Source organism: Janibacter endophyticus (genome assembly GCF_016888335.1).
Classification (GTDB): Bacteria; Actinomycetota; Actinomycetes; order Actinomycetales; family Dermatophilaceae; genus Marihabitans; species Marihabitans endophyticum.
In genome coordinates this window covers 1742570-1857912 of the sequence record NZ_JAFEJG010000004.1, presented here as the reverse complement: position 1 = coordinate 1857912, position 115343 = coordinate 1742570, and the positions used below count along the sequence as shown (strand labels likewise).

At 72.2% G+C, this 115343-nt stretch carries 106 protein-coding genes (2 of these 106 running past the window's edge); 40 read left to right on the top strand and 66 right to left on the bottom strand.

Annotated elements, in window-relative coordinates; all coding sequences use genetic code 11:
- Positions 1-415, bottom strand: partial view of a protoporphyrinogen oxidase gene (hemG, locus tag JNO54_RS08910; protein ID WP_204143579.1) — the start only. 1031 nt of this gene lie to the left of the window's left edge; 415 of the gene's 1446 nt are visible here — the first part of the coding sequence; its start codon is at positions 413-415; the stop codon falls past the left edge of the window.
- Between the two features lie 125 nt (positions 416-540).
- Here hemG and JNO54_RS08905 point away from each other — a divergent pair, with 125 nt between their 5' ends.
- Positions 541-1461 carry a DUF4349 domain-containing protein gene (locus tag JNO54_RS08905; protein ID WP_204143578.1) on the top strand — a complete coding sequence of 307 codons (921 nt, stop codon included), beginning with the start codon at positions 541-543 and terminating at the stop codon, positions 1459-1461.
- Here JNO54_RS08905 and hemE read toward each other — a convergent pair.
- Entirely contained in the window at positions 1418-2491 is a 1074-nt protein-coding gene (gene hemE, locus JNO54_RS08900; RefSeq protein ID WP_204143577.1) for a uroporphyrinogen decarboxylase, read from the bottom strand. The genes JNO54_RS08905 and hemE overlap by 44 nt on opposite strands.
- A gap of 121 nt (positions 2492-2612) precedes the next feature.
- Here hemE and JNO54_RS08895 point away from each other — a divergent pair, with 121 nt between their 5' ends.
- The 5 genes from JNO54_RS08895 (at position 2613) to JNO54_RS08875 (ending at position 9639) form a co-directional block, all read left to right on the top strand.
- Entirely contained in the window at positions 2613-3194 is a 582-nt protein-coding gene (locus JNO54_RS08895; RefSeq protein WP_204143576.1) for a DUF3000 domain-containing protein, read from the top strand.
- Positions 3191-4408, top strand: coding sequence for a ribonuclease D (locus tag JNO54_RS08890; RefSeq protein ID WP_204143575.1), 1218 nt, complete (start codon positions 3191-3193; stop codon positions 4406-4408). The genes JNO54_RS08895 and JNO54_RS08890 overlap by 4 nt, the downstream gene beginning before the upstream one ends.
- A 258-nt stretch (positions 4409-4666) precedes the next feature.
- Positions 4667-5866 (top strand): thiolase family protein, encoded by a 1200-nt coding sequence (locus JNO54_RS08885; RefSeq protein WP_233703217.1) that lies wholly within the window; start codon positions 4667-4669, stop codon positions 5864-5866.
- Positions 5867-5868: 2 nt separating this feature from the next.
- Positions 5869-7980, top strand: a complete 2112-nt coding sequence (locus tag JNO54_RS08880) for a 3-hydroxyacyl-CoA dehydrogenase NAD-binding domain-containing protein (protein ID WP_204143573.1) — start codon at positions 5869-5871, stop codon at positions 7978-7980.
- A gap of 120 nt (positions 7981-8100) precedes the next feature.
- Positions 8101-9639 (top strand): helix-turn-helix domain-containing protein, encoded by a 1539-nt coding sequence (locus JNO54_RS08875; protein ID WP_204143572.1) that lies wholly within the window; start codon positions 8101-8103, stop codon positions 9637-9639.
- Positions 9640-9721: 82 nt separating this feature from the next.
- Here the strand turns inward: JNO54_RS08875 and dxs are convergent, their stop codons facing one another.
- The 7 genes from dxs to JNO54_RS08840 form a co-directional block, all read right to left on the bottom strand.
- Positions 9722-11584, bottom strand: coding sequence for a 1-deoxy-D-xylulose-5-phosphate synthase (gene dxs / locus JNO54_RS08870; RefSeq protein ID WP_204143571.1), 1863 nt, complete (start codon positions 11582-11584; stop codon positions 9722-9724).
- Between the two features lie 87 nt (positions 11585-11671).
- A complete protein-coding gene (locus tag JNO54_RS08865) occupies positions 11672-12103 on the bottom strand; it encodes a hypothetical protein (RefSeq protein WP_307818137.1) in 432 nt (143 codons plus the stop codon).
- 32 nt (positions 12104-12135) lie between these two features.
- Positions 12136-12897 (bottom strand): SDR family oxidoreductase, encoded by a 762-nt coding sequence (locus JNO54_RS08860; protein ID WP_204143570.1) that lies wholly within the window; start codon positions 12895-12897, stop codon positions 12136-12138.
- Positions 12898-12907: 10 nt separating this feature from the next.
- Positions 12908-13909, bottom strand: coding sequence for an NAD(P)H-dependent flavin oxidoreductase (locus tag JNO54_RS08855; protein WP_204143569.1), 1002 nt, complete (start codon positions 13907-13909; stop codon positions 12908-12910).
- A gap of 74 nt (positions 13910-13983) precedes the next feature.
- Positions 13984-16662, bottom strand: coding sequence for an aconitate hydratase AcnA (gene acnA, locus JNO54_RS08850; RefSeq protein WP_307818136.1), 2679 nt, complete (start codon positions 16660-16662; stop codon positions 13984-13986).
- 222 nt (positions 16663-16884) lie between these two features.
- The gene (locus tag JNO54_RS14975; protein WP_204143568.1) at positions 16885-18195 is read right to left on the bottom strand and encodes a class I SAM-dependent RNA methyltransferase; all 1311 of its coding nucleotides are present in this window, start codon (positions 18193-18195) and stop codon (positions 16885-16887) included.
- Positions 18192-20201: an APC family permease gene (locus tag JNO54_RS08840; protein ID WP_372430729.1), complete on the bottom strand. Its 2010-nt coding sequence runs from the start codon at positions 20199-20201 to the stop codon at positions 18192-18194. The genes JNO54_RS14975 and JNO54_RS08840 overlap by 4 nt, the downstream gene beginning before the upstream one ends.
- Positions 20202-20286: 85 nt before the next feature.
- Between JNO54_RS08840 and JNO54_RS08835 the strand changes: the two genes are divergently transcribed.
- On the top strand, positions 20287-20955 hold the full coding sequence (locus JNO54_RS08835) for a potassium channel family protein (protein ID WP_204143567.1): 669 nt from the start codon (positions 20287-20289) through the stop codon (positions 20953-20955).
- A gap of 8 nt (positions 20956-20963) precedes the next feature.
- Complete coding sequence (locus JNO54_RS08830) at positions 20964-21632, top strand: potassium channel family protein (RefSeq protein WP_204143566.1); 669 nt, start codon at positions 20964-20966, stop codon at positions 21630-21632.
- A gap of 25 nt (positions 21633-21657) precedes the next feature.
- On the opposite strand, the gene JNO54_RS08825 is transcribed toward JNO54_RS08830, so the two are convergent.
- From JNO54_RS08825 to JNO54_RS08795, 7 genes are all read right to left on the bottom strand, one after another.
- The gene (locus tag JNO54_RS08825) at positions 21658-22383 is read right to left on the bottom strand and encodes a DUF3159 domain-containing protein (RefSeq protein WP_204143565.1); all 726 of its coding nucleotides are present in this window, start codon (positions 22381-22383) and stop codon (positions 21658-21660) included.
- Entirely contained in the window at positions 22380-22742 is a 363-nt protein-coding gene (locus JNO54_RS08820) for an OB-fold nucleic acid binding domain-containing protein (RefSeq protein ID WP_307818135.1), read from the bottom strand. The genes JNO54_RS08825 and JNO54_RS08820 overlap by 4 nt, the downstream gene beginning before the upstream one ends.
- Positions 22739-23383 carry a DUF3710 domain-containing protein gene (locus JNO54_RS08815; RefSeq protein WP_204143564.1) on the bottom strand — a complete coding sequence of 215 codons (645 nt, stop codon included), beginning with the start codon at positions 23381-23383 and terminating at the stop codon, positions 22739-22741. Before JNO54_RS08815 ends, JNO54_RS08820 begins: the two co-directional genes overlap by 4 nt.
- Positions 23370-23861, bottom strand: a complete 492-nt coding sequence (dut, locus tag JNO54_RS08810; protein WP_204143563.1) for a dUTP diphosphatase — start codon at positions 23859-23861, stop codon at positions 23370-23372. Before dut ends, JNO54_RS08815 begins: the two co-directional genes overlap by 14 nt.
- A 2-nt stretch (positions 23862-23863) precedes the next feature.
- On the bottom strand, positions 23864-24163 hold the full coding sequence (locus JNO54_RS08805; protein WP_204143562.1) for a DUF4193 domain-containing protein: 300 nt from the start codon (positions 24161-24163) through the stop codon (positions 23864-23866).
- Between the two features lie 151 nt (positions 24164-24314).
- On the bottom strand, positions 24315-25178 hold the full coding sequence (locus JNO54_RS08800; protein WP_307818134.1) for an inositol monophosphatase family protein: 864 nt from the start codon (positions 25176-25178) through the stop codon (positions 24315-24317).
- Entirely contained in the window at positions 25175-26275 is a 1101-nt protein-coding gene (locus JNO54_RS08795; RefSeq protein ID WP_204143561.1) for a ferrochelatase, read from the bottom strand. The genes JNO54_RS08800 and JNO54_RS08795 overlap by 4 nt, the downstream gene beginning before the upstream one ends.
- A 93-nt stretch (positions 26276-26368) precedes the next feature.
- Between JNO54_RS08795 and sepH the strand changes: the two genes are divergently transcribed.
- Both sepH and JNO54_RS08785 read left to right on the top strand, forming a co-directional pair.
- Positions 26369-27634: a septation protein SepH gene (gene sepH / locus JNO54_RS08790; protein ID WP_204143560.1), complete on the top strand. Its 1266-nt coding sequence runs from the start codon at positions 26369-26371 to the stop codon at positions 27632-27634.
- Positions 27635-27757: 123 nt separating this feature from the next.
- On the top strand, positions 27758-29092 hold the full coding sequence (locus tag JNO54_RS08785; RefSeq protein WP_204143559.1) for an esterase/lipase family protein: 1335 nt from the start codon (positions 27758-27760) through the stop codon (positions 29090-29092).
- A 252-nt stretch (positions 29093-29344) separates the two neighbouring features.
- Here JNO54_RS08785 and JNO54_RS08780 read toward each other — a convergent pair whose 3' ends face one another.
- Genes JNO54_RS08780 through JNO54_RS08760 form a run of 5 tightly spaced genes read right to left on the bottom strand, consistent with a single transcriptional unit; the run spans position 29345 to position 35008 of the window.
- Complete coding sequence (locus JNO54_RS08780) at positions 29345-30031, bottom strand: thymidine kinase (RefSeq protein ID WP_204143558.1); 687 nt, start codon at positions 30029-30031, stop codon at positions 29345-29347.
- An 11-nt stretch (positions 30032-30042) separates the two neighbouring features.
- On the bottom strand, positions 30043-31197 hold the full coding sequence (locus tag JNO54_RS08775) for an alkaline phosphatase family protein (RefSeq protein WP_307818133.1): 1155 nt from the start codon (positions 31195-31197) through the stop codon (positions 30043-30045).
- Complete coding sequence (locus tag JNO54_RS08770; protein WP_204143557.1) at positions 31194-31787, bottom strand: DUF5998 family protein; 594 nt, start codon at positions 31785-31787, stop codon at positions 31194-31196. The genes JNO54_RS08775 and JNO54_RS08770 overlap by 4 nt, the downstream gene beginning before the upstream one ends.
- 20 nt (positions 31788-31807) lie before the next feature.
- Positions 31808-34483, bottom strand: coding sequence for a bifunctional acetate--CoA ligase family protein/GNAT family N-acetyltransferase (locus JNO54_RS08765; protein ID WP_204143556.1), 2676 nt, complete (start codon positions 34481-34483; stop codon positions 31808-31810).
- 42 nt (positions 34484-34525) lie between these two features.
- The gene (locus JNO54_RS08760; RefSeq protein WP_204143555.1) at positions 34526-35008 is read right to left on the bottom strand and encodes a beta propeller repeat protein; all 483 of its coding nucleotides are present in this window, start codon (positions 35006-35008) and stop codon (positions 34526-34528) included.
- Positions 35009-35403: 395 nt separating this feature from the next.
- Between JNO54_RS08760 and JNO54_RS08755 the strand changes: the two genes are divergently transcribed.
- A complete protein-coding gene (locus JNO54_RS08755) occupies positions 35404-37848 on the top strand; it encodes a DNA gyrase/topoisomerase IV subunit A (protein ID WP_204143554.1) in 2445 nt (814 codons plus the stop codon).
- Positions 37849-37958: 110 nt separating this feature from the next.
- On the opposite strand, the gene JNO54_RS08750 is transcribed toward JNO54_RS08755, so the two are convergent.
- Together JNO54_RS08750 and JNO54_RS08745 are read right to left on the bottom strand one after the other, a co-directional pair.
- Positions 37959-39419 carry an APC family permease gene (locus tag JNO54_RS08750; RefSeq protein ID WP_204143553.1) on the bottom strand — a complete coding sequence of 487 codons (1461 nt, stop codon included), beginning with the start codon at positions 39417-39419 and terminating at the stop codon, positions 37959-37961.
- A gap of 129 nt (positions 39420-39548) precedes the next feature.
- Positions 39549-41705 carry a DNA gyrase/topoisomerase IV subunit B gene (locus JNO54_RS08745; protein WP_204143552.1) on the bottom strand — a complete coding sequence of 719 codons (2157 nt, stop codon included), beginning with the start codon at positions 41703-41705 and terminating at the stop codon, positions 39549-39551.
- Positions 41706-41928: 223 nt separating this feature from the next.
- Here JNO54_RS08745 and JNO54_RS08740 point away from each other — a divergent pair, with 223 nt between their 5' ends.
- On the top strand, positions 41929-42150 hold the full coding sequence (locus tag JNO54_RS08740) for a DUF7455 domain-containing protein (protein WP_204143551.1): 222 nt from the start codon (positions 41929-41931) through the stop codon (positions 42148-42150).
- A 2-nt stretch (positions 42151-42152) separates the two neighbouring features.
- Complete coding sequence (locus JNO54_RS08735) at positions 42153-42692, top strand: DUF456 domain-containing protein (protein ID WP_204143550.1); 540 nt, start codon at positions 42153-42155, stop codon at positions 42690-42692.
- A gap of 181 nt (positions 42693-42873) precedes the next feature.
- Here the strand turns inward: JNO54_RS08735 and JNO54_RS08730 are convergent, their stop codons facing one another.
- The 7 genes from JNO54_RS08730 to metF all read right to left on the bottom strand — a co-directional run bounded on the left by JNO54_RS08730 (position 42874) and on the right by metF (position 51304).
- Positions 42874-43329, bottom strand: coding sequence for an SCO2097 family morphological protein (locus tag JNO54_RS08730; RefSeq protein ID WP_204143549.1), 456 nt, complete (start codon positions 43327-43329; stop codon positions 42874-42876).
- A gap of 51 nt (positions 43330-43380) precedes the next feature.
- On the bottom strand, positions 43381-44637 hold the full coding sequence (dinB, locus tag JNO54_RS08725; RefSeq protein WP_204143548.1) for a DNA polymerase IV: 1257 nt from the start codon (positions 44635-44637) through the stop codon (positions 43381-43383).
- Positions 44638-44661: 24 nt separating this feature from the next.
- The gene (locus tag JNO54_RS08720; protein ID WP_204143547.1) at positions 44662-45438 is read right to left on the bottom strand and encodes a methyltransferase domain-containing protein; all 777 of its coding nucleotides are present in this window, start codon (positions 45436-45438) and stop codon (positions 44662-44664) included.
- Between the two features lie 91 nt (positions 45439-45529).
- Positions 45530-49459 (bottom strand): DNA polymerase III subunit alpha, encoded by a 3930-nt coding sequence (locus JNO54_RS08715; protein WP_204143546.1) that lies wholly within the window; start codon positions 49457-49459, stop codon positions 45530-45532.
- Complete coding sequence (locus tag JNO54_RS08710; protein ID WP_233703216.1) at positions 49456-49887, bottom strand: SAV_6107 family HEPN domain-containing protein; 432 nt, start codon at positions 49885-49887, stop codon at positions 49456-49458. The genes JNO54_RS08715 and JNO54_RS08710 overlap by 4 nt, the downstream gene beginning before the upstream one ends.
- Before the next feature lie 11 nt (positions 49888-49898).
- Positions 49899-50252, bottom strand: a complete 354-nt coding sequence (locus JNO54_RS08705) for a DUF6504 family protein (RefSeq protein ID WP_204143545.1) — start codon at positions 50250-50252, stop codon at positions 49899-49901.
- Between the two features lie 134 nt (positions 50253-50386).
- Entirely contained in the window at positions 50387-51304 is a 918-nt protein-coding gene (metF, locus tag JNO54_RS08700) for a methylenetetrahydrofolate reductase [NAD(P)H] (RefSeq protein WP_204143544.1), read from the bottom strand.
- 50 nt (positions 51305-51354) lie between these two features.
- On the opposite strand from metF, the gene JNO54_RS08695 reads away from it, so the two are divergent.
- Positions 51355-52503: a polyprenyl synthetase family protein gene (locus JNO54_RS08695; RefSeq protein ID WP_307818132.1), complete on the top strand. Its 1149-nt coding sequence runs from the start codon at positions 51355-51357 to the stop codon at positions 52501-52503.
- 66 nt (positions 52504-52569) lie between these two features.
- Here the strand turns inward: JNO54_RS08695 and JNO54_RS08690 are convergent, their stop codons facing one another.
- The gene (locus tag JNO54_RS08690; protein ID WP_204143543.1) at positions 52570-52977 is read right to left on the bottom strand and encodes an Rv2175c family DNA-binding protein; all 408 of its coding nucleotides are present in this window, start codon (positions 52975-52977) and stop codon (positions 52570-52572) included.
- Positions 52978-53207: 230 nt separating this feature from the next.
- Between JNO54_RS08690 and JNO54_RS08685 the strand changes: the two genes are divergently transcribed.
- Together JNO54_RS08685 and pknB are read left to right on the top strand one after the other, a co-directional pair.
- The gene (locus JNO54_RS08685) at positions 53208-54353 is read left to right on the top strand and encodes a LysM peptidoglycan-binding domain-containing protein (RefSeq protein ID WP_204143542.1); all 1146 of its coding nucleotides are present in this window, start codon (positions 53208-53210) and stop codon (positions 54351-54353) included.
- 3 nt (positions 54354-54356) lie between these two features.
- A complete protein-coding gene (gene pknB, locus JNO54_RS08680) occupies positions 54357-56261 on the top strand; it encodes a Stk1 family PASTA domain-containing Ser/Thr kinase (RefSeq protein WP_307818131.1) in 1905 nt (634 codons plus the stop codon).
- A gap of 19 nt (positions 56262-56280) precedes the next feature.
- Here pknB and JNO54_RS08675 read toward each other — a convergent pair whose 3' ends face one another.
- The 4 genes from JNO54_RS08675 to JNO54_RS08660 are packed head-to-tail and all read right to left on the bottom strand — an operon-like array spanning position 56281 to position 60399.
- A complete protein-coding gene (locus tag JNO54_RS08675) occupies positions 56281-57633 on the bottom strand; it encodes a class II 3-deoxy-7-phosphoheptulonate synthase (protein WP_372430716.1) in 1353 nt (450 codons plus the stop codon).
- Between the two features lie 29 nt (positions 57634-57662).
- Positions 57663-58370: a response regulator gene (locus tag JNO54_RS08670; protein ID WP_204143540.1), complete on the bottom strand. Its 708-nt coding sequence runs from the start codon at positions 58368-58370 to the stop codon at positions 57663-57665.
- On the bottom strand, positions 58367-59587 hold the full coding sequence (macS, locus tag JNO54_RS08665) for a MacS family sensor histidine kinase (protein ID WP_204143539.1): 1221 nt from the start codon (positions 59585-59587) through the stop codon (positions 58367-58369). The genes JNO54_RS08670 and macS overlap by 4 nt, the downstream gene beginning before the upstream one ends.
- A gap of 8 nt (positions 59588-59595) precedes the next feature.
- On the bottom strand, positions 59596-60399 hold the full coding sequence (locus JNO54_RS08660; protein WP_204143538.1) for a lysophospholipid acyltransferase family protein: 804 nt from the start codon (positions 60397-60399) through the stop codon (positions 59596-59598).
- A gap of 90 nt (positions 60400-60489) precedes the next feature.
- On the opposite strand from JNO54_RS08660, the gene JNO54_RS08655 reads away from it, so the two are divergent.
- Positions 60490-60951: a hypothetical protein gene (locus tag JNO54_RS08655; RefSeq protein WP_204143537.1), complete on the top strand. Its 462-nt coding sequence runs from the start codon at positions 60490-60492 to the stop codon at positions 60949-60951.
- Positions 60952-60955: 4 nt separating this feature from the next.
- On the opposite strand, the gene JNO54_RS08650 is transcribed toward JNO54_RS08655, so the two are convergent.
- From JNO54_RS08650 to JNO54_RS08620, 7 genes are read right to left on the bottom strand one after another with little or no spacing between them, the layout of a single operon-like run.
- Positions 60956-61657 (bottom strand): endonuclease/exonuclease/phosphatase family protein, encoded by a 702-nt coding sequence (locus tag JNO54_RS08650; protein WP_204143536.1) that lies wholly within the window; start codon positions 61655-61657, stop codon positions 60956-60958.
- Positions 61654-62661, bottom strand: a complete 1008-nt coding sequence (locus JNO54_RS08645; protein WP_307818130.1) for an ROK family glucokinase — start codon at positions 62659-62661, stop codon at positions 61654-61656. Before JNO54_RS08645 ends, JNO54_RS08650 begins: the two co-directional genes overlap by 4 nt.
- Positions 62658-63656 (bottom strand): ROK family glucokinase, encoded by a 999-nt coding sequence (locus JNO54_RS08640; protein ID WP_204143535.1) that lies wholly within the window; start codon positions 63654-63656, stop codon positions 62658-62660. The genes JNO54_RS08645 and JNO54_RS08640 overlap by 4 nt, the downstream gene beginning before the upstream one ends.
- Before the next feature lie 4 nt (positions 63657-63660).
- A complete protein-coding gene (locus tag JNO54_RS08635) occupies positions 63661-63930 on the bottom strand; it encodes a hypothetical protein (protein ID WP_204143534.1) in 270 nt (89 codons plus the stop codon).
- Entirely contained in the window at positions 63927-64850 is a 924-nt protein-coding gene (locus JNO54_RS08630) for an ArsA family ATPase (protein WP_233703621.1), read from the bottom strand. Before JNO54_RS08630 ends, JNO54_RS08635 begins: the two co-directional genes overlap by 4 nt.
- 31 nt (positions 64851-64881) lie before the next feature.
- Positions 64882-65328, bottom strand: coding sequence for an SRPBCC family protein (locus JNO54_RS08625; RefSeq protein WP_204143532.1), 447 nt, complete (start codon positions 65326-65328; stop codon positions 64882-64884).
- A gap of 10 nt (positions 65329-65338) precedes the next feature.
- Positions 65339-65722: a hypothetical protein gene (locus JNO54_RS08620; RefSeq protein WP_204143531.1), complete on the bottom strand. Its 384-nt coding sequence runs from the start codon at positions 65720-65722 to the stop codon at positions 65339-65341.
- 118 nt (positions 65723-65840) lie between these two features.
- Between JNO54_RS08620 and JNO54_RS08615 the strand changes: the two genes are divergently transcribed.
- Positions 65841-67628 carry an AMP-dependent synthetase/ligase gene (locus JNO54_RS08615; protein ID WP_372430715.1) on the top strand — a complete coding sequence of 596 codons (1788 nt, stop codon included), beginning with the start codon at positions 65841-65843 and terminating at the stop codon, positions 67626-67628.
- A gap of 74 nt (positions 67629-67702) precedes the next feature.
- Here JNO54_RS08615 and JNO54_RS08610 read toward each other — a convergent pair whose 3' ends face one another.
- Positions 67703-67981 carry a hypothetical protein gene (locus tag JNO54_RS08610; protein WP_204143530.1) on the bottom strand — a complete coding sequence of 93 codons (279 nt, stop codon included), beginning with the start codon at positions 67979-67981 and terminating at the stop codon, positions 67703-67705.
- Between the two features lie 171 nt (positions 67982-68152).
- Between JNO54_RS08610 and JNO54_RS08605 the strand changes: the two genes are divergently transcribed.
- Both JNO54_RS08605 and JNO54_RS08600 read left to right on the top strand, forming a co-directional pair.
- The gene (locus tag JNO54_RS08605) at positions 68153-69853 is read left to right on the top strand and encodes a DEDD exonuclease domain-containing protein (RefSeq protein ID WP_204143529.1); all 1701 of its coding nucleotides are present in this window, start codon (positions 68153-68155) and stop codon (positions 69851-69853) included.
- Positions 69850-70128 (top strand): Lrp/AsnC family transcriptional regulator, encoded by a 279-nt coding sequence (locus JNO54_RS08600; protein ID WP_204143528.1) that lies wholly within the window; start codon positions 69850-69852, stop codon positions 70126-70128. Before JNO54_RS08605 ends, JNO54_RS08600 begins: the two co-directional genes overlap by 4 nt.
- A gap of 42 nt (positions 70129-70170) precedes the next feature.
- On the opposite strand, the gene trpD is transcribed toward JNO54_RS08600, so the two are convergent.
- Both trpD and JNO54_RS08590 read right to left on the bottom strand, forming a co-directional pair.
- The gene (trpD, locus tag JNO54_RS08595) at positions 70171-71253 is read right to left on the bottom strand and encodes an anthranilate phosphoribosyltransferase (protein WP_204143527.1); all 1083 of its coding nucleotides are present in this window, start codon (positions 71251-71253) and stop codon (positions 70171-70173) included.
- A gap of 4 nt (positions 71254-71257) precedes the next feature.
- Positions 71258-71758: a response regulator transcription factor gene (locus JNO54_RS08590; protein WP_204143526.1), complete on the bottom strand. Its 501-nt coding sequence runs from the start codon at positions 71756-71758 to the stop codon at positions 71258-71260.
- 147 nt (positions 71759-71905) lie between these two features.
- Here JNO54_RS08590 and ctaE point away from each other — a divergent pair, with 147 nt between their 5' ends.
- The 6 genes from ctaE (at position 71906) to JNO54_RS08560 (ending at position 77853) form a co-directional block, all read left to right on the top strand.
- The gene (gene ctaE / locus JNO54_RS08585; protein ID WP_443667582.1) at positions 71906-72508 is read left to right on the top strand and encodes an aa3-type cytochrome oxidase subunit III; all 603 of its coding nucleotides are present in this window, start codon (positions 71906-71908) and stop codon (positions 72506-72508) included.
- Between the two features lie 50 nt (positions 72509-72558).
- Positions 72559-73350, top strand: coding sequence for a cytochrome bc1 complex diheme cytochrome c subunit (qcrC, locus tag JNO54_RS08580; protein ID WP_204143525.1), 792 nt, complete (start codon positions 72559-72561; stop codon positions 73348-73350).
- Positions 73351-73389: 39 nt separating this feature from the next.
- Positions 73390-74511: a cytochrome bc1 complex Rieske iron-sulfur subunit gene (gene qcrA, locus JNO54_RS08575; RefSeq protein ID WP_204143524.1), complete on the top strand. Its 1122-nt coding sequence runs from the start codon at positions 73390-73392 to the stop codon at positions 74509-74511.
- A complete protein-coding gene (gene qcrB / locus JNO54_RS08570; protein WP_204143523.1) occupies positions 74511-76217 on the top strand; it encodes a cytochrome bc1 complex cytochrome b subunit in 1707 nt (568 codons plus the stop codon). Before qcrA ends, qcrB begins: the two co-directional genes overlap by 1 nt.
- Positions 76218-76288: 71 nt before the next feature.
- On the top strand, positions 76289-77470 hold the full coding sequence (locus JNO54_RS08565; RefSeq protein WP_307818129.1) for a multidrug effflux MFS transporter: 1182 nt from the start codon (positions 76289-76291) through the stop codon (positions 77468-77470).
- Positions 77470-77853: a metallopeptidase family protein gene (locus JNO54_RS08560; protein WP_204143522.1), complete on the top strand. Its 384-nt coding sequence runs from the start codon at positions 77470-77472 to the stop codon at positions 77851-77853. The genes JNO54_RS08565 and JNO54_RS08560 overlap by 1 nt, the downstream gene beginning before the upstream one ends.
- Positions 77854-77862: 9 nt before the next feature.
- Here JNO54_RS08560 and JNO54_RS08555 read toward each other — a convergent pair whose 3' ends face one another.
- The 6 genes from JNO54_RS08555 to JNO54_RS08530 all read right to left on the bottom strand — a co-directional run bounded on the left by JNO54_RS08555 (position 77863) and on the right by JNO54_RS08530 (position 84101).
- The gene (locus tag JNO54_RS08555; protein WP_204143521.1) at positions 77863-79065 is read right to left on the bottom strand and encodes a L,D-transpeptidase; all 1203 of its coding nucleotides are present in this window, start codon (positions 79063-79065) and stop codon (positions 77863-77865) included.
- 156 nt (positions 79066-79221) lie between these two features.
- Complete coding sequence (locus JNO54_RS08550) at positions 79222-79623, bottom strand: cytochrome c oxidase subunit 4 (RefSeq protein WP_204143520.1); 402 nt, start codon at positions 79621-79623, stop codon at positions 79222-79224.
- Entirely contained in the window at positions 79620-81350 is a 1731-nt protein-coding gene (gene ctaD / locus JNO54_RS08545) for an aa3-type cytochrome oxidase subunit I (RefSeq protein WP_204143519.1), read from the bottom strand. The genes JNO54_RS08550 and ctaD overlap by 4 nt, the downstream gene beginning before the upstream one ends.
- Positions 81350-82240: an aa3-type cytochrome oxidase subunit II gene (gene ctaC, locus JNO54_RS08540; protein ID WP_233703215.1), complete on the bottom strand. Its 891-nt coding sequence runs from the start codon at positions 82238-82240 to the stop codon at positions 81350-81352. Before ctaC ends, ctaD begins: the two co-directional genes overlap by 1 nt.
- Positions 82241-82365: 125 nt before the next feature.
- On the bottom strand, positions 82366-83094 hold the full coding sequence (gene aat, locus JNO54_RS08535; protein ID WP_372430714.1) for a leucyl/phenylalanyl-tRNA--protein transferase: 729 nt from the start codon (positions 83092-83094) through the stop codon (positions 82366-82368).
- Between the two features lie 20 nt (positions 83095-83114).
- Entirely contained in the window at positions 83115-84101 is a 987-nt protein-coding gene (locus JNO54_RS08530) for a carbohydrate kinase family protein (protein ID WP_204143518.1), read from the bottom strand.
- 90 nt (positions 84102-84191) lie between these two features.
- Between JNO54_RS08530 and JNO54_RS08525 the strand changes: the two genes are divergently transcribed.
- Positions 84192-84398 (top strand): hypothetical protein, encoded by a 207-nt coding sequence (locus JNO54_RS08525; protein ID WP_204143517.1) that lies wholly within the window; start codon positions 84192-84194, stop codon positions 84396-84398.
- 88 nt (positions 84399-84486) lie between these two features.
- Here the strand turns inward: JNO54_RS08525 and erpA are convergent, their stop codons facing one another.
- From erpA to JNO54_RS08495, 6 genes are all read right to left on the bottom strand, one after another.
- Positions 84487-84858: an iron-sulfur cluster insertion protein ErpA gene (erpA, locus tag JNO54_RS08520; protein WP_204143516.1), complete on the bottom strand. Its 372-nt coding sequence runs from the start codon at positions 84856-84858 to the stop codon at positions 84487-84489.
- Between the two features lie 141 nt (positions 84859-84999).
- A complete protein-coding gene (locus JNO54_RS08515; RefSeq protein ID WP_204143515.1) occupies positions 85000-86166 on the bottom strand; it encodes a glycerate kinase family protein in 1167 nt (388 codons plus the stop codon).
- A gap of 22 nt (positions 86167-86188) precedes the next feature.
- On the bottom strand, positions 86189-87781 hold the full coding sequence (locus JNO54_RS08510) for an aspartate:alanine exchanger family transporter (protein WP_204143514.1): 1593 nt from the start codon (positions 87779-87781) through the stop codon (positions 86189-86191).
- Positions 87782-87792: 11 nt separating this feature from the next.
- Positions 87793-88332 carry a hypothetical protein gene (locus tag JNO54_RS08505; RefSeq protein WP_204143513.1) on the bottom strand — a complete coding sequence of 180 codons (540 nt, stop codon included), beginning with the start codon at positions 88330-88332 and terminating at the stop codon, positions 87793-87795.
- Entirely contained in the window at positions 88329-88565 is a 237-nt protein-coding gene (locus JNO54_RS08500; RefSeq protein ID WP_204143512.1) for a hypothetical protein, read from the bottom strand. Before JNO54_RS08500 ends, JNO54_RS08505 begins: the two co-directional genes overlap by 4 nt.
- A 54-nt stretch (positions 88566-88619) precedes the next feature.
- Positions 88620-89699, bottom strand: coding sequence for a glutathione S-transferase family protein (locus JNO54_RS08495; protein ID WP_204143511.1), 1080 nt, complete (start codon positions 89697-89699; stop codon positions 88620-88622).
- A gap of 43 nt (positions 89700-89742) precedes the next feature.
- Between JNO54_RS08495 and JNO54_RS08490 the strand changes: the two genes are divergently transcribed.
- Complete coding sequence (locus JNO54_RS08490; RefSeq protein ID WP_204143510.1) at positions 89743-90798, top strand: tocopherol cyclase family protein; 1056 nt, start codon at positions 89743-89745, stop codon at positions 90796-90798.
- A gap of 68 nt (positions 90799-90866) precedes the next feature.
- Here JNO54_RS08490 and JNO54_RS08485 read toward each other — a convergent pair whose 3' ends face one another.
- On the bottom strand, positions 90867-92228 hold the full coding sequence (locus JNO54_RS08485; protein WP_204143509.1) for a dipeptidase: 1362 nt from the start codon (positions 92226-92228) through the stop codon (positions 90867-90869).
- Between the two features lie 55 nt (positions 92229-92283).
- On the opposite strand from JNO54_RS08485, the gene JNO54_RS08480 reads away from it, so the two are divergent.
- Both JNO54_RS08480 and JNO54_RS08475 read left to right on the top strand, forming a co-directional pair.
- A complete protein-coding gene (locus JNO54_RS08480) occupies positions 92284-92868 on the top strand; it encodes a DUF3043 domain-containing protein (RefSeq protein ID WP_204143508.1) in 585 nt (194 codons plus the stop codon).
- 4 nt (positions 92869-92872) lie between these two features.
- Positions 92873-94222, top strand: coding sequence for a CoA transferase (locus tag JNO54_RS08475; RefSeq protein WP_307818128.1), 1350 nt, complete (start codon positions 92873-92875; stop codon positions 94220-94222).
- A 1-nt stretch (position 94223) separates the two neighbouring features.
- Here JNO54_RS08475 and JNO54_RS08470 read toward each other — a convergent pair whose 3' ends face one another.
- A complete protein-coding gene (locus JNO54_RS08470) occupies positions 94224-94430 on the bottom strand; it encodes a hypothetical protein (protein WP_204143507.1) in 207 nt (68 codons plus the stop codon).
- On the bottom strand, positions 94427-95533 hold the full coding sequence (gcvT, locus tag JNO54_RS08465; protein ID WP_204143506.1) for a glycine cleavage system aminomethyltransferase GcvT: 1107 nt from the start codon (positions 95531-95533) through the stop codon (positions 94427-94429). The genes JNO54_RS08470 and gcvT overlap by 4 nt, the downstream gene beginning before the upstream one ends.
- Positions 95534-95603: 70 nt before the next feature.
- On the opposite strand from gcvT, the gene JNO54_RS08460 reads away from it, so the two are divergent.
- From JNO54_RS08460 to JNO54_RS08445, 4 genes are all read left to right on the top strand, one after another.
- Positions 95604-97133, top strand: coding sequence for a leucyl aminopeptidase (locus JNO54_RS08460; protein WP_307818127.1), 1530 nt, complete (start codon positions 95604-95606; stop codon positions 97131-97133).
- A 52-nt stretch (positions 97134-97185) separates the two neighbouring features.
- Positions 97186-98577, top strand: a complete 1392-nt coding sequence (lpdA, locus tag JNO54_RS08455) for a dihydrolipoyl dehydrogenase (RefSeq protein WP_204143504.1) — start codon at positions 97186-97188, stop codon at positions 98575-98577.
- Between the two features lie 119 nt (positions 98578-98696).
- On the top strand, positions 98697-100694 hold the full coding sequence (sucB, locus tag JNO54_RS08450; RefSeq protein ID WP_204143503.1) for a 2-oxoglutarate dehydrogenase, E2 component, dihydrolipoamide succinyltransferase: 1998 nt from the start codon (positions 98697-98699) through the stop codon (positions 100692-100694).
- Between the two features lie 5 nt (positions 100695-100699).
- On the top strand, positions 100700-101593 hold the full coding sequence (locus JNO54_RS08445) for a TIGR01777 family oxidoreductase (RefSeq protein WP_204143502.1): 894 nt from the start codon (positions 100700-100702) through the stop codon (positions 101591-101593).
- Positions 101594-101723: 130 nt separating this feature from the next.
- On the opposite strand, the gene JNO54_RS08440 is transcribed toward JNO54_RS08445, so the two are convergent.
- Positions 101724-103403 carry a serine/threonine protein kinase gene (locus JNO54_RS08440; protein ID WP_204143501.1) on the bottom strand — a complete coding sequence of 560 codons (1680 nt, stop codon included), beginning with the start codon at positions 103401-103403 and terminating at the stop codon, positions 101724-101726.
- An 82-nt stretch (positions 103404-103485) separates the two neighbouring features.
- Between JNO54_RS08440 and lipB the strand changes: the two genes are divergently transcribed.
- The 4 genes from lipB to treZ all read left to right on the top strand — a co-directional run bounded on the left by lipB (position 103486) and on the right by treZ (position 108856).
- On the top strand, positions 103486-104142 hold the full coding sequence (gene lipB / locus JNO54_RS08435) for a lipoyl(octanoyl) transferase LipB (RefSeq protein ID WP_204143500.1): 657 nt from the start codon (positions 103486-103488) through the stop codon (positions 104140-104142).
- 40 nt (positions 104143-104182) lie between these two features.
- Positions 104183-104596 carry a hypothetical protein gene (locus JNO54_RS08430; protein WP_204143499.1) on the top strand — a complete coding sequence of 138 codons (414 nt, stop codon included), beginning with the start codon at positions 104183-104185 and terminating at the stop codon, positions 104594-104596.
- 88 nt (positions 104597-104684) lie between these two features.
- Positions 104685-107117, top strand: a complete 2433-nt coding sequence (gene treY / locus JNO54_RS08425) for a malto-oligosyltrehalose synthase (RefSeq protein WP_204143498.1) — start codon at positions 104685-104687, stop codon at positions 107115-107117.
- Positions 107114-108856, top strand: coding sequence for a malto-oligosyltrehalose trehalohydrolase (treZ, locus tag JNO54_RS08420; RefSeq protein WP_204143497.1), 1743 nt, complete (start codon positions 107114-107116; stop codon positions 108854-108856). The genes treY and treZ overlap by 4 nt, the downstream gene beginning before the upstream one ends.
- A 234-nt stretch (positions 108857-109090) precedes the next feature.
- Here the strand turns inward: treZ and JNO54_RS08415 are convergent, their stop codons facing one another.
- Positions 109091-110368, bottom strand: coding sequence for a hypothetical protein (locus tag JNO54_RS08415; RefSeq protein ID WP_204143496.1), 1278 nt, complete (start codon positions 110366-110368; stop codon positions 109091-109093).
- Positions 110369-110710, bottom strand: a complete 342-nt coding sequence (locus JNO54_RS08410) for a hypothetical protein (protein WP_204143495.1) — start codon at positions 110708-110710, stop codon at positions 110369-110371.
- Positions 110711-111412: 702 nt separating this feature from the next.
- Here JNO54_RS08410 and JNO54_RS08405 point away from each other — a divergent pair.
- Together JNO54_RS08405 and JNO54_RS08400 are read left to right on the top strand one after the other, a co-directional pair.
- Positions 111413-112288: a hypothetical protein gene (locus JNO54_RS08405; protein WP_204143494.1), complete on the top strand. Its 876-nt coding sequence runs from the start codon at positions 111413-111415 to the stop codon at positions 112286-112288.
- Between the two features lie 95 nt (positions 112289-112383).
- Positions 112384-112734, top strand: a complete 351-nt coding sequence (locus JNO54_RS08400; RefSeq protein ID WP_204143493.1) for a hypothetical protein — start codon at positions 112384-112386, stop codon at positions 112732-112734.
- A gap of 279 nt (positions 112735-113013) precedes the next feature.
- Here the strand turns inward: JNO54_RS08400 and JNO54_RS08395 are convergent, their stop codons facing one another.
- From JNO54_RS08395 to JNO54_RS14495, 3 genes are all read right to left on the bottom strand, one after another.
- Positions 113014-114162, bottom strand: a complete 1149-nt coding sequence (locus tag JNO54_RS08395; RefSeq protein ID WP_204143492.1) for a YVTN family beta-propeller repeat protein — start codon at positions 114160-114162, stop codon at positions 113014-113016.
- Between the two features lie 107 nt (positions 114163-114269).
- Positions 114270-114905, bottom strand: coding sequence for a DUF305 domain-containing protein (locus JNO54_RS08390; protein ID WP_307818126.1), 636 nt, complete (start codon positions 114903-114905; stop codon positions 114270-114272).
- Between the two features lie 155 nt (positions 114906-115060).
- On the bottom strand, positions 115061-115343 hold the final stretch of the coding sequence (locus JNO54_RS14495) for a sensor histidine kinase (RefSeq protein ID WP_307818125.1). The gene runs 314 nt beyond the window's last position; 283 of the gene's 597 nt are visible here — the last part of the coding sequence; its start codon lies beyond the right edge, outside the window — the gene reads right to left on this strand; it ends in the stop codon at positions 115061-115063.

Genomic DNA, 115343 nt, shown 5'->3' with positions numbered 1-115343 from the left:
AGACGTCGGCGTCCTCCCCTTCGCCGAGGCTCGGCAGCCCACCGGCCCCGGCGCGCTCACGCTCGGGGGCGTCGAGGACCTCGCCGGTCGTCGACGGGTCGGACGGGACACCCATGAAGGTGCGGGCGGGCAGCGCGGCGAGGCGACCACGGCTCCACAGCTGGGCCGGGACGGGCTCCGGGGAGACCCGACGGGCGCTCAGCCCGGCGACCTCGAGGATCGTCTCGGCGGCCTCCGCGACGCGGATCGACTCGGCGCCGACGTCGAGCCGGATGCCGGCGACCTCGGCCGGGGCGACGACACCGCCGACGCGGTCACGGCCCTCGACGACGACCACGTCGTGCCCGTGCGCGGTGAGCTGCTCGGCAGCGGTCAGACCGGCGATCCCAGCACCGATGACGACGACACGAGCCATGCCCCAACTCTCTCACCCTGCGTGACCGCATCGTGACCGGCCTGGGTGGAACCGGCGGAGCGCCCGACCCGTCAGACCCTCGACGCCGCGGGGACGCGGCGCAGGGACCGACCAAGGAGTCACCGATGAGCACGCACACCCTCACCCACCGCCGGCGGCGAGCCACCCGGGTGGCCACCGCGCTCTGCCTCGGAGCGGCCCTGGTCACCGGCTGCTCGGCCGGCTCGGGCAACGACTCCTCGGCGCCCGCCGGTGCGGCAGCCCCGGACGCCGCGAAGGTCGCCGACGAGGAGTCCCGCGCGGTCGGCGAGGCGGGCACCGTCTCCGGCCGCCGCTCCCAGACCCTCACGGTCCGGGAGCAGCACCTCGCACGCAGCGCCACCCTCGACCTGCGCGTCGCCGACGTCACGAAGGCCGCCGCGGCCGTCCGGACGGCCGCCGTCAGGTCCCAGGGAGCGGTGACCTCCGAGGAGATCTCATCGCACAGCGAGCACGGCTGGGGGCAGCTGATCGTCACCGTCCCGAGCGCGAGGCTCGACGCCACCCTCGATCAGCTGGCGAAGGTCGGCACGGTCGAGAGCAGGACGACGAGCACCACCGACGAGACCATGGCCTACACCGACACCGAGTCCCGCATCGAGACGATGCGCGCGTCCATCACCCGGATCCGTCGGCTCATCGAGCGCACCGACGACATCGAGCAGCTCGTCACGCTCGAGGGTGAGCTCTCGACCCGGGTGGCCGACCTCGAGGCGCTCCTCGCCCAGCTCGATGCCATCAAGGCACGCACGACGATGTCGCCGATCACCGTGAGCCTCACCGAGGAGGGGGCGCCGGCGGACCCCGAGGACGGCTTCCTCGCGGGGCTGGCCGCCGGGTGGGACGCCTTCACCGGGTCGGCCCGGACGACCCTCACCGCGCTCGGCGCGCTGACCCCCTTCGCCCTGGCCGGTGGGCTGGTCCTCGGCCCGCCGGTGCTGTGGTGGCGGCGCCGCCGGCGGGTCAGCCCTGCGGCCCGGCCGACTGCTGGTGCACCCGCTCCGTGACGGCGGTGATGACGCCGGGGTCGGTCGTCGGCAGGACCCCGTGGCCGAGGTTGAAGATGTGGCCCGGGGCGGCATGGCCCTCCGCGACGATGCGGTCGACGGCGGCCGCGAGCGGCTCCCACGGGGCGAAGAGCAGCGCGGGGTCGAGGTTGCCCTGGACGGCGTACCGGCCGCCGAGCCGCTCGATGGCATCGGGCAGCGCGACCCGGTAGTCGACGCCGACGACGTCGGCCCCGGCCGCGCCCATGTCGACGAGCAGCTCACCGGTCCCGACACCGAAGTGGATCGTCGGGACACCGAGGTCGGCGACCATCGCCAGGGCTGCCGCCGAGTGCGGCTGGACGTGCGTCACGTAGTCGGCGCGGGAGAGGAAGCCGGCCCAGCTGTCGAAGAGCTGGACGATGCTCGCCCCGGCCTCGATCTGGACCCGCAGGAAGGCACCGGCGATCGTCGCGAGCCGCGCGCACAGGTCGTGCCACAGCTGCGGGTCGCCGTGCATGAGCGCCTTGGTGCGCTCGTGGTTCTTGCTCGGGCCGCCCTCGACGAGGTACGACGCGAGCGTGAAGGGTGCCCCGGCGAAGCCGATGAGCGGCGTCGGGCCGAGCTCGTCGACGAGGCGCCGCACCGACTCGGTGATGTCGGGGACGTGCTCGGGGGTCAGCTCGGGCAGCCGGTCGAGGTCGGCGCGGGTACGGAAGGGCTCGGCCATCACCGGCCCCCGGCCGGGCACGATGTCGAGGTCGACCCCGACGGCGTGGACCGGCACGACGATGTCGGAGAAGAAGATCGCTCCGTCGACACCGTGCCGGCGCACCGGCTGCATCGTGATCTCGGTGACGAGGTCAGGGGTGCGGCACGCGGCGAGCATCTCGTTGCCCTCACGGAGCGCCCGGTACTCCGGCAGTGACCGGCCGGCCTGGCGCATGAACCACACCGGGGTCCGTCGCACGGGCAGCCCTCGGGCTGCGCGCACGAGGTCGCTGTCGTCAGGGGTGGTCGCGGGCGGCAGGGTCGGGTCGTACGTCGTCACCCCTCGATCCTCCCCCACCCGGCCCACCTGGGCCTAAACCGGGGCGAAGGGGTGAGCCCACCCCTTCGTCCGTCGGCGTGGCAACCCCGGCTGGGCCGGGCGCCGACCTAACCTCGAGGATGTGGCCTCCCGACCGACCTCCGTCCACGGCGACGGCGAGTTCTCCTTCGCGCTCGCCGAGCTCCACGCCGCCCGGGTGCGCCCCGAGGTCCGGCTCACCGAGGTGCCCGCCCCGACCCGTATCGCGCCCGACGCCGTCGCGATGACCGGCGACGTCCTCGCCGACGACGGCGAGACCGAGCTCGCGACCGGTCGCTTCGTCCTCCTGCACGACATCGCGGCCCCCGAGCCCTGGGAGGGCCCCTGGCGGGTCGTCACCTACGCCCGGGCCGAGCTCGAGGCCGAGGTCGCGGGCGACCCGGTGCTCGGCGAGGTCGGTTGGTCCTGGCTGCTCGACGCCCTGCGGGACCGTGGCATCGACGTCATCGCCGAGGCGGGCACCGTGACCCGGGTGGTCTCGGAGTCCTTCGGCGACCTCGACGACCGCCCCGCGACCGTCGAGATGGAGATCCGCGCGTCGTGGAGCCCCGCCGACGCCTCGGTCGGTGCGCACCTCGAGGCGTGGATCGACCTGCTGTGCACGATCGGGGGGCTCCCCCCGCTGCCCGAGGGCGTCGTCGCGCTGCCCGGGCGCCGCCGGTGAGCGAGAACGCGTCGGCGGAGGAGCCGGCACCCCCGACCGTCCTCTCCGACCCCGAGCACGGGGTCCCCGACGTCATCACCTCCGAGCGCCAGCTCATCGAGTGCGCCACGGCGATCGCCTCCGGCAGCGGACCGGTCGCCCTCGACGCCGAGCGTGCCTCCGGCTACCGCTACGGTCAGCGCGCGTACCTCGTCCAGGTGCGCCGTGAGGACGCCGGCACCTGGCTCATCGACCCCATCGCCCTGCCCGACCTCAGCCCGCTCGACCGGGCGATCGGCAGCGCCGAGTGGCTGCTCCACGCCGCGACGCAGGACCTCGCGTGCCTCGCCGAGGTCGGGCTGCGGCCGCGCCAGCTCTTCGACACCGAGCTCGCCGCGCGGCTGCTCGGGCTGCCCCGCGTCGGGCTGGCCGCCGTCGTCGAGCACTACCTCGGGCTGAGCCTGGCCAAGGAGCACTCGGCGGTCGACTGGTCCACCCGTCCCCTGCCCGAGCCGTGGCTGCGCTACGCGGCACTCGACGTCGAGGTGCTCGCCGAGGTCCGCAACCTCATGGGAGTCGACCTCGCCGTCCAGGGCAAGAGCGACTGGGCGCGCGAGGAGTTCGACGCGCTGCTCACCTGGCAGCCCAACGTCAAGGAGGAGCCCTGGCGGCGCACCTCCGGGATGCACAAGATCCGCAAGCCGCGCGTGCTCGCGACGGTGCGTGAGCTCTGGTACGCCCGCGACCAGATCGCCCAGGAGCGCGACGTCTCCCCCGGCCGGGTGGCGCCCGACGCCGCGCTCGTCGCCATCGCGATGGAGCCGCCCAGGAGCATCGCCGACCTGCCCCGCTCGCCGCGCAGCATCCCGCGCTACGGTCGCCAGTGGCTCGCCGCCGTCGAGCGGGCCCGCGCCCTCGCCGACGAGGACCTCCCCGCCGCCTCGGTCAAGGGCGACGGCCCACCCCCGCAGCGCAGCTGGGCCGACCGCAACCCCCTGGCCGCGGCACGGCTCACCGCCACCCGCGAGCGGCTCACCGTCTTCGCCGAGGAGCGCTCGATCCCGGTCGAGAACGTCTGCGCGCCCGACCCCCTTCGCCGCGTCGTCTGGACGCCCCCGGCCGAGCACAGCGCCGCCGGCTTCGACGCCGCCCTGGCCGGGCACGGCGTCCGCGGGTGGCAGCGCGCGATCGTCGCCCCCATGCTCGAGGCGGCCTTCACCGAGCACCCGGGCTGACCCCCTTCGCCCTTGCGTCCGCCACCGTGGGGCACTGACACCCACCGTGGCGGACGTTGTGCCGCGGCAACCGCTTGTGTCCGCCGCCGTGGGGCGCTGACACCCACCGTGGCGGACGTTGCGGGTCGTGTGGGGGTGATCACCTCCCAACCACTGTCGAGGTGAGCGCTCGCTTAGTAGCCTGCAGAGCGGGAGCCCGTGTCGCGGGCCGCCCGTCCGTTCCCCCGACGAAAGTGAAGGCGAACCGTGCCCCGCACCATGCGAGAGGTCGTATTCGTCGATGGCGTCCGTACGCCGTTCGGCAAGGCCGGTGAGAAGGGCATGTACGCCCAGACCCGCGCCGACGACCTGGTCATCCGCTGCATCCGTGAGCTCCTCGAGCGCAACCCCGACCTGCCCCCGGAGAAGGTCGAGGAGGTCGCCATCGCCGCGACCACCCAGATCGGCGACCAGGGCCTGACCCTCGGCCGCATGGCCGCCCTCCTCTCCGGCCTGCCCAACACGACCCCCGGCTACTCCGTCGACCGCATGTGCGCCGGCGCGATGACCGCGGTGACCAACGTCGCCGGCGCAATCTCCTTCGGCGCGATCGACGTCGCCATCGCCGGCGGTGTCGAGCACATGGGCCGCCACCCCATGGGTGAGGGCGTCGACCCCAACCCGCGCATCGTCGCCGAGAAGCTCGTCGACCCCAGCGCGCTCGTCATGGGCAAGACGGCCGAGAACCTCCACGACCGCTACCCGAGCCTGACCAAGGAGCGCAGCGACCACTACGCCCTCGGCAGCCAGGCCAAGCTCGCGAAGGCCTACGAGGACGGCAAGATCCAGCCCGACCTCGCGCCGATGGCCACGCGCCACGCCGAGAAGGGCTGGGGCCTCGCGACGACCGACGAGCCGCCCCGCCCGCAGACGACGATGGAGGACCTCCAGGGCCTCAAGACCCCCTTCCGCCCCCACGGCGCGGTCACCGCGGGCAACGCCGCCGGCCTCAACGACGGCGCGACCGCGTGCATCCTCGCCTCCGAGGACGCGGCCCAGGAGCTCGGCCTCCCGGTGAAGATGCGGCTCGTCGAGTTCGCCTTCGTCGGCGTCGAGCCCGAGGTCATGGGCTACGGCCCGGTCCCGGCCGCCGAGAAGGCCCTCGCCAAGGCGGGCCTGACCATCGACGACATCGGTCTCTTCGAGCTCAACGAGGCCTTCGCCGTGCAGGTGCTCGCCTTCCTCGAGCACTTCGGCATCCCGGACGACAGCGAGAAGGTCAACCGCTACGGCGGCGCCATCGCGACCGGTCACCCCCTCGCCAGCTCCGCGGTGCGCCTCATGAACCAGCTCGCCCGCCAGTTCGAGGAGGACCCCAGCGTCCGCTACGGCATGACCGCCATGTGCATCGGCATCGGCATGGGCGGCGCCGTCATCTGGGAGAACCCCCACCACGCCGACTACGGCAAGGAGGCCTGAGCATGACCGAGCAGACCCAGACCGAGCGCGCCGAGGTCGTCACGCACACCCCGGTGCAGGACGTCGCCCTCCCGGGCGGTGCCGGCACGCTCGCCCTCATCACCCTCGACAACGGCTTCGACCACACCAAGCCGAACACCTTCGGCGAGGCGGGCATCGCCGAGCTCACCGAGACCGTCGCCGGCCTGCGCCAGCGGGCCGAGGCGGGCGAGATCCAGGCGGTCGCCATCACCGGCAAGCCGTTCATCTTCGCCGTCGGCGCTGACCTCTCGGGCGTGCCCACGGTGACGAAGCGCGAGCAGGCGACCCAGATCGCCCAGGCCGGCCACGCCGCCTTCGCCTCGATCTCCGACCTGCCCGTCCCGACCTTCGCCTTCGTCAACGGCGCGGCGATGGGCGGCGGCGTCGAGATCGCCCTCGCGTGCGACTACCGCACCATCTCCGCCGGGGTCCCGGCGCTGGCCCTGCCCGAGGTCTTCCTCGGCCTCGTCCCCGGCTGGGGCGGCTGCTACCTGCTGCCGCGCCTCATCGGCCCGGAGGCGGCGCTCAAGGTCATCGTCGAGAACCCGCTCAACATGAACCGGATGCTCAACGGGCCGTCGGCCTTCAAGCTCGGCATCGCCGACACGATGTTCGCCCCGGTCGACTTCCTCGAGAAGTCCATCGCCTGGGCCGCCTCCGTGGTCACCGGCGAGACGACGGTCGAGCGCACTCCGGTCACCGAGGACGAAGGGGTATGGAAGGCTGCGGCGGACGCCGCCCGCGCGCTCGCCGACGCCAAGACCTCGGGCAAGTCGCCCGCCCCGTACCGCGCGATCGACCTTGTCGAGGCGGCGCGCACCTCGGACCGCGACACCGCCTTCGCCGCCGAGGACGAGGCGCTCGGCGACCTCCTCATGGGTGACGAGCTCCGCGCCGGGCTGTACTCCTTCGACCTCGTCCAGAAGCGCGCCAAGCGTCCCGCCGGCGCTCCGGACAAGTCGCTGGCTCGCCCGGTCGGCAAGGTCGGCATCGTCGGCGCCGGTCTCATGGCCAGCCAGCTCGCGATGCTCTTCATCCGCTCGCTCAAGGTGCCGGTCGTCATGACCGACCTCGACGAAGAGAGAGTCGCGCGGGGAGTCGGTTATGTCCACAGCGAGATCGACAAGTCCCTCGAGAAGGGCAAGATCACCCAGGACAAGGCCAACCAGCTCAAGGGCCTCATCACCGGCTCCACGAGCAAGGAGGGCTTCGCCGACGCCGACTTCGTCATCGAGGCGGTCTTCGAGGAGATGTCGGTCAAGAAGACCGTCTGGGCCGAGGTCGAGGCGATCGTGGGGCCCGAGTGCGTCCTCGCGTCGAACACCTCGTCCCTCTCGATCACCGAGATGGCCGAGGACCTCCAGCACCCGGAGCGGGTCGTGGGTTTCCACTTCTTCAACCCGGTCGCGGTCATGCCGCTGCTCGAGATCATCCCCGGCGAGAAGACCGACGACGCCGCGCTGGCCACGGCGTTCGCCGTCGGCAAGGGCCTGAAGAAGACGTGCATCCTCGTCAAGGACAGCGCCTCCTTCATCACCAACCGCCTGCTCGGTCGCTTCATGGGCGAGTACAGCAAGATCGTCGACGAGGGCACCCCCGTCGAGGTCGCGGACCAGGGCATCGCCGGCCTCGCGCCGATGCCGCCCTTCGTCCTCCTGGGGCTCGTCGGCCCGGCCATCGCCCTGCACAACAGCGAGACCCTCCACCGCGCCTTCGGCGACCGCTTCTACGTCTCGCCGAACCTGCAGAAGATGGTCGAGATGAAGAAGCCCGGCTACTACCTCTGGGACAGCGGCAAGCCCGTCGCCGACCCCGAGCTGCTCGCCGCGCAGGTGCAGCCGGAGTCCCCGGTCGAGCTGACCGCCGAGCAGGTTCGTGAGCGGGTCCTCGGCGTCCTCGCCGAGGAGGTCCACCTCATGCTGGCCGACGGCGTCGCCCAGGCCCCGATGGACATCGACCTCGCGATGATCACCGGTGCCGGCTTCCAGTTCTGGAACGGCGGTCTCACCCCGCTCCTCGACCGTGAGGGCGTCTCGGAGAAGGTCAACGGCAAGCGCTTCCTGCCTGCCGGTGTCGCCTCCGTCCCCGCCTGACCCACCGCTGACCCGAAGGGGGATCCGCTCACCCGAGCGGATCCCCCTTCGTCTCCAGGGGCGACACGCCCACCCGGCGCCCGGGTTGCCATAACTCATATGTGAGTTACCGTTGAAGGTGTGAGTGACGACTACCTGAACCGCATCGGCTCCCTGATCCGCGACGCCCGCGTCAAGCGCGGCATGTCCCAGTCAGAGCTGGCCGCCGTGCTCGAGACCAGCCAGGGCGCCGTGACCCGGATCGAGTCGGGGAAGCAGAACCTCACCCTCGACTCGCTCGCGAAGATCAGCGAGGCGCTCGACACCGAGTTCGTCTCCTTCGCGAAGTCCGGCGTCGAGGGCGCCGTCCACCTCCGGATCGAGGGCGGCCGGCCGCTCTCCGGCGCCATCGACGTCAAGACGAGCAAGAACGCCGCTGTCGCCCTGCTGTGCGCCTCGCTGCTCAACAAGGGCACGACGACGCTGCGCAGCCTGGCCCGGATCGAGGAGGTCAACCGCATCCTCGAGGTGCTCGACTCGATCGGCGTCCAGACCGAGTGGCTCGAGGGCACGAACGACCTCCGGATCACGCCGCCGGCCCAGATCGACCTCAGCACGATGGACGAGGCCGCGGCGCGTCGCACCCGCACGGTCATCATGTTCCTCGGCCCGCTGCTCCACGACCTGCCGCAGTTCCGCCTCCCCTACGCGGGCGGCTGCGACCTCGGCACGCGCACGGTCGAGCCGCACCTCGCCTCGCTCAAGCACTTCGGGCTCGACGTCGAGGCCACCCACGGCTTCTACGAGGCCAAGGTCACCGACGCGACCGGCACGGACAAGAAGATCGTGCTCACCGAGCGCGGCGACACGGTGACCGAGAACGCGCTGATGGCCGCGGCTCGCGACACCGGGTGGACGACCATCCGCAACGCGAGCTCGAACTACATGGTCCAGGACCTGTGCTTCTTCCTCGAGCTGCTCGGCGTGACGATCGAGGGCATCGGGACGACGACCCTTCGGGTCAAGGGCGTCCAGGAGATCGACAAGGACGTCGAGTACTCCCCGAGCGAGGACCCGATCGAGGCGATGAGCCTCATCGCCGCCGCGGTCGTCACGGGCAGCGAGATCACCATCCGCCGCTCCCCCATCGAGTTCCTCGAGATCGAGCTCGCGACCCTCGAGCAGATGGGGATGCGCTACACGCTGTCCGAGGAGTACACGGCGGCCAACGGGCGCACCCGGCTCGTCGACATCACCACCCACCCCGGGCCGCTCAGGGCACCGATCGACAAGATCCACCCGTTGCCCTTCCCGGGACTGAACATCGACAACCTGCCCTTCTTCGCGCTCATCGCGGCGTGCGCCGAGGGCACGACGACGATCCACGACTGGGTGTACGAGAACCGCGCGATCTACCTCACCGAGCTGACGAAGATCGGCGGCAACGTCACCCTCCTCGACCCGCACCGCGTGCACATCACCGGCCCGACCCGCTGGCGCGCCAACGAGGTCACCTGCCCGCCGGCGCTGCGCCCGGGCGTCGTCATCCTGCTCGCGATGCTCGCGGCCCCGGGTGTCTCGTACCTGCGCAACGTCTACGTCATCAACCGCGGCTACGAGGACCTCGCCGAGCGCCTCAACGCCCTCGGCGCCGACGTCCAGCCCTTCCGCGACATCTAGAGATCCGAATTTCCCCAGGTCTCTGACATCCGCCTGCGAACCTTCGCGGGCGGATTGTCAGAAGCCTCGGGAGATGTGGATCTCACGGGGTCGTCGTGAGGCGCTCGACGACGCCGTCGGGGGTGAGGCGGGCGTCCTCGAGGACCTGGCCGCGGGAGGCGTGGTCGATGAACTCCTTGGGCAGGCCCATCCGCACCACCGGCACCGTGAGGCCGCGCTCGGCGGCCGCCCGGGCCACCTCGGAGCCGACGCCGCCGGCGACGTTGCCGTCCTCGACGACCGCGACCGTCCCGGCGCGGGCAGCCATGTCCAGCAGCGCATCCGGCACGGGGAGCACCCAGCGGGGGTCGACCGCGAGCACGGTGCGGCCGTCGGCGGCGAGCTTCTCCGCCGCGGAGATGACCGTGGGCGCCATCGCACCGACCGACACGAGCAGGACGTCCGGGTCGACGTCGGCGTCGCCGTGGAGCACGTCGACGCCGTCGACGGTCGTGAGCGCCGCGATCGGCTCGGCCACCGTCCCCTTCGGGAAGCGCACGATCGTCGGGGCGTCGTCCACCGCGACTGCCTCACGCAGGCAGGCCCGGATCTGCGCGCCGTCCCGCGGCGCGGCGAGCCGCAGCCCGGGCACGATCGAGGCGAGCGACATGTCCCACATGCCGTGGTGGCTCGCGCCGTCCGGCCCGGTGACACCGGAGCGGTCGAGGACGAAGGTGACCCCGGCCTTGTGCATCGCGCAGTCCATGAGCAGCTGGTCGAAGGCGCGGTTGAGGAAGGTCGCGTAGATCGCGACGACCGGGTGCATCCCGGCGAAGGCGAGCCCGGCCGCCATCGTCGTCGCGTGCTGCTCGGCGATGCCGACGTCGAAGATCCGGTCCGGGTAGGCGTCGGCGAAGGGCTGCAGCCCGACCGGCATCATCATCGCCGCGGTGATCGCGACGATGTCGTCGCGCTCGGCGCCGAGCGCGACCATCTCGTCGGAGAACTCGTCGGTCCAGCTGCGACCGGCGATCTCGAGCGGCAGGCCCGTCTCGGGGTTGATCTTGCCGATGCCGTGGAACTGGTCGGCGACGTCGTTGACGGCGTGCTCGTAGCCGCGACCCTTCTGGGTGATCACGTGGACGAGCACCGGACCACCGAAGGCCTTGGCCCGCCGCAGCGCCTGCTCGAGCGAGGCCATGTCGTGCCCGTCGACCGGGCCGAGGTACTTGATGCCGAGGTCCTCGAACATCCCCTGCGGCGCCCAGAAGTCCTTGGCGCCCTTCTTCATCGAGTGGAACGCCTGGTACGCGGTGCGCCCGACGACGGGGGTCTTCGACAGCTTCTCCTTGCCCCAGTCGAGGACCTGCTCGTACTGCCGGTTGGTCCGCAGCATCGCGAGGTGGTCGGCGAGGCCGCCGATCGTCGGGGCGTAGGAGCGCTCGTTGTCGTTGACGACGATGACGAGCGGGAGGTCCTTGTCGGAGGCGATGTTGTTCAGCGCCTCCCAGGCCATGCCGCCGGTGAGCGCACCGTCACCGATGACGGCGACGGCGTGCCGGTCCTCGCCCTTGAGGCGGTACCCCTTCGCGATCCCCTCGGCCCACGAGAGGGAGGTCGACGCGTGGCTGTTCTCGACGACGTCGTGCGCGGACTCGGCGCGGCTCGGGTAGCCGGAGAGCCCGCCACGGGTCCGCAGCCCGGAGAAGTCGGTGCGACCGGTGAGGATCTTGTGGACGTACGACTGGTGACCGGTATCGAAGACGAGCGTGTCGCGCGGGCTGTCGAAGACCCGGTGCAGCGCCATCGTCAGCTCGACGACGCCGAGGTTCGGGCCGAGGTGACCCCCGGTGCGCGAGACCTCACGGACGAGGAAGCCGCGGATGTCGTGCGCGAGGGTCGCGAGCTCCTCCGGCGTCATGCCGTCGAGGTCGCGGGGTCCGCGGATGCGCTCCAGGTCCGTCACGGGGGTCCTTCCAGGGGTCGTGGACACAAGGCGCTCCAGTCTAGGTCGTCCGGCCTGCAGATCTCCTGGGGACAACCGGCGAAGGGGTCACAGCCGGGGGACGAAGACCTGACCGTCGAGCGCCTCCCGGACCAGGCCGACGGATCGCTCCACCCCGCGCAGCCGCATCCCCTCACGCTCGAGGCAGACGAGCAGCGCGTCGAGCGAGCCGTCGGGCAGCACGTCGCTCATCTCGACCCGGGCGTGGCGGTAGGCCTGGCGCATCGCCGCGAGCTCGGCGCGCACGTGCATCTGCGTGATCCAGGCCAGCGCGACCGGGTGGCGCCGCAGCACCGGGTGGCCGCGGTACTCCGGCGGGCACTGGTCGAGCAACCACCCGGCGACGTCGCCCTGCCAGCCCGTGGCGCCCGGCGGCCGGACCCGCGGGGGCCAGCCCGGCGGACCGGTGCCCGCGGCGGCCGCCGCACCGGGCGAGCCGGGCAGGGCCGAGCGCACGGGAGGCGAGGACTGATCGAACACGTGTTCGATCATAAACCTTCACGGCGACACCCTCACCCCTTGGTCGTCGCCCGCTCGCCCGAGACCTCGGTGCGCACCGGCCGGATCGTGAGCTCCTCGACCATCGCCTCTGCCGGTGCGAGCACCGCGTAGCGGACCGCCTCGGCCACCGATGCCGCGGAGAGGTGGTCCTCGGCGACGTAGCCGCGACCGTGGGCGGACTGGAGCTCGACCTGCATGTCGGTGTCGACCCGACCGGGGTGGATCGAGACGACCCGTACCCGCCCGCGCTCCTCCTCGCGCAGCGCGTCGGTGAGGGCACGCAGGGCGAACTTCGAGGCGGAGTAGGACCCGCCGCCGGGGCCGGATCGGTGCCCCGATCCGGAGTTGATCGCGACGACGGTGCCGCCGGCGGCACGCAGCGCGGGCAGCAGCCGGCGGGTGAGGTCGGCGACCGCGACGACGTTGACGTCGTACTGGTGCGCCCAGTCCTCGCGGGTCAGCTCGGCGAGCGCCCCGGTCCGGGCGACCCCAGCGCTGTGGACGAGGACGTCGAGACCGTCCTCGAGAGAGGGTGCGAGGGCCTCCACCGCGGCGGCCGTCGAGTCGTCGTCGGTGAGCTCGACGACGAAGGGGTGAGCCTGGGCCCCCTTCGCCCGCAGCTCCTCGACGACCCGGTCCACGGCCGCCTCGTCACGCCCCCCGACGAGGAGCGCATGGGTCGGTGCGAGGGCGTCGCAGACGGCCCGGCCGATCCCCCGGCTGCCGCCGGTGACGAGGGCGACGGGACGTCCGGCAGAGGTGCGCTCGCTCATACCCGCCAGGCTAGGCCGTCCCAGCCCCCGGGAGGCGGGCCGCCGCCTCCCGGAGGAGCACCCGCCCTCGGCCGAGCTCGGCGACGACCTCGGCAGCCGTCCGGTGCCCGACGAGGAGGCCGACCGACTGGCCGGCATAGACCGGCGCGACCTGGGGGTCCGCGGCGGCTCGTGCGGCGCGCACGCCCTCCGTGACGCCGTCGGGGTCACCGGCCGCGATCGTCTCCACGAGCTCGCCGACGCGTCCGTCCCAGCGCTCGGTCGTGGCGTTGCGCAGCGCCCGCCCCCCGTAGACCTCGGGCCAGTCGAGCCGCTGGGCGACGTCGAAGACCCGTGTGTACGTCGTACCGTCCGAGCCCGCGGCGATCATCGCCGCTCGGTACGCCTCGGCGAAGGGGCTCTCGGCGCACGCGGCGAAGGGCGTGCCGACCCAGGCACCCAGCGCGCCCGCGGCGAGGACCGCCGCCATCCCGCGGGCCGTCGCGATCCCGCCGGCGGCGAGCACCGGGACCTTGCCCGCGAGGTCGAGGACCTCCTGGAGGAGGACGAGGGTCGAGACCCCGCCCCGGCCGTGGCCGCCCCCTTCGCTCCCCCGGGCCACAAGGAGGTCGACCCCCGCGTCGAGCGCCCGGAGCGCCTCGTCCCGCGTGCCGACCTGGCAGGTCAGCTGGATGTCAGGGTCGAGCGCACGGGCACGACCCACCCAGGGCGTCGGGTCGCCGAAGCTGATCGACAGCAGCGCCGGCCCCTGCGCGACCGCCGCGTCGAGGACCTCGGGACTCTCGCCGAGCTGCCAGGCCATGAGACCGATCCCGAAGGGGCCCCCCTCCCCGGCCGCACGGGAGAGCGTCGCGACGTCCTCTGGCGTCGCGCCGTACGCGAAGGCGACCGTGCCCAGCGCCCCCGCCGCCGAGACCGCGGCGGCCAGCCGGGCGTCGCTGGCTCCGGCCATCGGCGCCTGGACCACCGGCACCCGGTGGCCGCTGCGGACATCGTCGAGCCATGTCGTCATGGACTCAGCGTAGGGACGACGAAGGGGGCGGCTCACCGTGGTGAGCCACCCCCTTCGGAGCACGGACCTCGCGATCAGGCCTTGACGAGCGAGCGGAGGACGTACTGGAGGATGCCGCCGTTGCGGTAGTAGTCCGCCTCCCCGGGGGTGTCGATCCGCACGACCGCGTCGAAGGTGACGGTCTCGCCCGACTCCTTGGTCGCCGTGACCTTGACCGTCTTAGGCGTCCGGCCCTCGTTGAGCTCGGCGATGCCGGCGATGTCGAAGGTCTCGGTGCCGTCGAGGCCGAGGCTGTCCGCGGTGTCCCCGTTGGGGAACTGGAGCGGGACGACGCCCATGCCGATGAGGTTGGAGCGGTGGATCCGCTCGTAGGACTCGGCGATGACCGCCTTGACCCCGAGGAGGGTCGTGCCCTTGGCCGCCCAGTCACGGGAGGAGCCCGAGCCGTACTCCTTGCCGGCGAGGATGACGAGCGGGACGCCCGCCTCCTGGTAGGCCTGCGACGCCTCGAAGATCGTCGTCTGCTCACCGTCGGCGAGGAAGTTGCGCGTGAAGCCGCCCTCGACGCCGTCGAGGAGGAGGTTCTTCAGCCGGATGTTGGCGAAGGTGCCGCGGATCATCACCTCGTGGTTGCCACGGCGCGAGCCGTACGAGTTGAAGTCCTTCTTGTCGACGCCGTGCTCCGCGAGGTACTTGCCCGCCGGGCTGTCGGCCTTGATCGCACCAGCGGGGCTGATGTGGTCGGTGGTCACCGAGTCGCCGAGCAGCGCGAGGACGCGGGCGCCGGAGATGTCCTCGACCGGGGCCGGCTCCTGCTCCATGCCGTCGAAGTACGGCGCCTTGCGGACGTAGGTCGAGTCCTGCGCCCACTCGAAGGTGTCGCCCTCGGGGGTGTCGAGGCCCTTCCAGCGCTCGTCGCCGGCGAAGACGTCGGCGTAGCCCTTGGTGAACATCTCCTGGGTGATCGACTCCTGGATCGTCCGCTCGACGTCGACCGGGGCGGGCCAGATGTCCTTGAGGAAGACGTCGTTGCCCTCGCCGTCCTGGCCGAGCGGCTCGGTGTCGAAGTCGAAGTCCATCGTCCCGGCGAGCGCGTACGCGATCACGAGCGGCGGCGAGGCGAGGTAGTTCATCTTGACGTCGGGGTTGATCCGGCCCTCGAAGTTCCGGTTGCCGGAGAGGACCGAGGTGACCGCGAGGTCGTTGTCGTTGATCGTCTTGGAGATCTCCTCCGGCAGCGGGCCGGAGTTGCCGATGCACGTCGTGCAGCCGTAGCCGACGAGGTGGTAGCCGAGCTTCTCGAGGTAGGGCCACATGCCGGCCTTCTCGTAGTAGTCGGTGACGACCTGCGAGCCCGGGGCCATCGAGGTCTTGACCCAGGGCTTGACCTGCAGGCCCTTCTCGACGGCGTTCTTGGCGAGCATGGCGGCGGCCATCATCACCGAGGGGTTCGAGGTGTTGGTGCACGAGGTGATCGAGGAGATGACGACGGCGCCGTCCTTGAGCTCGAGCTGGCCGTGCTCGTGCTCCCCACCGCTGGCGGCGACGGGCGCGGAGCGCAGGTCACCCTCGACGCCGTAGTTCTTGACGTCGAGCGCGAACTGCTGCTTGGCGTCGGTGAGGACGATGCGGTCCTGCGGACGCTTCGGGCCGGCGATGGAGGGGACGACGGTGGAGAGGTCGAGCTCGAGCTTCTCGGAGAAGCGCGGCTCGGCGGAGCCGTCGAGCCACATGCCCTGCTCCTTGGCGTAGGCCTCGACGAGGGCGAGCTGCTCCTCGGAGCGGCCGGTGAGGCGCAGGTAGTCGATGGTGACGTCGTCGATCGGGAAGATCGCGCAGGTCGAGCCGAACTCGGGGCTCATGTTGCCGATCGTCGCGCGGTTGGCGAGCGGCACCGCGGAGACGCCCTCGCCGTAGAACTCGACGAACTTGCCGACGACACCGTGCTCGCGCAGCATCTGGGTGATCGTCAGGACGACGTCGGTCGCGGTGGCGGCCGGCGGGATCTCGCCAGTGAGCTTGAAGCCGACGACGCGCGGGATGAGCATCGAGATCGGCTGTCCGAGCATCGCGGCCTCGGCCTCGATGCCGCCGACGCCCCAACCGAGGACGCCGAGGCCGTTCTCCATCGTCGTGTGGCTGTCGGTGCCGACGCAGGTGTCGGGGTAGGCGACGCCGTCACGGTCGAAGACGACGCGCGCGAGGTGCTCGATGTTGACCTGGTGGACGATGCCGGTGCCCGGGGGGACGACCTTGAAGTCGTCGAAGGCGGTCTGGCCCCAGCGCAGGAACTGGTAGCGCTCCTCGTTACGGCCGTACTCGAAGTCGACGTTGCGCTCGAAGGCGTCGCGGCGACCGAAGATGTCGATCTGCACCGAGTGGTCGATGACGAGCTCGGCGGGGGCGAGCGGGTTGATCTTCGCCGGGTTGCCACCGAGGTCGGCGACGGCCTCACGCATGGTGGCGAGGTCGACGATGCACGGCACGCCGGTGAAGTCCTGCATGAGGACACGGGAGGGGGTGAACTGGATCTCGGTGTCCGGCTCGGCGGTCTCGTCCCACTGGCCGAGCGCGTTGATGTGGTCGGCGGTGACGTTGGCACCGTCCTCGGTCCGCAGCAGGTTCTCGAGGAGGACCTTGAGGCTGTACGGCAGCGACTCCGAGCCCTCCACCTCCGAGAGCCGGTAGATCTCGTAGGACCTGCCACCGACGTTGAGCTCGCCCTTCGCACCGAAGGTGTCTGCACTCGCCACGATCGACTCCTCTGTCGTTGTATTTATCTTGACGTCGAGATAAATCTAGCACAACGCCCCGAGGTGGGGCGTGCCTCTCCCCCACTCTCTCGCACCGAGGGCGGTCGGGACAGGTGAGACCCACCTTCGTTTCGGCGGGCAGAGGGACGAAGGGGGTCCTCCGGGGTACGAGCCTTGGCTCGTGCGAAGGGGTGGTGGGTGATGGGAAGCGGGGGTGGTTGGTCAGGGTCGGCCGGACGGCGGCTCGAAGGTTGCCACGCACTCCACGTGGTGCGTCATCGGGAAGGCGTCGAGGGCGCGCAGCCCCCTGAGCTCGTAGCCGAGCTCGCCGAGCGTGCCGGTGTCGCGGCCGAGCGCCGCCGGGTCGCACGCGACGTAGACGAGACATCGGGGTCGCATCGCGACGAGTGCCTCGACGACGCCACGGCCCGCTCCCGTCCGTGGGGGGTCGAGCACGATGACGTCGGCGGTCGGCGGCAGCAGGTGCGAGCGGGCCGGTGGCCGGGACCGCTTGTCGCGCCGACGGCTCTTTCTCGGCACCCCGAGGAGGTCGTCGACCCGCCCGGCGACGGCGAGCGCCTGCGGCTGCGCGGCGAGGTTGGCCTCGAGGTGCGCGAGGGCGAGGTCGTCGGACTCGACCGCGATGAGCTGGCCGTCGGGCCCGGTCGCCTCGGCGAGCGGCAGCGAGAGCAGCCCGACCCCGGCGTAGAGGTCGAGCACCCGGTCGCCGGGCTCGATCGCCGCCGCCTCGAGGACGGCCTCGACGAACGCCCGCGGGGCGTCGACGTGGACCTGCCAGAAGCCGCGGGCGTCGACGGTCAGCTCGCGCTCCCCCGCCCGGGTGGCGACCCGCTCTCGCACCGTGATCCGCTCGGTCCGCCCGTCGGCCGGGACCTCGACGAGGACGACGTCCTCCTCGGCGCTCGCCGCGACGACGTCCACGGCCGCGATCCCGGTCAGCTCACGCCCCCGGGCGTCCTCGGCGGCGGCGGCGATCCCCTCACCCACCCTCGGGTGGGCGATCGGGCAGTCCTCGATCGGGACGAGGTCGTGGCTGCGGTGCCGCCGCAGACCGACGAAGGGGGATCCTCCCCCTTCGCCCACAGCCACCTCGACCCGGGTCCGGTACCGCAGCCCGTCCTCGTCGGCCAGCGGCTCGACGACGACCTCACGATCGACCCGGCCGAGCCGGCTCAGCTGCTCCGCGACGACCTCGGCCTTGAGGACGCGTTGGTGGGCGGTGCTCACGTGCTGGAGGTCGCAGCCGCCGCAGAGGCCCGGGCCGGCCACGGGGCAGCGCACCGGGACGCGATGCTCGGAGGCGGTGAGGATCTCGACGGCGTCGGCCCGCAGGAATCGGTCACCCTCTCCCCCTTCGGTGATCCGGGCACGGACCCGCTCGCCGGGGATGGTGTGCCGCACGAAGATCACGCGGCCCTCGTGGCGGGCCACGCAGTGGCCGCCGTGCGCGACGGGACCAACGTCGACGACGACCTCGTCACCGACGGTGAGGTCCGCACCCGGGGGCGTCACAGCTCGCCCCGGCGGACGTCGCCCGCGGCCGGGCCGTCCATCCGCTCCTCGAGGCCCTCCGAGCTGGCGAGCTGCCACGGCACCGAGCTGATCATGACTCCTGGGGTGAGGATGAGCCGCGCCCGCAGCCGCAGGGCGCTCTGGTTGTGCAAGATCTGCTCCCACCAGTGTCCCAGGACGTACTGCGGGATGTAGACGACGACGAGGTCGCGAGGGTTGCCCGAGCGGATCGACTTCACGTAGTCGACGACCGGGCGGGTGATCTCGCGGTAGGGCGAGTCGAGCGCCTTGAGCGGCACCGGGATCCCGCGCCGGACCCACTCGGCCTGGAGGCGCGAGGTGTCCTCGGGCTCGACGTCGACCGTCACGGCCTCGAGCACCGAGGGGCGCGTCGCCTGCGCGTACGCGAGCGCCCGCAGGGTCGGCTTGTGGATGGTGCTGACGAGGACGATGGCGTGCACGCGTGAGGGCAGCAGCTGCTGCTTCGTGTCTCCCTCGCGCACGGAGAGCTCCTCACGCACGCGCTGGTAGTGCCGGTGGATGCCGACCATGAGCGCGAAGAGGACGACCATGGCCGCGACCGCGAAGCCGGCGCCGTGGAGGAACTTCGTCGCGAGGACGACCGCGAGGACGGTCCCCGACATCACCGCACCGACGACCGTGATGACGCGCTTGCGCTGCATCGAGCGACGGGCGGCCGGGTCCTCCTCGATCGCGAGGTGCCTGTTCCAGTGCCGGGTCATGCCGATCTGGCTGATCGTGAAGCTCACGAAGACACCGACGACGTAGAGCTGGATGAGCTTGGTGACCTCGGCGTCGTAGATGAGGATGAGCAGCGCCGCCGCACCGGCGAGGATGAGGATGCCGTTGGAGAAGGCCAGCCGGTCGCCCCGCGTGTGCAGCTGCCGCGGGAGGTAGCCGTCCTTGGCGAGGATCGACCCGAGGACGGGGAAGCCGTTGAAGGCCGTGTTCGCGGCGAGCACGAGGATGAGGCCGGTGACGACGGAGACGAGCACGACGCCGGGGTGGAAGCCGTCGAAGACGGACTTCGCGACCTGGCCCATGACGGTGTCCTGGACGTAGGACTCCCCGACCGGCTCGCCGTCCCGGTAGAGCTGGAGGTGCGGGTCGTCGGCGAACTTCACCTTCGTCCACGTCGCGAGGGTGACCATCGAGAGGAGCATCGTCACCGAGAGCAGACCCATCATGAGCAGGGTCGTCGCGGCGTTGCGGCTCTTGGGCTTCTGGAAGGCCGGGACGCCGTTGCTGATCGCCTCGACACCGGTGAGGGCGGAGGCACCCGAGGAGAAGGCCCGCAGCAGGAGGAAGACCATCGCGAGGGTCCCGAGCACCTCGTACCCCGGCTCCGGGCGCAGCTCGAGCGCGGCGCTCTCCGCGAGCGGCAGGTCGCCGGTGCTCTTGCGGACGAAGCCGATGAGCGCCATGCCGAGGACCGTGGCCATGAAGAGGTAGGTGGGCAGGGCGAAGGCCGTGCCCGACTCCCGCACCCCTCGCAGGTTCATGGTGGTCAGGAGCAGGACGAGGACGACGGCGACGACTGCCTCGTGCCCGCGGACGAAGGTGAAGGCGGCGCCCGCGTTCTGCACCGCCGAGGAGACCGAGACGGCGACCGTGAGGACGTAGTCGACGAGCAGCGCGCTCGCGACGGTCAGCCCCGCCCTCGGCCCGAGGTTGGTGTTGGCGACCTCGTAGTCACCTCCGCCGGAGGGGTAGGCGTGGACGTTCTGCCGGTAGCTGAGGACGATGACGAGCATCACCACGGCGACGGCGAGCGCGACCTTCCACGAGTGGGTCATCGCGAGGGCCGCGCCGGCCATGCCGAGCGTCAGCAGGATCTCGTCCGGTGCGTAGGCCACGGACGAGAGCGCGTCGCTCGCGAAGACCGGCAGCGCGATCTTCTTGGGGAGCAACGTCTCACCGAGCTTGTCGCTGCGCATCGCGCGCCCGACAAGGACCCGCTTGAGCAGTCGTCCAGATGACACGATCGGTGAGTCTATGCCTGCTCAGGGGGCTGCGGGTGCCTGCCGCGAGAGTGCCTGCGGCACCCCCGGCGCGGTGTACCGTCGAGCCGTGCATTTCGTCATCATGGGATGCGGTCGCGTGGGCGCCTCGCTGGCCCGCTCGCTCGAGCGCGGTGGGCACGACGTGGCCATCGTCGACCAGGACCCCACGGCCTTCCATCGGCTCGGTCCCGAGTTCGCCGGCCGGCAGGTCGCGGGCGTCGGCTTCGACCGCGACACCCTCGTCGCGGCGGGCATCGAGGACGCCTATGCCTTCGCCGCGGTCTCGAGCGGCGACAACTCCAACATCCTCGCCGCCCGGGTGGCTCGCGAGACCTTCGGCGTCGAGCACGTCGTCGCCCGGATCTACGACCCCGAGCGGGCCGAGATCTACCAGCGCCTCGGCATCCCGACCGTCGCCACCGTCCGGTGGACCGCCGACCAGGTCATCCGCCGCCTGCTCCCCCAGGGCCACGCCCCGGAGCTCACCGACGCGTCCGGGTCGATCGTCATCGCCGAGGTCCAGGCGGACCCGTCGTGGATCGGCCGTCGGCTCAGCGAGATCGAGTCGGTCACGAGCAGCCGTGTCGCCTACCTCACCCGGCTCGGCGAGGGCACCGTCCCCGGCGTCGACACCGTCTACCAGGACGGGGACCTCCTCCATCTGACGATCGCCCGGACCCGGGTCGGTGAGGTCGAGCGGCTGCTCGGCCGCGCGGCACCGCCCCACGACCGATAGGACTGACAATGCGCGTCGTCATCGCCGGAGCCGGGAGCGTCGGTCGCTCCATCGCCCGCGAGCTCCTCGGCAACGGCCATCACGTCCTGCTCATCGACAAGGACGCCGACGAGGCCCGCGTGGCCAAGCTGCCCGAGGCGAGCTGGCTGGCCGGGGACGCCTGCGAGATCTCCTCGCTGCAGGAGGCTGGCATGGCGGACTGCGACGTCGTCGTCGCCTCGACCGGTGACGACAAGGTCAACCTCGTCCTCTCGCTGCTCGCCAAGACCGAGTTCGGCGTCCCCCGGACCGTCGCCCGGGTCAACAACCCGAAGAACGAGTGGATGTTCGACGAGTCGTGGGGTGTCGACGTCGCCGTGTCGACGCCGCGGCTCATGACCGCGCTCGTCGAGGAGGCCGTGAGCGTCGGTGACCTCGTGCGGATCTTCGAGTTCCAGCAGGGCAGCGCGACGATGGTCGAGATCACTCTCCCGGCGGACAACCCCTATGTCGGGCGCCGGGTCGGCGACATCACCTTCCCGCAGGACACGGTGCTCACCGGCATCATCCGTGACGCGCGACCGCTCAGCCCCACGGCCGACGATGCGCTCGAGGCGCTCGACGAGCTGCTCTTCCTCACCATCGCGGAGCGGGAGCTCGAGCTCGCCGAGATGATGAGCCTGCGCCGGCGCGGCTGACCCGGCCGGAGGGCCGGTGACCCGGTCAGTCCTGGCGGGCCGGCTCGACGTGGTCGAGCAGCAGCTCGTCGTCCGGGTCGATCGGGGTGTGCCCACGGACGAGCATCGTGCCCATCACGGCGACGGCGGCCGCCCACAACGGCCACCCGAGGACGACCTTGCTCACCGTGAGGCCGGCGATGTTGTCGGTGAGGTAGAGCGGACCCATGATCCCGACGCGGATGACGTAGATCGCGACGAGCACGAGGGTGAGCCGGCTGCAGACCCGCACGGCGGCGGCGTTGCGACGCCAGCGGAAGGGGTCGCCCTCGCGCGCTGCCGGGTCGGCCGCGCCGATGAGGAAGCCGACGAGCGGCCAGCGCACGAGGATCGAGACGAGCGAGCCGATCCCGTAGGCCAGGCTCATGAGGATGCCGGGCAGGAAGGCGTCCTCGGCCCGGCCGGAGCGCAGCGCGAAGAACGCGGCGATCGCGGCCGCGAAGATGCCGGAGATGACGTACTGGAGGCTCTGCCCGGCGATCAGCCGGGCGACGAGGAGCACCGCGACGAGGGCGCATGCCGCGCCGAGGGCAAGGGTGCGGTCCTGCGTCAGGGTCCAGGTGATGACGAAGCCGAGCATGGGGATCGTCGTCTCCAGCGATCCCCGGACGCCACCGAGGGCGTCGGAGAGCCGGCGGCGGATCAGCGCCTCGACGGTCGGTGCCGCGGGACGGACGAGAGCGTCGTCCCCCTCGACGGGCGATGCGCTCATGCGGTGGGGACGATGTCGTAGGAGGGGTTGTAGATCGTCGCGGACCTGGTGCTGCGGCACAGCCGGCCCGAGGCACGCAGGTAGACCCCCGGTCGGATCCCGCGGATCTCGCGACGGCCGAGCCAGACGAGGTTGACCGGGGTCGTGCCGTCGTAGAGCTCCGCGACCAGGGCCGGGACGCTCTGCTCCGGGCGCAGGGTCACGCTGCGGATCGTGCCGGCGACGGTGACGACCTGGCGGTCCACCGCCTCCGCGACGGCCGTGCAGCCGCGCGCGGTGGCCTCGCTGCGCAGCTCGTCTGCGACGATGTCGTCCTCGGCGCGGAGCAGGTCACGCAGCCGGTCGAGGACCTTGCTCACGACGCGGCCTCGGGCATCCGCAGCGGCAGCATCTCGCGAGGCGCCATCGGGTCCGCGCCCCGGACGACGACGGAGTCGGCCACCGCCGCGTCCAGGGCCCGGCGGGCGCCCTCGTCGACCGCCGCGCGGCCGCTGTAGACGGCACGGAGGAACCAGCGGGGGCCGTCGACACCGACGAAGATCGCCGGCGCGAAGACCGTCCGGCCGTCGGCGCCGGGCTGGGGCAGACGGGTCCGCAGCTCGGTCCCGAAGGGGCCGGTGGCCTCCTCGACCGTGCCGCGGTTGGTCTCGATCATCTCGGCGATCTCACCGCGGATCTCGTCCCAGATCCCGCTCGTGCGAGGGGCGGCGAAGGCCTGGAGCTGGGCGGTCGCGTCGTCGATGCTCACCTGGACGGCCGAGACCTTCTCCGTGGCCTGCTCGACCTCGAGCCGGACCTCCATGCCCTGGACGGGGCGCAGCCAGATGCCACCGAGGTCGATCCGTCCGCCGAGGCCGTCGACCTGGGACTCGTCGAAGGGGCCGGTGGCCGGCTCGGCGGCCGCACCGTCGGGCGCGGGGTCGTCCGCGGCGACCGGGGTGGTCTCGTCCGGCGCCGGCGACTCGGCCTGAGATGCGTCCTTCTTCTTACGACCGAACATCCGTGGTCCGACCTTCCTCGCTGGTGAATCCTCCGCTGGAACCATGACCAGTCTCACCCCGCTGCGAGGTCGGAAGCGAATCGGCCTCGACGAACTGCCCGAGGCCGACCTCCTGGAGGACGAGCTGGGCGATCCGGTCGCCGGGCGCGACCGTGAAGCTCGCCGCCGGGTCGAGGTTGACGAGGTTGACGAGGATCTCGCCGCGATAGCCGGAGTCGACGGTCCCCGGCGCGTTGACGACCGAGATGCCGTGCCGGGCCGCCAGCCCGGAGCGGGGGTGGACGAGGCCGACCCAGCCCGCCGGCAGGGCGATCGCCAGGCCGGTGGGGACGAGGGCGCGCTCCCCCGGCCCAAGGGTCGCGCCCTCGACGGCCGTGAGGTCAGCCCCGGCGTCACCGTCCTTGGCGTAGGCCGGCAGCACGGCCTCGGGCCGCAGCCGGCGGACGAGGACCTCGGGACGAGCCGGCTCAGGTGCCATGCTCAGGCAGCGCACTCCCGGCAGACGGGGCCGGCGGAGCCCTCGCTCGCGAGCTGGCTGCGGTGGTGGACGAGGAAGCAGCTCGTGCACGTGAACTCGTCGGCCTGGCGCGGCAGGACCCGCACCGACATCTCCTCGCCGGAGAGGTCGGCACCGGGGAGCTCGAAGCCCTCGGCCGCCTCGGTCTCGTCGACATCGACGTTGCTCGACTGCTGGTCGGCCCGTCGCGACTTCAGCTCCTCGATGGAGTCCTCGGAGATGTCGTCGTCGGTCTTCCGTGGAGCGTCGTAATCGGTCGCCATGGTGGTGTGGTCCGTCCCCTCTGCGCGCGTCGTCTGTGTGGTCGTGGCGTGCAACGCCCAGACCGATGGTTTTGTGCCCGGCGGGGCGGATTGTGCCTCAGCAGGGGTGAGATTGCCACATCCGCTCGCCCGTCGGCGATCGGGGGTCCCCTCAGTCCTCCGGACCGACGCCGTCCACGGCCCGCGTCAGGGCGGCCCGGAGCTCGCCGTGCACCCTCGGGCCGCCCGCGACGAGCATGCTCTCGTCGGGGTCGTCGCCGGCGAGGTCGGTGACGAGAGCACCGGCCTCGGTCGCGACGAGCCACCCGGCCGCGAGGTCCCACGGGTTGAGCCCCCGCTCGTAGTACGCGTCGACCGTGCCGTCGGCGACCCGGCAGAGGTCGAGGGCGGCGCTGCCCAGCCGGCGGATGTCGCGCACCTGCGGCAGGACCTCGGCGAGGACCGCGCCCTGCCAGGCCCGGCGACGGGCGCCGTAGCCGAAGCCGGTGGCGCACAGCGCGAGGTCCAGCGACCCGGCACCGGCGACGCGCAGAGGCCGCGCGATCCCCCCTTCGCCCCGGGTGGCCCCGTGACCGGCCGCCGCCGCGAAGATTTCGCCGCTCACCGGGTTGACGACGACCCCGGCGACCGGGCGCCACGCGCCGGGCCGGCCAGGGTCACCGACGACGGCCGCGACCGAGACGGCGTACGCCGCGAGCCCGTAGAGGTAGTTGACCGTGCCGTCGATGGGGTCGACGACCCAGGTGATGCCGGTGCTGCCGGGACGGCCACCCCGCTCCTCCCCCGCGAAGCCGTCGTCGGGGCGCAGCTCGGCGATGCGGCGGCTCAGGAGGTCCTGGCTGGCCTGGTCCATGACGGTGACGACGTCGGTGCGGCTCGACTTCGTCTCGGCGACCCCGAGGTCGCCGGGCCGCTCGTCGACGATGAGCGCCGCCGCCTCGAGGGCGACGGTCCGCGCGATGGCGAGCAGCTCGAGAGGGGCGACCCCCTCCGGCAGCGGCAGCGCGCGGGTCACCTCCGCTCGCCGACCGCCGGCCGCGGGTCGCGCAGGTTCGGGCAGCACCCGGAAGGACAGATGCTCGGGCTGGCCGTCAGACCGCCCCACGTCTCGGGGGTCACCGGGTCACCCCGGTGCTCGGCCGCCCGCTCCGCGAGGAGGTCGGCCAGACCGGTGACGAAGGCGGGAGCGCTGCCGGCAGTGGGCACGCGGATCATCCGTATCCCGCACTCCCGGGCCGTCTCGGCCGCCTGGGTGTCGAGGTCGTAGATGACCTCCATGTGGTCGCTGACGAAGCCGATCGGCGCGACGACCACGCTCCGGACCCCTTCGCCCGCGAGCTCACGGATCCGGTCGTCGACGTCCGGCTCGAGCCACGGCACCGAGGGCGGCCCCGACCGGCTGCAGAAGACGAGCTCGCCGTCGACCTCGCGGCCCAGCCGCCGGCCGGCCTCCTCGCAGATCGCGGCGGCCAGCGCCACGTGACCGCGCGAGTAGGCCCGCTCCTCGCCGTCGCCCGGGCCGGAGGTGAGGTCCATCGCCTCCGGGATCGAGTGGGTGACGAAGAGCAGCGCCGGGTCCGGGTCGCTCTCGTGGGCCTCGCGCAGGGCAGCGACGACGAGCTCGGCGTTCGTCGCGGCGAAGCCGGGGTGCTCCGCGTAGGGGCGCACGAGCGCCACCTCGAGCCGGTCGGCCAGGTCGCGGTCGGCGAGCGCCGCCGCGAGGTCCTCGCGGTAGGCACGGCAGGAGCTGTAGGAACGCCAGGCGCTCGTGCGCACGACGAGGACCCGCCGGGCCCCGCCCTCGGCGAGCTCCTCGAGGACGTCGGCGACGAAGGGGTCGCTGTGCCGGTTGCCGAGGACGACCGGTACCTCGCTGCCCCGCGAGCGCAGCTCGGCGGTGAGCGCCCCGACGAGAGCGCGACCCAGGTCGTTGATCGGCGACCGCCCGCCGAAGAGCTCGTAGTGCTGCCCCACCTCACGGAGCCGCTCGTCGGGGATCCCCTTGCCGCCGGTCACCCGCCGCAGGAAGGGCAGGACCTCGTCGGGTCCCTCGGGCCCGCCGAAGGAGTGGACAAGGACGGCATCGAAGGGGGCAACCTGGTCGTCGGGCATGGCCACCACCGTAGTCGCGCGGCGTGGTTGCCGCGATCGCCCCGTCCTGGGTGGCAGAGTCGGCCCTGAACCGGACCCGCAGAGAGGACTGTCATGCGTGACCTTCGACTGATCGGTGTGCACGACGACGGAGAGCACCTCGTCGTCGCCGACAGCGACGGCGAGGAGTACCGCATCGAGATCGACGACCGCCTCCGCGCCGCGGCCCGCCGTGACAAGCCGCGGCTCGGCCAGCTCGAGATCGAGATCGACAGCACCGTGCGGCCGCGCGAGGTCCAGGCGATGATCCGGGCCGGCGCGACGGCCGACGAGGTCGCCGCCCGCACCGGCTGGAGCCTGGAGAAGATCGCCCGCTTCGAGGGACCGGTCCTCGCCGAGCGCGAGCACGTCGCCTGGTCCGCCCGGCGGGTCCGGATGCGCGGGCAGGGCGCCGGGGCGAACGAGACCCTCGGCGGTCGCGCGGCCGCCCGGCTGGCCGCCCGCAGCGTCGCGGAGGAGGACGTCATCTGGGACTCCGCCCGGGACGGCGACGGCCAGTGGACGGTCACCGCGTCCTTCACGGCCGGCGGCAAGGAGCGCAGGGCCACGTGGTGGTTCGACCCCGCCGGCATGAGCGTCGTCGCGAAGAACGACGAGGCCCGCTGGCTCTCCGAGGCCGACGCCCAGGAGGGGGTCGTCCCGACCCCGCACCGCCCGACGACCGTCTTCGACGTCGAGGCGGAGGAGGCGCGCAGCACGCAGCGTGACTCCGACGAGCTCATGGCCTCGATGCGCGAGCACGCCCGGGGACGCCGACGCGGGCGGCGCAAGGTCGTCCACGAGCCCCCGCTCCCGATCGACGAGCCGGAGAGCCCGGCGGCGCCGACCACGCCGACCGCGATCCCGACGGTCGCCCCCGTGCCCGACGCCCACGACGAGCTCCCCCCGGGGGCCAAGGGCGTCCACCCGCGCGACGAGGATCCGGGGTCGGCCCCTGAGGCGGCCTCCGAGCCCTCCGATGCCGAGGTGAGCGACGTCGCAGCAGGACCCGCGACGGACGAGCCCCGCGAGGCGTCTGCGGAGGCCACCGAGGCCACCGAGGCCGTCGAGGCGGCCGTCGACGCACCGACCGAGCCGGTCGAGGCGCCACCGGTCGAGGAGGCACCCGAGCCGGTCGAGGAGGCACCCGAGCCGGTCGAGGCAGCGGCCCCGGACGACTCCGCGGTCCCGGACGAGCCCGGGCCGGCCGACGAGCCCGGTGCGGACACCCCTTCGCCCGAGCCCGCCCCTTCGCCCAAGCCCCCGAAGCGCAAGGGCCGGGCCAGCGTCCCCAGCTGGGACGACGTGATGTTCGGCAAGAGCCGCGGGGACCAGGGCTGACCCGACCCGCATGTCGCGGACGCCACACCCCGGTGAGGCCGCTGGTGGGCCCGTGGACGTCCGGTCGGGGCTACCGTCGAGGGAGGGACCGGCGCCGACGCTGTCCTGAGGGATGGAGGGGCGATGCGGGTCGATGACGTGGTGGAGACGGGACGTCTCGTGGGTTTCGGCCTGCGCGGGGCCACGGGGGTGGTCCGTGACATCCACGGCGCGATCGCCTCGTCCGCCTTCACCAAGGTGCGGCGCGTCGCGGGGCCGCTGGCGCTCCCGGTCGTGACGCCCATCGAGATCGCGCACGACACGATGACCCGAGGCGTCTACGGGCTCACCGGACGCGCGCTCGAGGCCGGCGCGACGGCCGCCGGACTCGTCGTGAGCAAGCTGCCCGAGCAGGTCCTCCAGGAGCCAGCGATCCCCGGGGCTCCCTCGCGACCCGCCCCGGAGCACATCGCCGACCACCGGCGGGCCCGCGCGATCCTCGCGATCCTCCACGGCTTCCACGGTGACAAGCTCGCTGCCGCAGGGTCCGCGGTCTCGTACCCGATGACGCTGCGTCGCTCCGGGCGCGACGTCCCGGTGACCAAGGCGGGCCTGACGGCCGCCTACCCCGACGCCAAGAGCACGGTCGTCGTCTTCGTCCACGGCTTTGTCGGCAACGAGCAGATCTGGAAGCGTCGCTCGGACCGCGACGACCACGGACGCGCGTTGAGCTACGGGCGCCGGCTCGAGGCCGACGGCGACGTCTCCGCGCTGTGGGTCCGGTACAACAGCGGCCTGCGGGTCTCGACGAACGGTCGCCAGCTGCGCGACCTCATGCGCAAGGTCAAGGCGCGCTGGCCCGTCCCGGTGGAGCGCATCATCTTCGTCGGGCACTCGATGGGTGGGCTCGTCGCCCACTCCGCCCTGGCGCAGTCCGACCTCGACGAGCCGTGGACCGAGGTGACGACCGACACGGTCACGCTCGGCACTCCGCACCACGGGACGCCGCTGGAGCGCACGGCCAACACCATCGCGACCGTGAGCGCCGGGCACCACGCGACCCGGTGGGTCTCGGAGATCATCCGCACCCGCAGCGACGGCATCCGCGACATGCGCCACGGCAACCTCGTCGACGACGACTGGCGCGGGCACGACCCCGAGGACCCCGAGGACCGCCGGACCCACGCGCGCCCGCACGAGCAGGTGCGCCACCTCGCCGTCGTCGCGACGGTCTCGCGGGACCCGCACTCACGGTGGGCGGACTACTTCGGTGACCTCGTCGTGCCGCGAGACTCGGCGCGGGGCTGGGCGCACGCCGAGGACGGCGCGGTGGGCAGCTCGCGCACGGTCCACCTCGGCGGGCTCAACCACCTCGACCTGCAGAACCACCCGCGGGTGCACTCGCTCATCGCCGACATCGTCGGGGTCGACTCCCCCGACTCCGAGACCCCCCGCGACTCCCCCCTCCGCGGCCGCTGAGATCCAAGTTTCCCGAGGCTTCTGTCACAGGCTTGGGGATGTTCGCGAGCGGATCATCCGAAGCCTCAGCGGATCCTGGGACGGGCCAGCGGCCGTCCCACCAGGGTGCCGGTCGTCGCCCTTCGGCCGCGCAGCCCGGGTCCTCAGCCCCGGGACGAAGGGGGGGCCCCGGGTCCTTCGACCCGTCGCCGCGAGATCCGCCTGGGGACCTGACAATCCGCCCCGGAAGAGTCCTGGGCGGATGAGAGCAACCTAGGGAAATTCGGATCTGCGGGGCGGGATGGGGCAGGCGTCGAGGTCGAAGGGGAGGACGTCCGCCGAGACGGCGGCCGCCTGGGCGGCGCGCGAGCTCATCCGCCGCGTGTGGTGACGTCGGCAGAGCACCTCGTAGTCGACCTCGGACTGCCCCGCCGCGGTGTCCCCGACGACGACCTGCTCCCCCTCGTTGACCATGACCCCGTCGACGACGCGGGCGTTGTGCGTCGCCCGCGCCCCGCACCAGCACAGCGCCGCCACCTGGAGGACCTGGGTCCGGTCGGCGAGCTCGACGAGCCGCTGCGACCCCGGGAAGAGCCGGGTGCGGAAGTCGGCCATGATCCCGAACGCGTAGACCTCGATGTCGAGCTCGTCGACGAGCCGGGCGAGCTGCTCGACCTGCTCCGGGGTGTAGAACTGCGCCTCGTCGCAGATGAGGTAGTCGACCTTGCCGCCCGCGGTCAGCTGGGCGACGACGACCTCCCAGAAGTCGAGGTCCTCGCTCACCTCGACAGCGCTCGTCGCCAGGCCGAGCCGGGAGGACAGGACCGACTCCCCCGCCCGGTCCAGCCGGGTGAAGATCAGCCCCTGCCGGCCCCGCGCGCGGTGGTTGTGGTCCATCTGCAGCGCCAGCGTCGACTTGCCGCAGTCCATGGTCCCGGAGAAGAAGACGAGCTCAGCCACGGGCAGACACCCTATGCGCGCTCGGCGGGAGCGCAGAGCCACGGGATGGCGACCTCGTCGAGGGTCAGCGACCCGTGCAGCCCGACGAGGGCCATGAGCTCGGGGCGGTGGCGGCGCGAGTCGGCCACCGCTACCGGGCCGGTCATCGTCGCGACGACGTCACCGATGCGCGGCGCGACCCGCGACTCGACCGGCCCGAACCATCCGGCGGCGACCGCCTCGTCGCGCGTGACGACGATCGCCCCCGAGCCCAGCCGCTCCCGCCATGCCGCCAGCACGTCCGGCACCGCACCCGGCATGCAGTGCAGCTGCACCGACCGTGGCTCACCGGCGACCTCGGCGACCCCCGCGGCGAGGTCCGGCTCGTACGCGAGGTCGAGCCGCCGCTCGTGCGGGACGTCGACCATGCCGTGGTCGGCCGTGATGTGCAGGGCACAGTCCGGGGGCAGCGAGGCCGCGAGCCGGCGCAGCGCGGCATCGATGCTCTCGAGCTCCTCGCCCCACTGCCAGGACTCGCAGCCGTGGACGTGGCCGACCTTGTCGAGGTCGCCCCAGTAGAGGTAGACGAGCGCGCGGCGATGCGCCCGCAGCACCTCGAGGGTCACGTCGACCCGCCGGTCCAGGGACGAGGCGGCGACGAAGCGCCCGCCCCGCAGCGCCGCCTCCGTCAGGCCCGAGCCGTCGAAGAAACCCGGTCCGACGCGGACGGTCTCGACCCCCTGGGCGCTCGCCGCCTCGAAGACGGTCGGGTGCGGCTGCCACTGCCGCGGATCCGGCCCGTCCTCCCAGGACAGCTCGTTGAAGGCCCGCCCGGTCGCGGGGTCATAGGCCTCGTAGCCCACGAGCCCGTGCTCGCCGGCGAGCCGGCCGGTGCCGAAGGTCGCCATGGACGTCGCGGTCGTCGAGGGGAACCCGCAGCCGAGGGTCACCGACTCGGGTCGGCCCACGAGGCTTCGGACGAAGGGGGCGTGGCCGCCGCGTCGTCGTAGCAGCTCGGCACCGAGGCCGTCGACGAGGACGACGACGGCCCGTCGCGCCGGCGCGAGGACGCGGTCGCCGGGTCGGGCCAGGCCGCTCACGCCCAGGCTCGTCGCGACGGTCGGCAGGAGCCGGTCGAGCAGCCCCTCCCCGGCGCCGGGCAGCCCGGGGGTCGGGTGGGCGCTCACCCGCCGACGCGTGCGGAGAGGTCCCGGGCGAAGGCCGTCGCGGCCTCGAGCGCGCCGCTCCCCTCGGCCTCGGCGCTGATCCGCAGCGAGATGTCGTCGGCGGTGACCGTGCCCTCGTAGCCGTGGTCGGCGTCGCACGTCGGGTCGGCGCACACGGCGGGCAGCAGGTCGACCCGGCTCACCGTGCCCCACCCGACGGTGAGGGTCAGCTCGCGGCCGAGGGAGCCGGGGACGTAGCTCGAGGGGTCGGGGACGACGTGCGTGAGCATGACGCCGCGGACGGAGCGAAGGGGGATGCACTCGGTCGTCGCGGTCGCTACGTCCTGCCGGTCGCTGTGGTCGGGGAAGTCGTCGGCGTGCGCGATGACGAGCCGCGTGGGCGTCGTGACGAGCACGGTGATGTGCCGACGCACGGCCTCCTGGTCGAAGGTCGTCTCCTGGTGCACGAGGTGGCTGACGATCTCCTCGACACCGACCGCGGCCCGAATGATGTCCGCGACGAGCTCGGGGTAGTAGCCGGCGCGGGCCACCGCGTCGACGAGCGGCTGCGGGAGCGGGATCTGCGTCAGACCGGTGGGCACCTGGGACATGGCGCCCATTGTGCCGCAGGTCAGGACATCGCCCGTCGACCGGGATCCTTGCGCTGCTGCGGCGGGGCGACCTGGATCTCGGCGCCGAGGACGGTGGCGCCCTGCGCGTGCGCCATCACGGGGTTGAGCACGACCGACGCGAGCTCGAGGAAGTCGTCCGACATCAGCGAGAGCCGCCCGAGGACGTCCTCGATCGCGGCCCGGTCGACCGGGGTCGCCCCGCGGTGCCCGTTGAGCAGCGGCGCGAGCTTGATGTCGTCGACGATCTCGCGGGCGTCAACGTCGGTGAGCGGCGGGATCCGGTAGGCGATGTCGCCGATGAGCTCGGTCGGGGAGCCCGCGAGGCTGAAGGAGATGACCGGCCCGAAGAGGGGGTCCTCGACGCTGCCGAGGACGCACGAGACACCCCGGTTGGCCATCTTCTGCACGACGAAGTAGTTCGCGTCGAGCGGGGCGAGGTTCTGGTCCATCGTCTCGAAGGCGACCGCCACGGTATCGGCGTCGCGCAGGTCCACCCGCACCCCGTCGAGCAGCGACTGGCCGCGGACGAGCGGAGAGAGCGACTTGAGCACGACGGGATAGCCGAGGGAGTCGGCCGCCGCCACGGCCTCGGCGGCGCTGTCGACCTCGACCCGACGCCAGAGGTCGATGCCGTAGGCCGCGAGCAGCTCGTGGGACTCGTCGTCGGTGAGCGCCCGCCCCTCGGGGTAGTCCGCGAGGACCCGGTCGATGATCTCGCGCGCGGCGCTACGGCGGATGCCGTCGCGCACGACGGGCTCGCCCTTGTCCTTCTCCCGCCACGTGCCGTAGCGCGTGGCCAGGCCCAGGGCGCGGATCGCGTCCTCGGGCATCCCGTAGAGCGGGACCGCCTGCCGGGGACCGTCCGTCGCGTCGCCGCCCGGGTCCTCGGGGACGAGGTTGCCCTCGGCGTTGTCGACCCCGCGCATGCCGAGCAGGGTCGCGACGCAGGGCTTCTCGGAGCGCAGCGCGGCGTGGCGCACCGCCTCGACGACGTCGTGGTCGAGCGCCCCGACGGGCGGGATGAAGCAGACGACGACGCTGTCGACGTGCTCGTCGGCGAAGGCCGCGTCGACGGCGACGCGGAACTCCTTGGCCGGCGCCTCGGTGCGCACCGACACCGGCCCGTGCGTCACCTCCAGCCCCCACGCCGCGGCGTTGCCGGCGCTGATCGTGCCGAGCTGGTGGGAGTTGGTCACGATCGCGACCCGGTTGCCCCTGGGCAGCGGCTGGTGGAGCAGCAGCTGGGCGGCGTCGAACATCTGGTGGACGTTCTCGACGTGGATGACGCCGGCCTGGGCGAGCATCGAGCCGAACGCGTGCGGACGCACGGTGGCCGAGCGCACGCGGTGCCCGGGCACGGCACCCACGAAGGACTTCACGACGATGACCGGCTTGTTGGCCGCGAGCGCCCGCGCGATGCGCGAGAACTTGCGCGGGTTGCCCATCGTCTCGAGATAGAGCCCGACCGCCTTGGTGCGGTCGTCGTCGATCCAGTACTGCATGACGTCGTTGCCGGACACATCGACCCGGTTGCCGGCGGAGACGAACTCCGAGACGCCGAGGTTGCGCCGCGTCGCGGAGTCGAGGTTGGCCACGGCCAGGGCCCCCGACTGCGAGTAGAGGCCGAGGTGGCCGGCAGGAGGGATCGACGGGCTGAGGCTGGCGTTGAGCCGCACCGAGTCGTCGTTGTTGATGACGCCGAAGGAGTTGGGTCCGATGACCCGCATGCCGTTGTCCCGCGCGATCCGCAGCACCTGCTGCTGGAGCCGGGCACCATCGTCACCCACCTCCGCGAAACCCGACGAGATGACGAGGACACCGTGCACCCCCTGCGCCGCGCACTCCTCGACGACGCCCGGCACGGCAGCCGCCGGGACGGCGACGACCGCGAGGTCGACGGGACCGGGCAGGTCGCTGACGCTCGGGTACGCCTGGGTGCCGAGGAGCGTGCCGCCCTCCGGGTTGACGGGGTAGACCTCTCCGGCGAAACCTGCGTCGAGGATGTGCCGCATCACCTGGTGACCGATGGCCCGTTCGCGCCGGCTCACACCGACGACCGCGATGCTCCGGGGGTTCAGCAGGGAGGAGACGCTCACCGCCTCGGCCCGGTGCTCACGGGCGAAGCGCACCGAGAGCGACTGGGCGGTCGGCTCGATGTCGAAGTGCAGGACGACGACCCCGTCCTCGTAGCGCTTGCTCACCTCGTAGCCGGCGTCGGCGAAGACGGAGAGCATCTTGCGGTTCTGCGGCAGCACCTCGGCCTCGAAGCGGCTGATCCCGTGCTCCTGGGCGATGGCGGCGAGGTGCTCGAGGAGGACCGACCCGATCCCCTTGCCCTGGTAGTGGTCGCTGATGTTGAAGGCGACCTCGGCGCTCTCGGGTGTCACCCGGTCGTAGCGCCCGATGCCGATGATCTCGTCGCGGATCGTCGCGACGAGCGCCATCCGGTCGACATAGTCGACGGTCGTGAAGCGCTCCACGTCACGCTGGCTCAGCTCGCGGATCGGCGCGAAGAACCGGAGGTAGATCGACTCCTCCGACTGCCCGGCGTGGAAGCGGTGGATCGCCTCCGCGTCACCGGGCCGGATCGGTCGCAGTCGGGCGACCGTGCCGTCGCGCAGGACGACGTCGGCCTCGGCCAGCAGGGGGTAGCCCTCAGGGAGCGCCTCGCTCATGGGTCCGATCCTGCCACCAACGCGCGCGGGCGTGCAGGGGGCTCACGGGGCGAGCACCTGGGTGCGCCAGGTCACTCCCCCGTCGGTGCTCTCGAGGAAGCCGACGGAGTCCTCGGCGAGCCCGTACACGCGGTCACCGCCGCCCGCCGCGACCCAGGTCCAGCGGACGAGGTCGGCGGCCGCGTGCTGCCAGAGCCCCTCGTCGGTGGAGCGGAGGATCGTGCCGGCGCGCTCGCCGCCGCGGGTGGTCAGGACGAAGGCCCCCGGCCCGGGCGAGGTGAAGCCGCTCACCTCGCCGTTGGCGAGGCGGGTGAGCCACACCTGCTCGTCCTCGCAGGGCTCGATGCGCTCGCTCGTCGCTCCGAGCCGGCAGGCGTGGCTGCCGTCCTCGGTGTGGACGGCGAGCAGGCCGCCGCGTGCGACGACGTGGGCGCCGGTGATGCCGTCGAGGTCCGCCTCGAGCGCGACGACGTCGGCGACGCGTCGCCGGTACCCGCCTGGTAGACCTTGAGCGGGCCGGAGCAACCGTCGTCGGTGCACTCCTCCGCGCTGACGAAGCGGACGATGCCGTCACCGATCTCGACGGCGATGACCGTGCCGCCCGGATAGGGCATGTCGGCCCACGTCGCCCCTCCGTCGGTGGTCCGCCGGATCGTCGAGCCGGCGAGGGCGCGCGGCCACGCTTGCGCCAGTGGTCGCGGACGAGGTTCGCGGTCACCGTGCTCGCGTCAACCTCGCTCCTCGGCTGGGGAGCGCAACCGTCACGGCTGTCATGCCTTTTGAGACGCCGCTCGCTCCCGAGCGGTTCGCGGGTGATCCTGGCAGACTCCCCGCGGCCGCGCTCGGGGTGTCATCCCGCGCTCGGCCGGCGCATCGGGGAGGATGGCGGAGCCCAACGACCAGATCGGAGCTCGACCCGTATGGCCCGCCGCACCACCACGTCCGCCAAGAGCGCTGCGCCGACCCCGCCCGAGCGGATCGTCGACATCGACGTCGCGGACGAGATGCGCGGGGCCTTCCTCGAGTACGCCGTCTCCGTCATCCACGCCCGAGCCCTGCCCGACGCCCGCGACGGGCTCAAGCCGGTGCACCGCCGGATCCTCTACTCGATGTCCGAGATGGGCCTGCGCCCGGACCGTGGCCACGTGAAGTCGAGCCGGGTCGTCGGCGAGGTCATGGGCAAGTACCACCCCCACGGCGACACGGCGATCTACGACGCCCTCGTGCGGATGGCGCAGCCCTTCGCCATGCGCCTGCCGCTCGTCGACGGGCACGGCAACTTCGGCTCCCTCGACGACGGCCCGGCCGCGTCCCGGTACACCGAGGCCCGGATGGCCCCGGCCGCCCTGCTCATGGTGGGCAGCCTCGACGAGGACACCGTCCCCTTCGTCCCGAACTACGACGACCAGCTCCTCCAGCCCGAGGTCCTCCCGGCTGCCTACCCCAACCTCCTCGTCAACGGCACGACCGGCATCGCCGTCGGCATGGCGACGCAGATGCCGCCGCACAACCTCGTCGAGGTCATCGGCGCGGCCCGGCACCTGCTGACCCACCCGCAGTGCTCGCTCGACGACCTCATGCGCTTCGTCCCGGGCCCGGACCTGCCCGGCGGCGGCCGGATCGTCGGTCTCGACGGCATCCGTGACGCGTACCTCACCGGCAAGGGGACCTTCCGCACCCGGGCGACCACGCGCGTCGAGAAGGTCTCCCCCCGGCGCCAGGGCATCGTCGTCACCGAGCTGCCCTATCTCGTCGGCCCCGAGAAGGTCATCGAGAAGATCAAGGACGCCGTCCAAGGCAAGCGGCTCGAGGGGATCGCTGACGTCAAGGACCTCTCCGACCGCAGCCACGGCCTGCAGCTCGTCATCGAGATCAAGAACGGCTTCAACCCCGAGGCCGTCCTCGAGAAGCTCTACCGGCTCACCCCGATGGAGGAGTCCTTCTCGATCAACAACGTCGCGCTCGTCGACGGCACCCCGCGCACCATGGGTCTCAAGGAGCTGCTCCAGGTCTACGTCGACTTCCGGGTCGACGTCGTCCGGCGCCGCACCGAGCACCGGCTGCGCAAGCGGCAGGACCGTCTCCACCTCGTCGACGGCCTGCTCATCGCGATCCTCGACATCGACGAGGTCATCCAGGTCATCCGCACGAGCGACGACGCGGCGACCGCCCGGCAGCGACTCCAGGACGTCTTCGACCTCTCCGAGGCCCAGGCGACGTACATCCTCGACCTCCAGCTGCGCCGGCTCACGAAGTTCTCCAAGCTCGAGCTCGAGCAGGAGCAGGAGGAGCTGCGCCGGCAGATCGCCGAGCTCGAGGAGATCCTCGGCGACGAGCGGGTGCTCATCAGGCTCGTCTCCACCGAGCTCGCGGACGTCGCCAAGAAGCACGGCACCCCCCGCCGCACCGTCCTCCTCGAGTCCGCCGGGGTCCCGGCCGCGACGAGCACGCCGCTGGAGATCGCCGACGACCCCTGCTGGGTGCTGCTGTCGACGACCGGCCTGCTCGCCCGCACGACGAGCGAGGACGAGCCCTCGCGCACCGGCGGGCGCTCCCGGCACGACGGAGTCGTCGCCGCGATCCGCACGACGGCCCGGGGCGAGGTCGGCATCGTCACGAGCGCCGGCCGGGTCGCGCGCGTCGGTGCGCTCGAGCTGCCCACGCTGCCGCCGACGAACGACGCGCCCTCTCTCTCCGGTGGGGCGCCGGTCGGCGCCTACCTCGACCTCGGCGTCGACGAGCGGGTGCTCACGCTCACCTCGCTCGCGCCCGACTCCCCCGGCCTGGCCCTCGGCACGGCGCAGGGCATCGTCAAGCGCGTCACCCCCGACGTGCCGAAGGGTGCGACCTGGGAGGTCATCGGCCTCAAGGACGGCGACGAGGTCGTCGGTGCGGTCGAGCTGCGCACCGGCGAGGAGGAGCTCGTCTTCGTCACGAGCGACGCCCAGCTGCTCCACTTCAACGCCACCGTCGTCCGCCCGCAGGGCCGGGGTGCCGGCGGCATGGCCGGCATCCGGGTCGCCGCGGGCGAGCGGGTCCGGTTCTTCGGCGCGCTCGACGGCTCGGCCGACGGCATCGTCGTCACCGTGAGCGGTTCGGCCGACGCCCTCCCCGGCACCGACCCGGGAGCGCTCAAGGTCACCCCCTTCGCCGAGTACCCGAGCAAGGGTCGTGGCACGGCGGGCGTGCGCGCCCACCGCTTCCTCAAGGGCGAGGACACCCTGCTCCTCGCGTGGGTCGGCCCGGCGGATGCGCGAGCGAGCGCCGCCAACGGCGTCGCCATCGACCTGCCGCCCGCCGAGGGCCGCCGCGACGGCTCCGGCACCCCCGCGCAGCGGGCGATCGGCGGCATCGGCGCCTGGTAGCTCGCACGAGCCAAGGCTCGTACCCTCCCTGGTCGCACGAGCCTTGGCTCGTGCGACCGCGGGACGACGAAGGGGGAGCCGGCCGGCTCCCCCTTCGCTCATCCCCCGGGTCAGTGGCGGACGTGGTCCGGGTCCTCGATCTCCTCGGGGTCGCGCAGGAAGGTGCGCTTGCCGAAGACCGCACGGTTGACGATCCAGGTGAGCACCCACAAGACGATGCCGAGGGCGAGCAGGCCGCCGGCGATCGGGTACTGGCCCTGCTGCTCCTCGCTGCGGGCCCACGGACCGACGAGGAAGGCACAGGTGATCATGCCGAGGACCGGCAGCAGCGTCGGTGCCTTGAAGTGCTCGCGGCCGACGTCGTCCTTGCGCAGGACGAGCACGGCGATGTTGACGACGGTGAAGACGCAGAGCAGCAGCAGCGAGGTCGTGCCGCCGAGGAGGGCGACGATGTCGCTGCCCGAGTCGAGCGTCACGTAGGTGATGAGCCCGAACGCGATGGCCGTCGTGACGATGATGGCCAGCCACGGGGTGCGGCGGGTCTTGTGGACCGCACCGAGCGGCCGTGGCAGGACCTCCTGGCGGGCCATCCCGTAGAGCAGCCGGCTCGCCATGAGCATGTTGATGAGCGCCGAGTTGGCCACGGCGAACATCGCGATGAAGGGGAAGATCTTGTCGAAGGGGAAGTTCGGCGCACCGGCCGCGACCACCTGGGTCAGCGCCGAGGCCTCGTTGGGGTCGACGAGCTTGCCGACGGGCACGAGGGCCACCGCGGTGATCGAGACGAGGACGTAGATCAGCCCGGTGATGCCCAGGCCGGTGAGCATGACCTTCGGGAAGATCTTCACCGGGTCCTTGGTCTCCTCGGCCATGTTCACCGAGTCCTCGAAGCCGACCATCGCGAAGAACGCGAGCGAGGTCGCCATGGTGATGGCGAAGAAGGTGCCCTTGTCCTCGGAGGACTCGAAGACCATCGCGCGCGAGAAGTCGGCCTTGCCCTGGGTCACGGCGTAGAGGCCGATGAAGATGATGAGCAGCAGGCCGGAAAGCTCGACGAGGGTGAGCACGACGTTGGCCTTGACGCTCTCGCCGACGCCGCGGAAGTTGATCGCCGCGACGACCGTCATGAAGGCCAGCGCGCCGAGGAGCAGCGGCGTCGAGCCGGCCTCCCAGCCCAGGCCCAGGCCGTCGCTGAGGAAGCCGGCGAAGGCGTTGGCCGCCGTCGAGGCCGAGGTGATGCCGGAGCACATCACCGCGAAGGCGACGATGAAGGTGACGAAGTGGATGCCGAAGGCCTTGTGGATGAAGGTGGCGGCACCACCGGCCTGCGGGTACTTCGTCACGAGCTCCAGGTAGGAGAAGGCGGTGATCGTCGCGACGACAAAGGCCGCGAGGAAGGGGGCCCAGGCGGCGCCACCGACCTCGGCGGCGACCCTGCCGGTCAGGGCGTAGACACCCGTCCCGAGGATGTCTCCGACGATGAAGAGCAGCAGGAGCTTGGGTCCCATGACCCTCTTGAGCTCCCCGTGCTCCTCACCGGTGACGCGGTCCGACGTGGCGGTCTCGGACATGGGCCCTCCCAGCTCGACAGTCCGGCGCGTCGTCACGCAGGATCGTCATACCGTGACTCAGATCACCCGCTGTCGCAACTGCTGTGGCCCCGGCGTGTCGGATCCGTGACCCCGGCCTGAGCCGAAAGGTCAGGCGTCGATGCGGTCGCGGTCGAGCTGGGCCGCGGACCCGACGATGAACTCGCGCCGCGGATCGACGTCCTTGCCCATGAGCAGCTCGAAGACCTCGGCCACCGCGTCGACGTCGTCGAGGGTCACCCGGCGCAGCGTGCGGTGCGCGGGGTCCATCGTCGTCTCGGCGAGCTGGTCGGCGTCCATCTCACCCAGGCCCTTGTAGCGCTGGAGCGGCTGCTTGATCGTCTTGCCCCGCTTGGTCAGGCTCGCGAGCGTCGAGCGCATCTCGGCCTCGGAGTAGGTGTAGATCAGCTCGTTCTTCTTCGCGCCCGGGTTGACCACCTCGATGCGGTGCAGCGGCGGGACGGCCGCGTAGACCCGGCCGGCCTCGACGAGCGGCCGCATGTGGTTGAAGAAGAGGGTGAGCAGCAGGGTGCGGATGTGGGCGCCGTCGACGTCGGCGTCGGTCATGATGACGACCTTGCCGTAGCGGGCGGAGCCGAGGTCGAAGGAGCGCCCCGAGCCGGCCCCGACGACCTGGATGATCGAGGCGCACTCGGCGTTCTTCAGCATGTCGCCGACCGCGGCCTTCTGGACGTTGAGGATCTTGCCGCGGATCGGCAGCAGCGCCTGGAACTCGCTGTTGCGGGCCTCCTTGGCCGTGCCCATGGCGGAGTCACCCTCGACGATGAAGAGCTCGGTCTTCTCGAGGTCGTTGCTCCGGCAGTCGCGCAGCTTCGGCGGCAGCGTGGAGCTCTCGAGCGCGTTCTTGCGGCGCTGGGTCTCCTTGTGCACGCGCGCGCTGATCCGCGACTTCATCTCGGCGACGACCTTCTCGAGCAGCTGTGCCGCCTGCTGCTTCTCGCCGCGCTTGGTGCTCTTGAGCTGGCTCGTCAGCTCGGTCTCGACGACCTTGCCGACGATCGAGCGCACCGCGGAGGTCCCGAGGACCTCCTTGGTCTGCCCCTCGAACTGCGGCTCGGCGAGGCGCACCGTGACGACCGCGGTGAGGCCGGCGAGGACGTCATCCTTCTCGACCTTGTCGTTGCCGACCTTGAGCTTGCGGGCGTTGGCCTCGAGCTGCTTGCGGAAGACCTTGAGCAGCGACTGCTCGAAGCCGGCCATGTGCGTGCCGCCCTTGGGCGTGGCGATGATGTTGACGAAAGAGCTGACCTTGGTGTCGTAGCCGGTCCCCCAGCGCAGCGCGATGTCGACGCCGCACTCGCGCTCGACCTCGGTCGGGGTCATGTGGCCGGAGGCGTCGAGCACCGGCACGGTCTCGGTGAAGGTCCCGCTGCCCTGGAGCCGCCACACGTCGGTGACGCTCTGGTCGGGGGCGAGGAAGTCGACGTACTCGGTGATCCCGCCGTCGTGGTGGAAGACCTCTTCGACCGGGCCGTCCTCCCCCTTCGTCCCCGCCAGCCGGCGCTCGTCGCGGACGACGAGGGTCAGTCCCGGCACGAGGAAGGAGGTCTGGCGGGCACGGCCGACGAGGGCCTCGTAGTCGAAGCCCGACTCCGTCGGGAAGATGTGCGGGTCGGCCCAGTAGCGCACGCGGGTGCCGGTGACGCCCCGCTTCGCCTTGGCGATGACGGCGAGCTCGGAGCCCTTCTCGTACGGGGTGAAGTCGTGCTCGGGGTTCTTCTCCCCCGCCGAGCCGGCGACGTCGGAGAAGACCCCGGGCTCACCCCTTCGGAAGGACATCGCGTAGGTCTTGCCCGCCCGGTCGACCTCGACGTCGAGACGCGAGGAGAGGGCGTTGACGACCGAGGCGCCGACGCCGTGGAGACCGCCGGAGGCGGTGTAGCTGCCGCCGCCGAACTTGCCGCCCGCGTGGAGCTTGGTGAAGACGACCTCGACGCCGGTCAGCCCGGTGCGCGGCTCGATGTCGACGGGGATGCCGCGTGCCCGGTCCCGGACCTCGACGGAGCCGTCCTGGTGCAGGATCACCTCGATCCGGTCGCCGTGGCCGCCGAGGGCCTCGTCGACGGCGTTGTCGATGATCTCCCAGAGGCAGTGCATGAGCCCGCGGCTGTCGGTGCTGCCGATGTACATGCCCGGCCGCTTGCGGACCGCCTCGAGGCCCTCGAGCACCTGGAGGTGGTGCGCGGTGTAGTCCTGGGCGGTCTTGCTCGTCGCCTTCTTCGCCGCGGTCTTCGTCGCTGCTGGCACGGGGGTGGGTCGTCCTTACGTCTCGGTGCTGCGGGAGTTCTGCCCCGCCCCCGCAGGGTATGCCGGGGGTACCGACAACGCCGGGAGGCGCGCGTGCCAGGGGGCGAAGGGGGGGGCGACCGGCCGGGCTTCTTGTGGGGTCGGGAAGGGTTCGGCGTGATTCACTGTTAGCCACGTCGAGTCCCGACAGACTTGATGTTGTGATCCCGAAAGAAGGAATGACGTGAACGCGACCCTGGCCACTCCCCTGACCGCGGCCGACCGCTGCGACCGTTGCGGGGCCCAGGCATACGTCCGCGCCCGGCTCCACGCGGGTGGTGAGCTCTTCTTCTGCGCCCACCACGGACGCGAGCACCTGCCCCGCCTGCGTGACCTTGCCGACATCGACGACCAGACCGAGCGTCTTCAGGAGACCCCGGCCGCCTCGACGGCCGACGAGATCTGACGATGACCGGCCTGCTCGGCCACCTCCCCGGGCTGACCGCTGCGGTGCCGGACGCGACCCCGGCGAGCCTGTGGGTCCTCGTCCTGATCTTCGCTGTGGGCGTCCTGGGGATCGTCTTCCCCGTCCTCCCCGGCCTGCTCATCTGCCTGGGGACCGTGCTCGTCTGGGCGCTCGACGTCGGCGGCACGCGCGCGTGGGTGACCTTCGGGCTCGCCGCGCTGATCTACGCCGTGGGCCTCGTGCTCCAGCTGACCATCCCGGGCCGCAAGATGAAGGCCGAAGGGGTCGGCGGCTGGACGATCGTGCTCGGCCTGCTCGCCGCGGTCGTCGGCTTCTTCGTCGTCCCGATCGTCGGGGCGCCCCTCTTCTTCGTCCTCGGGGTCTTCCTCGTCGAGTACTCCCGCTACCGCGAGCGTGACCGCGCGTGGGCGGCGACCCAGGCCGCGATCCGCGGCGTCCTGCGCAGCATCGGGGTCGAGCTCGCCGCCGCGATGGCGATCGCGACCACCTGGACCGTGGGCATCCTCAGCCACTCGGTCTGACCCCCCCCTTTTTATCTCCCCCCCACCTTTATCGGGTTATCCGATAAAGGCACTCGAACCCGGGAACGGTTTCCGGGTTCGAGTCACGTTGTCGGGTTCGAGCCGTCCGAGCATGGGCGAAGGGGTGATCCGCTCGCTGGTCGAGAACCGGGCGAAGTGGTGGCCGCCTGGGTGGAGCCGCTCAGTGGCCCTGCTGCCGGCGGCGCTCCCAGCGCTCCTCGAGCCGCTGCATGAAGCTTCCCGAGGAGGGCGAGCGTCCGGCCCGCTGACGCGGGCGACCCTTCGTCGTGCCCTTTCCGGGGATCCGGGGGCCGCGCTCAGCCTTCTTCGGCGACGCGAGCGTCCCGTCGTCGGCGACGACGTGGAGCGAGGTGGTCTCCCGGGCCGGCGCGAGGGCGACGGCCAGCGAGGCGACGATGACGGCGAATCCGGCGACGCCGACCCAGATCGAGGTGGAGACCCCGAGGATGACGATGGCGAGACCGGCCGCGGCACCCACGCCGCCGATGATCCGGCGCCGCTTCTGCTCCGTGGTGACCGAGCCGCCCTTCATGCTGCTCGCGAAACGCGGGTCCTCGGCGTAGAGCGCCTGCTCCATCTCGTCGAGCATCTGCTGCTCGCGCTCTGACAGCGCCACGATGCCTCCTCCACGTCGTCGGGACCTCGGCCCAGGGATACCGATAGACCTTCAGTCTAGGTCGGGATCGGGCCGTGCGGTAGGCCGGGACTCCCCCGTCAGCAGGCTCGCCGGCCGGACGCTGCCGGCGCCGAAGCGCGCCGAGGCCCGGTCGATCGCGCGGTCGGCATCGCGCCACCCGTGCTCGGGCTCGTCGAGGGCGACCTGGACGGGCGTCGACGCCGCCTCGGAGAGCCCCTCGACGCGAACCCCGACGAGCCGGATCCGGGCGCGCTGCAGCCCGAGCGCCTCGTAGAGCTCGCGAGCGACGGCGTAGATGTCGCGACTGACGTCGGTGGCGTCGCGCAGCGAGCGGGAGCGGGTGATCGTCGTGAAGTCGGCGAAGCGGATCTTGATGCTCACCGTGCGCCCGACGAGCTCGTGCGAGCGCAGCCGGGCCGCGGCCTTGTCCGAGAGCCCGAGCAGGACGCGGCGGACCACCTCGGGGTCGTCGACGTCGGCGGAGAAGGTGCGCTCGTGACCGATGCTGCGCTCCCGCTGGACCGGCTCGACCCGACGCGGGTCGCGACCCCAGGCGAGGTCGTGGAGGTGTGCACCCGTCGCCTCTCCGAGCGCCCGGGTCAGGGTGGTCCGGGGGGTGTGGGCGATGTCGGCGACGGTCTTGAGGCCGAGCCGGGCCAGGGCCTCCTCGGTGCGGTCACCGACCCCCCAGAGCGCGCCGACGGGCAGCTGCTGGACGAAGGTCACCATCTCGCCGGCCGGCACGAGGAGCAGGCCGTCGGGCTTGGCCAGGCCCGAGGCGAGCTTGGCGACGAACTTCGTGCTCGCCACCCCGACGGAGCAGGTGATGCCCTGCTCGTCGACGACCCGGTCGCGGATCATCTGGGCGATGACCGTCGGCGGCCCCATGAGCCGCACGGCGCCCGCGACGTCGAGGAAGGCCTCGTCGAGGCTCAGCGGCTCGACGAAGGGGGTGATGCTCTCGAAGATCCGCATGACCCCCTGCGAGACCTCGGAGTAGAGCGCGTGGTCCGGGGCGATGATCCTCGCCTGGGGGCAGAGCCGCCGGGCCCGGCCCATCGGCATCGCGGAGGTGACGCCGAAGGCCCGGGCCTCGTAGGTGGCGGAGAGGACGACGCTGCGCCCGCCGCCGCCGATGATCACCGGGGTGCCGACGAGCTCGGGCCGGGTGCGCAGCGACACCGACGCGTAGAAGGCGTCCATGTCGACGTGGAGCACGGTACAGCCGGTCTCGTCGAGCGGCCGGTCGTCGGCGCGCTCCGGGACGCGGAACTGCCGGCGGCTCACGCCGGCCTCGAGGCCGTCATGCGATCAGTCGCGACGGGCGAGGGCGTGCAGCTGCGTCCCGAGGTGGCTGAGGACCGAGCGCTCGGCGTCGCCGACGCTGGCCTGCTCGAGGGCGAGGATCTCGGCCCGGTCGGACTCGGAGTCGAGGAGCGCACCGGGGACGAGGTCACTGAAGACCCGGACGCCGTGGATGCTCTCGACGGTGAAGCCGGCCCGCCCGAGCCGGGCGACGACGTCACCCTGGTCGAAGCGCCGGGGCATGGGGTCGCCGTCGCCCCAGCGGCCGTCCTCGCTCGCGAGGACGTGCTGGGCCTGGTCGAAGCGACCAGCGAGGGCACGGGCGAGCACCGCCGCGAGCCGCTGCGCCGTGACGAGGCTGAGGTAGCCGCCGGGCGCGAGGACGTCGGCGATGCGGGCGAGGGTGCTGTCAGGGTCGTCGACGACCTCGAGGGTGCCGTGGCAGCAGACGAGGTCGACGCTGCCCGGGGCGAGGACGTCGGTGAGGCTGTCGGCGTCGCCCTGGACGGCGCTGATCCGGGCGGAGGCGCTGGACTCGGCGCTGCGTCGGCGCAGGGAGGCGAGCGCGTCGGCGCTGGGATCGACGACGGTGACGGTGTGGCCCTGCTCGGCGAGCGGGACGGCGAGACCGCCGGTGCCCCCTCCCAGGTCGAGGACACGCAGGGGTCGGCCGAGCTCGGTGCGCCGGTCGGTGGTCAGCTCGGCGACCTCGGCCCACACGGCGGCGGTGCGCAGGTTGCTCTCGACCCCGCGACGACGTGCGGGTCGGCGGTCCTCGGTCACGGTGCTCCCTTCGTGCGCCCGGTCGGGCGACGCACCAACCCTAGGCCGCCCACGGCACCGGCTGCGAGCAGCACGCCGCGGACGGTGACGCTCACCATCCCGAGCTCCCCGGGGAGGCGTGCCACAGCTTGCGGGTGGCCGCACCGGAGAGCCCGCCGGGAGCACCGCCCCGGCCACGACCGGGCACCGCCGTGACCGCCTCGCCCGCCGGCCGGACGTCGGCGTAGGGCGACTGCCGGAAGCCGGAGGCATGGACGAGGACCCGACGGCCGGGCGCACCATCTCCCTCGACCGCCTCGGCCCGGGCGCGGGCCATCGCGTCGGCCTCCTCGAGTGCCGCGTGCACGGCGGGCAGCCCCCCGGTCGACCACGCGTCCCACAGGCCGGGGAGCTCCCACGCCCCGTCGGCGAGGAGGGAGACGCCCCGCTCGCCGGTGCGCCGCACGGTGCCCCGGACGAGGACGAGCCAGGAGTGGAAGATCGTCGCGGCGTAGGGCCCCTGGACGTCCTCGAAGAAGGTCGCGTCGACCGGTCCGGTCGAGTCGTCGACGGTGAGGAAGACGACCCGGCGGCCGGAGCGGATCGGCGGGGTCTGGGTGGCGACCTTGACCCCGGCGACGAGGATCTGCGATCGGCTGCGCACGGAGAGGACGTCGCGGCTGCGGGTCACCCCGAGCGCGTCGAGCATCGGCGTGTAGAGGTCCATGACGTGCCGGCTCGCGTCGAGCCCGAGGACGTCGAGCTCGGCGCGCACCTGCTCGGCGGCGCTCATCTCGGGCAGACCGACGCCGGGCACGAGGTCGGGCTCGTCGCCGAGGTCGAGGGTGAGCTGGCTGGCGACCGGCTGCCGGGCCGCGGCGGTGACCGACGGGGTGCGCACCTGCTGCGCCCCGGGCATCCCGTCCTCCGCCCAGACCGGCGCCTGGCCTCGCCGGCCGGTGGCGAAGGGGGTGGTCCGCCCCCGTCGTCGGCCCGCGGGGCGGCCGGTGGACCGGGACCACCGGTCGAGCTCGGCGACGTGGAGGAGGAGGTCGCGCCGGGTGAGCCGGCCGCGGCGACCGGGGCCGGCGGCGGAGGACCCGGCCCCGGCTCCGTCGAGCGAGCGTGCCGCCCCCGTGGCGGCGATGCCGTGGACGGCGTCGAAGGCGCCGACGAGCACGAGGCTCTCGACGACAGGGCGGCTGACCTGCGCGCGGGTCCAGAAGTCGGCGAGCGACTCGTAGGGGGCCCCGGCGACGACCCGGGCGACCTCGGCCTCGCTCATGCCGCGCACGTCCGAGAGCGCGACCCGGATGCCGTAGCCGGAGCCGTCGGGCAGCGCCGGGTCGACCGGCCCGCGGTCGTGCCCGGCGAGGTCGGCGCCGACCCGCTCGACGCGGTACTCCCCCGTGCTCGCGTTGACGTCGACGGGCAGCACGGTGATGCCGAGCGAGCGGGCGTCGTCGAGGATGAGCCGCTTGGGGTACATGCCGGGGTCGTGGGTGAGCACCCCGGCGAGGAAGGCCGCCGGGTGGTGGGTCTTGAGCCAGGCCGACTGGTAGGTCGGCATGGCGAAGGCGGCCGCGTGCGCCTTGCAGAAGCCGAAGGAGGCGAAGGCGGCGAGCACCGACCAGATCCGGTCGACGTCGTCGGGGGCGTAGCCGCGGGCGAGCGCGGCGGGACGCCACCACGCCTCGATGCGGTCCTGCCCGTCACGGCCCCCCATGGTCCGCCGCACCTCGTCGGCCTGCGCCAGGCTCACGCCGGTCGTCTCGGCGATGATCTGGAGCATCTGCTCGTGGAAGACGACGACCCCCTCGGTCTCGGCGAGCGCGTCGACGAGGCTGGGGTGGAGCAGGTCGGGCGTCGACCATCCGTGCCGGGCCTCGAGGAAGGGTCGGATCATGTCGGACTTCACCGGGCCGGGGCGGAAGAGGGAGATGTCGACGACGAGGTCCTCGAAGGCGACCGGGCCGAGCTTGCCGATGAGCTCGCGCTGACCGGGGCTCTCGATCTGGAAGCAGCCGAGGGTGCGCGTCGTGCGGATCATCCGGAAGGTCGCCTCGTCGTCGAGCGGCACGTCGCCCCGGTCGTCGAGGTCGATCTGCTGCCCGTCGACCCGCTCGACCTCGCGGACGGCGTAGGCCATCGCCGACTGCATGCGGATGCCGAGCACGTCGAGCTTGAGCAGGCCGAGCACCTCGACGTCGTCCTTGTCGAACTGGCTCATGGGGAAGCCGAGCCAGCTCGACTCGACGGGGGTCCGGTCGAGCAGCCCGGCGTCGGAGAGGACGACCCCGCACGGGTGCAGCGCGATGTGGCGGGGCAGCCCGTCGAGCCGCTCGACGAGCTCGAAGAGGGTCCGCAGGCGGGGGGTGCCCAGGCCCCGGCTGCGCAGCTCGGGGAGCTCCTCGAGGGCGGAGCGGACGTCACGGGCACGGATGTGCGGGAAGGACTTCGCGATCTCGTCGACCTCGCCGGGGGTCATGCCGAGCGCGGCGCCGACGTCGCGGATCGCGTGCCGCGCCTTGTAGGTGTCCATCATCGAGACGCAGGTGACCCGCTCGCGCCCGAAGCGTTCGAGGATCAGCTCGTAGATCTCGGTGCGCCGGGCGGACTCGACGTCGATGTCGATGTCGGGCAGCTCGGCGCGCAGCGGCGAGCAGAAGCGCTCCATGAGCAGGCCGTAGCGGATCGGGTCGATGGCGCTGATGCCGAGGAGGTGGTTGACGAGGCTGCCGGCGCCCGAGCCGCGAGCGGCGACCCGTACCCCCGCCTCGGTGATGAGGTCGACGACGGTGGCGACGGTGAGGAAGTACGTGGGGTAGCCGAGGGTGTCGATGACCCGCAGCTCCTCGTCGAGCCGGGCGTGCACCCGGGCGAGGAGTGCGTCGTCGGCGCCAGGGTAGCGCCGGCCGACGGCGGCCCGGCAGCGCTGCGTGAGCACCGCCATCGGGTCCTCGTCGGCCGCGATGCCGAGCACGGACGCCTCGGGCAGGTGGACCCGGCCGATGCCGAGGTCGTGCCGGGGGTCCTGGGCGCACTCGGCCGCGGTCGCGAGGGTGTCGGCGAGGAGCCGCTCGCCGCGCTGCCGGGCGCTCTCGCCGGGGCGACCCGCTCCCCGGCCGATCCCGGCGGCGGCGGCCCGGTGCGCCACCCGTGTCATCGTCGGGGTGCTCGCGAGGTGCCCGGCGTCGCTCACCCGGTCGAGGTGACGCGTGTCGAGGACGACGAGCCGGCGGGTGGCGTCGAGCACGTCGGCGACGACGCTGTCGGCCGGGTCGAGGTGTCGGACCGCTCCGGTGAGCACGGCCCGCACCCGGGCGGCGTCGGCGAGTGCGAGCAGGAGCGCGGCGTGGCCGGTCGAGGCGGGCGTGCCGGCGGGTCCGCCGTGGTCGACGACCTCGACGACCACCCCGTCGCGGCCGAGCAGCCCGACCCAGCGGCGCAGCCGGCTCATCGCCTCGTCGGGCCGTCGGGCGAGCAGGGCCCGCCCGACGTCGGAGTCGGGGCCGAGGAGGACGACGAGCGGTGAGCGCTCCCCCTCGGGCCCGCGGGCGTGCCGGGCGATCGTCGCCGCCTCGACGTCGGCCTGCCCGCGCTCGCCGACGAGGTGCGCCTCGCTCACGAGACGGCACAGGCGGGCCCAGCCGAGGGCGTGCGGCACCCCGGCGCCGGCGCCCCGGGCCAGCACGGTGACCCGGGGGTGGCGCGGGTCGACGCTCGCCCCGCCCCGCACCGGGGTGCGCGAGGTCGTCGGCGGGGTCGGGCCGCTGCCCGGCCGGACGGCGAGGTCGACACCGAGGAGCGGCTCGATGCCCGCGGCCGCCGCAGCCCGGACGTGCCGGACCGCGCCGTAGAGCCCGTCGCGGTCGGTGAGCGCCAGCCACCGCTGCCCGTGCTCGGCGGCCCGGGCGACGAGCGCCTCGGGCGTCGCCGTGCCGTGCCGCAGGGAGTAGCCGGAGGCGACCCGCAGGTGGGCGAAGGGGGACCCGCCGGCGGCTGTCGTCGGGTCGCCGACGGTGCGCGCGGCCCCGGTCACGACGCCCGCGCCCCTCCCGCGGGACGCAGGCTGGTCAGGCTCACCGGGACGAGCGTCGCCGGCAGGCTCGGCGCGGGCAGCCCGAGCGTCGCCGCCGCGACGAGGAGGAAGTCCTCGCCGGCGCGCAGCAGGTCGTCGAGCCCCCGGACGTCCTGCGGGGGCTGTGCATAGGCCCGGGCGAGATGGTCGGCCCGCTCGGCGAGCTCGGGCGCGATCCGGGCCAGGGCCTCCCACGGGCAGCCCGGCCGCTCACCAGCAGCACCGAGCGCCCCCGGTCGGCCCCGGGCCGCGAGGACCGCGGCCGCGACCTGCAGCGTCCCCGCGCGGGTCGCCGCGAGCCGCTCCGGCGCCGAGCGGACCCAGTGCGCCTCGGTGAGGGTGTCTGCGGCCGCGGCGAACAGACGGGTCACCTCGTCGATCTGCCTCATCGTCATCACCCTCAGTCCTGGGTGCGCACGAGCGACCAGACGGGTGCCGCCGGCGCCGTCGAGGCCGTGGAGGCCGTCGAGGCCGCGCACGGGTCGAGGAGCAGGTCGTAGATGCCCTCGGCACCCGAGCGGCCGGCCTGGGCGGCGACCCGCCACACCTGGCGCGGCGCACCCGCGACGTCGAGCGGCACTCCCTCGGCGGTCGCCCGCCACCAGGCGGAGCGCTCCTGCCAGTGGTCGACGACGGAGGTCACCCGGTAGACCCGGCCCCGCCACAGGAAGACCCGGGGCTGCCCCCCTTCGCCCTCACCGTCCGGCGCGGCTGCCGCCTGCACCTCGATCGTCTCGCCGACTCGACGCGTCATGACCTCGTCCTCTCACTGACGGACAGGTCGCCGGGCTCGACCCCCACCGACGCTCACCTGATCGAACACCTGTTCGACGAGAGAGACGGTAACCCAGATCGGCGACAGCCGACAACGGCGGTCGGGACGGGCGGTCAGGCCCAGACGTGGGAGAGGTTCTCGAGCACCTCGAGGCTTGCGGTGGAGCGGTTCATCGTGATGATGTGCAGCCCCGGCGCGCCCTCGGCGAGCATCCGCTCGGAGAGCTCCGTGGCGATCTCGACACCCACCGCGCGCACCGCGGCGGAGTCGTCGCCGACGGCCTCGAGCCGCGAGACGACCCGCTCCGGCAGCGGGGTGCCCATGAGCAGCGCCATCCGCTGGATCATCTTGACGCTCGTCACCGGCATGACGCCCGGCGTGATCGGCAGGTCGCGGCGGGCCGCGACGGCGTCGCGCAGCCGCAGGTAGGAGTCGGCGTCGAAGACCATCTGGGTCACGGCGAAGGTCGCGCCCGCGTCCGCCTTGCGGACGAGAGTCTCGATGTCCTCCTCGAGCGAGGCCGAGCTCGGGTGCACGTCGGGGAAGGCGGCGACCCCGACCTCGAAGCCTCCGACGTCACGGATGAGCGCGACGAGCTCGTCGGCGTGGTCGAGTCCGCCGGGGTGCGCGACCCACTCCCCTCCCGGGTCGCCGGGCGGGTCGCCGCGCAGGGCGAGGACATGGTCGATGCCCGCGTCCCGGTAGCCCGCGAGCACGGTGCGCAGGTCGTCGGTGGTCTGCGAGACGCAGGTGAGGTGGGCCATCGCGGTGAGCGAGGTCCGGCGCCCGATCTCCTCGGTGATCCGCAGCGTGCGGTCCTGGCTCGAGCCGCCCGCGCCGTAGGTCACCGAGACGAAGTCCGGGGCGAAGGGCTCGAGGCGCTCGATGGCCTCCCAGAGCACCGCCTCGCCGGCGTCGTCCTTCGGCGGCATGAACTCGAAGCTCACGGAGGGTCGCGGGGCGGCCAGCCGTTGGGGGATCGTGCCGCGGGACGTGCCGCCCGCGATCCCGGTGAGAGCCTGCGTGGTCATGGCGGGGACGATAGCCCGCAGGCCGGACCGTAGGCTTGCCGTATCCGCTGGTGAGACCAGAGATGTGCGTCACCCGCCGTGACGTGAGCCCGAGGAGACCGATCGCCGTGCCCGACCCCTTCGCCCACGACCTGCGGGGCCGGATCCAGGCACAGCTCGACTCCGAGCTCGCCCGCCAGCAGCGCCACCTCGACGAGATGGGCCCCGACGTCACCGACCTCACCGAGGCGATCACCGCGCTCGTCCGGGGCGGCAAGCGGCTGCGGGCCGCCTTCGCCTACTGGGGCTACCGCGCCGGCGGCGGCGCGGACGGGCAGGTCCCGGTCGCCCTGGCCGCGGCGATGGAGCTCTTCCAGGCCGCCGCCCTGCTCCACGACGACGTCATGGACGACTCCGACACCCGCCGCGGCGCGCCCGCCGCTCACCGCGCCCTCGCGTCCGCGCACGCCGAGCGGGGCTGGCGGGGCGACCCCGACCGTTTCGGCCTCGCCGGCGCGATCCTCTCCGGCAACCTCTGCCTCGACTGGTGCGACGACCTCGTCGTCCGGGCCGGCCTGCCCGCCGACCGGCTCGCGGCCGCGTGGGAGGTGCTCGAGCGGATGCGCACCCAGCTCATGGCCGGCCAGTTCATCGACGTCGTCGAGTCGATGCAGCCGTGGTCGGCGGCCACGGGCGAGGAGCGGGTCGAGCGGGCCCGCCGCGTCCTGCGCTACAAGAGCGCGAAGTACTCCATCGAGCACCCGCTGCTCATCGGCGCGGCCGCCGCCGGCGCCGACCCGACGACGCGGGACGCGCTGTCGGGCTACGGGCTCGCGCTCGGCGAGGCCTTCCAGCTGCGCGACGACCTCCTCGGGGTCTTCGGCGACCCGGACGAGACGGGCAAGCCGGCCGGCGACGACCTCCGCGAGGGCAAGCGCACCGTGCTCGTCGCGCTCGCCTGGCTCGGTGCCGACGCGGCGGACCGTGGCCGGATCGAGGGCTGGCTCGGCGACCCGGGCCTCGACGAAGGGGGTGTCGCCGGCTTCCGCGAGATCCTCACCTCGAGCGGTGCGGTGGACGAGGTCGAAGGGGAGATCGCTCGCCTCGTCGAGTCGTCCCGGGCTGCGCTGGCCGAGCTCGAGGGCCGGGCCGACGTCCCGGCCGAGGCGGTCGAGACCCTCGGCTCGCTCGTCGACCTCGCGACCGCCCGCACCGCCTGAGGAGACGGGGAGAGCGTCAACAACGGGGTGGTCCACCTCTGACTGGACGTGCCCCGGTCGGTGCCGTCAGAGCGCCTCTTCCATGGCCCGCCGGCGCACCTCGGTCTTGAAGCCCGCCCGGATCGCCTCGACCGGCGTCGGTCCGCCGGGCAGGGTCTCGTCCCGGGTGAAGAGCCACTCGATGATCTCATCGTCGCTCATGCGCGCGTCGGCGAGGACGGTGAAGGTCCCGCGCAGCGCGGGCAGCGGACCCTCCTCGTCGAGGAAGGCGGCCGGCACGCTGATCACCCTGCGCTCCCCCACCCGCGCAGCGAGGAGGTCGCGGTCCTCGAGGAGCCGGCGGACGTCGGTCAGCCGGATGCCGAGGCGCTCGGCGAGGTCGGGGACGGTCAGCCACTCGCCGACGAGGGTCTCGAGGTCGGTCGACCCGACCGACGGGTCCGAAGGGGTGCGGGGCGTCTGCTCGGTGCTCACGGTCCCAGTCTCACCCACCAGCGCCACGCCGCGGGCACGGCACGGCACGGAGCGGATGTCCCGGCGCGGAGGCGGACTGTCCGGTAACGTCTCGACGCGACCACACACGTTGCACCAGCATCACCCGTCACACCCGTCACGTCCCCGACCCGCCCGGGTCGCCCCGCCGGTGGTTACCCCTTCGCCTCCCGGCGCTCCCCGAGGGCACCCCGGCCAGAGGAGAACAACCCATGGTCCTGCCGATCGTCGTCCCCCCTGCCACGACACCGCCGACCCTCGACCTGCCGCAGGCACCCGCCGCCGCCCACAGCGAGGAGAAGGCCGGCCGGACGCACACCGTGCGCGCCGGCGAGACGCTCTCCGGCATCGCCGAGCGCTACGGCACCACGGTCGCAGCGCTGCGCAGCCGCAACCACGTGAACGGCTTCATCCACCCCGGGCAGAAGCTGAAGATCCCCGGTGCCGCGCGCTCCGCCGGCGCCAAGAAGAAGCCGGCTCGCACCACGAAGACCCGCAGCTACACGGTCCGCTCCGGCGACACGCTCTCGGGCATCGCCACCCGTCACCGGATGAGCCCGGCCCGGCTGGCCTCGCTCAACGGGATCTCCACCGGCTCCTTCATCCACCCGGGGCAGAAGCTCCGGGTCAACGGCTCCGCGGCCAAGCCCGCGAAGCGCCCCGTCTCCCGGACGAGCGGCGCCCGGCACACCGTCCGCGCCGGCGAGACCCTCTCCGGCATCGCCGACCGGTACCGGATGTCGCTCGCCCGGCTGGCCAAGATCAACGGGGTCTCCTCGAGCTCCTTCATCCACCCGGGGCAGAAGCTCAAGGTCTCCGGGACGGCGAAGAAGGCGGTCGCGAAGAAGAGGTCCACGGCCAAGAAGAAGCCCGCCTTCAGCCACAACACCTTCGCCGGCCGGACCTACCCCAGCTCGATCGTCAACGCGGCCTCGCGCAACCGGGCGACGCTCGCGAAGCGCTCCGTGCCCTCCCGCGACCAGGTCCGCCGCAAGATCGTCGCCACGGCCAAGCGGCACGGCGTCGACCCCAAGCTCGCCCTCGCGATCTCCTACCAGGAGTCCGGCTGGGACCACCGGCAGGTCTCCGTGGCCAACGCCATCGGCGCGATGCAGGTCATCCCGTCCTCCGGCGAGTGGGCCTCGACCCTCGTGGGGCGCAAGCTCAACCTCCTCGACGCCGACGACAACATCACGGCGGGCGTCGTCCTGCTGAGGCAGCTGACGCGGATGGCCTCGAGCGACTCGCAGGCGATCGCCGGCTACTACCAGGGCCTGGGCTCGGTGCGCGCCAACGGCATGTACAGCGACACGCGGCAGTACGTCGCCAACGTCAAGCACCATCGCGCCAGGATGTGATGTGTGGCGGCACGCGGCAGCGCTGACGATCTCGTCGGGGTGACCCTCGACGGGCGCTACCGCGTGCTCGAGCACCTCGCCGACGGTGGCATGGCCTCGGTCTACCTCGGGCTCGACACCCGCCTCGACCGGGACGTCGCGATCAAGGTCATGCGCGCCGACCTCGCCGCCGACGAGACCTTCGTCTCCCGCTTCCGCCGGGAGGCGCGCAGCGCGGCCCGGCTCTCCCACCCCAACGTCGTCGCCGTCCACGACCAGGGCGAGGCCGACGGGCGTGTCTTCCTCGTCATGGAGCTCGTCCTCGGCCAGACGCTGCGGCAGGTCCTCGACACCGAGGGGGCGCTGACCCCCCGGGCGGCCCTCGACCTCCTCGAGCCCGTGCTCGCGGGGCTCGCCGCCGCCCACGACGCCGGGCTGATCCACCGCGACGTCAAGCCGGAGAACGTCATCATCCGCGAGGACGGCACGGTCAAGGTCGCCGACTTCGGGCTGGCCCGCGCGGTGTCCTCGCAGACCGCGACCGGGGCGACGGGCGTGCTGCTCGGCACCGTCAGCTACCTCTCGCCCGAGCAGGTCGAGCGGGGCATCGCCGACGCCCGCAGCGACGTCTACGCGGCCGGCCTCGTCCTCTTCGAGATGCTCACCGGTCGCAAGGCGATCGACGGCGAGACCCCCATCCACGTCGCCTTCCAGCACGTGCACGGTGACGTGCCGAGCCTGCTCGACGCCACACCCGACGCGCCGGCCCCCCTCGACGCCCTCGTCGCCACCGCGATCGCCCGGGACCCCGACGAGCGCCCCCGCGACGCCGCCGAGTACCTCGACCTCCTCCACGAGACGAGGCGCGCGCTCTCCCCCGCCGAGCTCGACGCCCGCCCGGCCGCGGGTAGCCGGCGGGCGAGCGAGTCCCGCTCGCAGCGCACCACCGCCATGCCGGCCGGCGCGGCCACCTCGACCCAGGCGACACGGACGAGCCCGACGACGAGCACCCCCGTCGGGCACGACGAGGCGGAGCCCGCCCGCCGACGCCGCTCCCCCCTGCTGTGGCTCATCCCCCTCCTGCTCGTCCTCGGCGCCGCCGGAGCCGGGGCCGCCTGGGCCTACTCCGCCGCCCAGCGCACGATCGTCCCCGAGGTCGCCGGTCAGCCCGTCGCGGCCGCCGAGACCCGGCTGACGCAGGCCGAGCTGACGATGAGCACCAAGGAGGCCTTCGACGAGGAGGTGGCGGCGGGGGTCGCGATCCGCTCCACCCCCGACGCCGGCCAGGAGGTCCGCAAGGGCAGCGAGGTGGTCGTCACCGTCTCGAAGGGGCCCGAGCGCTACGACGTGCCGCGCCTGGCCGGGATGACCTCGGCCGAGGCCAAGGCGGCCCTGACGAAGTCCCGCCTCGCCCTCGGCAAGACCGTGGAGGCGTACGACGAGGAGGTCGAGAAGGGCCAGGTCGTCAGCAGCTCACCGGCCGCCGGCAGCCCGCTCAAGCGGGACGCGAAGGTCGCGATCGTCGTGAGCAAGGGCCCCGAGCCCATCGACATCCCCTCCGTGACGGGGCAGCCCGTCGAGAGCGCCACGAAGCGCCTGAAGGACGCGGGCTTCGCCGTCGAGCGGGGCGAGGACGTCAACCACGACGACGTGGCGAAGGGGTCGGTGATCTCCCAGGACCCGAGCGCCGGCACCGGCCACCGGGGTGACACCGTCACCCTCGTCGTGTCCAAGGGGCCGGTCATGGTGCAGGTCCCCGACGTCGGGGGCATGACGAGCGGGGAGGCCCGGCAGGCTCTCGAGGCCGCCGGCCTCAAGGTCGAGGTCGAGCGGGTCTTCGGCGGGATGCTCGACAACGTCCGCGCCGTCGACCCCGGCGTGGGGACGAGCGTGCGCAAGGGCGCGACGGTGACGATCTACGTCGTCTGACGTCGTCTGACCTCGTCGGTCAGTGGCGCTCGCTGAGCATCTCCGCGACGAGGAAGGACAGCTCCAGGCTCTGCTGGTGGTTCAGGCGCGGGTCGCACACCGACTCGTAGCGCTTGTTGAGGTCCTCGTCGAGGATCCGCTCGGCGCCGCCGAGGCACTCGGTGACGTCGTTGCCGGTGAGCTCGACGTGGATGCCGCCCGGCACGGTCCCGACCTGGTTGTGCGCCTCGAAGAAGCCACGGACCTCGTCGACGACGTGGTCGAAGTCGCGGGTCTTGTAGCCGGACGCGGACTCGAAGGTGTTGCCGTGCATCGGGTCGCAGATCCAGGTGACGAGCGCGCCGCTCGCCTGGACGGCCTCGAGCAGCGGCGGCAGCGCCTCGCGGATCGTCCCTGCACCCATGCGGGTGATGAGGGTGAGGCGACCGGGCTCGCGGTGCGGGTCGAGCTGGTCGATGATCCGGAGCAGCTCGTCGGTGGCCAGCTTGTCCGAGACCTTCATCCCGATGGGGTTGCGGATCTTGCTCACGAAGTCGAGGTGGGCGTGGTCGGCCTGGCGGGTGCGCTCGCCGATCCAGACGAAGTGTCCGGAGGTGTTGTAGAGGTCCCCGGTGCGCGAGTCGATCCGGGTCATCGGGCGCTCGTAGTCGAGGAGCAGCGCCTCGTGCGCGGACCAGAACTCGGTGGACTTCATCGCCTCGAAGTCCACGCCGCACGCGGCCATGAACTTCATCGCCTTGTCGATGTCGCGGGCCAGACCCTCGTAGCGGGCGTTGGCGGCGTTGGCGACGAAGCCGCGGTTCCAGTCGTGGACGTGGCGCAGGTCGGCGAAGCCACCGCGGGTGAAGGCCCGCACGAGGTTGAGGGTCGCGGCGCTCGAGTGGTAGCCGCGGAGCAGCCGCTGCGGGTCCGGCGTGCGCGCCTCGGTGGTGAAGTCGAAGTCGTTGACCATGTCGCCGCGGTAGGCGGGCAGCTCGACGCCCTCACGGGTCTCGGTGTCCTTGCTGCGGGGCTTGGCGTACTGACCGGCCATCCGGCCGATCTTCACGACCGGCATGCCGGCGCCGTAGGTGAGCACGGCCGCCATCTGGAGGATGGTCTTGACCCGGTCGCGGATGTTGTCGGCCGTGGCGTTGGCGAAGGTCTCGGCGCAGTCGCCGCCCTGGAGGACGAAGGACTCACCGATCGCGGCGGAGGCCATGCGGTCGCGCAGGATGTCGCACTCGCCGGCGAAGACGAGGGGCGGGTAGCTCTCGAGGGTCGCGACGACGTCCGCGAGCACGGCCTGGTCGGGCCAGGTCGGCTGCTGCGCGGCAGGGAGGTCGGCGGCCAGGACTGCCCGGAGGTCTGCGGAGGGTGCTGCGGTGGTCACCGCCACAGTCTAGGTATGTCGCGTGAGAGTCAGTCGGGGGTGTCCAGTCCCCGGCTGATCGCGAAGCGGGTCAGCTCGACGCGGTTGTGCAGGTGGAGCTTGCCGAGGATGTTCTGCACGTGGTTCTGCACCGTGCGGTGGGAGATCACGAGGTCGGCCGCGATCTCCTTGGCGGTCATGCCCATCGCGACGTAGCGCAGGATCTCGGTCTCCCGCTCGGTGAGCTCGGGGACGGGCCGCGGGTCCTCCCCCGCCGCCGGCTCGGGCTCGGCGCTGGAGCCGGCCTGCATGTCGCGGAACTCGCCGAGGACCATCCCGGCCAGGCCGGGGGTGAAGACCGCCTCGCCGGCTGCGGTGTCGAGCACGGCCTGCCGGATCTCGTCGCCGGAGGCCGACTTCACGAGGTAGCCGGAGGCGCCCGCCTTGATCGTCGCGAGGACGTCCGGCTCCTCGCCGGAGGCGGAGAGGATGAGGATGCGCGTCGGCAGGTCGGCGATGGCGGCGCACACCTCGTCGCCCCGCAGACCGGGCATGTTGAGGTCGAGGACGAGGACCGAAGGGATGGTGGCCCGTGTGCGGGCGACCGCCGAGGGGCCGTCCGCGGCCGTGCCGACGACGGTGATGCCGGACTGCTCGAGGTCGGCGACGAGGGCGTCGCGCCACAGCGGGTGGTCGTCGGCGACGAGCACCGTGAGCGCCTCCCGCTCGTGGGTCTCGGGGCCGGGCTGCTCGCTCATGGCCGAGAGCCTGCCACCTCGGGCAGCGGGACGTGCAGGGTCACGGTGCATCCGCCCCCGGGTCGTGAGGTCCAGCTCGCGGTGCCCTCGAGGTCGCGCACGCGACCGGCGATGGAGGCGCACGCCCCGAGGCGTCCCTCACGCTCGGCCTCCTCGAGGCGACCCGGTGCCATCCCGGCACCGTTGTCGCGGACGGTCACGACGAGTTCGTCGCCGGCGGTGTCGAGGAGGACCCAGGCGCGAGCACCCTCGCCGGCGTGCTGCCGGACGTTGTCGAGGGCGGCGGCGACCGCGGCGTCGATCTCGTGGGCGTGCCCTGCCGGGACGACGACGGGGCGGGCCGGCAGGACGACCTCGACGTCGCCGCTGCGGTGCCTGGCGAGGAGGGCCGCCAGGTCCTCGGCCTGGCCGCCGGGGGTCGAGGCCTTCGGCGACGTGGCGAAGGGGACGTAGCCGCGGCCGAGGTCGGGGTGGGCGGCGGAGAGCAGGGACGGCTCGACGCGGGTAATGAGGGTGCGCAGCGCCCGCTCCTGGTCGGCGGCGAGGCCGGCGAGGGCCGTGGCCTCGCCCCCGATCTCCTCGCCCCTGCGGTGGATGAGGGCCAGGGCCTGAAGCACACCGTCGTGGACCTGCCGGCCGATCCGCTCGCGCTCGGCGAGCCGCTCCGAGGCGGTGAGCGCCGCCTCGAGGCGGACCTGCGACTCGCGGGCGAGGTTGACGGCGAGGCCGACGAGCGCTCCGAGCAGGAGCAGCAGCACGATGTTGTGGTAGGTCAGCGCGCTCTCCGGCTCGGCCTGGACGATGTTCGTCAGGGCGATGACGACGGCGACGAGCAGACCGCCACGGATGCCCGAGTAGAGGGCGCCGGCCATGACGGCGCTCGCCGCCCAGTTCGTCGGCAGGGTCGGGACGCCGCCGGCCACGGCCTCGGCGGAGTAGGCGAGGTTGGTGAGCATGATCGCCGTGACCGCGACGAGGGTCTCGAGGACGATGGCCAGGCGGGTCGGGCGCGGCCAGAGCGGGGCGATGACCGACCACACGAGGAGCCCGACGAGCACGCCCACGGCGACCCCGGGGCGCACGAGGTCGGAGCGGTTGGTCCACACGACGACGCTCGCGTAGACGAGGGCGAGCAGCCGGTAGATCGCGAGCCCGCGCCCGGCGGCGGAGTCGATGAGGGGGGACGGGGCGTAGCGGCTGCCCCGGGCGTCGCCCACGTCGCGCCTCAGGAGTCCTCGGCCCAGGGCGAAGGGGCCCGCCGGTCGCCGGCGTCGAGGGCCTCCTCGAGCTCGGGCGCCGCCTTGCCGGGCTTGGCCGCCTCCTGGAGCTGGCGGGCCCGGTTGCGGGCGCGGGTGAGGAGCTTCTCCTTCATCGCGGTCGCGTACATGTCGACGTACTCCTGCTCGGAGAGCCGCATGAGCTCGTACATGATCTCGTCGGTCACCGAGCGCAGGACGAAGCGGTCGCCCTCCATGCCCTCGTAGCGCGAGAAGTCGAGCGGCTCACCGATGCGGATGCCGATGCGCATGATGTTCGGGACGACCTGCCCGGTCGGCTGCGCCTTGTCGGTGTCGATCATCGCGACCGGGATGACCGGGACGCCGGCGCTCAGCGCCATCCGGGCCACGCCGGTGCGGCCCCGGTAGAGGCGGCTGTCGGGCGAGCGGGTGCCCTCGGGGTAGAGCCCGAGCAGCTCACCGCGCTCGAGGACGGCCAGACCGGAGTTGAGCGCGGCCTCGCTCGCCTTGCCGCCGGAACGGTTGATCGGGATCTGACCGACGCCCCGCATGAAGAAGGCGGTGAGCCGTCCCTTGATGCCGGTGCCGGTGAAGTAGTCGGCCTTGGCGAGGAAGGTGACCCGCCGGTCGAGGACGAGCGGGAGGAAGATCGAGTCCGAGAAGGACAGGTGGTTGCTCGCGAGGATCGCGGGACCGTCCTCGGGGATGTTCTCGAGGCCCTCGACCTGAGGTCGGAAGAGCACCCTGAGGAGGGGTCCGAGGATGATCCTCTTGAGAATCCAGTACAGCACCCTTGCTCTCCTCCGGTCGGCGCGTCGCACTCTACCTGGCGCGACCGCGCTCGGAGGCCTGGACCGCGCACCCGTGCGACGATGTCGGGCGTGAGCTCTTCGTCCCTGGGTCCGGAGGAGGTCGACAAGGCCTTCGCCGACATCGTCGCCCGCCTCGACGACGCCCCGGGACCACCCCCTTCGCCCGTCGACGACGAGGGTGGCGACGCCCCGCCGGCGGCCCCGAGGCCGGTACCGTGGCGGGTCGACCCGACCGGCTCCGTGGCGAAGGCGCTGCTCTCGGACGACGAGGAGCTCTTCGGTGCCGAGGAGGGATTCGAGCCTGCGGCACCGGCCGCGCTGCCGCCTGCGAGCGACCGCACCTTCTGGGTCGCGCTCGTCGGACTGGTCCTCGGCCCCGTCCTGCTGCTCGTCGCGCTCCTCGGCCGGGACAGCCTCTCGTCGTGGTGGGGGTGGTGCGGCCTGGCCCTGCTCGTCGCCGGCTTCGGGGCGCTCGTCGCGCGGCTGCCCCGTGACCGGGTGGACCCGGGCGACAACGGCGCCCGCGTCTGATCCGCTACTCCCCCGATCTGGCCTCACCGGGCGCGACCTCGGGCAGGTCGACGTCGACCCACACCGGCCGGTGGTCGCTGCCCGCGACGAGGTCCTCGTAGTGCCAGGGCGCCTCCTGGTGCGGCAGCACGGTGACGTCCGGGGTGGCGAAGACGACGTCGAGCAGCCGCTCGGGGAGGTTCGCCGGGTAGGTGGGGGTCAGCGGGCTGACGACGCGCATCCGCTGGCCGAAGAGCTGCCACGCCTCGCCGTCCTCCTGCTCGTTGAGGTCGCCGGCGAGCAGCGCGGGTCCCGGCAGCCGGTCGAGCGCGGCGAGGATCTGCTGGGCGTGCCGGAGCCGCTCCGGGGCGTCGAGGGAGAGGTGGACGCTCACGACGTTGACCGGGGCACGGCCGAAGGGGGCGACCCGGGTCACCGCGAAGCCGCGCCGGTCCCCGCGGTGGGCCGGGAGGCGGTGGTGCTGGACCGAGACGACGTTGGTCCGCAGGTTGGTGAGCACCGAGGTCTGCCCGCCGCGCTGCGAGGCTCCCGACCAGACGAGGCCGCTGCGTCGGGCGAGGTCGGTGACCCGGCCCGCGACGGGCGGCAGCCACGGCACCTCCTGGAGGCAGAGGACGTCGGGGTCGATCGCCCGGATCGTCCGGGCCAGCGCCGCGACGTCGTCCTGGAGCGCACGGATGTTGTACGACGCGATGCGCAGGCTCATGCCGGGTGCCCCTCGGGGCCGCTGCCTGCCAGCGCCGACTCCGCGAGCGCCGCCGCGCCGATGAGACCGGCCTCCGGCCCGAGCGTCGCGACGACGATCTCAGCCTGAGGTCGATATCCGCGGCCGGTGAGCTGTCGCGCGAAGGCCTCCCGCGCCGGGTCGAGGAGCAGGTCCCCGGCCGCGCTCACGCCGCCCCCGACGACGAAGACCTGCGGGTCGAGGGCGGCCGCGAGGTTGGCCATGCCGACGCCCAGCCAGGTGCCGACCTCGGCGAGCAGCTCGGTCGAGGTCCGGTCCCCCGCCCGAGCGGCCTCGGTGATCATCGGCCCGCTGAGGTTGGCCGGGTCGCCACCGGCGCGCGCGAGCAGGTCGGTGGCCAGGGGCGAGCGCGCAGCGACGAGCGAGCGGGCCTCGCGGACGAGGGCGTTGCCCGAGGAGTACTGCTCCCAGCAGCCGCGGTTGCCGCACTCGCAGCGCAGCCCCGCGGGGACGACCTGCATGTGCCCGAACTCTCCCGCGATCCCCCACCGTCCGCGCATGAGGCGGCCGTCGACGAGCACGGCGCCACCGATGCCCGTGCCGAGGGTGATCATCACGGCGTGGCTCGTCGAGCGGGCGGCGCCGAACCGGTGCTCGGCCCACAGCGCGCCGTTGGCGTCGTTGTCGACGGTGATCGGCAGGTCGACGCGCCGGGCGAGCGAGGCGCGCAGCGGCTCGTCGCGCCACGACAGGTGCGGGGCGAAGACGACGTGGCTGCCGTCCGCGGAGACGAACCCGGCCGCCCCGATCCCGACGGCACCGACGCCCCCACCCTCCGGCCCGGCGAGGAGCTCGTCGATGACCGAGACGATGGCGTCCTCGACGACGGACGGGGCGGTCGAGCGGTGCGGGGTGTCACGCCGGGTCCGCGAGGCGATGCGGCCGTGCCGGTCGACGACCCCGGCGGAGACCTTGGTGCCGCCGATGTCGACACCGATCGTCAGCGTGCCGTGGGTCGCGGTCACCGGGCCGCCCGCTCGTCGAGGACCACCTGGGCCCGGTCCGCCGCCCCGACGACCCCCGCGTCGTTGCCGAGGTCGGCCGCCACGACACTCGGGGTGGGCCGGTGGCCGCGCCCGATCTGGCGCTGCTCGAAGGCCTTCCGGGCAGGGCCGACGACGAGCTCGCCGGCGCGGGAGACGCCTCCGCCGATGACGACGAGACGCGGGTCGAGGACGGCGCACACCGAGGCGATCCCGTGGCCCAGGTGCGTGCCGAGGTCCGCGAGCAGGCCGACCGCGCCGGGGTCCCCAGCGGCGGCCAGCTCGTCGATGTCCCGGCCGGAGAGGGCGTCGGGGTCTCCCCCGCACCGCTCCCGGAGCGGGCCGGCCTCTGCCGAGCCGGAGGTGACGAGGTCGGCTGCCGCACGCATGAGCGCGGTCCCCGAGGCGAGCACCTCGAGGCAGCCGTGGTTGCCGCAGCCGCACCGGGGGCCGGTGGGGTCGAGGACGATGTGGCCGAGCTCCCCGCCGATGCCGAAGGCGCCGGTGAGCAGCCGGCCGCGGGAGATGCAGCCACCGCCCACGCCGGTGCCGAGGGTGAGCAGGACCATGTCGTCGACGTCGCGACCGGCACCGTGGACGTACTCGCCCCAGGCGGCGGCGTTGGCGTCGTTCTCGACGACGACGGGCAGGCCGACGAGCTCCTCGACGCGGGCCCCGAGGTCCAGGTCGCGCCAGGCGAGGTTGGGGGCGAACCAGACGTGCCCGCGCTCCCCGTCGACGAAGGCGGCGCACGCGAGCCCGACACCGCGCACCCCGTCCTCGCCCGCGGCCGCCACGAGCTCGCGGACGACCTCGCCGATGGCGCCGATGATCTCCTCGGTGCTCTGCGCCGGCGTCGCGACCCGGGCCCGCTCGAGGATCGTGCCGTCGCGGGCGACGAGCGCCCCCGCGATCTTCGTGCCCCCGACGTCGATGCCGATCGCGGGCCGATGGTCAAGGGTCGTGTCCTGGCTCACCCGCTCATCCTGCCGTCTCGCCGGCGTCGAGCGCGTCGTCGTCACGGACCGCGATCCGGATGCGTGCCCGGGCCGGTCGCGGCTCGGCAGGTACGGCGTCGGAGAACGCCTGGCCCAGCGCCTCGCCGATGACGACGAGGCCGGTGAGCAGCCGGTCGGCGATCGCCGGGTCCCGCTCGACGAGCCGGTCGGCGAGCTCGTCGGCGTCGATCTCGCGGAGCCGCTCGAGCAGGGTCTCGACGACCTCGGCGAGCTGCTCCTCCGGGCCGGTCATCGGGGCCACTCCCCGCTGTCCGGCTCGAGCTCGAGCGTGAGCACGCCCTGCCGCATCCGGGCGTCGGTGATGACGCAGCGCCGGTGCAGCGCGCTGAGCTGGGTGCTGCGCGAGTGCCGGCCGACGGTGACGACGACGTCGTCGCCCTCGCGCTCGAGGACGATCTCGTCGGCGGTCAGGCCGGGCAGCGGCAGCCGCAGCGCGAAGGGGGGACCCTCCGGCGCCTCGGCGTCGCCCCCGCCGCCGGCCGGGTCCTCCCCGAGGACGCGACCCATGAGGGCCAGGGCGATCGTGAGGTCGACGGCCCGGGCTGCCTCGACGAGCCCCGGGCCGGGCAGGTGGTGGACGACGGCATCGCCGGCGAGCAGCGCGTCCAGCGGCTCGAGGAGGTCGGCGACCTCGCGTGCCGCGGCGAGGGTGGCCGGTTGCGGCCGGCGCAGCGCGCCGATGCCGGGTGGTGCGACGAGAGCGTCCCAGCGGGCCAGGAGCGGGACGAGAGCGCGGGCGATCCGGGCGGCGCGGGCGGGCAGGGCGACGAGCCGCGCGGGGTCGGACTCCACCGGGACGAGGACGACGAGCTGGGCGCCTGCGCGCGTGCGAGCGGCGTGGGAGCCCGTGCTCGTCAGCGCGGCGGCGATCCCCAGGAGAGCTCGCAGGTCGGGGTCGCCCAGGCCGGCGAGGAGGTCCGTCGCGACGTCACCAGGCAGGTCGAGGTCGGCGAGCAGGGCACGCCCCGCCGCATCGAGGTCGGCCAGCGACGTGGGCGCCAGCGCGTCGGCGTCCTGGAGGTCGAGCGCGTGCGCACCCGGCGTGACAAGCCCGCTCCCCCACGTGAGGACACGGGTCACCCCGGCGGTGCGGAGGTCGCTGACGAGCCGCTGCCGTCGGGCCTCGTCACCGCCGGTGACGAGGTGCACCATGGTCACGACAGCTCACTCCTGGGTGGGGCGATCAGCCCTCGCAGCGCTTCTTGAGCTCCTTGAGCGCCGTGTCGGTGATGACCTTGGCAGCCTTGCGCTTGATCATCCCGAGCATCGGGATGTTGATGTCGACGGCAAGGTCGTAGATGACCTTGGTCTGGCCGTCCCCGACGTCCTCGAGGGTGTACGTGCCGTCCATCGCCTTGAGGATCGTCGCCTCGACGAGCGTCCACGAGACGGAGCCGAGCCCGTCCTCGTCGACGTCCCAGGTGTAGTCGAGGGAGTAGGTGTCCTTGATCGGCCCGGCGTCGAGGGTCAGGCGTGCTCGGTCCGGCCACCCGTCGCCGTCCTCGGAGAGAATCTCGACGTCCTTCATGTCCTTGACCCACTCGGGGTAGGACTCGAGATCGGCGATGACGTCGATAATCTCGCCCGCCGGGGCGTTGATGAGGATCGTCGAGCGGGTGCTGTCTGCCATGGCCGCGAGACTACCTGCCGTCAGGGGCGGCGCGGCGCCCCTCGAGGGTGTCCTTGACCTCGTGGACGACCTGCTTCCACGTGAGCGTGTGGTCCCGTGCGACCCACGCCGGGGAGCGCCACCGGTGGGTCGCCTCCCCCCGGACGTAGTGGTGCACGACGGTCCCGGCCGGGACCTCCTCGAGCCAGATCTCCATGCGCCCGGTGATGCGGCCCGCGGCCGCCCAGCGGACCCCCTTCGCCCCCCGGTCCTCGGACGCCGCGACGCGGACCTCGAGGGGCCACCGGCCCGGTGCGCTGCTCGGGACGCCGGCAGCGTCGAGCGCCGCCCGCACGGCGGGCGGGGTCGCGCGGACGAAGGTGTCGTCGACGATGTCGACCAGGCCTGCTCGCATCGCTCCCGACCGCTCCTCATGCATATGTCCACCGTCACCCGGGGTGGGTCTGTCGGGAAACTACCTGCTGGTTTAGGTTGGAACCATCCAGCAGCTCGCGGTTATCGAAGGAGATCCCGTGCAAGACAGCGTCATGCCCCGACTGGTTGAGGGCCAGCAGAGCGACTCGCTCGCCAAGCTCCCCCAGCGCAACGCGGACAACGCGCCCCAGCGGGTCGCGTTCTCGATCAAGGAGCACGGGAGCTGGCGCGACGTCACCACCTCGCAGTTCCTCATCGAGGCGCGCGCCCTCGCCAAGGGCTTCATCGCCAGCGGCATCGAGGAGGGTGACCGCATCGCGATCATGGCGCGCACCCGCTACGAGTGGACGCTCGTCGACTTCGCCTCGTGGATGGCCGCGGCCGTCCCGGTGCCGATCTACGAGACCAGCTCCGCGGACCAGGTCGAGTGGATCGTCGCCGACTCGGGCGCCAAGGCCCTCGTCGTCGAGACCGCCGCGCACGCCCAGACGGCCGCCTCCGTCGCCGACGGCATGCCGACCCTCAAGCACACCTGGGTCATGGACAACGGCGACCTCGCCTCCGTGAGCGAGGCCGGCGCCTCGGTCGAGGACTCCGACCTCGACGACCGCATCGCCGCGACGAGCCGCGACAGCCTCGCGACGATCATCTACACCTCCGGCACGACCGGCCGGCCCAAGGGCTGCGAGCTGACGCACGAGAACTTCCTCGGCCTCGCGGAGAACGCGACCGCGAAGATGGCGGACGTCGTCAAGCGCGAGGGCGCGTCGACGCTGCTCTTCCTCCCGCTCGCGCACGTCTTCGCGCGCTTCATCGAGGTCCTGTGCGTCTCCGCCGAGGCCAAGATGGGTCACAGCGCCGACATCGCGAACATCCTCGAGGACTTCCAGGCCTTCCAGCCGACCTTCATCCTCGCGGTGCCGCGGGTCTTCGAGAAGATCTACAACAAGGCCAACGAGACGGCCACGGCCGACGGCAAGGGCAAGATCTTCGCCACGGCGGCCGACACGGCGATCGCGTACTCCGAGGCGCTCGACAAGGGGTCGATCCCCCTGGGTCTGAAGATCAAGCACGCGATCTTCGACAAGCTCGTCTACTCCAAGCTCCGCACGAAGATGGGCGGCAAGGTCCAGTACGCCGTCTCCGGCGGCGCCCCGCTCGGTACCCGCCTCGGCCACTTCTTCCGCGGGATCGGCGTGACGATCCTCGAGGGCTACGGCCTCACCGAGACGAGCGCGCCGGCGACCGTCAACATCCCCGACAAGGTGAAGATCGGGACCGTCGGCGCTCCCCTGCCGGGCGTCTCCCTGCGGATCGGCGAGGACGGCGAGATCCTCGTCAAGGGCCTCAACGTCCTGCGCGGCTACCGCGGCAACGAGGAGGCGACCAACGAGTCGATCGTCGACGGCTGGTTCCACACCGGCGACATCGGTGAGCTCGACGAGGACGGCTACCTCAAGATCACCGGCCGCAAGAAGGAGATCCTCGTGACCGCCGGCGGCAAGAACGTCGCCCCGGCCATCCTCGAGGACCGCCTGCGCGCCCACCCGCTCATCAGCCAGTGCATGGTCGTCGGCGACGGCAAGCCCTTCATCGCCGCGCTCGTGACGATCGACGAGGAGATGCTCCCCGGCTGGGCCGCGAACAACGGTCTCGGGGCGATCACCATCGAGGAGGCGCGTACCAACCAGACCGTCCTCGACGAGATCCAGCACGCCGTCGACGACGCCAACAAGGCGGTCTCGAAGGCCGAGTCGATCCGCAAGTTCTCGGTCCTCGACGAGGACTTCACCGAGGAGAACGGCACGCTCACGCCGTCGATGAAGCTCAAGCGCAACATCGTCATGCGCGACTACGAGGAGCAGATCGAGGCCCTCTACGGCTGACGCACCTCGCGCCCGACCGGGCGCACCTCACCAGGCCCGTGCCCGTCCCCCGGACGGCGCGGGCCTGGTGCGTCTCAGCCGGTCTCCTGCACCGCCTCCCACTGCGACCAGGGCTCCCGGCGCGCTCGCGTGGCGTTCGCCGTCTCCACGGGCACGAGACCCGCGGCGACGAGCCGACCCACGGCCTGCCGCTCGGCGCGGTCGAGCGGCAGCTCGGAGGTCCCCTCGATCTCCACGCCCGCCGACTGCGGGTCGAGCAGCGCGGTGATCATGCAGCCGCCGCAGGCCACGCCCTGCACCGGGCAGGTCCGGCACTCGACGAGCATCGCGTCTCTCCTCGGATCGTGCGTCATGTCATCTCCTCCTGGGTCGGTCCCGAGGTGCACCTCGCCAGGTCGGCCAGGCACGGACGACGCTAGGAGGGAGCACCGACAACGCTGCGACGACGACGCCCCGACGGCGTCCGCCGGGCCCGTCGGCGCGCCTCGGCAGCGTTGTCAGACCTGCTCCCTACGGTCGTGACCATGACGACGACGGCCCCCATCCAGGACACCCTGGGCCTGGGCACCGACCTGCACGAGGTGACCTTCGTCGTCGTCGACCTCGAGACGACCGGTGGCTCGCCCCGCGAGTGCGGCATCACCGAGATCGGCGCGGTCAAGGTCCGCGGCGGCGAGGTCCTCGGCGAGCTGCAGACCTTCGTCAACCCCGGCGAGCCGATCCCGCCCTTCATCCAGAGCCTCACCGGCATCACCGACGCGATGGTCCGGGACGCCCCGAGACCTGCGTCGGCTGTCGCCGCCTTCCTCGAGTTCGCGGCCGGGGCCGTGCTCGTCGCGCACAACGCTCGCTTCGACATCTCCTTCCTCAAGGCCGCGTGCGCCGCCGCCGACATCCCGTGGCCCCGGCACGAGGTGCTCGACACCGTCCACCTGGCCCGCCAGGTGATGCGGCGCGACGAGGTCCGCAACCACAAGCTCTCGACCCTGGCCCAGGTCTTCGGTGCGGGCACGACGCCCGACCACCGGGCACTGCACGACGCCCGCGCCACGGTCGACGTGCTCCACGGGCTCATCGGCCGGCTCGGCTCGCTCGGGGTGACGACCTACGAGGAGCTCGCGTCCTACACGAGCCGGGTCGCCCCGGAGGTGCGGCGCAAGCGTCATCTCGCCCGTGACCTGCCGAGCACGCCCGGCGTCTACGTCTTCAAGGACGGCCAGGGTCGCGCGCTCTACGTCGGTGTCTCCGTCGACATCCGCAGCCGGGTCAGCTCCTACTTCACCGCCTCCGAGCAGCGCTCGCGCATGGCCGAGATGGTGCGCATCGCCGAGTCGGTCACCCCGATCCCCTGCGCGACGACCCTCGAGGCACGGGTGCGCGAGCTGCGTCTCATCGCGGCCACGAGGCCCCGGTACAACCGGCGCTCCCGCAACCCGGAGAAGGTGTGGTGGGTTCGGCTGACCGACGAGCCCTTCCCCCGGCTCTCCGTGGTCAAGCAGGTGCACGCGGGCGACGAGACGTGGATGGGCCCCTTCGGCAGCCGCGGCTCCGCCGACGAGGCTGTCCGGGCGCTGCACGACGTCGTCCCGCTGCGCCAGTGCCTCACCCGGCTCAGCCCTCGCACCCGGCAGGGGTCCGCGTGCGTCCTCGCCGAGATGGGCCGCTGCGCGGCGCCGTGCGTCGGCGGGGTCGACGTGGAGACCTACGGCGCGACCGTCGCGACGGCCCGCGCCGTGCTCGCGGCCGACACCCGGCCCGCGGTCAGCGGGCTGCGGGCCCGGATGTCCGAGCTCTCTGAGCAGGAGCGCTACGAGGACGCCCGAGCCGTGCGTGACCGGCTCGCCGCCCTCGTGCGGGGAGTCGCGCGGAGCCAGCGCGCCCAGCCGCTGCTGCGCACCCCGGAGATCGTCGCCGCCCACCGCACCACCCTCGGCGGCTGGGACCTCGTGTGCATCCGCCACGGCCGCCTCGCCGGCAGCACGAGCGCACCGCGAGGGGCCGATCCCATGCCCTACGTCGACGCGCTGCGGGCCAGCGCCGAGGTCGTCGCCGCCCCGTCCGTCCCCGGCGAGTCGGCGCTACCCGACGAGACCGAGATGCTCCTGCGCTGGCTCGAGGAGCCCGGCACCCGGATCGTCGACATCGACGGCACCTGGACCTGCCCGGTCGGAGGGGCCGCGTCGGCCCAGTCCGAGCTCGCCCCTGCCCTAGGGTGGGCCTCGTGATCACCGCCATCGTTCTCATCAACGCCGAGGTCGACCGCATCCCCGAGGTCGCCCAGACCATCGCCGAGATCGAGGGGGTCTCCGAGGTCTACTCGGTGGCCGGCGACGCCGACCTCATCGCCATGGTGCGCGTCTCCCAGCACGATCAGCTCAACGACGTCATCGCCGACCGGCTCAACAAGGTCCAGGGCGTCACGGGCACGGCGACCCACATCGCCTTCCGCACCTACAGCCGGCACGACCTCGACGCCGCGTTCAGCCTCGGCGTCGAGTAGCTCTTCGGTACCGGGCCCGACCTCGGTGCCGGCGCAGCACGCCTAGCCCGCGAGACGGTGGCTCGCCTCGGACCACCGCGCCAGCGTCTGCTCGGCGCGACCGTCGTCGAGGGCCGCAGCGATGTGCTCGACCGACGCGGCGATCGCCGCGGCCGGGTCCTCGACCATCTGCCCCTGAGCCGTCGCCAGCGCGTGCGCGGCTGCGCCGTTGAGCAGGACAGCGGTCCGCGCCGGGACCCGCTCGCCGCGGAAGACCGCGCGAGCCACCTCGGCGTTGGCCGCGGGCTCGCCGCCCCGGATGTCGTCGAGGGTGCAGCGCTCCAGCCCGACGTCCTCAGGGGTGATGGTTCCCTCACGGACCTCGCCGCCGGCGACCCACCAGTACCGCGAGGGCCCGGCCGGGCTCAGCTCGTCGAGGCCCTCGTCGCCACGGAAGACGAGGGCGTCGCGCCCCCGAGCGGCGAAGACCCCGGCGATGAGGGGTGCCTGCCGAGGGTTCGCCACGCCGACGGCGGAGTAGCGCGGCTGGGCCGGGTTCGTCATCGGCCCGAGGATGTTGAAGACGGTCGGCACGCGGAGCCCCACCCGGGCGGGGGCGGCGTGCCGCATCGAGGGGTGGAAGGCGTTGGCGAAGCAGAAGGTGATCCCGGCGTCGAGCGCCACCTGCCGCACGACCTCCGGCGCGAGCGTGAGCGGGATGCCCAGGTGCTCCAGGACGTCGGCGGTGCCCGTCATGCTCGACGCAGCGCGGTTGCCGTGCTTGACGACCGTCAGGCCGGTCGCCGCGAGGGCGACCGCCGACATCGTCGAGATGTTCACCGTGTTGAGCCGGTCGCCGCCGGTCCCGACGATGTCGACCGTCTCACCGGGCACGTCGATCCGCACGGCCCGGCCGAGCATGACGTCGACCAGCCCCTCGACCTCCGGGACGCTCTCCCCCTTCGCCCGGAGCGCGACGAGGAAGCCCGCGACGGCCACCGGGTCGGCCTCGCCGGACATCACCTGCTCCATGGCCCAGCGGGCCCGGTCGGGGCTGAGGTCGTCCCCGTCGAGGAGGGTGGTGAGGATCTCGGGCCAGCTCTCGCCGCCCGACGACACGCCGGGAGAGGTCGCGGACGCGCTCACCGGGTCAGCTGGCGTGAGGACCGGGGCGGCCCTCGTCGCTCGCCCCGCCGTGGCGCACCACGTCACTGCTGCGGACGAGCTCGGCGACGGTGTCGGCGAGGACGATCGGGTCGAGCGGGTGCGGCACGACGCCGTCCGCGAGCGACCACGTCGCGAGCCAGCCGTCCTGGGGCCGACCGGTGAGCACGAGGACCGGCGGGCAGTCGAGGACCTCGGACTTCAGCTGGCGGCAGAGCGCCATCCCGCCGGTCTTGGCGGCCTCCCCGTCGAGGATCGCGAGGTCGAAGCCCCCGGCATCGATCGCCTCGACGACGGCCGGGCCGGTCGCGCACTCGAGCCACTCGCCGACCTCGACGTCGCGGGCAGGGCGTCGACCCACCGCCGCACGGACGGAGTCACGCACGGTGATGTTGTCGCTGTAGAGCAGGACGGTGGCCTGCTGGGGGACCGAGGACACGGGGCTGCTCACGGCGGCGCCGGCGGGGCTCGCAGGGGATGCGCTCATGGGCTCAGATGCTACCTGCGGGCGGCTCCGGCGACGCGTTCTGGGGGGTGCGCACAAAAGCGTCGCGGTCTCCGACATAATGACCGCGTGGCCACAGCACATTCACTTACCTCCAACGCGTCCGCGCCCCTGCCCTCGGATCCCCTCCTGGGTCCCGTGAGCCGGCCGAACATGGTGTCCGTCGGCACCATCGTCTGGCTGTCGAGCGAGCTGATGTTCTTCGCGGGGCTCTTCGCGATCTTCTTCACGCTCCGGGCTCAGCGTCCCGACCTCTGGGCCGAGAGGGTGCCGATCCTCGACGTGAAGTTCGCGGCGATCAACACCCTGATCCTCGTGGTCTCCTCGGTGTGGTGCCAGCTGGGCGTCATGAAGGCCGAGGACGGCCAGGTCGCCCGCACCGGCGGCCTGCTCCAGATCGGCCAGTGGGGCATGCGCGAGTGGTACACCCTCACCTACATCTTCGGCGCGGTCTTCGTCGCCGGCCAGGTGACGGAGTACGCGAAGCTCATCAGCGAGGGCGTCACGATGTCCACCGACGCCTACAGCTCGGTCTTCTACCTGACGACGGGCCTGCACGGCATCCACGTCACCGGTGGCCTCATCGCCTTCCTGCTCATCATCGGGCGGACCTTCACGACCCGGCGCTACACGCACGCCCAGGCCTCGGGCGCCGTCGTGACCTCGTACTACTGGCACTTCGTCGACGTGGTGTGGATCGCGCTGTTCGCCGCGATCTACCTGCTGAAGTGACCGCCCGCATGACCCCGCCCGACGCGACCCCCTCACGGACAGGACGACGAATGCCCTCGATCAACCGCCGCCACCCGGCCGCGCTGGCGCTGCTGATCCTCTTCGGCCTCTTCTTCGCCGGCACCGCGTTCGCCGCGGTCTCGCCCAAGCAGGCCGACGCCACCGCCACGACCGTCGCGTCGGTCGACGACATCGCCGAGGGCAAGAAGCTCTTCACCGCCAACTGCGCGACGTGCCACGGCGCCAACGGGCTCGGCGTCGACGGTGCCGGCCCCAGCCTCGCGGGTGTCGGCGCCGCCTCCGTCGACTTCCAGATGGAGACCGGCCGGATGCCCATGGCCAAGCCGGGCGCTCAGGCCCCGCGGGTCGAGCAGATCAAGTTCTCCGAGGAGCAGATCCACCAGATCGGCGCCTACGTCGCCTCCCTCGGTGCCGGCCCGGCCATCCCCGAGGCCGAGTACTACGACGGCTCCAAGGGTGACGCCGGCAAGGGCGGCGAGCTCTTCCGCGTCAACTGCGCGATGTGCCACAACTCGGCCGGCGCCGGTGGCGCGCTGACCCGCGGGAAGTACGCGCCGAAGGTCACCGACGTCGACCCCAAGCACATCTACGAGGCCATGCTCACCGGCCCGCAGTCGATGCCCGTCTTCAACGACGCAAACCTCACCCCCGAGGAGAAGCGCGACGTCATCGCCTACATCGAGGGTCAGCAGGAGGCCGGCAACCCCGGCGGCAACCCGCTCGGCTCGCTCGGCCCGGTCCCCGAGGGCCTGTTCATCTGGACCCTGGGCCTCGGCCTCTTCGTCGCCGCCGCCGTCTGGCTCGGCCAGAAGTCCGCCTGACGCTCCCCGCCACGACGACTCAGACAGGATCATTTCAAGATGACCGACCTCACCCCTGAGCCCGAGCGTCCCGCGGACTCCGCGGTGCGCCTCGACCAGGGCCATGTCCACGGCTCCGGTGGGATCCCGGAGCGGTTCCAGGACCCTGGCCTGCCGCCCCACGTGCACCGCGCCGCCGACCTCGACGAGAAGGCCGCGAAGCGGGCCGAGCGCAGCGTCGCTGGGCTCTTCGCCCTCTCGATGCTCGGCACCGTGCTCTTCCTCGTGGCGTACTTCATGGTCGACGTCGACACCCAGACGTTCGTGCCGCTCATCGGCACGATGAGCCTGTCGAACCTCCTGCTCGGCCTGGGCATGGCGCTCTCGCTGCTGGGCATCGGCCTCGGCGCCGTCCAGTGGGCCAAGACGCTCATGCCGGACCACGAGAGCGTCGAGGAGCGTCACCCCCTGCGCAGCGCCGACGTCGACCGCGAGGGCTTCGTCCAGACGATGACCGATGGTGCCGAGACCTCGCAGCTGACGCGTCGTCCGATCATCAAGGCGACGATGGGTGGTGCGCTCGGCCTCTTCTCCCTCCCGCTGCTCGTCCAGCTCGCCGGCAGCCTCGGCCCGCTCCCCCGCAACGACCTCTCCGTGACCTTCTGGAACGGCGAGAAGCAGGCCGACGGCAGCTGGGTGGCCAAGAAGCGCCGCCTGCACCTCGACCCCGAGGACCGTCCGATCAAGGCCAGCGACGTCACCATCGGCTCGGTCTTCCACGTCCTGCCCGAGGGCCTGCAGAGCGAGCTGCACGGCGCGGCCAAGCTCAACGAGATCACGAAGTCCACGGTGCTCCTCATGCGCCTCAACCCGGACGACTTCCAGGACACCGACAAGGGCCGCAAAGCCCGCGACTGGGGCTACCAGGGCATCGTCGCCTACTCCAAGGTCTGCACCCACGTCGGCTGCCCCGTCGGCCTCTACGAGCAGACCACCCATCACCTGCTGTGCCCCTGCCACCAGTCCACCTTCGACGTGACCAACGACTGCGAGGTCATCTTCGGCCCGGCCGGGCGCCCCCTGCCGCAGCTGAAGATCAACGTCGACTCGGAGGGCTACCTCATCGCCGAGCAGCCGTTCCAGGAACCGGTCGGCCCGTCCTTCTGGGAGCGTGAGTCCTGATGAGCACCGCTGCACGACCTGCTGACGCCCTGCGCGCCGACGACACGCCGCGCAAGGCCCCCGTCTCCCCCGGCCTGAAGAAGGTCGGCGGTGTCGCCGGCTGGATCGACGACCGGACCGGCGCCGCCAAGGGCGTCGGGTACCTCATGAAGAAGGTCTTCCCGGACCACTGGTCCTTCATGCTCGGCGAGATCGCGATGTACTCGATGATCGTCTGCATGCTCACGGGTGTCTTCCTCACCCTGTGGTTCGACCCCACCCAGGGTGAGGTCATCTACGAGGGCAGCTACGTCCCGCTCCAGGGCGTCGAGATGTCCCGCGCCTACGCCTCGACCCTCGACATCTCCTTCGACGTCAAGGGCGGTCTGCTCATCCGGCAGATGCACCACTGGTCGGCGCTGCTCTTCATCGTCGCCCTCTCGGTGCACATGCTCCGCGTCTTCTTCACCGGTGCCTTCCGCAAGCCGCGTGAGATCAACTGGGTCATCGGCTGCCTCCTGTCGATGCTCGCGCTCATCGAGGGCTTCGCCGGCTACTCGCTCCCCGACGACCTGCTCTCGGGCACGGGACTGCGGGCGGCGCAGGGCTTCATGCTCAGCGCGCCGGTCATCGGCAGCTACCTCAGCTACGCGCTCTTCGGCGGCGGCTTCCCGGGCGAGGACATCATCCCGCGCCTCTACTCGATCCACATCCTGCTGCTGCCGGGCATCCTCATCGCCCTCTTCACGGCGCACATCGTGCTCGTGGCGCTGCAGAAGCACACCCAGTACCCCGGCCCGGGCCGGACCAACGACAACGTCGTCGGCTTCCCGGTCATGCCGGTCTACGCGGCCAAGGCCGGTGGCTTCTTCTTCATCGTCTTCGGTGGCATCGCCCTGATCTCCTCCATCGTCCAGATCAACGCGGTGTGGGTGCACGGTCCGTACATGCCCAACGCGACGACGGCGGGCGCCCAGCCGGACTGGTACATGCTCTTCCCCGACGGTGCCTTGCGGCTCCTCCCCGGCTGGATGGAGTTCACCACCTTCGGCTGGACCTGGGCCTTCCCGGTGATCATCGGGTCGCTGCTCGTCATCCCGCTCTTCTACGGCGGCATGATCGCCTACCCGTTCGTCGAGGCCTGGGTCACCGGTGACAAGCGCGAGCACCACCTGCTCGACCGCCCGCGCAACCGTCCCACCCGGACCGCGCTCGGCGTCGCCGCCTTCACCCTGTGGCTCGTGCTCACGCTCGCCGCGAGCAACGACATCATGGCGATCAAGTTCCACATGTCGATCAACGACATCACGAACATGCTGCGCGTCCTCACCTTCGCCGGCCCGATCCTCGCGTTCTGGGCGACGAAGCGGATCTGCCTCTCGCTGCAGCGGCACGACCGCGAGATGGTGCTGCACGGCCGCGAGTCGGGTCGCATCGTCCGAGGCCCCGGCGGCGACTTCCACGAGGTCCACGAGCCGCTCGACGAGTACACCCGGTGGACCCTGGTCCAGCACGAGCCGGTCGCCCCGGTCGAGCTCGCTCCCGGCGAGGAGAAGGGCAAGGGCTCTCGCAAGCGCAAAATGCGGGCAGCGCTCTCCCGGTTCTACTTCGACGGTGCCGTCAACCCGGTCACCCCGGCAGAGCTCGAGGCCGCGCACCACGACGGTCACGGTCACGAGGCCATCGAGGGCTCGGACCAGACCACGGTCGGGTCGGGTCAGCACTGACCGCCCCGCCTGACCGAAGGGGCCCGGAGGCGACCGCCTCCGGGCCCCTTCGTCGTACCGCTCCCCTCGCGGTGACGACCGTCCTCCTCGCGCTGCTCGGGATGTTCGGGCCGTTCTCCATCGACACCCCCTTCCCCGCCTTCGTCCAGATGCGCGAGGACTTCGGCGTCGGCAGCGCGCAGATGCAGCAGGTCGTCAGCGTCTACCTGATCTCCTTCGCGGCGATGAGCCTCTTCCACGGTCCGCTGAGCGACGCCGTCGGGCGCAAGCCCGTCATGGTCACCGGAGCGGCCGTGTACACCCTGGCCTCGATCGGTGCCGCGCTGGCCCCGTCCCTGCCCCTCCTGCTCATCTGCCGAGCCCTCCAGGGCGCCTCGGCCGGCGCGGGGACGATCGTCTCGCGCACCGTCGTCCGTGACCTCTTCGAGGGCCCCCGCGCACAACGTCTCATGAGCGCCATCGCGATGATCTTCGGCATCGGACCGGCGGTGGCGCCGATCATCGGCGGCTGGCTGCTCCAGCTCGGACCCTGGCCGATCGTCTTCTGGTTCCTCGCGATCTTCGGCGCGTTCATCGCGGTGTCGGTCCTCGTGCTGCTGCCGGAGAGCCACCCGCCGGAGCGACGGACCCCCCTTCGCCTGGACGCGATCCTGCGCAACGTCGTCGCGGCCGCCCGCGACCGCTGGTTCCTCGTCCTCACCGGCGCGAACGCGTTCTCCTTCGCCGCCCAGTTTCTCTACATCGCGGGCGCGCCGATCCTCGTCGTCGACATCCTCGGGCTCGGCGAGCAGGACTTCTGGCAGCTCTTCGTCCCGATGGTCGCCGCCATGGTGCTCGGGTCCTTCACCAACGGCCGGCTGGCCGAGCGCGTCGCCGGGCACCGGCTCATCACCGCCGGGCAGGGCTGCTCGTTGACCGGTGCGACGGCCGCGGTGCTCCTCGCCGCTCTCCCGGGGACGAGCGGCCAGATGCCCTGGGCCCTCGTCGGGCTCGTCATGGTCGCCTTCGGGACCGGGATCTCCATGCCGGTCTACCAGCTGGCGTTGCTCGACAGCTTCCCCAACTCTCGGGGCACCGCTGCCTCGGTGAGCACCTTCCTCATGCTCTCGCTCAACTCCCTCCTCGCCGGCTTCGTCGCCCCCGTTGCGGGGCGGACGATGCTCGCCTTCTCCGCGACCAGCCTGGGCCTGCTCCTGCTCGGCATCACCCTGTGGGCGGTGCACCGACGGCACGTCATGAGAGGCTCGCCCTGATGGATGCAGTGGACGACGCCGCCTTCGAGGCCGCCGTGCGGGACGGGCTGGACGCGGTGCCCCCGGAGCTCATGGCGATGGCCGACAACGTCGCGATCTTCGTCGAGGACGAGCCGAGCGCCGAGCACGCCGACCCCACGCTCTCCGACGAGGACAACGCCGAGCTGCTCGGCATCTACCTCGGGACCCCCCTCACCGAGCGGGACGGCTGGTGGGCTGCCGGGTCGATGCCCGACCGCGTCGTGCTCTTCCGTGGCCCGCTGACCCGCATGTGCGCGGACCTCGACGAGCTCCGCGACGAGGTGGCGATCACCGTCGTCCACGAGATCGCCCACCACTTCGGCATCGACGACGCCCGGCTGCACGCCCTCGGCTGGGGCTGAGGAACCGCCTCAGACGAGGGCACTCTGCTGCTGCCAGCCGGCGTAGGAGTACTGCCAGACCCCGATGCCCTCGGTGGGCAGGAACTCGCGGCCCGACCCGGTGAAGTCGACCGGGTCGCCCGGGATGGAGTTCTCGTACACCCACCGTGCGTGCTCGGGAGCCATGTTGACGCAGCCGTGCGAGACGTTGGCACGGCCCTGCGAGCCGAGCGACCAGGGCGCGGAGTGGAGGAACTCCCCGGTCCAGGTGACTCGGACGTTCCAGCTCGTGTCGACGTTGTAGTAGCCGGGCTCACCCTTGTCGATGCCCACCGTCGCCGAGTCCATCGTCATGTCGGCGACCTTGTTGATGACGACCTTCAGCCCCGACCGGGTCTCGGTCTCGGGGCCCGGCTTGCCGCTGGAGACCGGGATGGTCCGCAGCGCCTGCCCGCCCCGGGTCACCGTCATCTGGTGTCCCGCGATGTCGACCTTCGTCATCTGCTCGCGTCCGATGGTCATGCTGCCGGAGACATCGTCGGCGACCCACTTGTCCTCGCCGGTCTGGAAGCCGGTGAGCGGCGCGTCGAGGCGGACCGTGGTCCCGGGCTCCCAGAAGGCCTTGGGGCGCCACATGAGCTGGCGGTTGTCGAGCCAGCCCCAGGAGCCCTCGGTCTTCGGCGAGGTCGTCACGCTCACCGCCCGCTCGATCTGCTCGCGGAAGGCCCTTGTCGTCACCTCTGAGTCGAACTGGAGGCTCACGGGCATCGCCACACCGCCGGTCTGCCCGGCGTAGACCATCCCGTAGGTCGCGGTCACGGCGGGCTCGTGCGTGCTGAAGCCGCTCGTGCTCGTGACCCTCGTGCCGTCGGGACCGACGCTCGTAACGGCGACGCTGTAGCGTGCGGAGGGCGCGAGGCGGGACGTGCTCGACCACTCACCCCCGGTGAGGGCCCCCTCGACGGGAGGACCGCCCTTCGTGCTCACCTCGACCCGCTCGATGCGCCCGGTCACCGCCGCGACGCTCACCTCGTCGTCCGGCATGACCCCCGTGGCCCCGTCGGCGGGCACGACCGTGATCTCGGCCGGCTGGGGCGGGGTGCTGGTGCTCGACCTGCTCGCCGACGCTCCCGCAGACCGTCCCGTCTCACCGCTCGTCTCGCCGCCCTGGCACCCGGCCAGCACGACGAGAGCGACGAGGACCGTCAGGCCCCGGCGCGCCCCTGATCGCACCCTGCGTGCCCCCACTGCTCTGCTCTCCCCTGTCTCGGCAACTGGACGATCCTACCGGCTGGCCGCTCCCCCGCCGAACCGCCGACGTCGCGGCACGACGAAGGGGTGAGCAGACCTCGTCGGTCCGCTCACCCCTTCGTCAGGGCACGGTGCGCGTCAGTGCGCGTGCTCGCCCTTGTAGTGCTCGAAGACCCAGCCGATGAGCGCGTAGACGCCCAGGACCACGCCGAAGACGGCGATCCAGAAGCCGGCCGCAACGCCGAGGAAGATGATCGACGCCGACAGCCCGAGCCACAGCGGCCACCACGAGTACGGGGTGAACGCGCCGTAGTTGCCGGCCTGCTCCTCGATCTCGCCGTCGAGGTTGTCCTCGGGACGCAGCGGGAGCTTCGAGGCCGTCTTCCAGAGGTAGAAGGAAATCATGAAGCCGAGTCCGGCGCACAGGTAGAGCGCAACCCAGCCGACCGGCTCGCCCCACCCGGTCCACGCACCGTAGAGGGTGGCGGCGAAGACGAAGAAGATTCCGATGACGGCGAAGAGCTTGATCTCGGGCTTCATGCGTTGTCCTCTCGGGTCGCACGCTCGGCGACGACCTGCGCGCGCTGGTCAGCCGGGGTGATCGCGCTCGGCGCGTACTCGGGGTGGTGGAGGTCGAAGGCCGGGCGCTCCGAGCGGATCCGCGGGATCGAGGTGAAGTTGTGCCGCGGCGGCGGGCAGGAGGTCGCCCACTCGAGCGAGGCACCGTAGCCCCACGGGTCGTCCATCGTGACGTTGGGCGCCGAGGTCTGCGTCTTCCACACGTTGTAGAAGAAGGGGAAGAAGGAGACCGCGAGGATGAACGCGCCGACCGTGGAGATCTGGTTGGCGAGCTGGATGTTGTCCTCGACCATGTAGTCCGCGTAGCGACGCGGCATGTTCTGCACGCCCAGCCAGTGCTGGATGAGGAAGGTCGTGTGGAAGCCGATGAAGAGCAGCCAGAAGTGCCACTTCGCCAGGCCCTCGTCGAGCATCTTGCCCGTGATCTTCGGCCACCAGAAGTACAGCCCCGCGAAGAAGCTGAAGACGATGGTGCCGAAGAGCACGTAGTGGAAGTGCGCCACGACGAAGTACGTGTCGGAGACTTGGAAGTCCAGGGCCGGGCTGGCGAGGATGACACCGGTCAGACCACCGAAGAGGAAGGTTACGAGGAAGCCGAGCGCCCAGATCATCGGCGAGTCGAAGACGAGCTTGCCGCCCCACATCGTGCCGATCCAGTTGAAGAACTTCACGCCTGTCGGCACCGCGATGGCCATCGTCATGATCGCGAAGAACGGCAGGAAGACCTGCCCGGTGACGTACATGTGGTGGGCCCACACCGACACCGAGAGCGCCGCGATGGCGATCGTCGCGAAGACGAGCGTCTTGTAGCCGAAGATCGGCTTGCGCGAGAAGACCGGGACGATCTCGGAGATCACGCCGAAGAACGGCAGGGCGAGGACGTACACCTCTGGGTGCCCGAAGAACCAGAAGAGGTGCTGCCACAGGATCGTGCCGCCGCTCTCCGGGGCGAAGATGTGCCCGCCGAAGCGCCGGTCGACACCGAGCCCGATGAGGGCCGCCGCGAGGACCGGGAAGGCCATGAGGATGAGGACGGAGGTGATGAGGATGGTCCAGGTGAAGATCGGCATCCGGAACATCGTCATGCCCGGAGCGCGCATGCACAGGATCGTGGTGATGAAGTTGACCGCACCGAGGATGGTTCCGAAACCACCGAGCGCCAGGCCCCAGACCCAGAGGTCGCCGCCGAGGCCGGGGCTGTACGACGGGTTCGAGAGCGGGGTGTACGCGGTCCAGCCGAAGCTCGCCGCGCCGCCCGGGGTCAGCAGGCCGAAGCCGGCGATGAGTCCACCGAAGAGGTAGAGCCAGAAGGCGAACATGTTCAGTCGCGGGAAGGCGACGTCCGGCGCACCGATCTGCAGCGGCATGAGCGCGTTCGCGAAGCCGGCGAAGGCCGGCGTCGCGAAGAGCAGCAGCATGATCGTGCCGTGCATCGTGAACATCTGGTTGAACTGCTCGGGGTTGTCGACGACCTGCAGGCCGGGCGCCCAGAGCTCGGCTCGGATGACGAGAGCCATCACGCCGCCGATGAGGAACCAGATGAAGGAGGCGACGAGGTAGAGGTTGCCGATGACCTTGTGGTCGGTCGTCGTCAGGTACTTGAAGGCCTGGCTGCCCGCTCGCTCCTGCCGCAGCTCGCGGCGGTCTGGAGCGTCGCTGGTCCGGTTGAGAATTCCGCCGATCGACATCAGCGTGCACCTTCCTCGAGGAGGTCGTCCTGGCCGGGGACCAGGGCCTCACGGTTGAGCCCGTTCTCCAGCTGGCCAGTCTGGCCCTTGGCCCGGAGCTCCTCCATGTGTTGGTCGAACTCCTCCTGGGTCACGATCTTGACGTTGAAGAGCATCTGGCTGTGGTAGGCGCCGCAGAGCTCGGCGCACTTGCCCTGGAAGGTACCGGTCTCGGTCGGGGTGACCTGGAGACGGTTGACCAGGGAGGGGTTGAGGTCCATCTTCTCGAGGAAGGCGGGGACCCAGAAGGAGTGGACGACGTCACGCGAGGTGAGCTGGAACTCGACCCGCTGGTCGACCGGCACGTAGAGCGTCGGGAGCTTGTCCTGCGCACCCTCCTTGCCGTTGAGCTCGGCCATCTGGCCGGCCTCGTGGACGTCGGCCTCGACGTAGTTGAAGTCCCAGCTCCACTGCTTGCCGACGACGTTGATCGTCACGTCGGGCTCGGCGTCCGCGTCGTACAGCTTGGACTGGACGTCCTCGGTGAAGTAGAAGAGCGCACCGACCATGAGGATCGGCACGACGGTGTAGAGCACCTCGAGCGGCACGTTGTACTGCAGCTGCGGGGGCAGGGTGCCGTCGTCGTCCTTGCGGCGGCGGTAGGCGACCATGCACCAGATCGTCAGACCCCAGACGAGGATGCCGACAGCCATCGCGGCGATCCACGAGCCGATCCAGAGGTTCTCGACGAGGGCGGCCTCCTCGGTCACGCCGTTGGGCAGGTAACCGTTGGACGCGTCGGTCGAGATCCCCACGGCGCTGCAGGCCGAGAGGGTCAGGGCAGCGACGGCGATACCGGCGAGGCCGAGACGACGACGAGCTCGACCGATGTGGCGGTCAGTACGAGGCAAGGGGCACCCACCTGTGTCGGAGCGGACAGCAATACACGGGCAAAGGTACCGCAGGCTCGTGGGGCGGTTGGGACGGGGGGCGCGATTCGGTCGGCGTGGCGGATCCACCCGGCACCCGGGCCCGCTCAGCCTGCCCAGCCCTCGGGCAGCGCCGACCGGACGAGCTCGATCTGTGGCAGGGCGAGCGCCTGGCGCAGCCGGCCCGCATATTCCTCCCGGGGGATCTCGGTGACGCCGAGCGAGGCGAGATGAGGCGTCGCCCACTGGGTGTCGATGATGGCCGCCGGCCGCGAAGGGGCGAGGACGAGGGCGTCGAGGGCCACGAGGGCGACCTTCGAGGCGTCCGTGGCCCGGCGGAACATCGACTCCCCGGCGAAGAGCCCGCCGATGCTCACCCCGTAGAGCCCCCCGACGAGGCGACCTCCTCCCCCTTCGTCCCAGACCTCGACGGAGTGGGCCCACCCGAGGCGGTGGAGGGTGCCGTAGGCCCGCCGGATGTCGTCGGTGATCCACCGGCCGTCCCGGGCGGGGTCGGCGCAGGCCGCGACGACCGCGTCGAAGGCCCGGTCGACGGTCACGCCGTAGCGGCGGCAGGAGCGCCGCAGGGAGCGGCTGACGCGCAGCGCGCCGGGCAGGAGGACCCCGCGCAGCTCGGGCCGCCACCAGCCGATGGGCGGGGCGCCGTGCTCCCCGATCCCCATCGGGAAGAGGCCGTGGCGGTAGGCGTCGAGCAGGGTGCCGGGGGCAAGGTCCGCCCCGACGCCCAGGAGGTCCTCGTCGGGCAGGTCGAGGAGGTCGTCGAAGTCGACGGCGCCCGGCCCCGGGTCGATCGGCGGGTACGGGACCTCGGGCACGGGAGCACCGGCCGTCGGGCTCAGCCCCGGGCGGCGAGCGCGTCGGCGAGCAGGTCGGCGCTCGCGTCGCCGTAGGCCTCGCGGAAGCGGTCGACGAAGGACGGGATCGTGAGGTCGTACTCCTGGGTGCCGACCGTCTCGATGACGTAGGTGGCGAGCATGGAGCCGATCTCCGCGCACTCGCGCAGCGGCAGGTCGAGCGCCAGGCCGGTGAGGAAGCCGGCGCGGAAGGCGTCGCCGACGCCGGTCGGGTCGGCCTTGGTCACCTCGCGGGCCGCCGCGACGACGATCGGCTCGTCGAGCCCCTCGCCGGTGATGCGCACGCCGTCCTTGCCGAGAGTGGTCACCCGGTAGCGGACCCGGGCGTTGATCTCATCCTGGCCCCAGCCGGTCTTCTGCTCGGTGAGGTGGGACTCGTACTCGTTGGTGATGAGGTACTCGGCGCCCTCGATGAGTCCGCGGATGAAGTCACCGTCGCTGAAGGCGAGCTGCTGGCTGGGGTCGGCGACGAAGGGGATGCCGCGCTTGCGGCACTCGTCGGTGTGACGGCGCATCGCCTCGGGGTCGTCAGGACCGACGAGGACGAGGTCCAGGCCGCCGACGCGGTCGGCGACGGGCCCGAGCTCGATGTCGCGGGCCTCGCTCATCGCTCCGGCGTAGAAGGTCGCGATCTGGGCCATGTCGTCGTCGGTCGTGCACACGAAGCGGGCCGTGTGCTGCGTCTGCGACACGTGGACGGACGCGCAGTCCACGCCGTGCCGCTCGAGCCAGCTGCGGTAGTCGGCGAAGTCCTCGCCGACCGCGCCCACGAGGATGGGCCGCTGCCCCAGCTGGGCCATGCCGAAGGAGATGTTGGCCGCGACTCCCCCACGCCGGATCTCCAGGCCGTGCGCGAGGAAGCTCAGCGAGATCTTGTCGAGCTGCTCGACGACGAGGGAGTCGGCGAAACGGCCCGAGAAGGTCATGAGGTGATCGGTGGCGATGGAGCCGGCGATAGCGATGCGCACGGGAGGACCTTAACCGCCGGGCGTCGAGCCGCCACGCCCGCCCGCCGAGGGGTTGTGGCGTGCGTCACAAGACCTCGCTATCGTGGCCGCATGAGCGAGATGCAGCCGACAGCGTTCGACGGGCTCGACAGCGGGAGCATCAGCGAGCTGGCCACCACCGGGGCCCGGGTGTGGGACTCCCCCGCCCTGGGCTCGCACGCGCCGGCGACCGGCCTCGGCTGGGCCCCCCACCCCACGGACTTCTCCGTCCCCGACCGGGCTCGCACCCTCGTCCCGAGGGAGCTCTTCTTCGTCTGAGCCCAGCTCGACCTCGTGACAACGACGTCACGACGAAGGGGCCGTCACCGGTGATCCGGTGACGGCCCCTTCGTGCGTGCGGGACGGGTCAGCTGAAGCTGTCCCCGCAGGCGCAGGAGCTGCCCGCGTTGGGGTTGTCGATCGTGAAGCCCTGCTTCTCGATGGTGTCGGCGAAGTCGATGCTCGCACCGGTGAGGTAGGGCGCGCTCATCCGGTCGACGACGACCTCGACACCGTCGAACTCGCGGACAAGGTCACCGTCGAGGGTGCGCTCGTCGAAGTAGAGCTGGTAGATCAGGCCGGAGCAGCCGCCGGGCTGCACGCCGACGCGCAGGCGCAGGTCGTCCCGGCCCTCCTGCTCGAGGAGGGACTTGACCTTGCCGGCGGCGACGTCGGTCAGGAGGACACCGTGCGCCTCCTCCGTGGTGCTGGCAACGTTCGTCTCGTCCTGGACGCTCATCTCAAACCTCACGTGTCTCGGGGGTGCGGGCAGTGGTGCCCGTCAGCAGGGCCCAACAGCGGACCCGGCGGGGATGTTCCCGCCCGACCAATGTACGTCAGCAGGCTGGGAGGTCAACGCTCGACAAGAGACGAAGGGGGGTCAGCGGCGGGGGGACCAGGTGCGGGCGACCCGGGCGGCCCGGTCGGTGAGGCGCGGCACGGGGTCGGCGAGCGAGGCGTCGACCTCCGCGAGGCTCTCGGCGACGGCGTAGACGCCGCTCGCCCCCATGGCCATCGCCTCGCGGCGCCCGAGCAGGACGCGCCCGGCGATGATGACGACGGGGGTGCCGTGACGGCCCGCGGCGGCGCACACGCCGCTGGCGACCTTGCCCTGCCGGGACTGCCAGTCGAGCGATCCCTCCCCCGTGACGACGAGGTCGGCGGCGGCGATGAGCTCGTCGATGCCGACCGCCTCGAGGGTGAGGTCGACCCCGCTGACCCGACGTCCGCCGAGGACGAGCAGGCCGTAGCCGATCCCGCCGGCCGCGCCGGCACCCGGCTCGCGGTCGAGGCGGCGCGGACGCCCGGTGAGCAGGTCGGTCGGGGCCGGGTGGACGCCGGAGAGGACGGAGACGAAGTGGCCGAGGGCGCCCTCGAGCTGCTGGGCGAGCTCGGGGCTCGCACCCTTCTGCGCCGCGAAGTTCGCGCTCGCCCCGTCGAGCCCGAGGAGGGGCACCTCGACGTCGGTGGCGGCCACGATCTCCACCCCGGCGAGGGCCGCACGGGCTGCGTCGACGACGCCCGCGACGTCGTCGGGCGCGACCGAGGCCAGGCCGAGCCCTCCCCCGGCGAGCAGACCCTCCTGACGACCGGCGAGCGCCGCGATCATCCCGGCGCCCCCGTCGTTGGTGCCCGACCCGCCGAGACCGACGACGACCCGGCGGGCACCGGCCGAGACGGCGGCGAGGAGCAGGTCGCCGAGGCCGGCGGAGGAGGTGACCGCGGGGTCGCGCTCCGAGGCCTCGAGCAGGTGCAGACCGACAGCCTGCGCGCTCTCGACCCAGGCTGTGCGCCCCCCTTCGTCCTCGGTGAGGAAGACCGCCGCCGGGACGCGACGGCCGAGAGGGTCGGGGACGGTCACGGCGACCGTCTCGCCGTCGCGCGCGCCCGAGACGACGTCGAGGAAGCCCGGGCCGCCGTCGCTCAGCGGCAGGAGGGTGAGGAGGTCGTCGGGGGCGCTGCTGCGCCAGCCGGCGGCGATGGCCCCGGCCGCCTGGGTCGCGGTGAGGGTCCCGGTGAAGCAGTCGGGCGCGATGAGGACGTGCACGTCGTGAGGGTACCGAGTCGGCTCAGCCCGGCAGGCCGGCGAGGATCTGGGCGATGAGGATCTTCGCGATCATCGCGGCCGGGTAGACGAGGGCGTAGCCGAGGCCGACCCGGGTGTCGAAGCCGGTGCGCTCGTTGGCGAAGGCGAGGACGGCCGGCTGGGTCTGGCTGCCGGCCAGGACGCCGGCCAGCTCGCGCGGAGGGGTGCGCAGCAGGAAACGGCCGACCAGCCCGATGCCCACGGCGGCCAGGGTGGTCATGACGAAGCCGAGCACGCCGACCTTCCACCCGATGTCGGAGGTGATCGCCTCGGCGAAGCGCTCCCCCGCCCGGGAGCCGGCGTAGGCGAGGAAGGTGAGCATGCCGAAGACGGACAGGGTCGTCGCCGCCGAGTTCGGCATCGACACGACGACCGGGCCCACCCGGCCGAGGCGGCCGAAGACGAGCCCGACGAGGAGCGTGCCGGCCGCGGCCCCGAGGCTGAAGGAGCCGCCGGGGACCGGCACCTCGATCAGGCCGATGGCGACACCGACGGCGATGCCGAGGGCGAAGCCGATGGGGTTGATGTCGCTCAGCCCTCGCTCGCTGTCGCCGAGGTGGCGGGTCACGGCGTCCATGCGGTCCTTCGCGGCGACGACGCGCAGCCGGTCACCCATCTGCACGACGAAGTCGTCGTGGGCGACGAGGTCGACGTCGCCGCGGCGGACGCGCGTGATGTTCGCCGAGAAGTCCTCGTCGATGTGCAGCTCGCGCAGGGTGCGGCCCGCCAGCCGCGGGTTGGACAGGGTGATCCGGCGGTAGTCGTAGTCGCGGTGGTCGATGAGCGTGTGCGTCGAGGGGTGCCCGATGCGCTCGGTGACCTCGCGGACGACCTCGGCCGGACCGACGAGACCGACGAGGTCGCCGCGCTGCAGCACCGTCCACTCCGAGGGGAGCTCGACGGGTGCCTCCTCACCGTGCCGCAGGCGGGAGACGACGAGACGGCCGGGGTGCATCGTGAGCAGGGCCCCCACCGGGACCATCTCGTCGGTGTCGACCCGCACGGTGCTGTTGGTCAGCGGCTCCTCGGCACCCGAGTCGGCGCTCTCGTGGCGCAGGACGAGCAGGCTCGTGAGCAGCATGCCGACGACGCCGTAGAGATAGGCAAGCGAGTAGCCGATCGTCGGGCCGACCGGGTCGCCGGAGCGCTCGGTGGCGGCGGCCAGCGCCGGGGTGTTGGTCAGAGCCCCGGCGAAGGAGCCCGCGATGACCGGGCTGGAGAGCCCGAGGAGACGTCCGACGAGGACGCCGACCGCGGCCACCCCGAGGAAGATCATGACGACGGCGAGCATCGGCCGCCAGCCGGTGCGGAGCGAGGCGAAGAAGCTCGACCCCGACACCACACCGACGGTGTAGGTGAAGAGGACGAGGCCGAGCGTGCCGACGACCTCGGGCACGAGGAGCGGGGTCTCGGCGGCCGCCCCGGAAGCGGCGACACCGATCGCGGCGAAGAGCACGGCGGCCGGGCCGAGGTGGACCCGCTTGAGGCGGACGGCGCCAAGCACCGAGCCCACCGCGAGCAGGATCATCAGGAGGAGGACCGGCTCCCTGCCGAGGAGGTCGAGTGCGGGTCCCATGGGTCACCAGCCTAGGACGGGTCTGGTTCCGCGGGGATCCCGGTGTCTCGCACGAGGTAGAGCCACGGGAAGGCCCGGCAGCCCACGACCCAGCCGTCCCGCAGGTAGCGGCTCGTCGGCCGGGTCCACGCGACCCGCCGGTGCTCCCACTGCGTGCCGGTGCGCGCGACGACATGGAACAGCATCCCGGCGCCGACGGTCCGCCACCCGCGCCGCCCCGCGATCTCGAGCTCGGCCATCTCGTCGAAGGCGGTCACCGGACCGAGGCGGCGGGTCTGCCCCTTCGTCTCGGCGACCTCGGCCCCCGACTGGCCGAAGCGCTGCTGCACCGCCTGCCGGCTCATGCCGAGCGCGCCGCCGATGGCGGCCCAGCTGTGGCCGTGGCCGCGGGCGGCCGCCACGGACTGGCGGAGGAGGTCACGGGTCACCCCTTCGGCGACGGCGGCGCGGGCGACGAGCGCGAGATGGTCGGCGGGGTCCTGGGGGTCGAGCCCGGCGTCCTCGAGGATGGCCCGCCCGATGCGCTCGGCGAGGGCCTGGTCCTGGGTCATCGGCCGGCCTTGTCGTCCTCGCTCGGCAGCCACAGGGCGCCCTCGTCGGGCTCCTTGCTCGACCACCTCAGGGCGCGGGCGAGGAAGAAGACACCAAGGATGATGAGCGCGAGGCCGGCCCCCTCGAAGAAGCCGTGGAAGAAGCCGGACCCGATGGGTCGGGCGAGGAGCACGCTCACGAGCCCGAGCGCGAGCATGACGTAGCCGGGACGGGTGCTGGAAAGGTTCGCCATGCGTCAACGGTAGGTTGACGCAGGAAGGCCTGTCAACCTCCCGTTGACATGACCTCAGGCGGGGCGGACGAGTCCCGTCGCCGGGTCGACGAAGGGATTGTGCTCGACCGGCACCCGCTCCCCCTCGGCGATCGGGCCCGGGGCCGTCCCGTCACCGAAGGGCGACCCGCCGAGGCTCTCGCGGCCGTGCGGCTCGAGCCAGCCGGTGAGGTCGGGTCCCTGCGGGACGACACCGGTCGGGTTGATGTCGCGGTGGACCTCGTAGTAGTGCCGCTTGATGTGCACGAAGTCCGTCGTGTCGCCGAAGCCGGGCGTCGTGAAGAGGTCGCGCGCGTACGCCCACAGCACCGGCATCTCGGTGAGCTTGGAGCGGTTACACTTGAAGTGCCCGTGGTAGGCCGCGTCGAAGCGGGCGAGCGTCGTGAAGAGCCGGACGTCCGCCTCGGTGATGCGCTCCCCGAGGAGGTAGCGACGGTCGGCGAGGTGGCCCTCGAGCCAGTCGAGCGCGGTCCACAGCCGCTCGTAGGCCGCGTCGTAGGACTCCTGGGTGCCGGCGAAGCCGCAGCGGTACACGCCGTTGTTGACCTCGGTGTAGACCCGCTTGTTGATCGTGGCCATCTCCTCGAGGTGCTCCTGCGGCCACAGGTCCGGCGCACCCTCGCGGTGGTGCTCGCGCCACTGGGTGGAGAGGTCCTCGGTGATCTGCGGGAAGTCGTTCGTCACGACCCCGCCGCTCGGCACGTCGACGACCGCCGGCACGGTGATACCCCGCGGGTAGCCGGGCCAGCGGGTCTCGTAGGCGTCCTTGAGCCGCGGGATCTGCAGCACCGGGTCGAGGTGGTCGGGGTCGAGGTCGAAGGTCCAGCTGTCGGCGTCGTGGGTCGGCCCGGCGACGCCCATCGAGATGACGTCCTCGAGACCGAGGAGGCGGCGCACGATGATCGCGCGGTTGGCCCACGGACAGGCCCGCGAGACGACGAGGCGGTAGCGGCCCGGCTCGACCGGCCACTGCTGCTCACCGATCGGGGTGTCGCTCCCGGGAGCCTTCGCCGGGTCGGGGTCCGCGACGATGCGGTCCTCGATGTAGCTGGTGTCGCGGTTGTACTCCTGCTCGACATACGTTCCCTGGGCCATGCGGCCAGGCTAGTTGAACGTGCACCTAGGGCAGGCTGGGCGCATGACCTCCTTCCTCGACACATACCGCCGCACCGGCGCAGACCTGCCCTTCGGCGACCCGCTCCCCTGGCACGGGGTGTCGATGGAGGGCTACTTCTGGCGGTTCAGCGACCCGGCGACCGGACGGGTGATCATCACCCTCGTCGGCATCAACAGCCCGGCGAGGGGGGATCGCTGGGCGACCGTGGGCATCGCGGCCGAGCCGTCCGGTCACCTCGCGACGGCCGAGCTGGCCGGCGCCTGGGCCGACCCGCAGCGGCTCGGTGTGCGCGTCGGGGACGACGGAGGTGAGGGTCACGTCGTCGCGGACGCGCGCCGGCTCGACGCGGTCGTCGGCGCGAGCGCGGTGCACGTGAGCGTCGAGTCGCCCCGGCCGTGGCCGCACCGTCGCTTCGGTGGGTCGAGCCTCTTCCAGAGCGTGCCCGGCCTCAACCAGTACTGGCACCCGTGGCTGCTCGGTGGGACCGCCCGCGGTCAAGCCGTCATCGACGGTGAGCGGGTCGACATCGACGGTTGGCAGGTCTACGGCGAGAAGAACTGGGGTCGCGGCGGGTTTCCCGACGCGTGGTGGTGGGGTCAGGCGCAGGGCTTCGCCGAGCGCGATACGTGCGTGGCCTTCGCCGGCGGCCAGGTCACCGCGGGCCCGACCGTCCTCGGCCGGCGCCTGACCACGGAGGTCACCGCGCTCGTCGTCGCGCTGCCCGACGGCCGCGTCCTGCGCCTCGGCAACCCTGGGGCGTCGCCGGTGCGGACCGAGGCGCGCCCGGGGCACTGGCAGCTGCGGGGCCGGTCGCGCCGGTGGCAGGTCGAGGTCGACGCGAGCATCGACCCGGGCCAGGCCTTCGTCCTGCCGGTCCCCCTCGTCGAGGAGCGCCGCAACGCACCAGGCGCCCTCGAGAGCCTCGTGGGCCACATCGAGGTGAGGGTCGCCGAGCATGGCCGTGAGGTCTGGAGGGGCGAGAGCCAGCTGGCCGGCCTCGAGCTGGGAGGTCGCGCCCTGGCAGAGGAAGAGCTCGCGACGCGCGGCGGCAGCCCCTCACCGACTACCGCTCAGTAACGGGACCTCGGGAGCCGCTGCCCCTCACATGCGGGGGCAACCGCCGGAGAGGCCCCGTTACTGATCAGTCACATCGCACCGAGCCGGGCGAGCAGCAGCGCCTCGGCGACGCACACCCGCTCGAACTCGCCGAGGTGCAGCGACTCGTTGGCGCCGTGCGCACGCGTGTCGGGGTCCTCGACGCCGGTGACGAGGATCGCCGCCTCGGGGAAGCGCTCGGCGAAGGCAGCGACGAAGGGGATGGACCCGCCGACGCCGATGTCGACCGGCTCGGAGCCGTCCCAGGCGTCACGGAAGGCGGCGCGGGCCTCGTCGTAGACCGGGCCGGTGGTGTCGGCGTAGAAGCCGGGGCCGGCGTCGACCTGCTCGACGGTCAGCTCGGCACCCCACGGCACGTGCTCGCGCAGGTGCCGCTCGAGCGCGGCGAAGCCGTCGGCGGGGTCCTCGTCGGGCGCGAGCCGCATGGAGAGGCGGGCGCGGACGGAGGGGATGAGGGTGTTGGAGGAGCGCTCGACGGTCGGGGCGTCGATGCCGATGATCGCCATGGCCGGCTTGGTCCACTGGCGCGAGAGGATCGAGCCGGTGCCGATGAGCTCGGTGCAGGGCAGCATCCCGGACTCGGCGCGCAGCCGGTCCTCTGGGTAGTCGAGGTCGCTCGCCTCGCCCGACGTGAGCCCGGCGACGGCGACGTCACCGGCCTCGTCGTGCAGGGTCGCGAGCAGCCGCACGAGCGCGGAGAAGGCGTCGGGCATGGGCCCGCCGAACATCCCGGAGTGGATGCCGTGGTCGAGCGTGCGGACGGTGACGTCGGCCCGGACGAGCCCGCGCAGCGAGGTGGTCAGGGCGGGCGTCCCGATGTCCCAGTTCATCGAGTCGGCGAGGACGATGACGTCGGCGGCGAGCTTGTCGCCGTGCGCGGCGAGGATGTCGGGCAGCGAGTCGGAGCCGTACTCCTCCTCACCCTCGACGAAGACGGTGACGCCGACGGGCAGCGCGCCCGCGTGCACGCGCAGGGCGGCGAGGTGCGCCATGATCCCGGCCTTGTCGTCGGCCGCGCCGCGGCCGTAGAGGCGGCCGTCGCGCTCGGTCGGCTCGAAGGGGGGCGAGTCCCACTCGGCGTCGTCGCCGGGGGGTTGCACGTCGTGGTGCGCGTAGAGCATGACGGTGGGTGCGCCCTCGGGGCCGGCGACGCGACCGATGACGGCCGGCGCTCCCCCTTCACGCACGATCTCGACCTCGAGCCCCTCGGCGCGCAGCAGCGCGGCGGTGGCCTCGGCGCTGGCGTCGACGTGTCTCTGGTCGAAGGAGGGCAACGACACGCTCGGGATCCTCGTGAGGTCCTCGAGGTCGCTCCGCAGCGCCGGCATGAGCTCGCGCACGCGGCCACGGAGGGTGTCGATCTGGTCTGGGGTGAGCGTGTTGTCGGGCACGGCCGCGACGCTACCGCCTGCGGGTCGGCTCGGCAGGACCACCTAGAGTGACCCCGTGCTGGGACGCAAGAAGAAGACCGAGAACGAGCTCCAGAGCGAGCAGGCCGCCGCGCACCCGCAGCGAGAGGGCGCGAAGAACCGCCCGACCCCGAGGCGTCGCGACCAGGAGGCCGCCCGCAAGCGTCCCCTCGTGCAGAACAACCCCCGGGAGAACAAGCGCGCCGACCGCGCCCGCCGCCGTGAAGAGGCCGCAAAGATGCGTCAGGCCATGGTCACCGGCGACGAGCGGCACCTGCCGCCCCGCGACAAGGGCCCGGTGCGCCGCTTCGTCCGTGACAACGTCGACGCGCGCTTCAACCTCGGCGAGCTGCTCCTGCTCCTCATGCTCGCCGTGCTCGTCCTCTCGGTCCTCGCCCCGCGGATCGCGACCCTCTTCTTCCTCGGCGTGTACGTCCTCTTCGGCCTGGCGATCCTCGACGCGGTCCTCGCGTGGCGCCGCACGAAGAAGAAGATCCTCGCGAAGTTCGGCGAGGACACCGACCTCAAGGGCCTGGCCCTCTACAGCGTGATGCGTTCCTTCCAGATGCGCCGCACCCGGATGCCGCGCCCGATGGTCGAGCGCGGCACCAAGGTCGTCTGAGGCCGTGACCGTCCCGCCCCTGCACCGCGCGCTCGAGCCGGTGCTGGGGCAGGTCGAGCCGGCGACGGTCATCGGCCCGCGCCGCTGGTGGGCGGGCCCGCTGGACGTCGAGGGGCTCGCTCTCGGCGCGGTCCAGTCCGCGGCGACCGCGCTCCGGGCGTGGGACCCGGGCAGCCTCCCGAGCGTCCCGGCGGACGTCGTCGGGCCGTCCTTCGACTCCCTCCGTCACCTGCGGGTGGACGGTCGCGCGGCGGCCGGCTTCGCCCCGTGGTCCGGCTTCTGGGGGTGCGCGGACGGCTGGGTCCGTACCCATGGCAACTACCCGCACCACGCGGCCGCCCTCCGGCTCGCGCTGGGCCTGTCCGATGACGCGGCGACAGGTGACCTCGCAGCCGTCGTGTCCGAGCGGTCCGCCCTCGAGGTCGAGGAGTCGGTCGTCGCCGCGGGCGGTGTCGCCGCCGCCGTCCGGACCCCGGCCGAGTGGTCGGCGTCGCCGCAGGGTCGGGCGGCTGCCGTCGGTCCGTGGGTCGAGCTCCATGGTCCCTCGGGCGCTCCGCTCACCCCGGGCGAAGGGGGTGAGCGTCCCGTCCCGCAGGGGCCGGGCCTGGGCGGCGTCAGGGTCCTCGACCTCACCCGCGTCATCGCCGGCCCGACCGGCTCGCGCCTGCTCGGGGCCCTCGGCGCCGACGTCCTGCGCATCGACCCGCCGCAGATGCCGGAGATCCTCGACCAGCACCTCGACACCGGCTTCGCGAAGCGGTCGGCGCTCGCCGACCTGCGTGACCCGGCGTCGCTCGCCCGGGTGCGCGAGCTCCTCGAGCACGCCGACGTCGTCCTGCTCGGCTACCGCGCCGGCGCGCTCACCCGCTACGGGCTCTCGGCCGAGGCGCTGCTCCAGGACCGACCCGGCCTCGCGGTCGTCTCCTCCGACGCCTGGGGCGAGGGGCCGTGGTCGGGCCGCCGCGGGTTCGACAGCATCGTCCAGGCCGCGTGCGGCATCGCCGACGTCTACCGCGGCCCCGACGGCTCGCCTGGCGCCCTGCCCGTCCAGGCGCTCGACCACGCAACCGGCTACGGGGTCGCCGCCGCCGCGATCGCCCTGCTCGTGCACCGCCGGTCCACGGGCGAGGGCGGCAGCGCGCGGCTCTCGCTGACCCGCACCGCCGCCGAGCTCATGGCACTCCCACCGTGCGAGCACCCGGCCGGCCCCCAGGCCGACGACGCCCTGCGCGCGGCGGACTCCCCCTTCGGGTCGCTGCGGTACGTCCGGCCGCCGCTCGACCTCGACGGGCGGGCGCTCGAGCACCCCTGGCTCCCCCGCCCCTATGGCGAGGACCCGCTGACCTGGCGGTGAGTCAGGCGGGGTCGAGGCCCATCGGCCCGTAGACCTCGGCCTCCTCGCGCATGAGGGTCACGTCGGTGACGCCCGCGTCGGCGAGCGTCTGCCACTCCTGCGCGAACCACGCCTCGGCGTCCGCCTGGGTCGGGAAGTCGCAGGACTGCTGCGGCCCGCCGGGGCGCTCCTGCCGGCCGTCGTAGCGCCACCAGTACCGCTCACTCATGACTGACGCACCTGCACCTCGACGAAGGGGGGCTTGGTGACCTCGGCGGGCAGCTCGCGGCCGCGGACGTCGATGACGACCTCGTCGCCGATCTTCACCGTGCGCTCGAGGAGCGCGAGGGCGATGCCGTCCTTGCGGGTGGGGCTGAAGGTGCCGGAGGTGACGACGCCGACGACGGCGCCCTCGGTGTCCTTGACCTCGCACCCGGGGCGCGGGATGCCGCGGCCGGTGACGACGAGGCCCTTGAGGATGCGCGACTCCTTCGCGACGCGCTGGGCGACGAGGGCGTCCTTGCCCCAGAAGGTCTCCTTGTCCCAGCCGACGGCCCACGCGGAGCCGGCCATGACCGGGGTGATGTCGAGGCTGAGGTCATTGCCGTGGAGGGGGTAGCCCATCTCGGTGCGCAGGGTGTCCCGCGAGCCGAGCCCGCACGGCAGGCCGTCGTAGGGAGCCATCGCCTCGACGAGCGCCGCCCACAGGCGCGGGGTGTCGGCGGCCGGCGCGACGAGCTCGTAGCCGCGCTCGCCGGTGTAGCCGGTACGGCACACGGTGAGCGGCACGCCCTCCCACTCGGCGTCGTCGTAGCTCATGTAGTCGTGGTCGACGGGCAGGCCGAGGGCCTGGAGGACCTCGTCGCTCTTCGGGCCCTGGATCGCGATGACGCCGTAGTCCTCGTGGAGGTTGGTCACCGTGATCCCCTCGGGCGCGGCCTCCTGGAGCATCTCGACGACGGTCGCGGTGTTGGCCGCGTTGGGGATGAGGAAGACGTCGTCGTCGGCGCGCAGGTAGGCGATGAGGTCGTCGACGACGCCGCCGGAGTCGTTGCAGCACAGCGTGTACTGGGCCTTGCCGGGCTCGATCCGGCCGAGGTCGTTGGTGAGGCAGGAGTTGACGAAGTCGGCGGCGCCCGGGCCGGTGACGCTCGCCTTGCCGAGGTGGCTGACGTCGAAGATGCCGACCCGCTCGCGGACCGCCTTGTGCTCGGCGACGACGCCACCGCCGGGGTACTCGATCGGCATGTCCCAGCCGCCGAAGTCGGCCATCTTGGCGCCGAGGTCGAGGTGAGCCTGGTGGAGGGGCGAGGTGCGCTGGGTCTGCGTCATGTGGCCGAGGTTACTCGTCTCACGATCCGGGATAGCCTCGTGCGGAGCATCCGCGATCGAAAGGACCACCGTGCCCCGTCTTGCCCTCGGCAGCCGCGCCCTCTCCACCTACTCCGGCGACACCGTCGTCATCGGCCTGCGTGCCGGGGAGGCCTCGAAGAGCTCTCGCAAGAAGGCCGCGAAGGCCGAGCCCGAGGTGGTCTCGAGCGTCGAGCTGAGCGCCGAGCTGGCGAAGGGGGTGGCCGCGGCCGTCGAGGTCCTCGACCCCTCGACGTCGGTCGGGTCCACGACCCTCGCGCCGGCCCCGGCCGGCCTCAAGGCCAAGAAGCTCCTCCTCGTCGGTCTCGGCGACGGTGACGTGAGCACCGACGACCTGCGCCGCGCCGCCGGCAACGCCGCCCGCGCATGCGCCAAGGACTCGAGCATCCGCCTCCTGCTCCCCCACGACGACGCGACCGGGCTGGCCGCGATCGCCGAGGGCGCACTCGGTGGCGCCTACACCTTCACCGCGCACAAGTCGAAGCCCGCCGAGGAGACGCTCGCGACGATCGAGATCGGCACCTCGCTCGGCAAGGCGCACGCCCCCAAGGACGTCCTCGCCAAGGCCGAGACCGTCGGCCGGGCCGTCGCCTGGGCCCGCGACCTCGTGAACACCGCGCCGAACCTGCTCTACCCGCAGTCCTTCGCCGACACCGTCAAGGAGGTCGTCGGCGCGAGCTCGGGCAAGGTCACCCTCAAGGTCCTCGACGACAAGGCGCTCGCCAAGGGCGGCTTCGGCGGCATCGTCGGCGTCGGCCAGGGCTCCTCGCGCCCGCCGCGGATCGTCGAGATGACGTACACCCCGACCCGTGCCCGCGGCGCCAAGAAGGTCGCGCTCGTCGGCAAGGGCATCACCTTCGACACCGGCGGCGTGTGCATCAAGCCGGCCGCGTCGATGGCGACGATGAAGTCCGACATGGCCGGCGCCGCCGCGGTCGCCGCGACGGTCGTCGCCGCCGCCGAGCTCGCCCTGCCGGTCGCCGTCACCGGCTACCTCTGCCTCGCCGAGAACATGCCAGGCGGCAACGCCCAGCGCCCCGGTGACGTCGTGACGATGCGCAACGGCATGACCGTCGAGATCCTCGACACCGACGCCGAGGGCCGCATGGTCCTCGCCGACGGCATGAGCCTGGCCGCCGAGGGCGGCGCCGAGGTCATCCTCGACATCGCGACCCTCACCGGCGCGTGCATGGTCGCGCTCGGCCCCGACGTCTACGGCGTCATGGGCAACGACGACGAGGTCCGCTCGGCGATCGCCACGGCCTCGGCCGAGGTCGACGAGCCGTCGTGGCCGCTGCCGCTCCCCGCGGACCTGCGCCCGGGCCTCGACTCCTTCGTCGCCGACATCGCGCACAAGGCCGACCGCTGGGGCGGCGCGCTCACCGCGGGCCTCTTCCTCCAGGAGTTCGCCAAGACCGCCGAGGGCGAGCCGATCCCGTGGGCCCACCTCGACATCGCCGGACCGTCCTTCCGCGACGGCGGGCCGGCCGGCCACCTCACCAAGGGCGGCACCGGGGTCGGCGTGGCGACGATGCTGCGCTACCTCGAGAACCTCGCCTGACCCCCCTTCGCCCCATCCCTGCACGACTCGACGCAAAGGAGCGTCCCTGCCGATGACGGCCCAGACCGACGGCACCTACGACCTCGTCATCCTCGGCGCCGGCAGCGGCGGCTACGCCTGCGCGCTGCGGGCCCGCCAGCTCGGCCTGACCGTCGCGCTCGTCGAGGAGGACAAGGTCGGTGGCACCTGCCTGCACCGCGGTTGCATCCCGACGAAGGCCCTGCTGCACTCCGCGGAGATCGCGGAGGCCGCGCGCCACGGGTCCAGGCTCGGGCTGCGGACGAGCTTCGACGGGGTCGACGTCGCGTCGCTGCACGCGTACAAGGACAAGGTCGTCGGGCAGCTCTTCAAGGGGCTGACCGGTCTGGTGAGGCAGTCGGGTGCCGAGGTCGTCGAGGGCCGGGGGCGTCTCGTCGACGCGTCGACCGTCGAGGTGGGCGAAGGGGGTGACGCGCGCCGGCTCGTCGGGCGGACCGTGGTCCTCGCGACCGGCAGCGCGCCGCGCACCCTGCCGGGCATCGAGATCGGGCCGCGGGTCATGACGAGCGACGAGGTGCTGCGGATCGAGGAGATCCCCGGCCGCGTCGCGGTGCTCGGCGGCGGGGTCATCGGTGTCGAGCTCGCGTCGGTCATGGCCGGGCTCGGCGCGCAGGTCACCGTCGTCGAGGCCCTCGACCGGCTCGTCGCCGCGGAAGAACCCTCGATCAGCAAGGTCGTCGAGCGGACCTTCAAGAAGCGCGGCATCACGGCGCTGACCGGGGCGCGCGTGGCCGGCGTCGACACGACCGGGTCCGGTGCGACGGTGCGGCTCGAGAGCGGCGACCCGATCGAGGTCGACCTCGTCATCGTCGCCGTCGGCCGCGGGCCGCGCAGCGAGGGCATCGGGCTCGAGGAGGCCGGTGTCGCCACGGAGCGCGGCTTCGTCACGACCGACGAGCGGCTGCGCACGAGCGTCGAGGGCGTCCGCGCCGTCGGTGACCTCGTGCCCGGCCTGCAGCTGGCGCACCGCGGCTTCGGCCACGGGATCTTCGTCGCCGAGGACGTCGCCGGGCTCTCCCCCGCGCCGGTCCTCGACGTGCAGATCCCCCGAGTGACGTACTGCGACCCCGAGATCGCCTCGGTCGGCATGACCGCTGAGCAGGCGCACGCTGCCGGCCACGAGGTCGAGTCGGTGCAGTACCCCCTCGGCGGCAACGGGCGCAGCATCATCCGCGGCACGACCGGGTCGATCACCGTCGTCCGCGAGCAGGACGGCCCGGTGCTCGGCGTGCACATGGTCGGCATCGGAGTCAGCGAGCTCGTCGGCGAGGCACAGCTCATGGTCGGCTGGGAGGCCCACCCTGAGGAGGTCGCCTCGCTCGTGCACGCCCACCCGACCCAGGGCGAGGCTCTCGGGGAGGCCGCGATGCTGGCCGCTGGACGGCCCCTCCACGCACACGCGTGAGCCGCCTGCAAAGATGACCACCGAGCACGTGACCTGGATCTCCCAGGAGGCCGGTCGACGTGAGAGTCTGAGACCGAACCACTGTGACAGCCACACGTCGACGAAGGAGAACCAACGCCATGTCTGAGCGCGTGACCATGCCGGCCCTCGGGGAGTCCGTCACCGAGGGCACCGTGACTCGATGGCTCAAGAGCGTCGGCGACAGCGTGGAGGTCGACGAGCCGCTGCTCGAGGTCTCGACCGACAAGGTCGACACCGAGATCCCTTCGCCCGTCGCGGGCACGCTCCAGGAGATCCTCGTCGAGGAGGACGAGACCGTCGAGGTCGGCGCCGACCTCGCCGTCATCGGTGACGGCGACGGTGGCGACAGCTCCGGCGGGTCCGACGAGGACGCCTCCGAGGAGACGTCCGACGAGGGTGACTCCGAGGCCGACTCCGACGAGGAGACCGTCGAGGACAAGGGCTCCGACTCCGAGCCCTCCGCCGACTCCGACGACGAGCAGGCCGAGGCCGAGGAGCAGGCGACCGCCCCGAGCACCTCCGAGGACGTCCCCGCCGAGAAGCCCGAGGCCGAGACCTCCGACAGCGGCGACGGCGACGGCCAGACCGTCCAGATGCCCGCGCTCGGAGAGTCCGTCACCGAGGGCACCGTCACCCGCTGGCTCAAGGCCGAGGGCGACGACGTCGAGGTTGACGAGCCCCTCCTCGAGGTCTCGACCGACAAGGTCGACACCGAGATCCCTTCGCCCGTCGCAGGCACGCTGACCAAGATCCTCGTCGAGGAGGACGAGACCGTCGAGGTCGGCGCCGACCTCGCCGTCATCGGCGGCTCCGGCGGCGGTGGCTCCTCGAAGGACGAGGAGTCCGACGAGAAGGCCGAGGCCCCCAAGGACGAGACGACCGAGACCGAGGACAAGGCCGAGTCCGAGGACTCCGACGACAGCGCGCAGACCGACAAGTCCCTCCCGGCCGACGGTGAGGGTGGCGACGTCAAGGACCAGCCCGCGGGCGGCGCCGACACGAGCGACGCGACGGCCAAGGGCGCCAAGACCTCCGAGGACTCGAAGAAGCCCGAGGACGAGGAGTCCCCGACGGACAAGGCCGAGCCGACCGAGGCCGACGCCCCGGTGACCGCCAAGGCCCCGACCGCCGAGGACGCCGCCGCCGGTGCGCCGCAGGACGCGTCGAAGTACGTCACGCCGCTCGTGCGCAAGCTCGCCGCGGACAACGGCATCGACCTCAGCGAGGTCCAGGGCTCCGGCATCGGCGGGCGTATCCGCAAGGAGGACGTCCTCGAGGCGGCCCGCGCCAAGAACGCCCCGGCCGAGCAGCCCGCTGCCCCGGCCGCGGACGCCGCGACCTCGGCCCCGCCCGCCCCGCCGGCGGCGATGCAGAGCAGCGTCTCGCCGGGCAAGCGCGGCACCCGCGAGAAGATGTCGCGCCTGCGCAAGGTCATCGCCCAGCGCATGGTCGAGTCCCTCCAGGTCTCGGCGCAGCTGACGACGGTCGTCGAGGTCGACATGACGAAGGTCTCGCGCGTGCGTGACCGGAGCAAGGCCGACTTCGAGCGCCGCGAGGGCACGAAGCTCTCCTTCCTGCCCTTCATCGCGCTCGCGACCGCCGAGGCGCTCAAGCAGCACCCGGTGATCAACGCGAGCGTCGAGGGCGAGGAGATCGTCTACCACGGCTCCGAGAACCTCTCGATCGCCGTCGACACCGAGCGTGGCCTGCTCACCCCCGTGGTGAAGAACGCCGGAGACCTCAACGTCGCGGGCCTGGCCCGGGCGATCGCCGACGTCGCGGACCGCACCCGCAACAACAAGATCACCCCGGACGACCTGTCCGGCGGCACCTTCACCATCACGAACACCGGCAGCCGGGGCGCGCTCTTCGACACCCCGATCCTCAACCAGCCGCAGGTCGCGATGCTCGGTACGGGTGCCATCGTCAAGCGGCCGGTCGTCGTCACCGACGCCGACGGCGGCGAGACGATCGCGATCCGCTCGATGATGTACCTCGCGCTCTCCTACGACCACCGGGTCGTCGACGGCGCCGACGCCGCCCGCTTCCTCGGGACGGTCAAGGCCCGTCTCGAAAACGGTTCCTTCGAGGCCTGAGCCGCATGACACACCGAGAGCGCGTTGCCGTCGCCGGGTCCTCCGGTCTCATCGGCAGCGCGCTCTCGGCGTCTCTGCGTGCGCGCGGCACCGAGGTGATCCGTCTCGTCCGTCGGGCACCGACGTCCCCGGACGAGCGGGCCTGGGACCCGGCGAAGGGTGAGCTGGACCCGTCGGTCCTCGACCGCGTCGACGCGGTGATCACCCTCGCCGGCGCCGGGGTCGGTGACCGGCGGTGGTCACCGTCGTACAAGCAGGAGATCCTCGCCTCCCGGGTCGACTCGACGCGGACCTTCGCCGCGGCGGCGGCCGCTGCCGGGGTGCCCCGGATGGTCGCGGGCTCGGCGATCGGCATCTACGGCGACCGCGGCGACGAGGTGCTCACCGAGGCGTCCGCGCCCGGCACAGGGTTCCTCGTCGAGGTCGTGCGGGCCTGGGAGGAGGCCGCCGACCCGGCCCGTGAGGCGGGTGTCGCCGTCGCGCACGCGCGGACGGGGCTCGTCGCTGCGCGTCAGGGTGGCGCGATGGAGCCGATCCTGCGCCTGGCCCGGCTGGGCCTCGGCGGACCGCTCGGCAGCGGCCGTCAGTGGTGGCCGCTCCTCTCCCTCGACGACGAGGTCGCGGCGCTCACCTGGCTCGTCGACCACGACGTGACCGGTCCCGTGAACCTCGCCCCGCCTCAGCCCGTGCGCCAGCGTGATCTGGCCCGCGAGCTGGGACGCCAGCTGCACCGGCCCGCGCTGCTCCCCGCCCCGGCCCCGGCGATGCGGCTGGCGATCGGCGAGTTCGCCGGCGAGGTGCTCGCCTCGACCCGGGTGCTCCCTCACGTGCTGCTCGACCACGGCTTCGAGTGGCAGCAGCCCGACCTGCCCTCGCTCGTCCGCTGGCTGCTCGCGTAGGGCCCACGGCTCCTACCCGCCGCACGAGCCAAGGCTCCTACCCGCCGCACGAGCCAAGGCTCCTACCCGCCGCACGAGCCAAGGCTCCTACCCGCCGCACGAGCCAAGGCTTCTTGCATCAGGCCTCGGCTCACGGGGCGCTGATCTCCGCGATCCGCCACCGACCACCGTCGTGGATGATCCGGACGTCGACCTGCTCCCCCGGCTGCTCGGGGCGCTGCTGCCGGACCTCGCTGCCCTCCTCGCCCACCGTGTAGGAGCTCATCCCGATCCGACCCCGCAGGACGACGTCCTCCCCCGTCGTCCCGACCACGCCCACCGAGGTGACCCGGTAGGCCAGCCCGGCGTAGCGGTAGCCGCCCTCCTCGAGCTCGTCGAGGAGCTCAGCGTCGGCGGCCTCGGCCGGTGAGCCCGAGACCGTGAGCTCGCGCAGGCCGTCGCGATCCTGCTCGGTGAGCACGACGGCACGGGCATCGGCGAGCGCGGCGAGGAGCTCGGCGGGACGGTCCCGACCGGCCTCGGGGTCGAGCAGGACCGGTGGCTCATCCTCCGTCGGGACAGCCGCGGGGGCCGGGTCGGGAGAGTCTCCGGACACGGCAGGCGTCGCCACCGGCCCGGTCGGGTCCGCGGCGGCGAACCGGTCCCACGGCACGAGGGTCGTCAGGACGAGGCCGACGACGAGCACCGCGGCGGCGAGCAGCCACGGTCGCAGCCCCGAGCGGTCGACGCCGGCGCCGTGGGCGCCTCCCCGGGGCGGCGACTCCGGCGTCCGGAGCCGCTGCACGACCGTCGTCGGCCCGTCGAGGCTCGACCGCGCGGGGGGCGAGACGTCGCGGGTGAGGTCGATGGGTGCCTCGCGCCGCCACGGCCACCACCGGCGGGCCGGCTCGTCCTGGACCTCCTGCTCCCAGAAGGGCACCTCGCCCTCCGACGCGCTCGCCGCGGCCTCACGGATGCGCCGGGTCATCGTGCTGGAGATGTCGTCGGGCACGACGACGGTCAGCGGCTCGGCGCTCGCCGCCTCGAAGACCTGACGGGCGAGGTCGTCGACGTCGGGGCGGCGCACCGGGTCGGCCTCGAGGCAGGCCTCGACGAGGTCGACGAGCGCGTCGGGGACCCCGGCGGTGAGCTCGCGCAGGCTGCCCCGGGTCGCAGGATGACCGGGCGCCGAGCCGGTGAGGCACGCCCAGGCGATGGCACCGAGGCCGTAGACGTCGCCCGATGCCGACGGCGGCCGGCCGAGGACGATCTCCGGGGCGACGAAGCCCTCGGTCCCCCACGGGTCGAGCTCGGCGGGGTCGACGCCGACGAGCCGCGAGCACCCGAGGTCGGACCACACGGGCCTGCCGGTCGAGTCCAGCAGGACGTTGCCCACGCTGACGTCGCCGTGGACGACGCCCAGCCGGTGCAGCTGGCCGAGCGCGGTCGCCAGGGGCGAGACCACGGTGACGACCTCGCCGGCGCTGAGGAACCCGCGGGCCCGGATCACGTCGCCCAGGCTGCCGCCGGCCATCCAGTCGAGGACGAGGACGGTGCGCTCACCCCCGTCGATGGTCAGGCATTCGTGCAGGGTCACGGCGTGCTCGACGGCGCTCTCGGCGAGGACGGCGTACTCCCGCAGCGCGGCCTCCTCGGCGGCGGTGTCGAGGACCTTGAGCGCGACGAGCGAGTCGTCGCCGACCCGGCGCGCCCGCCAGACATGGGCGGTGCTCCCCCGCCCGACCCACCGGGTGACCCGGTACCCCGGGACCTCCGGCACGGCCACCCCTTCGGGGACCTCGTGGACCACGGTCGTCGTCGTCTCGTCCATGCCCCCAGCCTGGCCGACCCGGCCGGCCCCCCGCCGACGTTATCCACAGCCCCGCCCCGGGACCGGGGCTAGGGTGGAGGGCATGCGCTTCGAGCACGTCGGACTCTCACCGGACACCGTCGACTACATGGACGGGTGGGAGCGGCAGAAGGCCGTGCACGCGGAGGTCGTCGCCGGCCAGCGCGAGGACACCGTCCTGCTCCTCGAGCACACCGCCGTGTACACCGCCGGCAAGCGGACCGCGGCGAGCGACCGCCCCTTCGACGGCACCCCGGTCATCGACGTCGACCGCGGCGGCAAGATCACCTGGCACGGCCCCGGCCAGATCGTCGGCTACCCGATCGTCCGCCTGCCCGACCCCGTCGACGTCGTCGCCTACGTCCGCCGGCTCGAGGAGATGATGATCCGCGTCTGCCGCGACCTCGGCGTCGAGACCACCCGCGTCGAGGGCCGCTCCGGCATCTGGGTCACCGCCGACGAGCGAGGGCGCGACCGCAAGCTCGGTCAGATCGGCATCCGCGTCAGCCGTGACGTCGCGATGCACGGCTTCGCGCTCAACTGCGACTGCGACCTGTCATGGGCGACCTCGATCGTCCCGTGCGGGATCCCCGACGCGGACGTCTCCTCGATCAGCCATGAGCTCGGCCGCCAGGTCACCGTCGCCGAGGCGCTCCCCCTCGTCGAGCGTCACCTCACCGAGGTGCTCGACTGGTCCGTCCCGCTCGAGGCCAGCGTCTGAGCCGCCGACCACGACCGATCATGGTGGATCGGAAGGCCTCGTGAGCGACGGGATCACCGGTGCGGGCCTGGTCGCCGCTGCGACGACCGCGCTGGCCATGGCGGGCTTCGTCGTCGGAGGCGTGCTGGCCTACACCGGCCGCTGGGGACCGCTTCGCCGGAGGATGGTGGCGGACCCGGAGGGGCACCGGCTGGCCGGGACGCTGTGGCTCGGGCTGATCGGGCTGCCGGTCGCCGCGCTGGTCCTCACCGACCCGGCGCCCGACGGGGGTCTGAGCGCGGTGCACCGGGCCGCTCTGGCGGTCATGGGCGTGCTGCTGCTCGCCATGGTCGCCCTCACCGTCAACCGTCCCGCGACGCTGACCCGGCTGCTGACACCCCGCTGGCTCCTGCGGGAGCGTGCGCAGCGCTACGGGGCGGTGCGCAGAGACGGCCGGCCGGGCACCGGCCCGTAGCGCTCGCCGGCCGCCGGTCCCCGACGCACGCGTACCGGTGCACGGGCGGGGCGGGCAGCACGGTCACACGGCGCATAGGGTTGGACGCATGACTTCTGCGCCGACGAGCACCTACCGGCTGCAGCTGCACGAGGGCTTCACCTTCGCCGACGCCCGGCCGCTCGTGCCGCGCCTGGCCGACCTCGGCATCAGCCACCTCTACCTCTCCCCGATCCTCCAGGCCGCGCCCGGCAGCGCGCACGGCTACGACGTCGTCGACCACGGCCGGGTCAGCGAGGACCTCGGCGGGATCGACGGCTTCACCGACCTCGTCGAGGAGGCGCACGCCCACGGGCTGGGGGTGATCGTCGACGTCGTCCCCAACCACATGGCGCTCGTCGCCCCCGAGCACCTCAACAAGGCCGTCTGGGCGCTGCTCGCCGAGGGCCGCGACGCCCCGACCGCCCACTGGTTCGACATCGACTGGAAGGCCGGCGGCGGCCGCGTCGCCCTCCCTGTCCTCGGGGCCCCCCTCGCCGAGGTCGTGGCCGAAGGGGGGATCACCCGGGACGACCTCGACGGGGAGCCGGTCGTCCGGTACGGGGATCACGTCTACCCCCTCGTCCTCGGCAGCGAGCACACCGAGGACATGGGCGAGCTGCTGTCGCGGCAGCACTACCGGCTGACCCACTGGCGCGAGAAGGACGAGTGGCTCAACTACCGGCGCTTCTTCGAGGTCGACGGGCTCATCGCCGTGCGGGTCGAGCTTGAGGACGTCTTCGAGGCGACGCACGGGCTGCTCCTCGAGCTGCACCACGCGGGGATGATCGACGGCTTCCGGATCGACCACCCGGACGGGCTCGCCGACCCCACCGGCTACCTCGAGCGGCTCACCGCCGCCTGCCGGCCGGGCACCCCGATCTGGGTGGAGAAGATCCTCGAGGGGGCGGAGCGGCTCCCCGACGACTGGGCCTGCGCCGGCACGACCGGCTACGACGCGCTGCGCGTCGTGCAGGCCGCGCTCGTCGACCCGGCCTCGGCCGAGACGATCGACGAGGACTGGCGCGCGACCGGCGGCACCGCCGATCTCGAGGACGCCGTCGTCACCGCGAAGCGTGACGTCGTCGGGCTCTCGCTCGGCCCGGAGGTCGAGCGGCTCACCCGCCGGGCCCGTGAGGCCCGCCCGGACGACGACCCGGAGCAGCTGCGCGAGGCGATCGTCGAGCTGCTCGTCGCCGGCGAGGTCTACCGCGCGTACGTGCGGCCGGACGAGCGGCTGAGCCGCACCGATCGCGATCGGCTCGTGGGCGCCTTCGCCGTCGCCCGCGAGCGGCGGCCCGACCTCGGTGAGGTGCTCGACGGCCTCATGCCGCTCGTCCTCCTCGAGGACGACGACGAGGCGCGCGCCGACAGCGCCACCGACCTCGCGATCCGGCTCCAGCAGACGTGGGGACCGGTGATGGCCAAGGGCATCGAGGACACGACCTTCTACCGCTGGCACCGGCTCGTCGGGCTCAACGAGGTCGGCAGCGACCCCGGCGTGCTCGCCGACGCCTCCCCAGAGCTCATGCACGAGTGGGCGGCGCACGCGCAGGAGCACTGGCCGCTGACGATGACGACGCTCTCGACGCACGACACGAAGCGCAGCGAGGACGTCCGGGCACGCCTGCTCGCCGCCGCGGGAGACCCCGAGGTGTGGCACCGGCTCTCGACGGTGACCGCCGAGGCGGCCGACGCCGCCGGGGTCGACCGGCCCACCGCGCACCTCGTCTGGCAGACCCTCCTCGGCGTCGGGAAGGTCACCGACGAGCGGCTCGCCGACTACCTCACGAAGGCGATGCGCGAGGGCAAGGAGCACACCGCCTGGGTCGACGGCGACGAGGAGCACGAGGCTCGGGTCATCGCCTTCGCCCAGGACTGCTCGGCCGGTGGCCCGGTGCGCGCGGCGCTCGACGAGTCCGAGTCGGCCCTCGCCGCGGACATCCGGGCGACGACGCTCGCCGCCAAGCTGCTCCAGCTCCTGCTCGTCGGCGTGCCCGACACCTACCAGGGGTGCGCCGGTGTGGACCTCTCGCTCGTCGACCCGGACAACCGCCGCCCGGTCGACTTCATGTCGCGCTTCGATGACCTCGCGGGGGTCGAGGCGTCGCAGGAGTGGCCGCCGTCCTCGCTCCACCTCGAGAAGATCCACCTCACCGCGACCGCGCTGCGCCTGCGCCGTGAGCGGCCCGAGCTCTTCGGCGTCGACGCGACCTACGAGCCGGTCCGGGCGGATGAGCACGTCACCGGCTTCGTCCGGTCGGGCGAGGTCGCGGCGCTCGTGACCCGGGCGCCCGGTCGGCTGCGGCGGGCCGGCGGCTGGCGGGACGAAGGGGTGAGTCTGGCCCCCGGTCGCTGGCGTGACCTGCTCTCGGGTCGGGTGCACGAGACCTCCCCGGTCACGGAGGTGCGCGGAACGAGCCTCGAAGGGACCGTGCCCTGCGCCGAGCTCTTCGCCGAGTCCCCCGTCGCGCTCCTCGTCCGCGAGGAGGACGCCCGATGAGCCTGGGCCCCTACCGCGTGTGGGCGCCCTCGGCGGAGCGCGTCGAGCTCGTGCTCTGCGAGGACGACGAGATCACCTGCCGCGAGGCGATGACCCGCGGCGACGACGGCTGGTGGGCCAGCGAGACCGAGCGCTCCCCCGGCGACCGCTACGGCTTCGCCCTCGACGGCGAGGACCCGCTCCCCGACCCGCGCTCCCTCGCCCAGCCGGACGGCCCCTTCGGCCTCTCCGAGGTCGTCGACGTCTCCGCCTTCCCGTGGACCGACGACGACTGGCCCGGGGTCCCCCTTCGGGGCGCCGTGATCTACGAGCTGCACGTGGGGACCTTCACGCACGAGGGGACGCTCGACGCCGCGATCGAGCGGCTCGGTCACCTCGTCGACCTCGGCGTGACGATCGTCGAGCTCATGCCGGTCGCGAGCTACCCGGGCCGCCGCGGCTGGGGCTACGACGGGGTGAACATCTGGTCCGTCCACGAGGCGCTCGGCGGGGTCGAGGCGCTGGCGCGCTTCGTCGACGCCTGCCACGCGCGCGGCCTCGGGGTGTGCCTCGACGTCGTGCACAACCACCTCGGGCCGAGCGGCAACACCCTTATCGACTTCGGCCCGTACTTCACCAGCACGCACACGACGCCGTGGGGCCCGGCGGTCAACCTCGACGCGCCGGGGTCGGACGAGGTGCGCCGCTACCTCGTCGACCACGCGCTCTACTGGCTGCGCGACCTGCACCTCGACGCGCTGCGGCTGGACGCCGTGCACGCCCTCGTCGACGAGAGCGCCGTGCACATCCTCGAGGAGATGGCCGAGGCGGTCGACGGGCTCGCCGCGGAGGTCGGGCGGCCGCTGCACCTCGTCGCGGAGTCCGACCGCAACGACCCCCGGACGGTCGTCCCGAGGGCGAAGGGGGGATCCGGCGGGCTCGGCCTGGCCGGCCAGTGGGCCGACGATGTGCACCACACCCTCCACGTGCTGCTCACCGGCGAGACGCAGGGCTACTACGCGGACTTCGAGGCGCCCGAGGCGCTGGAGACGATCGCGTCGACGCCGTTCTTCCACGCCGGGACGTACTCGAGCTTCCGCGGGCGGCGGCACGGGCGGCCGGTCGACCCGGAGGTCACGCCGGGGTGGCGCTTCGTCGCCTCGCTGCAGACCCACGACCAGGTGGGCAACCGCGCCCGCGGCGACCGGCTGACCCACCTCGTCTCCCCGGGCCGGCTCGCGTGCGGGGCGGCGCTGCTGCTCACCGGTCCGTGGACGCCGATGCTCTTCATGGGCGAGGAGTGGGGCGCCTCGACCCCGTGGCAGTACTTCACCGACCACGTCGATCGTGAGCTCGCTGCCGCCGTGTCGAAGGGTCGCGCCGAGGAGTTCTCCGCCCACGGCTGGGGAGGGGTAGTCCCCGACCCGCAGTCGCCGCAGACCTGGCACGACTCGACCCTGCGGTGGGCCGAGCTCGCCGACCCGGGTCACGCCCGGATGCTCGACTGGTACCGGCTGCTCATCCGGCTGCGCCGCGAGGTGCCTGACCTCTCCGACCCGGCGTTGCTCCCCGGCGCCGCGACCCGCGACGGCGACGTCGTCACAGTGGTGCGCGGTGACCACCGGGTCGTCGTGAACCTCGGGGAGACCCCCCTGCGTCAGGTTGCCCGAGGCTCCACCCTCGTCGCGGCCTGGGCTGCCTCGCTCGAGGACGGCACGCTCGAGGTCGAGCCCGACGGCTGCGCGATCCTGCGGGGCTGAGCGCGGGCCTTCGAGGCTCGGCGCTATGTCCGCATGCGGCACCCGCACTGAGGATCGGGCCTCATAGGCCTCATGTGTCACATCGCCCCACAAGGGCATAGGTCCAGCGCCGAGGAGTTGAAGAAGCTCGGAATCGACGAGCCACCTCGTGTTCGCAAGCCGCGTCGGCGCCAGCCGCCTGCACAGCCCGTCACGGACGCCCAGGGCCAGCCCGACGCCTGACCCGGTCGGCCCCTACTCGCGGCTCGTCCCGCGGTCCGTCTGACGTGCACGCAAGGCCGGGTCCGGCCGGGCCGCTACCGCGCTGACGGATCCGGGGCGCAAGCGCTCTGGCAAGGGTCCTGGCTGAGTCAACTTGATCGCCGAGACATCGACCGCGCGGGCAGCCTCGATCAGCCGCACCGCGGCCGGGTCATTTTTGGGAAGGGTGACCCAGGATCGTCCACTGAAGCGACGCGCGGGGTCGATCCCGTGGTCGCCGCCGGGCCTACTCAGGCCGGTCGCCGGGATCGCCAGCACCTCCGAGGTGGCGGCGACCGAAACGGACTGCGCGTAGCGGTTCGACAGGTCGGCCATGACCTCCCGGGCCTGATACTCGAACCGTCGCAGGGCTTCGGGGTCCGCGAGCCGGTCCGGGCTCACCCAACGATTGCGGTGGTCGCGAAACTCGCGGCCGAGAAGTGTCTGAAGATGCCGGCTGGCGGCGAAAAGATCAGCGTCGGGCCGGCCACCTCGAACTGGTGGTGGGCTCTGCCACTCGCGGTTCACGCGCAGCCACGAGCGCGCGTGCTCGGTCCACCGGGCCGACAGATCCTCAGCGGCCTGGCCCGGCTGCGTCAGCGCTGACCGTCGGGCTGCGGCGGCGATCGTCGCGCTGGTCTCCGCGATGGCCTGCATCGCGTCCGTGCTCGCCGCCGCCCCGCTCGGGGTCAGCCTTTCCCGCGCTAGGCCTGCCCAACGGTTCAGCGCCTCTTCGAGGTCGCCCTGTGGCACCCCGGATAGCGCTGAGCGCTCGTCGAGATGGTTCAGCGGACGCACGCTCCGTTGCAGATCAATGCTGACTGCCAGATCGTCGAGTCGCTGCGCCCTCGACTCCGGGACGACTGAGGCCGGACGCTGCGAGGCGCCCACAGCCCGCGCGGTGTGGGCGACCGTGGTCAGGACGTGGTCGCGCACCTGTGCCCGTTCCGGGACCGACAGCCCATCACTGAGGTCGGCGACAGCCTTGAAGCACTCCCCCATCCGGGTCAGGTCAGCGTCCGGTGGCGCAGACGCCCTCCGCTCGGCCGGACTGGTTCCGTGCCGCAGCTGTTGCATGAGGTCTGCATCCTCGAGGCCCGTCGCCGTCAGCACGCGCTCTGCGCCTTCGGCGAGCTGATCCCACCCCGCCCCAAGTGACGCGCGTCGGGCGCGGAGCTGGTCATCGCTGACGTGCGCCAGATCGGCGGTGGTCTCCATGACGCGCGGCGCCAAGGTGCGTGTCTCGTTCAGGAACTGCTCGACGTTAGCCATCTAGAGCCACCCGTGAAGGAAGCGGACCGCGGCCCACATCTCGGCGACGGCGAGGAACTCGTCCTCGGTGACATCGCCGCCGACAAAGATGCCGGCGGCCTGTCGTAGCGCGGCGTCAGCGTTGCGCGCTGCTTCCTCGCTGTTCAGCGAAGGGGGCAGCTCGCGGTTAGCCGCCGGTATCGCCCCGGCCGCGAGCAGGTGCGCTCGGGCGTTACCGACGATGCTGACCGCGTCGACGAGCTCGAGCCCGTTCTCGTCGTCGCTCAGTGCCGCGCTGTGAAGCGCGTCGCTGGCCTCGAACACGAGCGCCAACGCTCGGTCGAGTCTCCCCTGCTCGATCATGGCGCCAACACTAGGTCGGGTCATGGATTCTCACCTCCTCACAACTGCCTGGCTCCAGCAGCGTCAGTGACGGTGAACCTTCGGCCCAGCCCAGATCCCGAACTGTGGACGATCTAGGCCCGTCCCGGGCCCTGTGGACGCATCGTCGAACCGCGCCCGGCCGTGGGAGTCGCCGGGCGTGCGGTCGGGGGCTGCGCACCACCCGCGCCTCGGTGCGTCGCACGACCTCTGTAGGCGGTAGCCGCGGCTTCTCGGGCCTCTGTCAGAGCACCGCCCCGCTCGGCTGGCGATCGTTCGACGACGATCTTGGCGAACAACTCGCGCAGCCCGGCCAGGTCGCCTTCCGCTCGGGCCGCGTGGGAGGCGCTGTCGTTCTCTGCGCGACTCGTCGCCTGCCAGTTCAGTTCGAACCCTGCGTCGTGGGCCAGAGAGTTCATCCACTGGCGTTGGGTGCGCCCGTTGCCCTCGCGGAAGACGTGGAGGCCTCAGCGAACGGGACCAGCTGCTCCGGCATCTCGGTCGTACGCAGGGAACCTACCGACTGTCCGCTGAGGTCGTGTGCGGTGACGATGGGAGTTCGCCACGAAGGTGGTCGAGCTGCTCACCGCTGCAGTGACGCTTGGTGCAGCGATTACGGCCGCAAAATGCGGAAGAGCCCAGGCCTGGGCCGCCATGTCGGGGCGAGCCGTCAGACTAGATGTCGTGGCCGATTACTTCGAAGGATTCTTCCCTCCGACCAAGGTGAGCCCGCTGCCGCCGGTCGCATCGAAGCGCACGTTCACCAAGGCGATATGTAGCGCGCTCACAGACCGGTACTCCCGCATCGAGTTGGAGTCAGTCCTTCCAGAGGAGCTCCGGTTGGAATGGAGCCGCACCGGAGCGGACCCCGGTCAAGCCGACACAAAGGCCGACCTCGTCAAGGGCTACGTCGAGGACTGGTCGATCGCAGGCCTGGCCTCTCTCGCACGGCAGCTCAGCACTTACGCCGACATCTACGAGGTCAATCAGGAGCAGCTGGCTTCGCTGGTGAAGGTGTACGAGCAGGGGGAGGGCGTGCAAGGAAAAACCAAGAACCTCATCTTCGCCAGCACCGGCCCGAAGCCCGACCTGGTTCTTCGCGACGCCGTAAGTAACGACGTTGAAGTCGTCGCCAACGCTGACTCGTGTCTGATCTACGACCAGCCGCTGCCCGGCGACGGGCTGAAGTTCAGTAATCTCGTGGCCTGGTGGGCTGCGCACCCGTCCTGCCCCCCTGAACTCGAAGTCACTGCCGTCGCTCGCCACCTCTACCAGCGGCTAGCTGCATCGCTAGCGAGCCCGCCAGAAAAGACGCTGTTCCGGGCGTACTACGCCCGCATCAAGGACAACCCGGACAGCATCGCTCTCGTGCCGCAGGTCTATCTCCACTACGACCCGCTCGACCAAAGGACCCGCCGCGCGTCGGTTTCCGGGGCTCCGCTGGCACGCCAGCGCATGGACTTCCTCATGCTGTTCAAGCGACGCCACTCGTGGTGTCGCTACACCTCGCCGGTCGCCTTCGAGACCGGCTACACCGCTACGCTGCGACCTGCTGCGTAATCACACCCCGTGTCCAAGATCCGGGGGTAGGGCCCGTCGACGACCACCTGCGTCACCTGCACACCCCAGGCCAGCGCCTCTACGCCGCCGGCGGCGTGGCCGCACATCATCATCACGAGCTCGGCACCTACCGCATCGACCACTGGGACGACGCCACCGCCCAAGGCGCCCACGCCGCGAGCACCCTGCTGCATGACCTCGGCCTCGCCAACGATCCCGGGCCTTACGTTCCGACCTCGCTCTTCTCCGCGCGCATCCACGGCCACACCCTCACCGGCGCCGGGCACCCCGGGCTCGCCGACGCAGCACGCATTGCCTCCACCGATCCGCTGCTCATCGTTCACGAGCGCAACGGCCTGCCGATCGCGGCTACCGGACTCGACGCCGCCCCACTCGTTCTGCAATGGAGGAACCGGTTGTTCACCCGGACGAGCAGCGCTCAATAGGTGCCGAACGCTGAACTGAACACACCCCCACGCGGGCTCGCCGCCGTGGGCGACCGCAACTCGGCGCAAAAGCTTGCCGGCCACCCTCGCCGCCCGAGGAGTTTCGGTGACCCTCTTCAAGCCCCAACAACGTCTCCTCCGGGGCTGCTCGACTGGGTCATCATGCCTACCTCCTGAATGCTCGTTAGTTAGCGAAGAATCGATCCCCACCGTGGGCGTTGACCGTGCAGAGGGTGTCCGTGCTGCGCTCGGGGCGAGTCCTTCTGCGCGGCACGCCGCTCAGCCGTGGTCGTGCTCGCTCGTGGGCTCGTCCTCGGCGTAGTCGGGGACCGTCAACGTGAGGCTCTGAGGACCGGGTGCGGGCGGGGTGGGGCTGTAGCTGATGCCATTGGGCATGTCACCGACCGGGACGGTCGCCACCGCCTCGTTCGTCGTCAGGTCGAGCACGGAGATGGTGTCGTCGTACAGGTTGGTCACCCACGCTGTCTCACCCGTGGTGTCCACGACCACGCCGTGGGGACCAGACCCGGTGGTGATGCTGTCGGTGACGGTCATGGCTTCGGTGTCAATGACGGACACCGTGTCACCTGCTGTCTGTTCGGTGCCCTGATCTGCGGACAACAGACGCGTGCCGTCCGGGGTGAGGTAGAGCTGCACCGGCGGGGCGGAGACCTCGACCGAGCCGACGACCGTCTGCTCGGCCAGGTCGACCTTAGCCACGGAGCTATCCCCGGCGAGGCTCACGTAGGCGTAGTCACCGTCATTGTCCACGGCCACCTGGGCGGGGGATTCCCCGACTGGAATCGACGCGCTGACCTCGTTGGTCGCGATCTGCACCACGTCGATAGTGCCCGCCCCGGTGTTCGCCACCACGACGACCTCGCCGTTCCCGCTGGGACGCAACCCGTGGGGTCCGTCACCGACCTCGACGGTGGCCACCCGGTCGAGCGTGGCTGCGTCGTACACACCAAGAGTGTCCTCGCCGGCGTTGGTGACGTAAACACGCGCACCGTCCGGAGTGAGGATCACGTGTGCGGGGCTCTGCCCGGTAGCAGCGGTCCCGGTGAGCTGATAGGTAGCCGGGTCGAGAGCGACCAGGGCGTTGGAGTGGCCGCTGACGGCCCAGACCGTCCCGTCCGGTCCGACCTGGACGTTGTGCGGGGCTTCGATCCCCGTGACCGTGGTGGCCACCTCACTCGTCTCGGCGTCGATGGCGGTCAGACTATTCCCGTCTTCGTTGGCCACCCACACCGTGCCGGTGACCTCCCCGGCCTGTTGCGTCGGGGTCTGCTCGCCCTGAGTCGGTATCGGCGTCGCCGAGGTCTCGGCGCCACCGGCCCCGCCGGTGCCCTGCCCGCAAGCGGTCAGGGTCAGTGCCGTGACGGCACCCAACAAGGCCACGGTGTGGTACGCACGTACGCGTTTCATGTCAGTTCTCCTTCTCAGGTTCGGGGCCAAGAATCGGGGCCTTGCCGATCACGAGGCGGACCGCGTCCCAGGTGGACGGCCACATCTGTCCTCGGGTCGAACGCAAGTCACAGGCTGGCGAGCATGCCTTCCATGTCGCTGATCTCGGCCTGCTGGTCGTCGATGATCTGTTGTGCCAGCTCAAGGGCCTGGGGGTTCTCCCCGTCGACCAGTTGGGTCTGGGCCATCTCGACCGCGCCCTGATGGTGGGCGATCATCAGTTCCAGGAAGCGCCGGTCGAACTCGGTGCCGGACAGCCCTTCGAGTTCGGCCATCGCCTCTTCCTGGCTCATGCCTTCCATGTCCATCCCACCGTGGCCGGTGTGGTCCATGCCGCCGCTCGGCGTGGTGTCCTCGCCCCACGCCACCAGCCAGGAGGTCATCTGCTCGATCTCCGGTCCCTGCGCAGCGGAGATGCCCTCGGCCAGGGTCCGAACCTCCTGCGAGGCGGCCTTCTCCACGGCCAAGTCCGCCATCTCGATGGCACCTTCGTGGTGGACGATCATCATCTGGGCGAACATGGTGTCCGCGTCGTTGTGCGCCTGGTCGACCTGCCCTGCCGAGGCAGTCGTCTCCGGAGCCGAAGTCGTCGTCTCGGGGGTCTGGGCCGGATTGGCGTCCTCTGTGCTACCCCCGCACGCGGCCAGGGTCAGGATCAGGGCGACGGCAGCACCGACGGCCGCGGGCATCCTCTTCGTGTTCACAAGCAGTGTCCTCTCTTAAGACTCCATCAAGATCAGATGGGCACGATCCGCACGCCGGGTGCTCACCGCTGACGCGACGGCACCGCATGGCGAGACCGGCCCTGTCTTCAGTTAACGAGGTCAGCCCGCTCGGCTCCTAACCGGCGCGGCCATCTTCATGGACTCTTCATCAACCCTGTGCCACCGACATCCATCGCAGGCACACGGACGGTGAACGTCGACCCTGCTCCGGGGCCCGCGCTGGTGGCGGTCACAGTGCCGCCGTGGGCGCGGGTGATAGCCCGCACGATGGCCAGGCCCGCCCCGGAGCCGCCGTGGGCGCGGTCCCGGGCGGTGTCGGCCCGGTAGAACCGGTCGAACAGGTGGGGCAGGTGCTCGGACCCGATGCCCTCACCGTCGTCGGCCACGTGCACACTCACCCAGGCCCCGTTGCGGTCC

Excerpts from the sequence above, each read along its gene's own strand:
- JNO54_RS08860 (WP_204143570.1), bottom strand. The coding sequence starts at position 12,897 with ATGAGCGAGCGCACCTCTGCCGGACGTCCCGTCGCCCTCGTCACCGGC.
- JNO54_RS08505 (WP_204143513.1), bottom strand. The coding sequence starts at position 88,332 with ATGACCCAGGACCAGGCCCTCGCCGAGCGCATCGGGCGGGCCATCCTC.
- JNO54_RS08795 (WP_204143561.1), bottom strand. The coding sequence starts at position 26,275 with ATGCCCGACGACCAGGTTGCCCCCTTCGATGCCGTCCTTGTCCACTCC.
- JNO54_RS08735 (WP_204143550.1), top strand. The coding sequence starts at position 42,153 with ATGACCGGCCTGCTCGGCCACCTCCCCGGGCTGACCGCTGCGGTGCCG.
- treY (WP_204143498.1), top strand. The coding sequence starts at position 104,685 with ATGACTTCTGCGCCGACGAGCACCTACCGGCTGCAGCTGCACGAGGGC.
- JNO54_RS08880 (WP_204143573.1), top strand. The coding sequence starts at position 5,869 with ATGACCGAGCAGACCCAGACCGAGCGCGCCGAGGTCGTCACGCACACC.
- JNO54_RS08605 (WP_204143529.1), top strand. The coding sequence starts at position 68,153 with ATGACGACGACGGCCCCCATCCAGGACACCCTGGGCCTGGGCACCGAC.
- lpdA (WP_204143504.1), top strand. The coding sequence starts at position 97,186 with ATGACGGCCCAGACCGACGGCACCTACGACCTCGTCATCCTCGGCGCC.
- JNO54_RS08785 (WP_204143559.1), top strand. The coding sequence starts at position 27,758 with ATGCGGGTCGATGACGTGGTGGAGACGGGACGTCTCGTGGGTTTCGGC.
- JNO54_RS08500 (WP_204143512.1), bottom strand. The coding sequence starts at position 88,565 with ATGGCGAACCTTTCCAGCACCCGTCCCGGCTACGTCATGCTCGCGCTC.
- JNO54_RS08635 (WP_204143534.1), bottom strand. The coding sequence starts at position 63,930 with ATGACCGGCCCGGAGGAGCAGCTCGCCGAGGTCGTCGAGACCCTGCTC.
- gcvT (WP_204143506.1), bottom strand. The coding sequence starts at position 95,533 with ATGACGCAGACCCAGCGCACCTCGCCCCTCCACCAGGCTCACCTCGAC.
- JNO54_RS08825 (WP_204143565.1), bottom strand. The coding sequence starts at position 22,383 with ATGAGCGCATCGCCCGTCGAGGGGGACGACGCTCTCGTCCGTCCCGCG.
- JNO54_RS08885 (WP_233703217.1), top strand. The coding sequence starts at position 4,667 with ATGCGAGAGGTCGTATTCGTCGATGGCGTCCGTACGCCGTTCGGCAAG.
- qcrB (WP_204143523.1), top strand. The coding sequence starts at position 74,511 with ATGAGCACCGCTGCACGACCTGCTGACGCCCTGCGCGCCGACGACACG.
- JNO54_RS08765 (WP_204143556.1), bottom strand. The coding sequence starts at position 34,483 with ATGAGCGAGGCGCTCCCTGAGGGCTACCCCCTGCTGGCCGAGGCCGAC.
- qcrA (WP_204143524.1), top strand. The coding sequence starts at position 73,390 with ATGACCGACCTCACCCCTGAGCCCGAGCGTCCCGCGGACTCCGCGGTG.
- JNO54_RS08685 (WP_204143542.1), top strand. The coding sequence starts at position 53,208 with ATGGTCCTGCCGATCGTCGTCCCCCCTGCCACGACACCGCCGACCCTC.
- JNO54_RS08590 (WP_204143526.1), bottom strand. The coding sequence starts at position 71,758 with ATGAGCGCATCCCCTGCGAGCCCCGCCGGCGCCGCCGTGAGCAGCCCC.
- JNO54_RS08830 (WP_204143566.1), top strand. The coding sequence starts at position 20,964 with ATGCGCGTCGTCATCGCCGGAGCCGGGAGCGTCGGTCGCTCCATCGCC.
- JNO54_RS08620 (WP_204143531.1), bottom strand. The coding sequence starts at position 65,722 with ATGCGAGCAGGCCTGGTCGACATCGTCGACGACACCTTCGTCCGCGCG.
- JNO54_RS08755 (WP_204143554.1), top strand. The coding sequence starts at position 35,404 with ATGGCCCGCCGCACCACCACGTCCGCCAAGAGCGCTGCGCCGACCCCG.
- ctaD (WP_204143519.1), bottom strand. The coding sequence starts at position 81,350 with ATGTCGATCGGCGGAATTCTCAACCGGACCAGCGACGCTCCAGACCGC.
- lipB (WP_204143500.1), top strand. The coding sequence starts at position 103,486 with ATGCGCTTCGAGCACGTCGGACTCTCACCGGACACCGTCGACTACATG.
- JNO54_RS08710 (WP_233703216.1), bottom strand. The coding sequence starts at position 49,887 with ATGAGGCAGATCGACGAGGTGACCCGTCTGTTCGCCGCGGCCGCAGAC.
- JNO54_RS08510 (WP_204143514.1), bottom strand. The coding sequence starts at position 87,781 with ATGGGACCCGCACTCGACCTCCTCGGCAGGGAGCCGGTCCTCCTCCTG.
- JNO54_RS08705 (WP_204143545.1), bottom strand. The coding sequence starts at position 50,252 with ATGACGCGTCGAGTCGGCGAGACGATCGAGGTGCAGGCGGCAGCCGCG.
- JNO54_RS08410 (WP_204143495.1), bottom strand. The coding sequence starts at position 110,710 with ATGATCGAGCAGGGGAGACTCGACCGAGCGTTGGCGCTCGTGTTCGAG.
- JNO54_RS08490 (WP_204143510.1), top strand. The coding sequence starts at position 89,743 with ATGACCTCCTTCCTCGACACATACCGCCGCACCGGCGCAGACCTGCCC.
- JNO54_RS08805 (WP_204143562.1), bottom strand. The coding sequence starts at position 24,163 with ATGGCGACCGATTACGACGCTCCACGGAAGACCGACGACGACATCTCC.
- JNO54_RS08495 (WP_204143511.1), bottom strand. The coding sequence starts at position 89,699 with ATGGCCCAGGGAACGTATGTCGAGCAGGAGTACAACCGCGACACCAGC.
- JNO54_RS08670 (WP_204143540.1), bottom strand. The coding sequence starts at position 58,370 with ATGAGCGAGCAGCCCGGCCCCGAGACCCACGAGCGGGAGGCGCTCACG.
- erpA (WP_204143516.1), bottom strand. The coding sequence starts at position 84,858 with ATGAGCGTCCAGGACGAGACGAACGTTGCCAGCACCACGGAGGAGGCG.
- JNO54_RS08630 (WP_233703621.1), bottom strand. The coding sequence starts at position 64,850 with ATGGTGCACCTCGTCACCGGCGGTGACGAGGCCCGACGGCAGCGGCTC.
- JNO54_RS08650 (WP_204143536.1), bottom strand. The coding sequence starts at position 61,657 with ATGAGCCTGCGCATCGCGTCGTACAACATCCGTGCGCTCCAGGACGAC.
- JNO54_RS08905 (WP_204143578.1), top strand. The coding sequence starts at position 541 with ATGAGCACGCACACCCTCACCCACCGCCGGCGGCGAGCCACCCGGGTG.
- JNO54_RS08855 (WP_204143569.1), bottom strand. The coding sequence starts at position 13,909 with ATGACGACATGGCTCGACGATGTCCGCAGCGGCCACCGGGTGCCGGTG.
- JNO54_RS08550 (WP_204143520.1), bottom strand. The coding sequence starts at position 79,623 with ATGAAGCCCGAGATCAAGCTCTTCGCCGTCATCGGAATCTTCTTCGTC.
- qcrC (WP_204143525.1), top strand. The coding sequence starts at position 72,559 with ATGCCCTCGATCAACCGCCGCCACCCGGCCGCGCTGGCGCTGCTGATC.
- JNO54_RS08750 (WP_204143553.1), bottom strand. The coding sequence starts at position 39,419 with ATGTCCGAGACCGCCACGTCGGACCGCGTCACCGGTGAGGAGCACGGG.
- dut (WP_204143563.1), bottom strand. The coding sequence starts at position 23,861 with ATGGCACCTGAGCCGGCTCGTCCCGAGGTCCTCGTCCGCCGGCTGCGG.
- metF (WP_204143544.1), bottom strand. The coding sequence starts at position 51,304 with ATGACCACGCAGGCTCTCACCGGGATCGCGGGCGGCACGTCCCGCGGC.
- treZ (WP_204143497.1), top strand. The coding sequence starts at position 107,114 with ATGAGCCTGGGCCCCTACCGCGTGTGGGCGCCCTCGGCGGAGCGCGTC.
- JNO54_RS08625 (WP_204143532.1), bottom strand. The coding sequence starts at position 65,328 with ATGGCAGACAGCACCCGCTCGACGATCCTCATCAACGCCCCGGCGGGC.
- JNO54_RS08560 (WP_204143522.1), top strand. The coding sequence starts at position 77,470 with ATGGATGCAGTGGACGACGCCGCCTTCGAGGCCGCCGTGCGGGACGGG.
- sepH (WP_204143560.1), top strand. The coding sequence starts at position 26,369 with ATGCGTGACCTTCGACTGATCGGTGTGCACGACGACGGAGAGCACCTC.
- JNO54_RS08470 (WP_204143507.1), bottom strand. The coding sequence starts at position 94,430 with ATGAGTGAGCGGTACTGGTGGCGCTACGACGGCCGGCAGGAGCGCCCC.
- sucB (WP_204143503.1), top strand. The coding sequence starts at position 98,697 with ATGTCTGAGCGCGTGACCATGCCGGCCCTCGGGGAGTCCGTCACCGAG.
- JNO54_RS08440 (WP_204143501.1), bottom strand. The coding sequence starts at position 103,403 with ATGGACGAGACGACGACGACCGTGGTCCACGAGGTCCCCGAAGGGGTG.
- JNO54_RS08395 (WP_204143492.1), bottom strand. The coding sequence starts at position 114,162 with ATGAAACGCGTACGTGCGTACCACACCGTGGCCTTGTTGGGTGCCGTC.
- JNO54_RS08415 (WP_204143496.1), bottom strand. The coding sequence starts at position 110,368 with ATGGCTAACGTCGAGCAGTTCCTGAACGAGACACGCACCTTGGCGCCG.
- JNO54_RS08610 (WP_204143530.1), bottom strand. The coding sequence starts at position 67,981 with ATGACGCACGATCCGAGGAGAGACGCGATGCTCGTCGAGTGCCGGACC.
- JNO54_RS08525 (WP_204143517.1), top strand. The coding sequence starts at position 84,192 with ATGAGCGAGATGCAGCCGACAGCGTTCGACGGGCTCGACAGCGGGAGC.
- JNO54_RS08770 (WP_204143557.1), bottom strand. The coding sequence starts at position 31,787 with ATGTCCCAGGTGCCCACCGGTCTGACGCAGATCCCGCTCCCGCAGCCG.
- JNO54_RS08445 (WP_204143502.1), top strand. The coding sequence starts at position 100,700 with ATGACACACCGAGAGCGCGTTGCCGTCGCCGGGTCCTCCGGTCTCATC.
- JNO54_RS08815 (WP_204143564.1), bottom strand. The coding sequence starts at position 23,383 with ATGTTCGGTCGTAAGAAGAAGGACGCATCTCAGGCCGAGTCGCCGGCG.